The sequence below is a fragment of the Microcoleus sp. FACHB-68 genome (assembly GCF_014695715.1).
Lineage (GTDB): Bacteria > Cyanobacteriota > Cyanobacteriia > Cyanobacteriales > Oscillatoriaceae > FACHB-68.
Genome location: NZ_JACJOT010000017.1, coordinates 230,686 through 340,544, shown reverse-complemented (window position 1 = coordinate 340,544; position 109,859 = coordinate 230,686). Strand labels below are relative to the sequence as shown.

At 46.3% G+C, this 109,859-nt stretch carries 88 protein-coding genes, 1 tRNA gene and 1 pseudogene; 42 read left to right on the top strand and 48 right to left on the bottom strand.

Translation table 11 applies throughout. The features are described 5' to 3' along the window. The 4 genes from H6F73_RS23810 to H6F73_RS23795 all read left to right on the top strand — a co-directional run. Positions 1 to 548 (top strand): IS630 family transposase (locus H6F73_RS23810; protein ID WP_190761231.1); only part of this gene is annotated, 548 nt, incomplete at its 5' end. Between the two features lie 181 nt (positions 549 to 729). After that, complete coding sequence (locus tag H6F73_RS23805) at positions 730 to 1,743, top strand: alkaline phosphatase D family protein (protein WP_242072621.1); 1,014 nt, start codon at positions 730 to 732, stop codon at positions 1,741 to 1,743. 70 nt (positions 1,744 to 1,813) lie between these two features. Continuing rightward, positions 1,814 to 2,458, top strand: coding sequence for a histidine phosphatase family protein (locus H6F73_RS23800; protein ID WP_190761229.1), 645 nt, complete (start codon positions 1,814 to 1,816; stop codon positions 2,456 to 2,458). Between the two features lie 161 nt (positions 2,459 to 2,619). Further along, positions 2,620 to 3,663 carry a glucokinase gene (locus tag H6F73_RS23795; protein ID WP_190761228.1) on the top strand — a complete coding sequence of 348 codons (1,044 nt, stop codon included), beginning with the start codon at positions 2,620 to 2,622 and terminating at the stop codon, positions 3,661 to 3,663. Between the two features lie 168 nt (positions 3,664 to 3,831). Here H6F73_RS23795 and H6F73_RS23790 read toward each other — a convergent pair whose 3' ends face one another. Next, the gene (locus H6F73_RS23790) at positions 3,832 to 4,716 is read right to left on the bottom strand and encodes an MBL fold metallo-hydrolase (RefSeq protein WP_190761258.1); all 885 of its coding nucleotides are present in this window, start codon (positions 4,714 to 4,716) and stop codon (positions 3,832 to 3,834) included. 268 nt (positions 4,717 to 4,984) lie between these two features. Here H6F73_RS23790 and H6F73_RS23785 point away from each other — a divergent pair, with 268 nt between their 5' ends. Continuing rightward, positions 4,985 to 5,122 (top strand): hypothetical protein, encoded by a 138-nt coding sequence (locus tag H6F73_RS23785; protein WP_190761227.1) that lies wholly within the window; start codon positions 4,985 to 4,987, stop codon positions 5,120 to 5,122. Between the two features lie 131 nt (positions 5,123 to 5,253). Here the strand turns inward: H6F73_RS23785 and aroC are convergent, their stop codons facing one another. After that, on the bottom strand, positions 5,254 to 6,342 hold the full coding sequence (aroC, locus tag H6F73_RS23780) for a chorismate synthase (RefSeq protein WP_190761257.1): 1,089 nt from the start codon (positions 6,340 to 6,342) through the stop codon (positions 5,254 to 5,256). A gap of 142 nt (positions 6,343 to 6,484) precedes the next feature. Here aroC and H6F73_RS23775 point away from each other — a divergent pair, with 142 nt between their 5' ends. Beyond that, the gene (locus tag H6F73_RS23775) at positions 6,485 to 7,474 is read left to right on the top strand and encodes a cytosolic protein (RefSeq protein ID WP_190761226.1); all 990 of its coding nucleotides are present in this window, start codon (positions 6,485 to 6,487) and stop codon (positions 7,472 to 7,474) included. Positions 7,475 to 7,533: 59 nt separating this feature from the next. On the opposite strand, the gene H6F73_RS23770 is transcribed toward H6F73_RS23775, so the two are convergent. From H6F73_RS23770 to fraC, 5 genes are all read right to left on the bottom strand, one after another. Then, a complete protein-coding gene (locus H6F73_RS23770) occupies positions 7,534 to 8,220 on the bottom strand; it encodes an SAM-dependent methyltransferase (protein ID WP_347239608.1) in 687 nt (228 codons plus the stop codon). An 85-nt stretch (positions 8,221 to 8,305) separates the two neighbouring features. Continuing rightward, positions 8,306 to 9,136, bottom strand: coding sequence for an ATP-dependent sacrificial sulfur transferase LarE (gene larE, locus H6F73_RS23765; protein WP_190761255.1), 831 nt, complete (start codon positions 9,134 to 9,136; stop codon positions 8,306 to 8,308). Between the two features lie 38 nt (positions 9,137 to 9,174). Next, positions 9,175 to 9,948: an ABC transporter permease subunit gene (locus H6F73_RS23760; protein WP_190761225.1), complete on the bottom strand. Its 774-nt coding sequence runs from the start codon at positions 9,946 to 9,948 to the stop codon at positions 9,175 to 9,177. A gap of 45 nt (positions 9,949 to 9,993) precedes the next feature. After that, complete coding sequence (locus tag H6F73_RS23755) at positions 9,994 to 11,070, bottom strand: DUF5357 family protein (protein WP_190761224.1); 1,077 nt, start codon at positions 11,068 to 11,070, stop codon at positions 9,994 to 9,996. 12 nt (positions 11,071 to 11,082) lie between these two features. Next, positions 11,083 to 11,697 (bottom strand): filament integrity protein FraC, encoded by a 615-nt coding sequence (gene fraC, locus H6F73_RS23750; protein WP_190761223.1) that lies wholly within the window; start codon positions 11,695 to 11,697, stop codon positions 11,083 to 11,085. 115 nt (positions 11,698 to 11,812) lie between these two features. Here fraC and H6F73_RS23745 point away from each other — a divergent pair, with 115 nt between their 5' ends. After that, on the top strand, positions 11,813 to 12,946 hold the full coding sequence (locus tag H6F73_RS23745) for a cob(I)yrinic acid a,c-diamide adenosyltransferase (protein ID WP_190761222.1): 1,134 nt from the start codon (positions 11,813 to 11,815) through the stop codon (positions 12,944 to 12,946). A 326-nt stretch (positions 12,947 to 13,272) separates the two neighbouring features. Here H6F73_RS23745 and H6F73_RS23740 read toward each other — a convergent pair whose 3' ends face one another. The 6 genes from H6F73_RS23740 to H6F73_RS23715 form a co-directional block, all read right to left on the bottom strand. Then, the gene (locus tag H6F73_RS23740; RefSeq protein ID WP_190761221.1) at positions 13,273 to 13,911 is read right to left on the bottom strand and encodes a 1-acylglycerol-3-phosphate O-acyltransferase; all 639 of its coding nucleotides are present in this window, start codon (positions 13,909 to 13,911) and stop codon (positions 13,273 to 13,275) included. A gap of 92 nt (positions 13,912 to 14,003) precedes the next feature. Beyond that, on the bottom strand, positions 14,004 to 14,927 hold the full coding sequence (locus H6F73_RS23735) for a substrate-binding domain-containing protein (protein WP_190761220.1): 924 nt from the start codon (positions 14,925 to 14,927) through the stop codon (positions 14,004 to 14,006). Positions 14,928 to 15,032: 105 nt separating this feature from the next. After that, a complete protein-coding gene (gene fabD, locus H6F73_RS23730) occupies positions 15,033 to 15,914 on the bottom strand; it encodes an ACP S-malonyltransferase (RefSeq protein ID WP_190761219.1) in 882 nt (293 codons plus the stop codon). Between the two features lie 33 nt (positions 15,915 to 15,947). Then, entirely contained in the window at positions 15,948 to 16,946 is a 999-nt protein-coding gene (locus H6F73_RS23725; protein WP_190761218.1) for a beta-ketoacyl-ACP synthase III, read from the bottom strand. Between the two features lie 127 nt (positions 16,947 to 17,073). Next, entirely contained in the window at positions 17,074 to 18,105 is a 1,032-nt protein-coding gene (gene plsX / locus H6F73_RS23720) for a phosphate acyltransferase PlsX (RefSeq protein WP_190761217.1), read from the bottom strand. 78 nt (positions 18,106 to 18,183) lie between these two features. Next, positions 18,184 to 18,402 (bottom strand): hypothetical protein, encoded by a 219-nt coding sequence (locus tag H6F73_RS23715; protein WP_190761216.1) that lies wholly within the window; start codon positions 18,400 to 18,402, stop codon positions 18,184 to 18,186. An 81-nt stretch (positions 18,403 to 18,483) separates the two neighbouring features. Between H6F73_RS23715 and H6F73_RS23710 the strand changes: the two genes are divergently transcribed. After that, positions 18,484 to 19,785 carry a D-alanyl-D-alanine carboxypeptidase gene (locus H6F73_RS23710; RefSeq protein ID WP_190761215.1) on the top strand — a complete coding sequence of 434 codons (1,302 nt, stop codon included), beginning with the start codon at positions 18,484 to 18,486 and terminating at the stop codon, positions 19,783 to 19,785. Positions 19,786 to 19,850: 65 nt separating this feature from the next. Here the strand turns inward: H6F73_RS23710 and lptC are convergent, their stop codons facing one another. The 4 genes and pseudogenes from lptC to metG all read right to left on the bottom strand — a co-directional run. Next, positions 19,851 to 21,056, bottom strand: coding sequence for an LPS export ABC transporter periplasmic protein LptC (lptC, locus tag H6F73_RS23705; protein ID WP_190761214.1), 1,206 nt, complete (start codon positions 21,054 to 21,056; stop codon positions 19,851 to 19,853). Continuing rightward, a complete protein-coding gene (locus H6F73_RS23700; protein WP_190761213.1) occupies positions 21,037 to 21,645 on the bottom strand; it encodes an NYN domain-containing protein in 609 nt (202 codons plus the stop codon). The genes lptC and H6F73_RS23700 overlap by 20 nt, the downstream gene beginning before the upstream one ends. 134 nt (positions 21,646 to 21,779) lie before the next feature. Further along, positions 21,780 to 22,409 (bottom strand): CAAD domain-containing protein, encoded by a 630-nt coding sequence (locus H6F73_RS26775; protein WP_242072635.1) that lies wholly within the window; start codon positions 22,407 to 22,409, stop codon positions 21,780 to 21,782. 54 nt (positions 22,410 to 22,463) lie between these two features. Continuing rightward, positions 22,464 to 23,930, bottom strand: a pseudogene (gene metG / locus H6F73_RS23695) (methionine--tRNA ligase); the annotation flags it as partial. A 763-nt stretch (positions 23,931 to 24,693) separates the two neighbouring features. Between metG and H6F73_RS23690 the strand changes: the two are divergent. The 3 genes from H6F73_RS23690 to H6F73_RS23680 all read left to right on the top strand — a co-directional run bounded on the left by H6F73_RS23690 (position 24,694) and on the right by H6F73_RS23680 (position 26,399). After that, positions 24,694 to 25,416 (top strand): lysophospholipid acyltransferase family protein, encoded by a 723-nt coding sequence (locus H6F73_RS23690; RefSeq protein WP_190761211.1) that lies wholly within the window; start codon positions 24,694 to 24,696, stop codon positions 25,414 to 25,416. Positions 25,417 to 25,497: 81 nt separating this feature from the next. Then, positions 25,498 to 26,337, top strand: coding sequence for an alpha/beta fold hydrolase (locus H6F73_RS23685; RefSeq protein WP_190761210.1), 840 nt, complete (start codon positions 25,498 to 25,500; stop codon positions 26,335 to 26,337). Beyond that, positions 26,328 to 26,399: transfer RNA gene (locus tag H6F73_RS23680), tRNA-Lys, on the top strand. Before H6F73_RS23685 ends, H6F73_RS23680 begins: the two co-directional genes overlap by 10 nt. Before the next feature lie 115 nt (positions 26,400 to 26,514). Here H6F73_RS23680 and H6F73_RS23675 read toward each other — a convergent pair. Further along, positions 26,515 to 26,679, bottom strand: a complete 165-nt coding sequence (locus H6F73_RS23675; protein ID WP_190761209.1) for a hypothetical protein — start codon at positions 26,677 to 26,679, stop codon at positions 26,515 to 26,517. 728 nt (positions 26,680 to 27,407) lie between these two features. Here H6F73_RS23675 and H6F73_RS23670 point away from each other — a divergent pair. The 3 genes from H6F73_RS23670 to H6F73_RS23660 all read left to right on the top strand — a co-directional run bounded on the left by H6F73_RS23670 (position 27,408) and on the right by H6F73_RS23660 (position 33,190). Then, entirely contained in the window at positions 27,408 to 27,827 is a 420-nt protein-coding gene (locus tag H6F73_RS23670) for a hypothetical protein (protein ID WP_190761208.1), read from the top strand. Between the two features lie 3 nt (positions 27,828 to 27,830). Beyond that, positions 27,831 to 29,975: an ATPase domain-containing protein gene (locus tag H6F73_RS23665; protein ID WP_190761207.1), complete on the top strand. Its 2,145-nt coding sequence runs from the start codon at positions 27,831 to 27,833 to the stop codon at positions 29,973 to 29,975. A gap of 251 nt (positions 29,976 to 30,226) precedes the next feature. Then, the gene (locus tag H6F73_RS23660; RefSeq protein ID WP_199330747.1) at positions 30,227 to 33,190 is read left to right on the top strand and encodes an EAL domain-containing protein; all 2,964 of its coding nucleotides are present in this window, start codon (positions 30,227 to 30,229) and stop codon (positions 33,188 to 33,190) included. Between the two features lie 238 nt (positions 33,191 to 33,428). On the opposite strand, the gene H6F73_RS23655 is transcribed toward H6F73_RS23660, so the two are convergent. Further along, positions 33,429 to 33,638 (bottom strand): RNA-binding S4 domain-containing protein, encoded by a 210-nt coding sequence (locus tag H6F73_RS23655; protein WP_190761253.1) that lies wholly within the window; start codon positions 33,636 to 33,638, stop codon positions 33,429 to 33,431. Positions 33,639 to 34,325: 687 nt separating this feature from the next. On the opposite strand from H6F73_RS23655, the gene H6F73_RS23650 reads away from it, so the two are divergent. Beyond that, entirely contained in the window at positions 34,326 to 34,961 is a 636-nt protein-coding gene (locus H6F73_RS23650; protein ID WP_190761206.1) for a methyltransferase domain-containing protein, read from the top strand. A 139-nt stretch (positions 34,962 to 35,100) separates the two neighbouring features. Here the strand turns inward: H6F73_RS23650 and H6F73_RS23645 are convergent, their stop codons facing one another. The 3 genes from H6F73_RS23645 to H6F73_RS23635 form a co-directional block, all read right to left on the bottom strand. Continuing rightward, entirely contained in the window at positions 35,101 to 35,376 is a 276-nt protein-coding gene (locus tag H6F73_RS23645) for a hypothetical protein (protein ID WP_199330746.1), read from the bottom strand. 53 nt (positions 35,377 to 35,429) lie between these two features. Then, positions 35,430 to 35,732, bottom strand: a complete 303-nt coding sequence (locus tag H6F73_RS23640; protein WP_190761205.1) for an NfeD family protein — start codon at positions 35,730 to 35,732, stop codon at positions 35,430 to 35,432. A 479-nt stretch (positions 35,733 to 36,211) separates the two neighbouring features. Then, positions 36,212 to 37,381, bottom strand: a complete 1,170-nt coding sequence (locus tag H6F73_RS23635; protein WP_190761204.1) for a pyridoxal phosphate-dependent aminotransferase — start codon at positions 37,379 to 37,381, stop codon at positions 36,212 to 36,214. Between the two features lie 327 nt (positions 37,382 to 37,708). On the opposite strand from H6F73_RS23635, the gene ptsP reads away from it, so the two are divergent. After that, a complete protein-coding gene (gene ptsP / locus H6F73_RS23630; RefSeq protein ID WP_190761203.1) occupies positions 37,709 to 40,186 on the top strand; it encodes a phosphoenolpyruvate--protein phosphotransferase in 2,478 nt (825 codons plus the stop codon). Between the two features lie 364 nt (positions 40,187 to 40,550). Here ptsP and H6F73_RS23625 read toward each other — a convergent pair whose 3' ends face one another. From H6F73_RS23625 to H6F73_RS23610, 4 genes are all read right to left on the bottom strand, one after another. Beyond that, positions 40,551 to 40,781 (bottom strand): hypothetical protein, encoded by a 231-nt coding sequence (locus H6F73_RS23625; RefSeq protein ID WP_190761202.1) that lies wholly within the window; start codon positions 40,779 to 40,781, stop codon positions 40,551 to 40,553. A 92-nt stretch (positions 40,782 to 40,873) separates the two neighbouring features. Next, positions 40,874 to 42,322 carry a hypothetical protein gene (locus tag H6F73_RS23620; RefSeq protein WP_190761201.1) on the bottom strand — a complete coding sequence of 483 codons (1,449 nt, stop codon included), beginning with the start codon at positions 42,320 to 42,322 and terminating at the stop codon, positions 40,874 to 40,876. Next, entirely contained in the window at positions 42,319 to 42,645 is a 327-nt protein-coding gene (locus H6F73_RS23615) for a hypothetical protein (protein WP_190761200.1), read from the bottom strand. Before H6F73_RS23615 ends, H6F73_RS23620 begins: the two co-directional genes overlap by 4 nt. 10 nt (positions 42,646 to 42,655) lie before the next feature. Beyond that, positions 42,656 to 45,631, bottom strand: a complete 2,976-nt coding sequence (locus H6F73_RS23610) for a CHAT domain-containing protein (protein ID WP_242072620.1) — start codon at positions 45,629 to 45,631, stop codon at positions 42,656 to 42,658. 398 nt (positions 45,632 to 46,029) lie between these two features. Here H6F73_RS23610 and H6F73_RS23605 point away from each other — a divergent pair, with 398 nt between their 5' ends. From H6F73_RS23605 to H6F73_RS23575, 7 genes are all read left to right on the top strand, one after another. Beyond that, positions 46,030 to 46,455, top strand: coding sequence for a thioesterase family protein (locus tag H6F73_RS23605; protein WP_190761199.1), 426 nt, complete (start codon positions 46,030 to 46,032; stop codon positions 46,453 to 46,455). Positions 46,456 to 46,525: 70 nt separating this feature from the next. Further along, on the top strand, positions 46,526 to 47,509 hold the full coding sequence (locus H6F73_RS23600; protein WP_190761198.1) for a threo-3-hydroxy-L-aspartate ammonia-lyase: 984 nt from the start codon (positions 46,526 to 46,528) through the stop codon (positions 47,507 to 47,509). Between the two features lie 111 nt (positions 47,510 to 47,620). Beyond that, positions 47,621 to 48,733 (top strand): phosphodiester glycosidase family protein, encoded by a 1,113-nt coding sequence (locus H6F73_RS23595; protein WP_190761197.1) that lies wholly within the window; start codon positions 47,621 to 47,623, stop codon positions 48,731 to 48,733. A gap of 143 nt (positions 48,734 to 48,876) precedes the next feature. Beyond that, positions 48,877 to 49,404 (top strand): pentapeptide repeat-containing protein, encoded by a 528-nt coding sequence (locus H6F73_RS23590; RefSeq protein WP_190761196.1) that lies wholly within the window; start codon positions 48,877 to 48,879, stop codon positions 49,402 to 49,404. 435 nt (positions 49,405 to 49,839) lie between these two features. Further along, positions 49,840 to 50,697 (top strand): 3-deoxy-7-phosphoheptulonate synthase, encoded by an 858-nt coding sequence (gene aroF, locus H6F73_RS23585; RefSeq protein ID WP_190761195.1) that lies wholly within the window; start codon positions 49,840 to 49,842, stop codon positions 50,695 to 50,697. Positions 50,698 to 50,772: 75 nt separating this feature from the next. Next, entirely contained in the window at positions 50,773 to 51,504 is a 732-nt protein-coding gene (locus tag H6F73_RS23580) for an SAM-dependent methyltransferase (protein ID WP_190761194.1), read from the top strand. 383 nt (positions 51,505 to 51,887) lie between these two features. Beyond that, entirely contained in the window at positions 51,888 to 55,259 is a 3,372-nt protein-coding gene (locus H6F73_RS23575) for an RNA-binding domain-containing protein (RefSeq protein ID WP_190761193.1), read from the top strand. Between the two features lie 536 nt (positions 55,260 to 55,795). On the opposite strand, the gene H6F73_RS23570 is transcribed toward H6F73_RS23575, so the two are convergent. Continuing rightward, positions 55,796 to 56,512 (bottom strand): Mut7-C RNAse domain-containing protein, encoded by a 717-nt coding sequence (locus tag H6F73_RS23570; RefSeq protein ID WP_190761192.1) that lies wholly within the window; start codon positions 56,510 to 56,512, stop codon positions 55,796 to 55,798. Positions 56,513 to 56,645: 133 nt separating this feature from the next. Here H6F73_RS23570 and H6F73_RS23565 point away from each other — a divergent pair, with 133 nt between their 5' ends. The 4 genes from H6F73_RS23565 to H6F73_RS23550 all read left to right on the top strand — a co-directional run bounded on the left by H6F73_RS23565 (position 56,646) and on the right by H6F73_RS23550 (position 60,151). Next, a complete protein-coding gene (locus H6F73_RS23565) occupies positions 56,646 to 56,966 on the top strand; it encodes an ROK family protein (RefSeq protein WP_190761191.1) in 321 nt (106 codons plus the stop codon). Positions 56,967 to 57,040: 74 nt separating this feature from the next. After that, positions 57,041 to 57,766 (top strand): hypothetical protein, encoded by a 726-nt coding sequence (locus H6F73_RS23560; protein ID WP_190761190.1) that lies wholly within the window; start codon positions 57,041 to 57,043, stop codon positions 57,764 to 57,766. 42 nt (positions 57,767 to 57,808) lie between these two features. Next, positions 57,809 to 59,593, top strand: coding sequence for a hypothetical protein (locus H6F73_RS23555; RefSeq protein ID WP_190761189.1), 1,785 nt, complete (start codon positions 57,809 to 57,811; stop codon positions 59,591 to 59,593). 93 nt (positions 59,594 to 59,686) lie between these two features. Next, positions 59,687 to 60,151 carry an NADAR family protein gene (locus H6F73_RS23550; protein WP_190761188.1) on the top strand — a complete coding sequence of 155 codons (465 nt, stop codon included), beginning with the start codon at positions 59,687 to 59,689 and terminating at the stop codon, positions 60,149 to 60,151. 40 nt (positions 60,152 to 60,191) lie between these two features. On the opposite strand, the gene H6F73_RS23545 is transcribed toward H6F73_RS23550, so the two are convergent. After that, complete coding sequence (locus H6F73_RS23545; RefSeq protein WP_190761187.1) at positions 60,192 to 60,932, bottom strand: DUF3598 family protein; 741 nt, start codon at positions 60,930 to 60,932, stop codon at positions 60,192 to 60,194. Positions 60,933 to 61,124: 192 nt separating this feature from the next. Here H6F73_RS23545 and H6F73_RS23540 point away from each other — a divergent pair, with 192 nt between their 5' ends. Beyond that, positions 61,125 to 61,526 carry a nuclear transport factor 2 family protein gene (locus H6F73_RS23540; protein ID WP_190761186.1) on the top strand — a complete coding sequence of 134 codons (402 nt, stop codon included), beginning with the start codon at positions 61,125 to 61,127 and terminating at the stop codon, positions 61,524 to 61,526. A 422-nt stretch (positions 61,527 to 61,948) separates the two neighbouring features. Further along, entirely contained in the window at positions 61,949 to 62,674 is a 726-nt protein-coding gene (locus H6F73_RS23535) for a pentapeptide repeat-containing protein (RefSeq protein ID WP_190761185.1), read from the top strand. A 145-nt stretch (positions 62,675 to 62,819) separates the two neighbouring features. On the opposite strand, the gene H6F73_RS23530 is transcribed toward H6F73_RS23535, so the two are convergent. The 4 genes from H6F73_RS23530 to H6F73_RS23515 form a co-directional block, all read right to left on the bottom strand. Beyond that, positions 62,820 to 63,230, bottom strand: coding sequence for a phosphomannose isomerase type II C-terminal cupin domain (locus H6F73_RS23530; RefSeq protein ID WP_190761184.1), 411 nt, complete (start codon positions 63,228 to 63,230; stop codon positions 62,820 to 62,822). Positions 63,231 to 63,405: 175 nt separating this feature from the next. Next, positions 63,406 to 64,449, bottom strand: coding sequence for an LD-carboxypeptidase (locus tag H6F73_RS23525; RefSeq protein ID WP_190761183.1), 1,044 nt, complete (start codon positions 64,447 to 64,449; stop codon positions 63,406 to 63,408). Between the two features lie 104 nt (positions 64,450 to 64,553). Continuing rightward, a complete protein-coding gene (locus H6F73_RS23520; RefSeq protein WP_190761182.1) occupies positions 64,554 to 65,234 on the bottom strand; it encodes a hypothetical protein in 681 nt (226 codons plus the stop codon). A 291-nt stretch (positions 65,235 to 65,525) separates the two neighbouring features. After that, a complete protein-coding gene (locus H6F73_RS23515; RefSeq protein ID WP_190761181.1) occupies positions 65,526 to 65,699 on the bottom strand; it encodes a hypothetical protein in 174 nt (57 codons plus the stop codon). Positions 65,700 to 65,832: 133 nt separating this feature from the next. Here H6F73_RS23515 and H6F73_RS23510 point away from each other — a divergent pair, with 133 nt between their 5' ends. Further along, the gene (locus tag H6F73_RS23510; protein ID WP_190761180.1) at positions 65,833 to 68,085 is read left to right on the top strand and encodes a fused MFS/spermidine synthase; all 2,253 of its coding nucleotides are present in this window, start codon (positions 65,833 to 65,835) and stop codon (positions 68,083 to 68,085) included. 181 nt (positions 68,086 to 68,266) lie between these two features. Here H6F73_RS23510 and H6F73_RS26760 read toward each other — a convergent pair whose 3' ends face one another. The 8 genes from H6F73_RS26760 to H6F73_RS23475 all read right to left on the bottom strand — a co-directional run bounded on the left by H6F73_RS26760 (position 68,267) and on the right by H6F73_RS23475 (position 76,846). Then, the gene (locus tag H6F73_RS26760) at positions 68,267 to 68,473 is read right to left on the bottom strand and encodes a hypothetical protein (RefSeq protein ID WP_242072619.1); all 207 of its coding nucleotides are present in this window, start codon (positions 68,471 to 68,473) and stop codon (positions 68,267 to 68,269) included. Further along, positions 68,466 to 69,011 (bottom strand): hypothetical protein, encoded by a 546-nt coding sequence (locus H6F73_RS23505; protein ID WP_242072618.1) that lies wholly within the window; start codon positions 69,009 to 69,011, stop codon positions 68,466 to 68,468. Before H6F73_RS23505 ends, H6F73_RS26760 begins: the two co-directional genes overlap by 8 nt. A gap of 71 nt (positions 69,012 to 69,082) precedes the next feature. After that, on the bottom strand, positions 69,083 to 70,375 hold the full coding sequence (locus H6F73_RS23500) for a glycosyltransferase (RefSeq protein WP_347239607.1): 1,293 nt from the start codon (positions 70,373 to 70,375) through the stop codon (positions 69,083 to 69,085). 164 nt (positions 70,376 to 70,539) lie between these two features. Beyond that, a complete protein-coding gene (locus H6F73_RS23495) occupies positions 70,540 to 71,313 on the bottom strand; it encodes a class I SAM-dependent methyltransferase (RefSeq protein WP_190761179.1) in 774 nt (257 codons plus the stop codon). 25 nt (positions 71,314 to 71,338) lie between these two features. After that, the gene (locus H6F73_RS23490) at positions 71,339 to 72,622 is read right to left on the bottom strand and encodes a glycosyltransferase (protein WP_190761178.1); all 1,284 of its coding nucleotides are present in this window, start codon (positions 72,620 to 72,622) and stop codon (positions 71,339 to 71,341) included. After that, positions 72,619 to 73,842 carry a glycosyltransferase gene (locus H6F73_RS23485; RefSeq protein ID WP_190761177.1) on the bottom strand — a complete coding sequence of 408 codons (1,224 nt, stop codon included), beginning with the start codon at positions 73,840 to 73,842 and terminating at the stop codon, positions 72,619 to 72,621. Before H6F73_RS23485 ends, H6F73_RS23490 begins: the two co-directional genes overlap by 4 nt. Before the next feature lie 21 nt (positions 73,843 to 73,863). After that, complete coding sequence (locus H6F73_RS23480; RefSeq protein WP_190761176.1) at positions 73,864 to 75,657, bottom strand: ABC transporter ATP-binding protein; 1,794 nt, start codon at positions 75,655 to 75,657, stop codon at positions 73,864 to 73,866. 4 nt (positions 75,658 to 75,661) lie between these two features. Then, positions 75,662 to 76,846, bottom strand: coding sequence for a glycosyltransferase family A protein (locus tag H6F73_RS23475; protein ID WP_190761175.1), 1,185 nt, complete (start codon positions 76,844 to 76,846; stop codon positions 75,662 to 75,664). Positions 76,847 to 76,912: 66 nt separating this feature from the next. Between H6F73_RS23475 and H6F73_RS23470 the strand changes: the two genes are divergently transcribed. From H6F73_RS23470 to H6F73_RS23440, 7 genes are all read left to right on the top strand, one after another. Next, positions 76,913 to 77,116 carry a hypothetical protein gene (locus H6F73_RS23470; protein ID WP_190761174.1) on the top strand — a complete coding sequence of 68 codons (204 nt, stop codon included), beginning with the start codon at positions 76,913 to 76,915 and terminating at the stop codon, positions 77,114 to 77,116. A gap of 338 nt (positions 77,117 to 77,454) precedes the next feature. Then, positions 77,455 to 78,477 (top strand): glycosyltransferase family A protein, encoded by a 1,023-nt coding sequence (locus H6F73_RS23465; RefSeq protein ID WP_190761173.1) that lies wholly within the window; start codon positions 77,455 to 77,457, stop codon positions 78,475 to 78,477. 56 nt (positions 78,478 to 78,533) lie between these two features. Next, positions 78,534 to 79,994 carry an NAD(P)/FAD-dependent oxidoreductase gene (locus H6F73_RS23460; RefSeq protein ID WP_190761172.1) on the top strand — a complete coding sequence of 487 codons (1,461 nt, stop codon included), beginning with the start codon at positions 78,534 to 78,536 and terminating at the stop codon, positions 79,992 to 79,994. Positions 79,995 to 80,189: 195 nt separating this feature from the next. Further along, positions 80,190 to 83,783 (top strand): trifunctional glycosyltransferase/class I SAM-dependent methyltransferase/polysaccharide deacetylase, encoded by a 3,594-nt coding sequence (locus H6F73_RS23455; RefSeq protein WP_190761171.1) that lies wholly within the window; start codon positions 80,190 to 80,192, stop codon positions 83,781 to 83,783. A 76-nt stretch (positions 83,784 to 83,859) separates the two neighbouring features. Next, complete coding sequence (locus tag H6F73_RS23450) at positions 83,860 to 85,593, top strand: hypothetical protein (protein WP_190761170.1); 1,734 nt, start codon at positions 83,860 to 83,862, stop codon at positions 85,591 to 85,593. A 224-nt stretch (positions 85,594 to 85,817) separates the two neighbouring features. Beyond that, the gene (locus H6F73_RS23445; protein ID WP_190761169.1) at positions 85,818 to 88,049 is read left to right on the top strand and encodes a hypothetical protein; all 2,232 of its coding nucleotides are present in this window, start codon (positions 85,818 to 85,820) and stop codon (positions 88,047 to 88,049) included. 65 nt (positions 88,050 to 88,114) lie between these two features. Next, entirely contained in the window at positions 88,115 to 89,014 is a 900-nt protein-coding gene (locus H6F73_RS23440; RefSeq protein WP_190761168.1) for a glycosyltransferase, read from the top strand. 265 nt (positions 89,015 to 89,279) lie between these two features. Here the strand turns inward: H6F73_RS23440 and H6F73_RS23435 are convergent, their stop codons facing one another. Beyond that, the gene (locus tag H6F73_RS23435; protein WP_190761167.1) at positions 89,280 to 90,803 is read right to left on the bottom strand and encodes a SagB/ThcOx family dehydrogenase; all 1,524 of its coding nucleotides are present in this window, start codon (positions 90,801 to 90,803) and stop codon (positions 89,280 to 89,282) included. A 262-nt stretch (positions 90,804 to 91,065) separates the two neighbouring features. On the opposite strand from H6F73_RS23435, the gene H6F73_RS23430 reads away from it, so the two are divergent. Further along, entirely contained in the window at positions 91,066 to 91,599 is a 534-nt protein-coding gene (locus H6F73_RS23430) for a pentapeptide repeat-containing protein (RefSeq protein ID WP_190761166.1), read from the top strand. 537 nt (positions 91,600 to 92,136) lie between these two features. After that, entirely contained in the window at positions 92,137 to 95,535 is a 3,399-nt protein-coding gene (locus H6F73_RS23425; RefSeq protein ID WP_190761165.1) for a response regulator, read from the top strand. A 76-nt stretch (positions 95,536 to 95,611) separates the two neighbouring features. Here H6F73_RS23425 and H6F73_RS23420 read toward each other — a convergent pair whose 3' ends face one another. Beyond that, a complete protein-coding gene (locus H6F73_RS23420; RefSeq protein WP_190761164.1) occupies positions 95,612 to 96,169 on the bottom strand; it encodes a Uma2 family endonuclease in 558 nt (185 codons plus the stop codon). A 238-nt stretch (positions 96,170 to 96,407) separates the two neighbouring features. Here H6F73_RS23420 and rfaE1 point away from each other — a divergent pair, with 238 nt between their 5' ends. Beyond that, entirely contained in the window at positions 96,408 to 97,433 is a 1,026-nt protein-coding gene (gene rfaE1 / locus H6F73_RS23415; RefSeq protein WP_190761249.1) for a D-glycero-beta-D-manno-heptose-7-phosphate kinase, read from the top strand. A gap of 194 nt (positions 97,434 to 97,627) precedes the next feature. Here the strand turns inward: rfaE1 and H6F73_RS23410 are convergent, their stop codons facing one another. After that, positions 97,628 to 99,295: a CapA family protein gene (locus H6F73_RS23410; protein ID WP_190761163.1), complete on the bottom strand. Its 1,668-nt coding sequence runs from the start codon at positions 99,293 to 99,295 to the stop codon at positions 97,628 to 97,630. A gap of 291 nt (positions 99,296 to 99,586) precedes the next feature. Between H6F73_RS23410 and rfbB the strand changes: the two genes are divergently transcribed. Further along, on the top strand, positions 99,587 to 100,681 hold the full coding sequence (rfbB, locus tag H6F73_RS23405; RefSeq protein WP_190761162.1) for a dTDP-glucose 4,6-dehydratase: 1,095 nt from the start codon (positions 99,587 to 99,589) through the stop codon (positions 100,679 to 100,681). A 388-nt stretch (positions 100,682 to 101,069) separates the two neighbouring features. Here rfbB and H6F73_RS23400 read toward each other — a convergent pair whose 3' ends face one another. Next, positions 101,070 to 104,528: a HEAT repeat domain-containing protein gene (locus H6F73_RS23400; RefSeq protein ID WP_190761161.1), complete on the bottom strand. Its 3,459-nt coding sequence runs from the start codon at positions 104,526 to 104,528 to the stop codon at positions 101,070 to 101,072. Positions 104,529 to 104,692: 164 nt separating this feature from the next. Between H6F73_RS23400 and H6F73_RS23395 the strand changes: the two genes are divergently transcribed. Further along, positions 104,693 to 105,052 carry a hypothetical protein gene (locus H6F73_RS23395; RefSeq protein WP_190761160.1) on the top strand — a complete coding sequence of 120 codons (360 nt, stop codon included), beginning with the start codon at positions 104,693 to 104,695 and terminating at the stop codon, positions 105,050 to 105,052. A gap of 157 nt (positions 105,053 to 105,209) precedes the next feature. On the opposite strand, the gene H6F73_RS23390 is transcribed toward H6F73_RS23395, so the two are convergent. From H6F73_RS23390 to H6F73_RS23375, 4 genes are all read right to left on the bottom strand, one after another. Beyond that, the gene (locus H6F73_RS23390) at positions 105,210 to 106,493 is read right to left on the bottom strand and encodes a valine--pyruvate transaminase (protein WP_190761159.1); all 1,284 of its coding nucleotides are present in this window, start codon (positions 106,491 to 106,493) and stop codon (positions 105,210 to 105,212) included. 861 nt (positions 106,494 to 107,354) lie between these two features. Continuing rightward, positions 107,355 to 108,422: an acyl-CoA dehydrogenase family protein gene (locus H6F73_RS23385; RefSeq protein ID WP_190761158.1), complete on the bottom strand. Its 1,068-nt coding sequence runs from the start codon at positions 108,420 to 108,422 to the stop codon at positions 107,355 to 107,357. Between the two features lie 87 nt (positions 108,423 to 108,509). Beyond that, complete coding sequence (locus tag H6F73_RS23380; RefSeq protein ID WP_190761157.1) at positions 108,510 to 108,836, bottom strand: nucleoside triphosphate pyrophosphohydrolase; 327 nt, start codon at positions 108,834 to 108,836, stop codon at positions 108,510 to 108,512. 28 nt (positions 108,837 to 108,864) lie between these two features. Continuing rightward, a complete protein-coding gene (locus H6F73_RS23375; RefSeq protein ID WP_190761156.1) occupies positions 108,865 to 109,824 on the bottom strand; it encodes a putative 2-dehydropantoate 2-reductase in 960 nt (319 codons plus the stop codon). Between the last annotated feature and the right edge of the window lie 35 nt (positions 109,825 to 109,859).

Here is a 109,859-nt window from a genome sequence, read left to right as displayed (position 1 = left end):
GGCCGTCGCTGAAAAATATTAATCCTGAAGAATTAATTTTTGTTGACGAATCTGGAGTCAACCTGGCAATGGTACAACTGTACGCGCGGGCTTTGCGTGGTCAACGAGCTTATGGAACTCGTCCCCAAAAACGAGGGAAAAATGTCACGCTTATTGGAGCAATTTCCCGAGAGGGTATTGTTGCCTGGGCCTCAATATTGGGATTTCTTGATGCCGTAACGTTTGAAGCTTTTATAATTAGAAAACTAATCCCCCATTTATGGCCAGGAGCGACAGTGGTCTTAGACAATTGTACATCCCATAAAAATCCCGAACTTATCAATGCCATCCATAAAGTTGGGGCAAAGGTTGTTTACTTACCTCCTTATTCACCAGACTTTTCACCTATTGAAAACTTTTGGTCAAAAGTTAAATCTATTCTAAAAAGTCTGGGGGCGAGAACCTACCAAGCTTTGGAAGAAGCCATTAGAGAAGCCTTCAAACAGGTAACGGTTCAAGACATTCAGAATTGGTATACTCATTGCTGCTACTCTACCCCATCCAATTGAGAAAGGCTATATTTAATTATATTTAATAGTCTTTTTTGATGAGTCATTAAAAATTTTTCTAGTTTTTAATCCCAATTGATCCAAGAACGCTTTTAAAAATGGTAATATTTTATAGATTTTTAGCACAAACTGTATGCACCGGCACACCTCCCATTTCTTGCTTGTGATCACAGCAGTGTTCATGCTTTTCGGTTGTACTGACACTCCCGAAGTATCTAACACCCCCGCACAACCGCAGCCGATAGAAAAGCCGGCACAACCTACTGTTGTTTCCCGCATCGCTTTCGGTTCTTGCAATAAACACGATCTCCCACAACCTCTGTGGCAACCAATTATTAGCAGTAAACCCGATCTCTGGATCTGGCTTGGGGATATTATCTATGGCGATACTAGCGACATGAAGGTTATGCAGCGTAAATATCAAGCTGAAAAAGCAAATCCAGGGTATCAAGCATTACTTAAAACGACTCCTGTCATTGGCACCTGGGATGATCATGATTATGGCAAAAATAATGCCGGCAAAGAATACAAAAAGAAAGCAGAAAGTCAACAGGAGTTATTAGACTTTCTCGATGAGCCGGCAGATAGTGAGCGCCGGCAGCAAGCTGGAGTTTATACTGCCTACACTTATGGGACAGTCGGCAAGCAAGTCAAAGTCATTTTGCTCGACACTCGCTATCATCGAGATACGCCTGGAAAAAATAGTGATATTCTGGGTGAGCAGCAATGGAATTGGTTAGAGAAAGAATTAAAAAATAGCCAAGCACAAATCAATTTAATCGTCTCAAGTATTCAAGTTTTGCCAGAAGAACATAAGAATGAGAAATGGGAAAACTTCCCGAAATCGCGACAACGTTTGTTTGATTTAATTGCCGAAACAAAATCTCCGGGGGTGATTTTTATCAGTGGTGATCGGCATTTTGCAGAAATTTCCAAAATGAAAACCGGCTCCATCCCCTATCCCTTGTATGAAATTACGTCTAGCGGACTCACTCATAGTTGGGAAAAATTAGAGAAAGAGCCAAACAAATACCGTCAAGGGCAGTTTTTTAAATATTTACATTTCGGATTAATGGAAATTGATTGGAACAGTAAGCCGGTGCTATTAAAATTGCAAATACGCGATGAAAATAATCAAGTAAAATTAGAGCAAAAAGTCAATCTTTCTGAATTAAGCTTTACTTCCAAAAAATGAAGGGTAAAGTCAGAGTATAGTGAAAGGTTGAAGCCGGCTAAAGCAACTGTTTCATTCACTAACCAAGCTCATGTCCCAAATTGTTTGGATTGCAAGACACGCAAACCGCCTCGACTTTGTTAACCCTGAGTGGTTTAATACTGCTGAGCGCCCTTACGATCCGCCCCTTTCCGAGGATGGGGTTGGGCAAGCGAAGCAATTAGCTAAACGCCTTGCCGGCGAACGAATCACGCATATTTTTGCCTCGCCGTTTCTGCGAACTGTGGAAACCGCCCATGAAGTTGCCGAAGTCCTCGATTTGCCGGTCAAACTTGAGTCGGGTTTAAGCGAGTGGCTGAATCCAGATTGGATGCCGGCGATGCCAGAAAGGCAGTCAATTGAAGCCTTGCATCAGCGATTTCCTAAGATCGACCTCAGCTATACATCTCGCGTTGTCGCTGAATATCCCGAAACTGACGAAGCGTGCTTGGAACGATCTGCTCAAACCGCAAGACACCTCGCGGCTGAATTCCCAGGAGATATTCTGCTAGTAGGTCACGGGGCTTCAGTTCTGGGTGCGACAATGGGGTTAGCCGGCAGAAGTGCTAACCCGGAATTAAAGGTAGCGTTATGCTGTTTATTTAAATTGGTACGCCACGCCCACGATTGGGTGATAGAACTCAATGGCGATACTTCCCACCTCAGTCAAAGCGAGACAATCATTCGCTTTAATTAGTTTGTTATTTATCAGCGCTCAGTTGTCCGCTGTCAGTTGGCAAGGGCGGGTTTTGCCCACTAATCTCAGTTTTAAGTGCTAATCAATGTATTAAACTTACCCGTGTTAATCTTTTGCCTGTTGCCCCATTCCTTATCACCAATGACGGTTCAGTAAAAGTTATGACATTATTACTTGCAGGAGACACCGGCGGCACAAAGACAATGCTGCGCCTGGTGAAAGCATCCACCGGCACAGAATTACAAACCCTCCATCAGGCGACTTACACCAGCCGCGAGTTTCCCGATTTGGTGCCAATGGTGCGGGAGTTTTTGGCGTCGGCAGGAAAAGAGTTGGGTGAAAAACAGAACCCGGAAAAGGGGTGTTTTGCCATCGCTGGGCCGGTTGTCAATAATAGCGTCAAGCTGACAAATTTACCTTGGTCACTCGACGCCCACCGGCTAGAACAAGAACTGGGAATGGTGGCAGTTAGTTTAATTAACGATTTTGCCGCCGTTGGCTGTGGCGTCTCAGGTTTGGCACCGGCAGACTTACACCCCTTGCAAGCGGGCCAATTCCAGCCGGCTGCACCCATTGCCATCATTGGTGCCGGCACCGGCTTGGGTGAAGGATTTTTGATTCGGCAGGAAGACAGGTATCAAGTTTTCGCCTCAGAAGGTGGCCATGCTGACTTTGCCCCCCGCAACGAGTTAGAGTTTGATCTGCTGCAATACCTGCTCGATAAGTACCAAATTTCGCGTGTTTCCGTTGAGCGGGTCGTTTCTGGTCAAGGTGTTGTGGCTATTTACCAATTTTTGCGGGATCGGCAAATTGCGGATGAATCGCCAGACGTTGCTGAAGTGGTGAGAACATGGGAGCAACAGACAGGGCGCAAGGAGAAAACCGTTGACCCTGCGGCAACCATTGCAACCGCAGCTTTGGCCAAGCGTGACTCCTTGTGTGAGGAGACGATGGAAATGTTCGTCGAAGCTTACGGGGCTGAAGCCGGCAATCTTGCGCTCAAACTTCTACCTTATGGGGGATTGTATGTTGCCGGGGGCATTGCTGCCAAAATCATGCCACTGATTTTAGAGAAAGGCCGGTTTATGCAAGCGTTTACCCAAAAAGGCCGAGTGACTCCCCTATTAGAGCGAGTGCCGGTTAATGTGGTGCTCAATCCGCAAGTCGGGCTGATCGGGGCGGCTATTTGTGCGAGCCGGTTGTAAGATTTTGCATTCAAATTGCCTAGGAGGGCGAGGGGCTAGCTGTAGCCCTAACAAGGTGAGTTCAACTTTCTTGGCGTCATTAACGACCCATTGATGAACAAAAGTTGACGGGCAAGTGCAGATTGAACTGTAATTGCCCACCCAACGAAACTGCCGGCAGTTGGCTGCCTAACTTTTCACCGCCTCCATCAAGCGGGATGGTTCCGTTACGTCCAGAATCATCCCCTCATAAGCAAGTACAGCTGTCGGGCAAACTGCGTAGACTTCCTCTGCCATCCGATCCAGAAACTCATCTGAGTGAGTGGGTTCGTGGTGAAACACAACAAATCGCTTCACCCCGGCTTCCTTAGCAATTCTCGCCCCTTCCTGCCAAGTCGAGTGTCCCCATCCGATTTTCGGCGATTTCGGGTTGTGATACTCCTCGTCGGTGTACATGGCATCGTAAATGAATAAATCCGCGTCACGAGCCAGATGCAGCACACTTTCATCGATGCGATCCGGATAATGTTCGGTATCGGTGCAGTAAAACACCGTATGTCCCCGCCATGTCACCCGGTATCCCATTGCATTATTGGGGTGATTGAGATGGCCGGTTTCTAGGGTGATGTCATCCAGTGTGATCACATCACCGGGCATGACTTCAGAAAACTTCAGATCTGCTTGCATCCCCGATATTGGCACCGGCGAATTGGGGTGAAGCACCCGTTCAATAAAATGTTGTTTCATCGACTCTGCATCAGGGGGAACAGCACCATGAATGTGGAAGCTATTGCCCTGAATAAAGGCAGGGGTAAAAAACGGAAACCCTTGAATGTGATCCCAGTGATAGTGGGTAAAAAATATATCGGCTGTAACCGGCATTTCTTTGAGCAGGTGTTGTCCCAGCCGTTGCAAGCCGGTGCCGCCATCAAAAATCAGGCGTTTATCACCCAATCGCATTTCCATACAGGAGGTGTTGCCGCCGTAGCGAACCGTATCTTTTCCGGGGGACGGAACACTGCCTCTAACACCCCAGAACTGGACAACAAAATCGGAGGAATGACTGTTTGCCATGTTGAAGTTAATAGCTTTGCGCGGTAAGACTGCTTCTTGGCCGCAGGCTAGGGTGTGGAGTACAACGCTGCATCTTTTGACAGTTTCACCCTGGCAACGACCCGTGGATGGACTTTTTGAGTCTAGCCCACTGTCACTCAAACGTCCACGATATTTGAGTGAAAATATACGCATGGTTACTTTTACAATTTAGCGATTTTAATTCGCAAAAAAGTAATTGAATGTAACCCAAAATTCTCTCAAATTTTGAGAGAACTTGGCGAAGTTGATGACGGGAAAACGAGGTTTTCCAGACGGTATTTGCACCCTTGATTGCTTGTGGGACGAACACTGCTGCGCCCGGAAATGGGAATTTGGTATTTGTCCCCATGCCGGTGCCGGCAGCCAAGATCCAAGAAAAGGTTGAAAGCTTTGAGCTATCGAAGAAAATCGCAACTGCCCTGATCCAAACCCCGACATCTTGCATTGCAAACCTCCGAGATTTTGGATTTCATTCAGGATAAGTTGGAAGTAGATGCTGAAAACCCATTTGGGTTGTTAGAGCACTTTGCACTGACCCTGATGGCGCAATAAATGATCGCATAGCACTAAGGCAACCATTGCTTCTACCATTGGCACAGCCCTAGGCAAAACGCAGGGATCATGCCGGCCCTTAGCTGCCAGTATAGTCTCTTCCCCGCTGCGCGTCACTGTCTGCTGTTCTTTGCGAATTGTAGCAGTTGGCTTGAAAGCCACTCGTAAAATAATATTTTCTCCGTTGGTAATTCCGCCTTGAATGCCGCCAGAACGATTGGTGCGGGTGCGAATTTCCCCGGCTTCGTCGGTATAAAATTCGTCGTTATGTTCGCTGCCGGTGAGCAGGGTGCCGGCAAACCCGGAACCGATTTCAAATCCTTTACTTGCCGGTAAAGACATCACGCCTTTGGCCAAGTCTGCTTCTATTTTATCGAACACCGGCTCGCCTAATCCCTTGGGGACATTGCGGGCAACGCATTCCAAAACGCCGCCAATAGAATCTCCTTGCCGGCGCACCCCATCGATCATATCAATCATGCGTTCCGCACATTCAGAGTCAGGACAGCGAACAATATTGCTCTCCACTTGTTCAAGGGTGACGGTGCTGGGGTCGATTGTCCCTTCTAAGTCTTTGATCCGTTTGACATAACCAACAATTTCCACCCCGGCAACTTGTTTGAGGATTTTTTTAGCAATTGCGCCGGCAGCCACTCTTCCAATGGTTTCCCGTGCGGAGGAACGCCCCCCACCTTGCCAATTGCGGATGCCATATTTTGCATCGTAGGTGGCATCTGCATGAGAGGGGCGATAGGTTTGTGCCATCTCATCATAATCTTGGGGACGGGTATCTTGATTTCTCACCAAAATTGTGATAGGCGTTCCTAGCGTTTTTCCTTCAAAAATGCCAGAAATAATTTCGCAGGTGTCTGCTTCTTTGCGAGGTGTGGTGATTTTACTTTGTCCTGGCTTGCGCCGGTCAAGTTCCACCTGGATTTCTTCTGCTGAAATTTCCAGTCTTGGGGGACACCCATCAATCACGACGCCGACGCCGCCGCCGTGGGATTCGCCAAAAGTGGTGATGCGAAACAAATGCCCAAAGGTGTTGCCCATGATGTTAAAAAATGCCAAGAAATTGTATTTTAACAGCGATTGATGTTAGAGAATGCGGGTGTCGTATAGAGACCTGCTTATAATACAAACACTCCCCACACGAGCGCATTCAGCCAAAAGCTCTCCCATCCTAAGCCAAACGATGAGCGAACCGCAAACAGAATACGACACGCCTTGGAAAGATGCTTTAGAACGTTATTTTGAGGAATTTATCGCATTCTTTTTTCCTCAAGCTCATGGTGATATAGATTGGCAGCGCGGCTATGAATTTTTAGATAAAGAATTGCAACAAGTCGTGCGCGATGCAGAACTAGGCCGGCGCTTAGTCGATAAGTTAGTTAAAATTTACCGTGCCGGTGGCGAAGAAGCTTGGGTTTTGGTGCATATTGAAGTCCAAAATCAGGAAGAAAGCAATTTTGCCGAGCGGATGTATGTTTACCACTACCGCATTTTTGACCGTTACAAGCGCTCAATCGCCAGTTTAGCGGTATTGGGTGACGAAAGAGCCGGTTGGCGTCCTGAGCGCTTCAGCGATGAGCTATGGGGTTGTGAAGTCAATTTTAGATTTCCTGTGGTGAAGTTGCTAGACTATCAGGAAAGCTGGCAAGCGCTAGAACGTAGCCGAAACCCTTTTGCTACAGTGGTGATGGCTCATTTAAAAGCTCAAGAGACTCGTGACGACGCACGAGGAAGATTTTCTAGCAAGCTTTATCTAACCCGACGCTTGTATGAACAAGGTTATGAACGGGAAGATGTCATTAATCTCTTTGGGTTTATTGACTGGATCATGAATTTGCCGGCACAGTTAGAACAAGATTTTTGGCGAGAAGTCAGTCAGCTACAGGAGGAACGACGGATGCCTTACATCACAAGTGTTGAAAGAATTGGAATCGAGAAAGGAATTGAGCAAGGAATTGAGCAGGGAATTGAGCAGAGTCGCCAGCAGATGAGGGAGATCCTGCTGGAAAGCATTGCGCTGGGTTTGGATTTGAAATTTGGGAGTGAGGCTTTAGAAATTCTATCGGAGATTTCAGAGATTCAGGAAGTGGAGCGATTAAGAGCGATTCTTAATGGGTTGAAAACAGTAAAGACGCTTTCAGAATTGCGTCAAATTTATCACTCGGCAAGTTGATATCAAAGTTAGGAATATAAGGAGTTGATCAGGCTTCTTAAAGCTCTTTTAAGCTAGGTTTAAGCCGGCATACTCACACGTAACATTTGATCGCCACCCTTCTGAAATTCATAAGGAACCGGCTGGGTTTCTACTTTGTATCCCCGCGATTCCAATTCCTTCTTCGCCGGCTCAACCCACGGCGACACCTCGCCAGATAGCATTAACAGGGGAAAAACCCGTACTTCTGTTGCAACGCGGCACATTTCCAACAGTGCAGCTAAATGAAACTCTTGTGAAAGCGTATCGGAATTTGTAAACAAAAAATGACCAGATAATGCTAAATCAAATTGGCCGGTGTTGAATGGCAAAAACGGCAACTGTGCCGTTACATATCGTCCTTGCTGAAGTCCGGCCGATAAATCATCCATAAATTGCCGCAGCGCCGTCATTCCTGCTTCCTCAAGTTGCGTTGGCGACTGAGTTTCTCGCCAAATATAGCCGTCTCGATGTGCTTGCACGCTTTTGATCACATTTGAATAACTTTCCTCGATATGCTGGGCAATCTCAGGGGTACTAAACTGATAAATTGGATCACAAGAAATTATTTTGTAACCCAGGCGTGTCATCTCCACATTAAAACTGGCAGCACCGCCGGCACAATCAAGAATCAATCGCTGCCGATCTGCTGCTGAGAGGTCAAACATCCTAATATATTCATCTAGGCTGTGTCCCCACGGCATTACATTTCTTAGGTTCACACTCACCGGCTTTTTCCTCTGTCAAAACAAGTATGAGAGAAAACAGGAAGACTGCCGGTTAATACAACAGCAATCTTTTGGCAATATATCCTCATAGATTACTAGAGGAAACCAAGTTTTTGGTTAAAACTTGATTGAGCTTGCCGCTGCGGAAACCTTCTAAATCTAGGGTGACATAAAGAAAGCCGAATTCTTGAAAAGCTGCCACCAGTGCCGGCAAATCAGTTGTGATCGCAAATTCCTTAATTTGTTCTGCCGGCAGCTCAATTCGTGCCGTTTCCCCTTCAGAACGAACCCGGAGATTTTGCCATCCTAGCTTACGTAAATATCGTTCCGAACGACCCACTCTTTGCAGTTTGGCAACCGTAATTTCTTCCCCATAAGGAAAACGAGAACTCAGGCAAGGTTGTGCCGGCTTATCCCACCACGGCAAACCTAAGTGTTTTGCGAGTTGACGCACTTCTGCTTTGCTAACCCCAACTTCGGCCAAAGGTGAGCGTGCGCCGCGTTCTTTTGCCGCTTGAATTCCAGGCCGGTAGTCATGCAAATCATCTGCATTGACCCCATCTACTACATAAGGATATCCCCGTTGAATTGCCAGAGGTTTTAAAGTGTCGTGCAGTTCACTTTTACAAAAATAGCAACGATTAACGGGGTTAGATGTGTAATTGGGATTTGCCATTTCATGGGTTTCAATTTCCTCATGAGCGATACCAATTTCAGCAGCTTGGATACGGGCATCTTCTAAATCTTCTGGCAGTAATGAGGGCGATACCGCAGTCACAGCTAAGGCTCTTTCTCCGAGTTCGTCCCAAGCTATTTTAGCGATTAAAGTGCTATCAATTCCTCCAGAATAAGCAATTAAAGCCCGATCCATTTCGGCAAAAATTGTTTTAAGTCGTTCTAGCTTTTGCATCAACATCATTCGTTTTTTCCTTTGGATTTTAATCTTAGTTTCGGTTAAAACTCTCGCCGCCAGAAGATCAGATTGGCGATTGCCAGCAGCAGGATAATGTAAAGCAGTCCATAGCCGGCGTTAAAAAGTAATTCTGCCGGCGGGGGTAAAATCCCATAAACTGCCTGATTTTTTAGATCCAGTCTAGCTAAGTCTGGCAAGACTAAATAAATGCCTTGCGTAAAACTTTTGATCGTGGGGTTTTTGCTAATGTCGCCCAATTGCAATAAATCCCGGCTTAAATGCCCCATGAGATAAACAGCAATGGTCAGTGAGGTTGCCAGCAATGAACTCGTAAAGACACCAAAGAGAATGGCGACGGCTGCCAGCAAAGACAGCTCAAAGAAGAGGTAGAGGGCGGCTACTAAAATGCTACCTATGGGATAGTTTACCTGGTATAAACTCAATATAACCAAATAAATAACCGTCATGAGCGTAACCAGTAAAGCCAACACGGCTGACAAGCCGAGGTGTTTGCCAATAATAAACTCTGAACGGCTAACCGGCTTAGCGATGGTGACGAGTACGGTTCGCTTTTCGATTTCTCTGTTAATCAAGCCGGTGCCAACAAAAACCGCAACGACTAAACCCAGTAAACCAATTAATGCGATCCCAAAATCTAGAATAATTTTTTTTTCTGTGCCGACTGCAAATTCTTTCAATAATAGTAGTGCTGCTGGAAATGCAATCAGAAAGAAGCCGACAATGTAAAGCACTCGTTCACGAAGCACTTCCCAAAAAACATGAGTTGTAATTGTTAAAACTCGAGACAAATTCACTGTCAATATCCTCACTTCCTTTCTGTATTGTTCTGTTATTTTAATTTAATTCTCTAATTCATTAGAGTCTTCTACAAAAGGAGTTTCCACCTCTTCGCATTCCAGCGAACTGCCTACGATTTGAGGCAAAGCGGGAAGCAGGTTTGTCGCGCGATTTGGAGATTGCTTAATCGGCCAAACTCGACAAGTTTTTATGAAGGAATACTCTTCTTCTTTCGCCCTTGGCCCTTGCCAAATCGCTTGCAACTTTAAGGTATATTCTAAATTAGATTCGTTGACATCACCTTGAATAGACCACCACACATCTTCTTCAGCTTCAGAAAGCCCAACTTGAAGTTCATTTTGAATATTATTTGAGGGTCTCTCAAGAGTCAGTAACCATTCCTTAACCTCTCGCCAAGGTTTTTTCTTCTGTAGCTGCTGTTGAATCTCTACCAACCATTGTTCCGCTTCTCCCCAAGGCTGGCCTTCTACTTTAGTTTTTACAAGTTGCTCAATAGAATTTAGCATTTCTTCGCCTCTTGTTAACGCCTGTGCTGAAGAATCTAGCTCTACGACAAATCCACTTCTTGCGAAATCTTCGATTAATAAACTTGGATAGTCTTCTAACCAATCTCGAATTAAGAAATTAAATTGAATCCAACAACTAATTAGAAAGTGGCATAAAACTATAATAATCAATCTTTGCGTGGTTAGACTTGCCCTATAGCTAGCGCGAGCCGGATAAAATATGTGGGTGACTGTAATTAGGGCAGAAATGATGGGCCAGCTCACAAAGGGAATAGACGGAACCTCATTAGCAACTTCGTCAAACAAAAACACATATAAAAACAAACAAACTAAGGCTCCCGTCACCCACGATCCTAAAGAAAAGCCGGCAAACCTGTAGGGGTGATCCATCGTCCACCAATCAAGCCCTACAATTAAAAATATCCAACCAAAAAATGATATAATGTCCGACGTTACAGTTGTTTCAGTATTCAAGGCATCGGCTAGGGATCTTGACAAAAATGCCATTGACCAAGAAAACCCACTCAGTAAAAGTAAGGTTCGCCAAGAAAAAGGGCTATTCGGTTCGAGAAAATCCAGCAAACGCTTAAAAAGATCGAAGGTTTCTTTCACGTTATTGACACGTTAGTGAGGCAATTGGCTTCGCAAAAATAAAATTACTGAAATTATACTATTACTACATAGGTGCCCCCATAAAATAGCTAAGGATTGCCTACGGCTAAATAGCGTAATTCTTTGGGGGGTTTTTTGCAGTAGGTTTTTAGTGGGTGGGGTTGAGCCGAAAATAATTTTATTTCCTATGCTTAAAGCGTTGTGCCGCAAAAACTCGTTAAGGTTAGCCGGCTTCGTCTTGTCTTGAGAAGAATGAAGTTCAAAAAAAATCTGAAACACTTCGAGAGTTTTGTTTTTAACGACAAATGTCGCAGCAAAAGCGGCAAAACTCATTAAAAGCAACCAAGCCATAGGATTGGAGGAGCCGTAAAGTCCCACATAATTATCGTAAAAAATGTAACTGAGTAGTTGAGCTTTTAACTCACCCGATAACCGGGAAACCATGAAGAAAAAAACGATCCATCCTAAAATCGATGAAAGTAAATTCATGAAAGCGGCATATTCAACACATTTTCTGCGGGCAATTTCGAGCCGGCGGTGCAAAACCAAAGCTTCTATGGCGATGGCAATCAGTAGAAATAACACTTGAAATACAATGGCTCGCAGGGGTAAAACAGTAAGAAACATGGCACGGCTGAGAATGAAGGTAAAAGGCTAAGCTTTGGGTGTTTCTATCTTTACCTGTATAGAACTGTACAAGACCTCCGCTAAGATTAAACTGCACCGGCACACACTTGAAACTATGACTAGGATTGGCATTGGCATTCGCACGGCTCAAGCGCGTCAAGAGCGCATCGTCGGTCAGATTCACGTCTACGACGGAGCCGGCAAAGGAAAATCCCAAGCAGCACTGGGCGTAGTTTTGCGCTCGATTGGCTTAGGTATTAATACGTCCCAGACAACGAGAGTTCTGCTGCTGCGGTTTCTCAAAGGGCCAGAGCGAGACTACGATGAAGACGGAGCAATAGAAGCGCTGCAACGGGGCTTCCCCCATTTAATCGATCAAGTTCGCACCGGCAGAGCAGAATTTTTCGGCCCTGATGAAATTACTCGCTTTGATCGGCTGGAAGCGCAACGGGGTTGGGATGTCGCAAAGGGTGCAATTGCCTCTGGTTTGTATTCAGTTGTGGTGCTAGATGAACTCAATCCCGTCCTCGATTTAGGCTTGCTGCCGGTGGATGAAGTTATTCATACTCTCAAGCATAAACCAGAGCACTTAGAAATTATCGCCACAGGACGCTCGGCACCGGCAGCTTTACTGGAGATTGCCGATCTGCACTCGGAAATGAAACCCCATTACCACAAAAGCGCTGAAGAACACGGCATAGAAGGCATTGAAATCTACACCGGCGCGGGCAAAGGCAAATCCACAAGTGCCCTTGGCAAAGCCTTGCAAGCGATTGGCAAAGGCATCAGTCAAGATAAATCCCACCGTGTCTTAATTATGCAGTGGCTCAAAGGCGGGAGCGGCTACACCGAAGACGCCGCCATTGCCGCCTTACAGCAAAGCTACCCTAACTTAGTCGATCATCAGCGCTGTGGAAGAGATGCCATTGTCTGGCGGGGACAGCAACAGGAACTCGACTATGTAGAAGCAGAAAGAGGCTGGGAAATTGCTAGAGCTGCGATGGCTTCTGGACTCTACAAAACGATTATCCTTGATGAGCTCAACCCCACCGTCGATTTAGAACTGTTGCCGGTGGAACCGATTGTGGAAGCTTTGCTGCGTAAACCGCGAGATACAGAAATCATTATCACAGGCCGGTGTCATAATATCCCGGCCTACTTTGACCTGGCAAGCGTTCACTCCGAGGTATTTTGCCACAAGCATTACGCCAATCAAGGGGTAGAACTGAAGCGAGGTGTAGATTTCTAGCAAATATAACTGTTCTCAATGAAATGAAAGGCTAAGGCAAGTCAGAAAGACTTTAATGAAAGACTAAGGCAAGTCAGGAAGACATTGGGGGGAAGCCCCCCAAACCCCCCATTGGGGGACGGTTGCGTCCCCCAAACCCCCTCCAAAAGGGCTGCTCTGTTGGGTGTCAATATCTTCAAGCCCAATTCTCTGTTAAAGGCTGAGAAAGTCGAGATGACTTTGGGAAGGGAGCCTTAATTCATGATAGAATGGGCGGTTGCCTTTGACTGTCTCCTATCAATTGTTTTGTGACTGGAAAGGGGATATTTCTCAATCTCCAAATTCCCTCAGCGTCCTAAATCGAGCATCCCATTGATCGCCTCTGTACACTGGCGCGTCACCTCCTCTAACTCCTGCCGGCTGCTTGAACTGGGCGTCTCAATTAACTGGCCAATTCGCACCGTCACCGGCACTGGACGCGGTATCCCAGAACCTTTTTGAAAAATTGCCTCAGTTCCCCACAAACTCACCGGCAGCAGGGGGACTTTTGCCTTCGCCGCAATCAGCGCTGCGCCTAGTTTGGGTTCAGTAATTCGCCCATCGGTTGTGCGCGTCCCTTGTAAAAAAACGCCGGTTGCCCACCCATTTTCCAACGAAGTCAGCGCCGCCCGAATTGCCTTGCGATCTCCAGCACCCCGACTCACTGGGTAAGCTCCATAAAGCTCAATCGCTTGCTTTAAAATCGGAACTTGAAATAACTCTTCTTTCGCCATAAAGGCCACAGGTCGCTGCAGGGAGGAAGATACAATGGGCGGGTCAAAATAACTGGCATGGTTGCACACCACAATCAGTGGCCCTTCTTTTGGCACATTCTCTGCACCATAAATGCGACCCCGAAGATAAGTGTGGATCACCGGCGCAACGACTGACCACTTAAATAAGTGATAGAGAATTAAACTCTCAACAGGTTCACGGGTTTTGGTCACAGAAAACACTCTCTGAGTTATGATTTTTGAGTGTTCAATTAATTCATCATTCAACACTCAATAGCTTATTACGTTTAAACAACCATTGTTTCTCAATTTGCACTTAACATCGCTTGCTGTCCTTGCGGCGAAGTTGTGTAGCCGAGAAACGCTTTAACCGCAGGACTAGCCGGCTGTTTGTAGATATAAAATAGTGTCCGCTGGAAAGGATAATTGCCTGTTCCTGGCATTACTCCATTGATCGGAACGGTTCGCACTGTTTGCTGGTTGGCGACTTGCGCGTAAGTTGCATAGCCAATACCATTACTGCCAAGTGCTCGCAGTAAGCCGGTTGTTTCATCCCTTGGCAGGGTCGTAAAATTCGAGGTGTCGCCAAAATTTCCCCCCTTGAACACCAGTTCTTTAAACGCTTGATGGGTGCCACTGACGGTGGGGCGATTAATCACCTGAATTTCTTCTGCCGGCCCTCCAACGATTGACCAGTTGTCGATTTTTCCTTGAAAAATATCTTTGACTTGATTGCCGGTTAAGTTGCCGGTGAACGGATTTTCTCTGCCAACCACAACTGCAATTTGATCCGTTGCCACCGGCACAGCCACTAAACCCTGATTAGTTTCCCCAGCGCTCAAGGGGCGTGATATGGCAGCGATCTCAACGTTTCCCGCTAAGAGATTCTCAATGCCGTTTTCCGTACCACCGGCTCTTGTCGTGACTGTTGTGCCGGGAAACTGCTGTTGAAAGCTTCTCTTGAGGTTTTCATTGATCGTTACCATGCTGGTTGAACCATCAATTCTCACAGTGGTGCCGGCGGGGACAGAACCGGCTGCCGGCAGGGGAAAGCGAACGCTATTAGCCGGCGCGGTGCCGACAACTGGCGCAGCCGGTGGTGCGCTGGGGAGTGTGCTGTTCTCCTCGGTTGCCGGCTGCCTCATGAAAAAGAACCAGTAGCCCCCGGCTGCGAGGGCGAGAAACATCAAGATGAAGATAATCCCAGAAGAACCGCTACTTTTAGCCATCGTATTTATTTGGATTTAGGCTGTTTCGCGGGACTGAAAGTTTCCCGCATTCAAAGGCGACGGTAGACTTCTTTATCCTAGAGTTCGCTCGGCCTTTCCCCCATTTTACTCAGGCAATTGCTCAACGCCACTGATATTTTCTAAGGCGATATCGGGGCAGGTGCGTTTAATTAAGCCGGTGAGGACTTTACCAGGGCCGATTTCCACGGCTCGCTCAATGCCTTCGGAGGGCAATCTCAGCATGATTTCTCGCCACCGTACCGAGCCGGTCATTTGCCGCATCAGGCGATCTTTTAAGGCGGCTGCTTCAACTGCTGGTGTGGGATCTACGTTCGAGAGCACCGGCACTGAGGCATCTACAAAGGGGATGGAGTCCAAGACTTGCTGAAATTCTGCTGCTGCCGGTGCCATCAGGGGCGAGTGAAACGCACCCGAAACGTTCAATTTAACGCCACGTTTGCACTTGACGTTGGCCAAAACTTGTTCAACGGCTTCTGGGGTGCCTGAAATGACCACTTGAGCGGAACTGTTATCGTTTGCCAAGACAATGTCAGGCGTCTGCTCAATTTCGCGATCTAGCTGCTCCCGATCAAATCCCATTAGCGCTGCCATTTGTCCGCCGGCAGCACCATCCATCAGTTCAGCGCGGCGTTTAACTAGGCGCAAACCTTGTTCAAAGTCAAGCACCTTTGCCGCATAAAGGGCGACATATTCTCCCAAACTGTGGCCGGCAACGAGATCCGGCTGATGTCCTTTTTCTCGCATTAAATCAGCCAGAATGCTCTCAACGACATACAGGCAAGGCTGAGTGTAAAGGGTGCGGGATAATTTATCTTCCTCGCTTTGGCAAATCTCTGGAACAGACCAGCCTAAAATTGCCTCAGCCGCCTCAAATTTGGCTTTGGCTGCCGGCACTTCTAATAAATCGACTCCCATCCCAATTGCTTGAGAACCTTGTCCGGGAAACACCCATGCAGTTTTTGTCATTCGTCAGATTTCAGTGATTAATTGTTAATTGATTTATCGGCCCCATTCAAAAATGGTTGCGCCCCAACTTAAACCGGCACCAAAGCCGGCGCTCGCAATAATATCGCCGGCTTTGACTTTGCCTTCCCGCACGGCTTCATCAAGCGCTAAAGGAATTGAAGCGGCTGAAGTATTGCCGTACTTTTCAAGATTGCTGATAATTTTTTGGGGGGGAATTTTTAGACGTTCCGCCACAGCATCAAGGATGCGCTGATTGGCTTGATGCAGCAGCAGCCAGTCGATTTGCTCAACACCCAGATTTGCCCGATGTAAAGCTTTTTCGATCACTTCTGGCACTTTTTTCACGGCAAAGCGGTAGATGTCTTGGCCGTTCATGGTAATCGGTTGGTAGGTGCCTTTGGCGATGGTGATGCCTTCGAGCAATGGTTGCGGTTGGGGTTGGTATGCAAGTTGAAGGCTGCTATTTTGGGTGCCATCGCTGCGGAGTTCAAACCCTAGCAAGCGGTTGCGTTCATCGGCCTGCAAGATGACAGCACCGGCACCATCTCCAAATAATATGCAAGTGCGCCGGTCTGACCAATCGACCCAGCGAGAGAGGATATCCGCGCCAATGAGCAGGACGTTTTTATAGGTGCCGGTGCGGATAAACTGGCTAGCTGTGACGAGGCCAAAAATAAAGCCAGAACAGGCTGCTGTCATATCAAAGGCAACGGCTTGGAGGGCACCTAACTGGGCCTGAATTTTCCCAGCCGTGCCGAATAAGTCATCTGCGCTGGAGGTGGCCAGAATAATCAGATCGATATCTGCCGGCGAGATCCCTGCCATTGCGATGGCTTGTTGGGATGCAACAGTAGCCAGATCGCACAAAGATTCTTCTACACCGGCTAAATGGCGAGAACGAATGCCGGTGCGAGCGCTGATCCACTCATCGGACGTTTCCACAAGCTGACTAAGCCGGTTGTTATCAAGGCTAGCTGCCGGTGTTGCTGAGCCGCTTCCCGTAATGGCAACGCCTAACCCTAATTGATTCAAAGTTACTCTCCATTGGTGAGTGAGGGCACTAGGGGTGAGTGCCGAGTGCTGAGCCGGTGAGTCCTCAGTGCTGAGCTTCTAGTCTCTAGCCCCATGCCCTATGCCCCATGCCCCATGCCCCTAGTCCCTAACTGATGGCTGATTGCCGGTCTTTTTTTTGATACTTGGACTGAATTCGCTCCAGCACCTTGTTATCAATGGCTTCCTTAGCCAAGCGAATTGCGTGAAAAATTGTGGGTGCTTGGGATGCGCCGTGGCTGATGATGCAAACACCGGCAACGCCCAACAGCAAGCCCCCTCCATGTTCAACATGGTCAATTCGCTGCTTGATTCGCTTGAGGTTGGGTTTTAAGAGTGCTGTGCCTATTTTGCCGTGAAGTCCCTGCACCAATTCATCACGCAGCACTTGTAGCACAACTTCTCCCACCGCTTCGGCAAACTTTAACAAGATATTGCCGGCAAAACCATCACAAACGATGACATCGAACTTAGCCGATAGCACATCGCGGCCTTCGGCGTTGCCAACGAAAGGAATTTGCGGGTTATCTTGCAGAATTTGGTAGGTACGCAGGGCAAGCTCATTGCCTTTACAAGGTTCTTCACCAATGTTGAGCAATCCCACCTTCGGTTCGCTTACACCCAGCACGTACTGACTGTAAATCGTCCCCATCACTGCAAACTGTTCTAAAAATTTGGGACGGCAATCAACATTGGCTCCCACATCGAGGATCAGCACTGGTCGATCCGGCACGATGGTTGGTAAAACCGCACCAATTGCCGGTCGGTCGATTCCCGGTAGCCGTCCCAATCGCAACAGGGCGGCGGCCATTGCCGCTCCTGAGTGGCCGGCAGAAACTACAGCATCAGCTTTCTGCTGTTTCACCAAATCCATTGCCACATTAATCGAAGCTTTGGGTTTGCGTTTGAGCGCTCCCAAAGGCTCCTCATGCATTTCGATCGTGCCTTCAGCCGGCACAATTTCTGGCCGTGTGGAGTTGGTGTGTTGCTTGAGGGAGGCTTCTATTTGCTGGGGATCACCAACCAGCAAAACTTCCACGCCCAATTCCTCCTGGGCCTTGAGCGCTCCAGCAACTATCTCGGCGGGGGCGTGATCCCCACCCATCGCGTCAATTGCAATCCGTGCTCGCGTCGATCCCATTGATCAAAGTCATAGAAACCTTAAAAATTTTACCAGTTGTAGGCCGCATTCAAAACATTGCCGGTCTTAGAGATTGAATTAAAATTTTTCAAATAAGAGATTGGGGGTGAGGAAGTGAGCTTCTTCGTAGGAATTTTTAACATTTAAGTTATGTATGAGGGGGCGAGGCTGAGGGCAGCTGAGGGCGGCTGAGGGCGGAGAGCCGGCACCATTTTGTATCAGTGCTTGGTAATATTCAGCAGGAATCTCAAGTGTGAGGGGTGAAAGGTAAGGGATAAAAGTTATTGAGCTAAGCACCAGAGCTTTGCATTAAACACTCACGAGATTTAGTGCTTTGTGAGCGGAATCGAGTTTAAGTTTTGTAAGGGGATCTGAGGAATGCTGACGTTATTAAGTTCAGGTTTGCTGTCTGTGTGGCTGGATATGGCAGGAGTCCGCACACCTGGGCTAGATGCCTTCTCGCTAGTAGCCGGCCCAGGCATCCCTGGATTTGTGATTGCCGGCGATCCCGAACCGGCAACGGACGCCACTCTAAAGCAATACCTACAATCTTTGGTGGCGAAGGGAATGGTTAAAGACACTCAAGGTGTATGGATTCAATCGGCTTCCACGTTGCTAGCCAACAACCAGGGGACGGTTCCTCTCCCTGCTGCTTCTCTGACGAAGATCGCAACGTCTCTGGCAGCACTGGAAAAGTGGGGTCATGCTCATCAGTTTGAAACGTTTGTGAATGCGACTGGGCCGGTTAAGGATGGAGTTTTGCAAGGAGACTTGGTAATTGCCGGCAACAGTGATCCTTTCTTTGTCTGGGAAGAAGCTTTCGCCGTGGGGAATGCCCTGAATAAAATGGGGATCAAGCGGGTGACGGGCAATTTAATCATTACTCCCAACTTTTCGATGAATGCTGAACCCGATCCCACGACAAGCGGGGAGCATTTCAAGCAAGCACTCGACCCCAGCATTTGGGAAGAGGATGCAGCATTTGTGTTTTCGAGCTTGCCGCCGGGAACTCCTAAGCCAAAAGTCGAGATTGCCGGCACGGTTAAAATTGGCACAGTCGGCGGCACCCCTTTACTGCGGCACCGCTCGCTTCCGTTGGCTGAAATCTTGAGGCAGATGAACGTTTACAGCAACAATGAAATGGCTCAGATGTTAGCCGATGGAGTTGGGGGAGCAAACGTTGTTAAAGAACGCGCCGCAAAAGCTGCCGGTGTGCCCCCAGAAGAAATTCAGCTCATTAATGGTTCCGGACTCGGACAAGAAAATCGCGTTTCCCCTAGAGCCGCCTGTGCCATGTTTATGGCGATTCAACGTTATTTGCAACCGTCTCATTTGACGATTGCTGATTTGTTTCCTGTATCAGGGCAAGATGGGGGCACCCTAGACTACCGGCACATCCCACCGGCATCTGTGGTGAAAACCGGCACGCTTTGGGATGTTAGTGCTCTTGCCGGTGTCCTCCCCACGCGCACTCACGGGATTCTTTACTTTGCCATTATCAATCGCGGTGCAGATGTCGATGGTTTCCGCACTCAGCAGGATAAGCTGCTGCAACGCCTTCAACAGCAGTGGGGAATTCCATTAACTCCAATTGCAGCGATTACTCCCAAACACCCGATTCATCCTGATTTCACCAGTGCCGGTGCCGCTAACCGTAACGAAGTTCTATTGGGAGGATGAGGGCATGGGGCATGGGGGATTGGGCATGGGGGATTGGGCATGGGGCATGGGGGACTCAGGACTCCTTACTCCATTCTTCCCTGCTGGGGAATAATCTCCGTCACCACCGGCCCGCCTTGATTGGTTACGGTCACTGTTTGGTCGTTTAATTTCCCAATTGCTTTGGTACCGGCAACGGTAAACTCTGGATCGATCTGGCGATAAACGACATTGCCTTGGGCTTCAATTCCTTGCGTGGCCAGATTCCAAGTTGCTTTATCCGCTCTTAGTTGGGACTGCCGGCGCTGCTCAAATCCCTGAACATTGCCATTCAGATAGCACATTTCTTGCTTTATATCAAGCTTGCCTGTGTCGCTGGTAAAGATTAATTGCTCTTGAAGATGCACCACCTTCACAGGCCGGTCTGAGTTAACGATATCGGTTTCTAAGTTCCAACTGAGTGAGTCGCTGGCGACTTGTATCGCCGGTTCTAACAGCGTCACCAAAGCATTTTGTTTAAGCGTGGCAATTTTAGTTTTTAAATCTACCTCGCCTTGATCGGCGGTAGCCTTATCTGTAACGTTGTTTTCTTGATAGCGATCAATCTCAATCGGACGATCCCCGATCAGCAAGTCCTTCTCCATCTCCCAAATCAGGTGTTCGGTTCGTAATTGCAACACCGGCTCTTTTGTCGTTGCGACCACTTGTCCTGTTAATTCGACGCGACGCGCCCGACTAAACATCCGCCCTTCTTTGGCAGATGCGTCCAATTGTTGATGGGTGCCGGTGAGATTGTTGCGGACAATTAAAAGATCATCATCGGGAAGCCACTCCAGCTCATCGCCGCGTAATACTGCTCCAGTTCGGGTATCCGTGGCGATAATATTTTCCCTGAGAAATATCTTCTTGCCATCCTGCTGCACCTCTCCAAACTTGCCCTGGATGCGAAAAACCAAGGTGCCATCTTGATACAGTTCCCCGTCAGGATTTTTAACCTGAGCAGTTTTCTGATCTTGGCTGTATTGAGCTTGGGTAGATTTAACTTTCCACTTCAGCCGGCCCTGTTCATCAGCTTGTTCTAGGGTGCTAGCGTTAAGAATTAAAGTGCCATCCAATTCTTTCGGGCGATTTGGAGATGGCTTAGCTACAGGGCTATCTTGCTTGCCACAAGCGCCTAATAAAAGTAAAAAGACAAAAGACAAAAGGCAAAAGAAATAAACTTTTTTTGCCTCTTGTTTCGACTTTTTACTTTTTCCGCTTAACGGCTTTCTACTATCGTCCTTGTTGCTCATCCAGCATACTAATTCCAGATAGCGGGCGGTAAGTGTAGTTGGTGTGGCGGGGCGTTTTTTGGATATCTTCTTTGATTCCTTCTAAATCAATGTAGCGATCCGCAACATTGATCAAACTGTCGCTGGTCATTGAGCGCAGGCTCACCACTTCCACACGGACACCGCGATAGCTCACAGCGTCCACTGCATAAGCGAGATCCCCATCTCCACTGACTAAAACAGCCGTGTCATAAGATCCTACCAAAGCCATCATATCAACCGCGATTTCAACATCCAAATTTGCTTTTTTAGAACCATCTGGTAGTTGCACCAACTCTTTTGAGATCACGCGGTAGCCATTGCGGCGCATCCACAGCAAAAATCCCTGTTGTTTTTCATTGGTGGGATCGACGCCGGTGTAGAAAAAAGAGCGCAGTAATCGAGATCCTGCTGTTAAGCGGCAGAGCAACTTGGTGTAATCAATTTCAATTCCCAACTGTAGAGCAGCGTAAAACAAATTCGAGCCATCAATAAAAATGGCGACTCGGCCTCTATTTTCTAAAACTTGTTCAGGTGTGAATAAATCGCTGTTTTCTGGTGTACTCAACATGATTGTTATACCTCGGTTTGTTATGAAAAAATTGATACAGCCATTCCTAACGTTTTAGCTCTAAGTTTCCTTGCCATCAGGATAGAAACCTGATGGCTCAGGCACCGGCACTGTGTCGCCTGTGTTGGCAAGCGTTAGGACGAAATGGGTTCCACCGGCTCCAAGCGCTGAAACACCGGCTTAGGTTCGCCCAGCGGCTGGTTAGCCGGCAAGGTTCCCCAGCAGGCATGGATGCTATAGGGCGCTGCAACTGCCGTTTCTTGAGCGTCTGGAGTTGGAGGTTGGGAACTTTGAGTGTTGAGCGCTAATGGTTGGGCTTCGCTTGCCGGTGAGACAGAACTCGCACCCACAAGTTGTTCCCTTAACGCTTTAAACTCCTGATAAAAGGCTTGGCGACCGGCTGTTGAGATTGCGTAGCGGTAAATAAACCAACTCGTGTATCCTATACCGATCAGTTCCAAAGCAGGAGATATTAAAGGGATATCATTAATGCCTTCAATCAGTTCAACAATTACATTGCCAATAACAAGTGCGACTAGCACGCCCGCACCTGCCACCACAGGTCCTTTATAGTCGTTGAAAAACTCACCCAAGTAAGTCGGCGCTTTTAAAAATGGCTGGAGCACTTTTATCCAAACTGTCCGCTCGTCAAGCGAGGGGGGTTTGGGTTCGGATGGCTCCAATGTGCGGGAAGGGGATGCTAGATTGACTTTTGTTGGGGATGTTTGAGCTTTAACTGCCACTTCGCTGCTGCCGGCTCCCATTGGCGCAGGTTGCAAGCGAGGAGATGACACTTTGAGCGGCTGCTGAACTTTTAAATCCAGCTCGAAACCCAACTGCCGGTAAATATCATTGCTGATATTGGGAATAACCGGCGATAGCAGATAGGCGGCGAGTCGCACAGACTCTAAGACGCTGTAGAGTACCTGCCCAACAGCTTCTTGCTGTCCCTGTTTATATAGCGTCCAAGGTGCCTGCTCATCAATATACTTGTTGCAGGCTCTAACGAGGGTTAAGATCGCTTCGCAGCCTTGACTAAAAGCCAAGGATTCGTACGCACTCGTTACTTTATCCCCCAAAGTTAACCCAATCGCTTTTAGGGGGTTCTCGTTGGGAACGCTCTCACCCGCAACGTTTGGCACGCAGGCGTTGCAGTATTTGCGAGCCATCCCTATTGTTCGGTTGAGCAAATTGCCCAAGTCATTGGCCAAGTCCGCATTGAGATTATTAATAAACCGAGTTTCGTTAAAATCGCCGTCTTGGCCAAATTCAATCTCCTTGAGGAAGTAGTAGCGGACTGCGTCGGAACCATAGCGGTTGACGAGGGCGATGGGATCAATGGTATTGCCCTGACTTTTCCCCATCTTGCGGCCATCTTTGGTTAAAAAGCCGTGGCCAAAGACACAACCGGGCACAGGCAGTTCTGCTGACATTAACATGGCCGGCCAATAAACCGCATGAAATCGCAGAATGTCTTTACCAATGAGGTGCAGGTTAATGGGCCACCAGGTGGAGAGGGCGTTCTCCAGAGTCGGTTCTGCGTCGGGTTCTAGCAGCGCTGTCACATACCCCAGCAACGCGTCAAACCACACGTAAAGGGTGTGGCTGGGATCAACCGGCACGGGGAACCCCCAGTCCAAATTGACGCGTGAGATGGAAAAGTCTTGCAGTCCGCGCTCTACAAAGCTCAGCACTTCATTGCGCCGGCTCTCTGGTTGAATAAAATCTGGGTGTTCTTGGTAGAGGGTTTCAAGTTGCGTTTGATATTTAGAGAGGCGGAAGAAGTAGTTCTGCTCATCGCGCCACTCGGCTTCCTTATTGGTGTGGATCGCACAGCGGTGTCCTTCTAGCAGATCCCGCTCTTCTTTAAATTCTTCACAGGGAACGCAGTACCAGCCTTTTTGCTGGCCCAGGTAGATATCATCTTTGTCCCAAACGCGCCCAAAAAATTCCTTGACGATGGCTTCGTGGCGCTTGGCTGTGGTGCGGCTGAAGCGATCATAGTGAATGTCAAGTTTTTGCCAAAGCGCTTCAAATCCTGCTGCGATCTCATCGCAGTATTCTTGGGGAGGACGTCCTGCTGCTTCTGCGGTGCGCTCAATTTTTTGCCCGTGTTCGTCTGTGCCGGTAATCAACAGCACCGGCTTGCCCCGCAAACGCTGAAACCGCGCTAACGCATCCGCTGCGATCGTGGTGTAGGCGCTGCCAATGTGTGGCAAATCGTTTACATAGTACAGAGGGGTTGTCAGAGCAAATGTGGTTTTACTTGTATCGGTATCGTTCATAGTAATTGCCAAAAACAACCCTCATTCTTTGATGAGTCTTCATCTATGAGGGGCTTGGAGCCTTTATTGGGTTGTGATTTTCCTGAGGAGGTTGACTCAGCCGTATATTGGCAGAAAGCCGCAGTACAAGGCTGTGACAAATGTATCAGTATTTTCTTCCTCAATTGTAGACTTAACTCATAATAGGTCAATAAATCTTAAATAGATTAAAAGTCAGCACTCACAAGAATTGAGGGTTGGCTAGCAATAAGCTCAAGGGTTCAGTGTTTAGCTTTTGCCTTAAGTTTGCATTCGCCAGAGGGCGAGTTGGTAGGGAAAGGTCGCAGCGGACGGTTGCAACGAGATATTTTTCATCTTGTTAAATATTCAAGTTTTACCGGCAAGCTGTTATAAGTATTCCCACGAGCATTCAAAAGTTATCCACATTACACTAAAGCGGTTGCCGGCTCTGTACTAAAGCGCTCATAAGCTGAATTTTTAGGGGATAGGTGTCTTTTCCCATCGCTCTAGCGAGCACTAGCAACCCCCTATTTCTCTTTGCTTGTGTGCTTCTGTTCGTTTCTCGCTCTCTCACTTTTTCATCGCAGCCGTTATCAATTTATGAATAGGGGGTGCAAAAAAGATGCCAATCTGGTAAAGAGGAAGCTTAGGCTAGAAGAGGTTGAGATTCCTACCTTAAGGTGGAGATTAAGGCCCGTAAAGCAATGTTAAGTTAAAGCAGAGCAGATGTTAAATCCTTGGCTTGTATTCCGGGTTCTCAGGTATGTCTTTAGATAGCCCATTGCGTATATCACAATCGCTGTTGGCAGCAACCGGCACGCGAATGTTTGTTTACCATGAGGATCGCATTCCCAGTGGCAGCCCTGCGCTTGTGGTGAGCAATCATCGCAGCTTTATGGATGCCCCGGTGCTGATGGCAGGGGTAGGACAACCGATTCGGTTTGCGTGCCATCACTATATGGCTCAAGTGCCGGTGTTGCGCGACGTTGTCAATCAGTGCGGGGCGTTTCCCCTAGAGGCACCGGCACACCGGCAGCAAGCATTTTTCCAACAAGCAACTGGACTGTTGCAAACTCGGCAAATGGTCGGGTTGTTTCCGGAGGGTGCCCAACCGATGGTACGAAGCACTAAACCTGAGGGGATGGGGCAGTTTCATCGCGGCTTTGCCCATTTGGCTTTGCGAGCAAAGGTGCAAGATTTAGTCGTGCTGCCGGTGGCGATTGCGTCGTGTGAGGAAATCATTGTGCCGTGGGTGCCGTTGAAGCTCTTGAGTTCATTTGATCCAACTGAGCCGGCATTCCAGCAAGAGGGCTGGCACCCTATGGTAATTTATAAGCGGGTCAACGTTTTAATCGGGCGTCCGTTTTGGATTACTGCAGCCCAGCGAGAAAGCTACCAAGGCAAAAAGGCAAAAATAGTGGTTGATGACTTGCTCGGTCACACACACAGAGAAATTGCGGATTTACTTTATCAAGGGTGTTACTAAGTTTTTGTTAAACGTCCTGTGTCATTTGTCAGGGAGGCAAATGACCGGCGACCGATAACGTATTAGATTTGAACGATTATCATGCCAGCAGTTAATAGCCGTCCTTGTTTCCTGACGCCCAAACCACCGAAACCCGACTATCCACTGTTCGTATTCCTACCGGGAATGGATGGCACCGGGCAGCTGTTACGCACACAGTTGGGTTATTTGGAGGTGGCTTTTGATATCCGATCTCTAGCAATTTCGCCGGCTGATCTGACGAATTGGGACGAATTGGCCGATCAAGTCGTGGAGTTGATTGCGGCAGAACCGAAATCAGGGCAACGGCAGCCTGTTTATTTATGCGGGGAGTCCTTTGGCGGCTGTTTAGCGCTGAAGGTGATGCAGCGAGCTCCGCATCTGGTTGACCGGCTGATTTTGATTAATCCCGCTTCTTCGTTTCGGCGGCAAGCTTGGCTGAATTGCGGATCGCATTTGGTTAACTGGTTGCCTGCCGGCATTTATCCGGTTTCTTCAATGGCGCTGGTGCCTTTTTTAACCGCTTATGATCGCATTGAACCCGATGTACTGCAAGAAATGGTCACGACGCTGCACTTAGTTCCGCAAAAAACCAGTGTCTGGCGGTTGTCGTTATTAAGGGAGTTTCAGATGACGGAAGAGGAATTGGGTGGGATCTCTGTGCCGGTGTTGGTCATTGCCGGTGCTGGTGATCGGCTGCTGCCTTCTGTTTCCGAAGCAAAACGTCTGGTGAACTGCTTGCCCAATGCTAAGATGGTTGTGCTTTCTGATAGCGGACACGCTTGCCTGCTGGAAACCGAGGTTGACCTCTACAAAATTTTGCGAAGTCAACAATTTATAGAAGTGCCAGAGGTTGAACCGGCAGCACCATCTGCTATAATAAGTAACTCGGTGGGTCACTAGCTCAATGGTAGAGCAGCGGACTCTTAATCCGGTGGTTGAAGGTTCGAGCCCTTCGTGACCCATTTCTCACCATTCTTTCCCTAGCCGGTTTTCATCATTAATCAAACGTGATTGAGTCGGGTGCATGAGTCATACACCCGACAACTGATCAATCTTTCTCATAACTTCAGAGCTATTTTATGAAAATAGCGGATAGGCAATAAATAGTGCCCAGCCGGCAATAAAGAAAGCAACGAACAAGCCGATCATCAATGGCAGAGACCAGTCAAGGTCAAAAAGCCCTAAAAGCGGCGTTGCAGAAATCACCAACAGAACCGTAAAAACTAAGAACAGTAAAAACATAGCGCTGTTACCTTAATAATGTGATGAAATCTGTCTTGACGCTCAAAACGTTACAGCCAGAAAACTATCTTCTCGTTTACTAAAGTGCTAGGTGCTGGTGAGCGCTGCCACACTTCTATTTTACCAGCGCATCCTTGACTCAAGCTAGCCTTTTAGAAAACACTCACCGGAATTAAAGCTCAGCTTGCTGATTAAGTTCTTGATTTGGTTAATAACACTTTATATTTACCAAATTTTATCACGGCTGGATCTTCAGAAACATCTGCTGCCGGCATTAAATTGCGCTGATTCCTCACAATAATATTTCCCTATCTGATCACGCAGAGCATCCGGAGTCAGGAGCATTCCATGACAGCCAACGAGCGGAAGGGACAGTCTCGTTGCCAAAAACTGGCCGCACAAATCCTGAAATTTCAGACCCCACATAAATCGGACGTTTCCAGTAAATTATAGAAAAAATGAATAATAGAATTAAGTTTTAAACGTAATATAAATTTTTACATAACAATTCTTAACGTTTTGAAAGAAACCATAAGGGATCGTTGCAAAGATGACAGATTATCACGTTATTTAAAAACCTCAAACGTTGCCTAAACGCAACCCAATGGTAGAATATAGAATAATAAATTGTGCTGAGGAAACTTGAGGGGTGTCTCGGCTCAACCAAACAGATTCGATAAAAATTTGTAATAAATTAGCGTAGATTGTCAGCAATAAGAAGGGTGGACATGACCGAATCCACTGAGCAAGGTAAGCACGAAGCAGCACTCCGCCAAATGCGAGCGGAGATGGCACAAGCCGGCAAGCAAGAAGTTCTGGAAATTTTTAGTGAGCTTTTAGACCGGCTATGGGAACGCATCAACTCGCTCATTGGCGAAACTGCCTGTGTTGCTGTGTTTCGTAGTGCCCTCTTAGAAGCCAGTCGCGATCACGCGCTGCTGCAAGACATCGAGATCGCTAGCAGTGGGATTAACTTGGATGGGTTGAACGCGACCTTAGATGCCTTAGATCGCGCCGCAGTCAGGACGGGGCTTTTGGCGTTTACAGATAACGTGATGGCTCTACTAATTGACCTAACCGGAGAAATCCTCTTAGGCAAGGTGGAACCCCTGGTGCAGCAGTTCAAACAAAAACTTGATAAGAGCTAGACCATGAGCAACATCAAACTGGTGCCCACAGGTGTGCCCAATTTAGACACAGTCATGGGTGGAGGCATCCCTGTCTATTCGCTGAATATTGTAGCCGGCCAACCAGGAACGGGAAAAACCATCCTGGTTCAGCAAATGCTCTTTAACCACATCCGCACGAACAGCGCCGGCAAAGCACTTTATCTCACCACGCTTTCTGAACCGACGTTAAAAGTGGTGCGTTATATGCAGTGCTTCAGCTTTTTTGACGCAGAAGTGTTCGGTGAGCGGGTAATCTATCAAGATATTGGGCCGTTTATCCGCCAGCATTCCCTTGCGGAATTAGCCGATTATATTCTCAACTTAGTTGAAAAGCACCAGCCGCAAGTTCTGGCAATTGATTCTTTTAAGGCAATTCGCGATTTATCAACAGATGTTAGCGAGTTTCGCCGCTTTTGCTATGACCTGTCGGTGCGGCTAGCAAGTGCGCGGTGTACTGCCTTCCTATTAGGAGAATATGACCGCTCTGACATTGCAGAAGGGGCTGAATTTGCCGTTGCTGATGGGATTCTTTATTTAAATATTGCGCTTCAGGAAGGGGAACAGAGCCGGTTCTTACAGGTATATAAATTGCGGGGTCGGGCCAGTGAGATGGTGCCGTGTCCCTTTATCATCACAGAGCATGGGGTGCGTGTTCTGACTTCGATGCTCTCACTCAAGCGCCGGGAAACAGCGTTAGAAGCGGAAAAGCAGGAAATTTCCACCGGCATTGCGGGGTTAGACGCTATTTTGCGAGGCGGTATCCCCGGCGGGCGCTCTATCCTGCTCTCTGGCGTTTCGGGAACCGGCAAGACAACTCTCGCTTTGCAGTTCTTAATTCATGGTGCTCAACAGGGAGAAAAGGGGCTGATCATTTCTTTTGAAGAAACTGCCGCTCGTCTGCACCAAATTGCCCAAGGTTTCGGCTGGAACTCGAAAGAGTTGGAAGCCAAGGGTTTGTTACGCATTGTATTTATTGCCCAAACTGATATTCGGGTAGAGGAACACTTAGAGTTGATGGTGCAGGAGGTTGAGCGCTTTCAACCGGCTCGCATAGTGATGGATTCCTTTTCGGTGTTCCTGCATAAAGTCAAAGATTTGGGAGTGCAGCGAGAGAAAACCTTCCAAGTGGCAACTCTGGTGCAGCGTGCCGGTGCTGTGGGGTTGCTGATTTCTAATATTCCAGCCGGCGACGCTCACCGGCTGTCTCGTTTTGGTGTAGAAGAAACGGTTCTCGACGGCACAATTATCCTTTCAACAGAGATCCTCGGTTTGCAGCGCAAACGCTATCTCGAAGTTTACAAGATGCGTGCCAGCGATCACGTTGCCGGTCGTCACCGCATGGAAATTAGAAAACAAGGTTTAGAAGTTTTTTTCCTCTCAGTGATGGAAGCGGGGGCAACCGAGACAACAGCGCCCCAGGCACTGACATTTTCTCCTTTAAAAGCAATTGTGCCAACCGGCATCCTGTACGGTTCTGCATGGTTAGTGCGTGGGGATCAAGGCGTGGGCAAAACCACCCTCACGCAGCAATTTGCGATGGAAGGACTGAGATTGGGGGAAAGCGTCCTTTATCTCACCACCGATGCACCGGCTTATCTGCTGCGTCCACAAATGGAAGTATTCGGCAGCAACATAGAGTCCTACCTAGAGTCAGGGCATTTGCGGATTTTAGATACTCATGCAACTGCCGGTGAAGACTTTATTGATCTGACGGATATGGATCGCTTTCTCTACGATATCGAGCGGCATCTGCGATTGATCCCTAAACCGTGCCGGTTGATCATCGACTCTCTCACCCCCCTAGCTATCCAGTACAAAATTAACGATTTCATTAGCTTTATCGAACGTAAAAACCGCCTGTTGCGCCGGCTGGATGTAGCTTTGCTCGATACGATCCTGATCAAAACTTTGGATGAGAACGTCCTCTATAGCCTGCTCAACAGTTACGATACCGTCTTGGATGTTTATATCCCGAACTGGGGAGAAATGGGTCAGGCAGGACAGGGCTTTCGGGCGCTGCAAGTGCGTAAAGCCAGAGGCACGATCGCCGATACTCGTCCCTTCCCTTACACGATCCGCGCCGGCAAGGGAGTGGTGGTGCAGGAAAACTTCTATGGTGACAAATAGAAAACTCAAAAGGGGATAAACTCAGGGAGTGCGACGCTACAGAGTCTAATCGCTCTCCCAGCCGGCACTCTCTATCTCAGGGTATACACGCTGGTGTTGCCTAACTGTATCGAGCAATACTAAAGATAGTTAAAAATATTTATAGACGTTGATGCGGTTCAGCTCGTCACAAGGTAGACCCACCGATAATGAAAATTTAATTAAATATTAAAATTTAATTAAAATCTCACAATGCTAGCGGGGGATACGACGTGAAAGATCCGCCTCTCAACGTCTTAGTCATTAAAAATCACTTGGAAGATGCCAGCTTCATAAAAAATGCTTTAGCCAATTTTGCTGCCGTTCACGTCGAACTGCTGGACATTGATCACATAGAAATAGGGATAGAGCGTTTAGCGAAAGGCGGCATTGACGTAATTTTGCTAGATCTCTGTTTGCTAACTATGTGGGAATTGAGCTGCCGGCTCAAAACTCATGCTCACACTTTAAAAATCCCCATTATTATGCTTACAGAAAAAAATGAGGGACAAAACTTCCTCAACACAGGTGAAATAGATACTCAAGCTTGTAATCTCGCGCACCCCTTTGATGAAACTGAGCTAATTCATTCCATCCATTGCGCCATCACCCGGCAGCAGTTGCTTACAGAAATCGAACAGCAAGCCCTACAGTTAGAATTAGCCGAAAAGCGAGCACGCAAGTTTGAGCTACTCTACGAGCTTTCCCGGCAACTGGCTTACACCCTCAACTACGAAGAACTGGTTCGTCTGATGCTGGCGCACCTTTACCGCGCGGTGCCTCATGATATTTCTGCGAGCATCTTGAGCGCCGACGGCTTGTGCCATTTTTTCATGCAGCCAACTTGCCAGATCGAGCCGGCAATTCATGAGCAGATTCAAAAGCGTCTGTTCAAAACCTTTACCCGCATGACAGGGAACAAAACCCAAGGAGAAGAACAATCATGCGCCATCATAGCGCTGCACTCAGACACATTTGATGCCACACGAAAACCCCTGAGTGCTTTGGGTTCGTCTTTCCAAGTCCCAATTATTGATGCCGATAATAACGAAGTTGTGGGGTTGCTCTTTGTTGGCGCACAAGCCGAAGGCGCATTTACCGAAGATCAAGTCAGACTGCTGTACACGGTTGCCACTCAAGCTTCCCTCTCGATTCAGCGGTTGCGGACACTCCTGGCAGCAGAGCAACAACATTTAGAAAGTTTGGTGGAAAATTTGCCTGAAGGCGTGCTGCTACTGGATGCCGGCAGACGTATCGTTTTGGCTAACCCAACCGCTCGGAAATACCTGACATTGCTGACAACTACAAGTGTTGGCGATCCACTCACTCACTTAGGATCGCAATCGCTGGAGAAATTGCTACAGCCAAATCCCAAAGAAATTAGCTTTCATGAAGTGGTGCTAGAGGGTGCAACACGCTCAGTATTTGAGATCGTGGCGCAACCCCTCAGCGTGAAAGCCGGTTCTCAAGCGAGTGACTGGGTGCTCGTGATTCGCGATGTTACAGAACGCCAACAAGCAGAGGAAATTTCACGACTGCGTGATCGTGCTATCGCCGCTAGCAGTAATGGCATTGTCATCGTTGATGCTAGATTGCCTGATTTGCCGGTTATCTATGTTAATCCTGCCTTCGAGCGGATCACGGGTTACAGCGGCGCAGAAGTCATTGGACGCAACTGCCGGTTTTTGCAAGGAAATGACAACAATCAGCCGGCTTTAGAGGAAATGCGTGCTGCCTTGAAAGAAGGAAAAAGCACCAGCGTCGTCTTACGCAACTACCGCAAGGATGGCAGCCGGTTCTGGAATGAGTTGCATATTTCACCGATTTATGATGCAAGCGGCACTTTAACTCATTTCGTCGGGATTCAAACAGATATTACTGAGCGCAAGCAAGTTGAAGAACAACTGCTGCACAATGCATTTTACGATGCGCTCACGAATTTGCCTAATCGCGCTTTGTTTATGGAACGCCTAGAGCGTGCGTTTGAGCGTGCCAAGCGATCTGAAAATTATTTATTTGCCGTTCTTTTCTTGGATCTGGATCGCTTTAAAAATGTTAACGACAGTTTAGGACATCTTGCCGGCGACAAAATGCTCCTAGAAAGCGCTAAAAGATTAGAGGCAAGTCTGCGAAGTGGCGATACTGTGGCACGTCTGGGGGGAGATGAATTTGCTATTTTGTTGGAAGATATTAAAGGGGTTGCTGATGCCATCCATATTGCTGAGCGCATCCATAAGGAACTAACGCTGCCGCTGAAGTTAGACACAGATGAAGTCTTTACCACAGTCAGCATTGGCATTGCCTTGAGTTCAACAGGCTATAACCAGCCTGAAGATATCCTGCGCGATGCTGATATAGCGATGTATCGAGCGAAAGCACTGGGGAAAGCGCGTCATGAAGTTTTTGATAAAAATATGCACGCCCGTGCGGTGGCTTTGTTGCAATTAGAAACCGATTTGCGACGAGCAATTGAGCGTCAGGAATTTGAAGTTTACTATCAACCAATCGTATCTTTAGCAACTGAGCGAATTACTGGTTTTGAAGCGCTGGTGCGTTGGCGGCATCCAGAGCGGGGCTTAATTTCTCCCGGTGAATTTATTCCTTTGGCTGAAGAAACTGGACTGATCAATTTAATTGGCTGGTGGGTACTCCGCAAAGCTTGCTACCAACTTCGCGCTTGGCAGTTAGAATTTCCAAATCACCAAAGTTTAAGTGTCAGTGTAAATCTTTCCGGCAAACAGTTTTCTCAACCAAATTTAGTAGAACAAATCGCTAAAATCCTTAAGGAAACGGAATTGGATGCAAGTAATTTGAAGTTAGAAATTACTGAAAGCGCGATTATGGAAAATGTCGAATCTGCATCGGCGATGCTCTGGAAGCTAAGAAAGCTGGGTGTTCAGCTATATATGGATGACTTCGGCACCGGCTATTCATCTTTGAGCTATTTGCGCCGCTTTCCGATTGATGCTTTGAAAATCGACCGCTCTTTTGTGAAGCAAATGATGGTGGATGATGAAAGTTTAGAGATTGTTCGGACAATTGTACTTCTAGCGAAAAATCTAGGAATAAATGCGATCGCAGAAGGAGTGGAAACACTGGAGCAATTAACTCAGTTAAAAGCCCTGCAATGTGAGTTCGGGCAGGGATATTTTTTCTCTAAACCGCTAGAGGCTAAGCGAGTGTCTCTTACTCTGTGAATCTAGGGTTTGACAGGGTAAAATGTTTTGTCTTTAACCACAGATAAACACAGATAAATTAACTTTTTTGTAGGCTTCTGCCTCAACATCAAATCCCGCCGATCACAGAATTTCCTTGTGGGTGATGTGATCGGCACTGTTTGTTTATCTGTGGTTTTATATCTTTGAAATTTAAAACTGTCCTAGAATAATTTAAGACTTCAATAACCGGCTGCCGGCATAAAATTATTATAAAATATCAGGCATTGTTTAAATCAACTTCAAAAGTTTCACCCCCAACGGTAACGAGATCACCTGATACTAATTGCCGTCCGCGTCTGGTTTCAATGATGCCGTTAACTAAAACTTCTCCGCCTTGAACCATTAGCTTTGCTTGCCCACCAGTCTCTGCGATTCCTTGCCATTTTAAAAACTGATTGAGCCTAATTATATTCTCATTTTTCTTCATAATTTGTGTTGACCCAAGCCGTAATTGTATTCTTTTTAATTTTAATAGAAAGTGAGGCACTCTAACCTGCCGTTAATCTTTTTTACAACAACTGGTACGAGCAGTTGAATGCTATCAAAATCAGCAGTTTTTTTCACCGGCACTGCCTATTGCAATACAATTGCCTATGCTGAGGGGTGGCACACCCAATAAAAATGCCGCCGGCGTCACAGAGTAGCCGGCGGTTACGAAACATTTGTATTGTCTGGTTTATAATGTACGGCTTGCTTGCTGTGGCTAGATTGAGCCGGCTTAGCTGTAGCACCAGAATAATTAATAATGGACTGCCTGCCTCACTTTGGAGGCGTCACTACCACCCACCGACCCGTTTTGGGGTCACGATAAGTGGTAAAAGGGTTTTGGCGCAATATTGGATTGTTGGTTGTAGTTTTGGTTGTTGTTGTAGTCATTTCGATGCACTCCTAAAAGACCTTAAAACATTCACCCATACAGGGTATTCTATACCAAAAAAAAATGCTGTCTAGTGACTAAAGGAATATAGGAGTGTGATCGGGTTCATAGTATTATTGTGATTTTAATCGCACTAAAGTTGCCGATAACCGTATCAATACACGAAGACTTCTGCTAAATCGCACGAAACCGTTTATTCAAGAGTCTTGCTCCTTCTTTACCAGGAGAAAATGTACCATGCAATTACAACAAATACTACTTTCGATAGTTGCCTCTATTAGTATTGCCGGCTTAGGGGGAGCTGCACATACTCAACAAATAAAAGTTACTGCTGAACAGTTTCAAGTTCAGAATGCCGCACCCGTTACTCAACCCCAAGAAAAGCTCTCTGATGTGCCTTATGTGCCAACCCCTTCTAAGGTTGTAGAAGAAATGCTTAACGTGGCGGGGGTCACAGGCAATGATTTCCTCTACGATCTCGGTAGTGGCGATGGTCGGATCGTGATTACAGCAGCCCAAAAATTCGGCACTCAAGGCGTTGGAATTGATATTAATCCGAAACTAATTCAAGAAGCTTTTAATAATGCTCAAAAAGCTGGGGTAACGGATCGCGTTCAGTTTTTACAACAAGATTTATTTAAGGCTGACTTAAGTAAGGCAACCGTTGTGACGCTTTACCTGCTTCGGAGTGTAAATTTGAAGCTTCGCCCTAAGTTACTGAAAGAACTAAAACCAGGCACTCGCATTGTGTCTCACAGCTTCGATATGGGTGACTGGAAACCGGATCGGGTCGTGATCGTTGACAATGGGGATCGTAAGCACGTTCTTTTCTACTGGGTTGTGCCTGAAACTATCCCAGATCATTTAAAATAAACGGTTCTATAGTTCAGTTGTTAGCAGCGGTTTATTTAAACAGAAGAAATCGTAATGCGATTAAAACTCAGAGAAAAATTAGGCAATTAATGCCGGCCTTAATAAACCTACAAAAAATGGGGCGTGATGGGTTCATCTGTCAGCCGGCGCTGCGATTAGTAATATTAATCTGACGATCAACAACGTTTGGGTTGTCAGCGGTTCCTGAAGGTTCAGGAACCGGAACATCTACATTTTCATCATCGTGACTGGAATCATTCCGGTCAGGATTTAGCGCATCGGAGTAGCTAGCGCGAGAAGTATCGGGTCCCGCATCTGGAGTGAGAAATCCTGGCTCGTTCTGTGGGTTAGAAACCATTTTCGCCACCGGATCAAGTTCTTTGACAAGTATTAGGGTTATTGGTGAACCGGACATCAGTCTTAGGTAAGAATCTATTTTTGATGACTTTAAGCCGGCTAACCAGAAGACTATTCACTGTCAATGAATGGTTCAACTAGCAGAGTGATGCGATCAATGCCAACAACCTTAACAACTTCTCCAGGATTTAAAACGGCTTCCACTGTACACACAGCCGGCCACCAAGTTCCTTGAAAATACACCCGCCCTTTTTTCTTACTTGGGCCTTCGATTATTTCATCAACGGTGGCTTCCGCGCCGGCTGAACCCAAGAAATTTCTGATATCAGAATTGGAAGAGTCTACTGTATCTAGCCCAGAGTTGGAGTCTGTATCTTGTGGATGTGGAGCGAATAGCTTAGAAAGGTTAAACATTTTCTGTGCCCTGATTAAAGTTGGTATTTTTACGGAGAAAGTGAGTAAATTTTTCCCGTCAAATCGGTTTCCTGTAAATTTCTAGCTCATTCAAGTTAAAGGAATTGCTCAAAGGCTGTAGAGTTTTATTGAATTTATTCAATTCTACGGCTTTTTGATTACTCTTTTTAACTCACTTCAAGAAGGCTAGGAATTGGATTCGGCGGTGATTTAACTCGACCCTTTTAATATATAAAAGTTTGAAGAACTGAAGGATCATTACTGTGCCACAAGCCTATTCGGTGAAAAACGTTCAAGTGGCAGCCGGCTTCACGCAAACGCACATCCAGACAGGCTATATCTTCTAAGGTTGCCGATAGGAGTTTAGGCTTGACAAAGAATAGACAGTTTGCCAACTGGCACTCTCCTACTTGTTGAGGTTGAAGTGGTACATTTCCAGTGTTTTCACGCCTTACGCCGGCACTTCAGTCTTTCCAGCTTTAGGCGCTTAAAATTACTCGCAAACCGTCCACCAAGCGTGTAATGCCTTCAAATGCAGTTTTCTGTTGCAGCGCACCATAGGCAACCCGTAAGTAGCACCCATCCTCTATGCCAAACGTTGTACCTGGAATCACCGCCACACCATGTTCGCGAATTAAACGTTCGACTAACTCCATATCACTCTGCTGAGTGTGAATTTTGAGCAGAAAATAGAAAGCACCCTCGGCGGATGGCACCGTGCATACATCAGAGATAGTGCTGAGTTTTGCCAGAACAATTTCTCGAACTTCAGTAATAGTACGGAGCTTTTCATAACAGTAGCCGGCTCCGATTTGCAACACTCCCACAGCCGCGTACTGGGAAATAACCGGCGGACAAATCAAAATAGTATCTTGAATTTTTTTAACTGAAACAAGCAAATGTTCTGGAATGACCATATACCCAATGCGCCACGAAGCAAACCCATAAGCTTTAGAGAGGGAATAAAGCGAAATCGTATGGGCGTTGCTTTTGGGAATGGAGCCGGGAGAAAAATGCTTGACTTCATTGTATGTGAAATATTCATACGCTTCATCACTGATGTGATAAATACCATGCCGGCAGCAAATTTCATTCACAGCACGCAGCGCTTCTGGAGGATACACAGCTCCTGTAGGATTGTTAGGGGAAATGGTAACAATGGCGCGGGTTTTCTCTGTAATTGCTTGCTCAATCGCATCTAAACGCAATTGATAATTTTCATCCGTGGCAACCGGCACTGGCACGCAGCTTGCCATCGTAATCGCCATTTCATGGTTAAAATAATAAGGCGTTTGAATAATAATTTCGTCGCCGGGAGATGTAATAGCGAGAATTGCATTCATAAATCCCATATTGCTGCCGGCAGTCACCACAAGGCAGCATTGAGCGTTAATGTCAATGCCATTTTCACCCTTAAGTTTTGCAGCAATTGCATCAAGTAACGGGGGAATTCCTGCCACAGGTTTGTATTTATGATTCTCTGGATCTGCCAGAAATTGAGGAATTTGCTCGAAAGCGGCTGCCGGCGGCGCGTAATACACAACACCCTGTCCTAAAGAAATCGTTCCGGGATAAGCGCGAATGAGTTCTCCCACAACGGGAATAATCGGAGACTGCACAGCCTGCATTCGAGGATTTTCAGAGTACATCAATGTTAAAGAGGATGAATAGAGAAAGCGTACACAGCGCTAGTCAATCGTGGCAGATATTGGGTGCCGGTTCAAGGGCATTTTTCCCCTACAATTGGGATAAGTTTTCTATCTAGCTGTAGGTTGGGTAGAGCAAAGCGACACCCAACATTTATCGATTGCTCATTGGGTAAAGCAACGCGAACCCTTCGTTTCATACCGCCCAAAGATTTTGTTGGGTTTACCAACTTTGCCCAAAGATTTTGTTGGGTTGATAAACCCAACCTACGGGTTGAAAATGAGGTGACGATGTCAGATTTAAGCGATTCCTTTAAAAAGGCATGAACAATGGTTGGAATTGTGATTGTGTCTCACAGTGCGAAGCTGGCAGAGGGAGTGCGGGAACTGGCGCTGCAAATGGTTCAAGGGGATGTGAAAAGTGCCATAGCCGCCGGCATGGATGATGCGGAAAATCCCTTTGGCACGGATGTGATGCAAGTGTATGAGGCGATCGAGTCTGTTTACAGTGACAGTGGCGTTGTGGTTTTGATGGATCTGGGTAGTGCGGTGATGAGTGCAGAAATGGCTTTGGAATTTCTGCCAGAAGATCGCAGATCCAAAGTGAAATTGTGCGAAGCGCCGTTGGTTGAGGGAACGATCGCCGCAATGGTTCAGGCATCTGCCGGCGCGGATATTGAGCAAGTGATGGCTGAAGCGCGGGGGGCGCTAGGGGCAAAGGCGGCGCAGTTGTCTTTGGACATCAGTCACTTAGAGGTTGTGACAAATGAGGCAAAACCGGGAGCGAGTGAAGTGCAACTTACGGTTAAAAATCCGATGGGTTTGCACGCCCGCCCTGCTGCGAAATTTGTTGCCACAGCTTGCCGGTTTGCGTCTAAGATTAGCGTGCGAAATGTGACTGCATCGAGTGTGCCGGTGAATGCCAAGAGTATCAATCAGGTGATCACGTTAAGTGTGCGTCAGGGGCAAATGATTGCAATCTCCGCAGATGGATCTGATGCAACAGATGCTTTGGCAGCTTTGCAAGCCCTGGTTGAAGCGAACTTTGGTGAGGAAGTTCACCAGCCAAAACAAGTTGCAACGCCCAATATTGTCACATCGGGCAAACTTTCTGGCATACCGGCATCAAAAGGTATTGCCATTGGGCCGGTTATTTTATACCACGCTGCGGTTCCGCAAGTACAGACGCAGTACGCAGAAAATTCTGAAACCGAATGGGAGCAGTTACAGACAGCAATTCAAACCGCTCAGGATCAAATTCAAAATCTCCGCCAAAAGGCAGTCGCCCAAGCGGGGGAGGCGAATGCAGCAATTTTTGACGCGCATCTGCTGTACTTGGAAGATCCAGCAATTTTAGCCGCGACGCGAAAGGGAATTTTTGAGGGAAATTTGAGTGCTGCGGCTGCGTGGAAAGCGGCGATTGATGAGATAGTGGCGGCTTACGAAACGCTGGAAGACGCTTATTTACAGGCAAGATCGGCGGATGTGACAGATGTGAGCCGGCGCGTTTTGCAATTGCTTGCCGGCGAGGTATCTACAGCCATTGATTTGAAAGCGCCGGCAATTCTAATCGCAACTGATTTAAGTCCTTCGGAAACCGCACAGTTAGATTTAACTCAAGTGTTAGGCATTTGTACTGTTTCTGGCAGTACAACGTCTCACAGTGCGATTTTGGCACGATCTCTAGGCATTCCGGCTGTGATGGGCGTAGATGCACAGTTGTTGCGCTTGGAAAATGGCACGGTGATTGCGTTGGATGGGGAAACGGGACAGGTGTGGGTGGAACCTGACGCGGATCTGTTGCGGGAATTGCAAGGGAAACGGGAGAGTCTGGAGGCGCTGAGGCGGGAATTGGCAGAGGTGGCACAGCAGCCGGCAGTTACCCGCGACGGACATCAGATCCGAGTGATGGCAAATGTTTGTGGGCTTGCTGATGCGAAAAGCGCTCTTGCTGCCGGTGCTGAGGGGGTGGGATTGTTGCGAAGTGAGTTTCTTTATTTGGATAAAGCGATCGCTCCGACTGAGGAGGAACAGGTGCAGATATATGAGGCAATTGCAGAGAGTTTAGCACCCCATCCTCTGATTATTCGCACCCTGGATATTGGTGGAGATAAGCCGGTGTCTTATTTGAATTTAGGGCAAGAAGCCAATCCTTTTTTGGGATGGCGGGGAATTCGTTTGCTGCTAGATTATCCGGATTTGCTGATAACTCAGCTACGGGCAATTTTGCGAGTGAGTCACCGGCATCCCATCAAGGTGATGTTTCCCATGATTAGCTGTGTGCGGGAAATTCAAGCGGCTAAGGAGATTTTAGCCACCGCTGCGGCACAGTTGCGATCTACTGGCATTCCTTTTAATCAAGCAATGGAAGTGGGAATGATGGTGGAAGTGCCGGCGGCGGTGGTAATGGCGGATCAACTGGCTGCGGAGGTGGATTTTTTCAGTATTGGCACAAATGATTTGAGCCAGTATGTCATGGCAGCGGATCGCACAAATCCCAAGGTGGCAAGGCTTGCGGATGCTTTTGAGCCGGCAGTGTTGTGGATGATCGCGCAAACAATTGCAGCGGCGCATCATGCCGGCATCTGGGTGGGGGTGTGCGGTGAGTTGGCGTCATCTCCCTTGGCGGTGCCGGTTTTGTTAGGGTTGGGGGTGGATGAGTTGAGTGTGAGTGTGCCGGTGATTTCTACTGTGAAGGCAGCGATTTCACGTTTGACGATGGGGGAGGCACAAGCGATTGCCGGTGAGGTGTTGCGGTTGAATTCTGCGCCGGCTGTTAAAGATTATGTTGCTGGGGAGTTGGGATAAAGTGTAGGGAGGCGTTTGACCTTTTTATCGGCTCCTATCACGTTAAACTGCTGCTATACCAAGCACAAGCAGCCTATAAATAGCTTATCTCCTAGCTACCTTAAGTTTTCTTGTATAAATATACTTTTAGGGAAAGTAGGTATAAAACTCTCTAGGATGTAGGACGCGGTAAAAAATAATGGTTTAACCATCAAATGTGAAACCAATACGATAGTCACCCACCCGAATTCGATAACCATCCTCATATCCCTTTAACTTTTCAAGTTTCTGATTTCTTCAAAACCTGGGGTATTAGGAATTTCTTCAAAGACCAGAGTTTTAATAGCCTCAAAAGCCTGCGTACTTTTGAGAGCCTTGATGTCTTTCAAAAAGCTTGGTTGATACAGTGTATTAACTCTTTCTCAAGCTCTGCTAGTGCTTCATCCAAAGTTAGCGGAGTTTCGTCTTTGACTTCCATCATGGCACGGATTAATCCCTCATCCTCAATAGCTTCGAGAAGACGCTGATAATCGTTGAAGTCAATAACAACCTTCCGGATATGACCTTCGGTGTCCACAATCAATTCTCTGGCAAATGGATAGTTTTCAGCTTTCATCTATTTTCTGAATTTTCAAGTAATAAGAGGATTTAATATAATTTAACACAAGCAGATTCAGGCTGATCACAAGAATAGTTAAACACATCGATTTAGTTGAATCTCCTTTTCTTAATCCGCTGTTTTGCTATCTGCCAAGCTCCCCAAGAGCACAGTACACTCAAGCACAAGGCGATGAAAAACGGATGAGGTATTGAACTGCGTTGGTTTGACCAAGGCATTTTCCAAGGTTGGGTAATTAAACCAGTATTTGAGGCAACAATCGCGCCGGCAGCTATTCCCACCCCGATTCCTTGAATGTGATCTTGTAAGTCTTTGTCGGCTTGCTGACGTTTATCATTCATCTCCGCTTGTTCAACTTCGACAATACCGCGCATGGTGGCAATACAATGACCAAAGAGGGTTTCCCCAGGCTTTAAATAATTGAGGTCAGTGCGGATTTGTGCGAGATATTTCCTAGACTGATTGTCAAATGATTGTAAAAAGCTTAACTCATTTTCTCCTTCAATTTTGTTTAATTGTTTGAGCGCTGTATTATAATTTTTAAAGTTTGTAATGATCGCTGTGCGATGGTCTTCAATATCCCGAAGATAACTCGAATATATAAATGTTTTTGGAGTCGTTTCTAAAAAAGATTGCTTCAGAACATTTAACCGCTCTGAGACATTTCCTGGTAAATTTTCTAACGCCTTTACTTTATTTTCTAATTGATTAGAAATCGCTCTGGCATCTCGGTTGCGCTCACGGGCTTGGTGGTAGCTAAAACGCATTTTGTGGCGGCAGCATAACAAATTAAACAGAGAATGATAATAGCCTGCGTCTGCTTCAAGTTTTGCCGTGTCGTCATGACAATTTAGCCAGATAAGAATGTGGCAAGATTGCGCCGGGTCTTCTGCAAAATTGTCATATTCAAAAATTGGGCTACCTAAGAGTTTGCCTTCAGCAATATAGACTGGACTCGGCAAATTTTTGTCAGCCTCTTTCAGTAACGCCGTTACACAATTTTCAGCCAATAACTTGAGTGATTCGGTTTGAAGAAATTCCCCATTACTGACAGGTTTGGCAAACAGAACTAACGTTTGTCCGAGGGAAGGTTGAATCTGATTGGAAAGTAGTTTGCCGTGGGGATTGAGGTCAGTAAGTTGGTCAATAGAGACGATGCCGGTGTAGCGAAAGGTAAGATCGGCGGCGTAGGTATCGTGGAGTTGCAAGGCGTAAAGTTCCCCATTCCGGCGGCATTGGGGAGTCACCGGCTGAGTTTCCGCAAAGGGAATGGGAAAACGCAAGCACCGGCCAATTTCCTCAGAAAGTAGTTCTCGAAATGGAACCATTCCGCCATTTTCCGGGAGGTTGAGCCAGTAGCGGCAGGTGGCGAGGGATTCAATTCCTAACGCTTGCCCTAGTGTCTCGAAAGTCTGCCATAGGTGCTCGCTATCTTCTACCCGTTTCCCTTCATCCGTGGCAATATCGTGGCATAGGTGGAAGGCATACAAAGTGAGTTTGGGATTTTCCACCTGTGTCGGCAGGGAATGCTCGGTCATGGCTTGGTCTTAGAGGAAGATTGGTTGCGGCGGATTTCATTGTCCAGCATTTCTTGGTAAACTTTTGGGTCAGGTGGCGGTGGCGCATGGCCGTGGCTTCCCGGAACGCGATCACGCTGCTGTTGTTCAGACATGGCATCCATCGCATCAAGAATCGCGGGGTGAGATTCACACCAATCTATGATCGCATCAGACATTCCCTCCCTATCCGAGGGCAAACTCGTCTGCAGTTGTTCCAGTTCTCCTTGGCACTCCGCGAACAAAGGCCATTGTGTCTCTACCAAAGTGATAAAATCTTGAATTGTTTGGTCTTCGAGTCTCATTGTTGTACTCCTACGCCCCAATCGCACAGAACCCCGCCCAATAGTAAGGCGAGGCAAAGGGTTTTGCTGTTGAGTCCATTGTACTAAACCGGCGAAACTGTCTTTGATGGGTGGAGCGCAAGGTTAGTTGACTAGACCACTGCTGCAATGTCTCGGCGGTAGCATTTCGCAGCCAGATTTGGGCGTGTTGGAGGGCGAGGGGGACGGTTGCGCCATTTTTGAGGTTTTCGTAAAAACGAATCATTAGCAGGGCTGTAGAGAGGTCATTGACAGCCCAAAGGGAACTCACGACGTTAGGGGAACCGGCCAGGATAAAGCCACTGGGTAAGCCGATATATTCATCACTGATGGAGGTGAAGTCTGTGATGCCGGTTTCGCAGGCGGAAAGGGTCACAAGCCGGCAGTTTCTCAGGTCGAGTCGCAAGATATCTTCTAAGGTGAGGCATTTGCCTAAGTCGAGTAGGTTTCCGTTTTGTAGCGGGATATAGCGGGTTTGATCCTCGTCGGGTGGAGGCGGCAAAAATTCACTGTTGGCAAGCAGGAGGGCAGATTTGAGGGGATCGTTTAAGTTGAAGTAGCCGTGACAGGCGAAATGGGTACAGTGAGCATTATTTAGGTTGAGGGCGGTTTTTTCGGCTTTGTCATGTTTGAGGATGTGGTGAGGATTGAAGTAGCTTTGAATCGCTTCCACTTCGATATCGGTGAAAGCGAGGTCTTGGGTGGGGTTTTGGATGGCAAACAGTTGGTTAAAGTCGGGGCGTTGCCGGTTTTGCGCTTGTTGCAGCAGTTGGCAACTGGGGGCGTAGCTGACTCCGTTGGGGAACCATTCTTGTAGAGGTTTGCCCTCAATTTCAGAGGGCGAGGGGAGATGGACGGGTAAGGCATGGATGGGGAACAGGTGCAGGAAAAAATGGGGAATGAGAATGAGTTTTTTGCAGGTGGGGAATTTGTCAAAGAGGCTGTGTAAGATGTCGTCAAGGTGAAGGATTTGGGCGAGGGCTTCTAGACGTTGAGAAAGCCGGTTTTGCCATTGGGTTTTGTTTCTTTGGTAGTCTGCGAGGTATTCGCTAACCCAGTCAAAGAGGTTGTTGAGGTCTTCTGGGGTCGATTGCCAAAAGTGGAGAGTTTGAGGGGTGAGGATGAAGGTGAGGAATTTGTCGCCCAAGACATACCATTCAAGGATTGCGGTTTCTTGGTCGAGGAGGGATTGGATTTGCTGAAATTCCAAGGGTTTGTAGGGGGATTTTTCTTGGACTTCTTGCCGCAGTTGGGTGATTTGGGTGTAGTCGGGGTTGGGATCTTGGGCAAGGCGGCGGTTTTCTTCCTCAATCTCTAAGGGAAGTTGTTGCAAGCGTTGGCGGACTTGAAGCGAGATGCCTTCGGGGTAGGCAGCGCGGGTAGCGATCAGTTCTACGAGGTTGCGGGCTTTACTGCGATCCGCGTATTCAATGGCGGCGCTATTGTTACCCAGTTCTAGGCAAACTTTCACCATGCCCCGATAGAGTTTATTCCATTCTTCATTGAGTTTACGTTTGGCTTCGTCGCCAGAGGTGATTTCACCGCGCAAGTGTTCGACGCTATCAATGGCTTGGGCAAAGGTTCTGTAGGCGTTTTCCAAGGCGGTTTGTTTCTGGGCGGAGTGGCTAATGTAAATGTAGTGGATAGATTGATCTTGATAGGTAAAGCCTAAGTTATTAAGAGTTTCGGTGTGGTCTTTGGGAAAGGCTTGGCGGGTACGCACTTGTAAAGCCGCTTGGTAGCAGGCGATGGCAAGTTCGAGATTCTCTGCCCGCTCCCCTTGAATGCGCTCACGGTAGGCATTTCCCAGATTATTTTGGGTGCCTGCCCAATCTTGGGGAGAGGCTTGGCGGGTATGCACTTGTAAAGCCGCTTGGTAGCAGGCGATGGCAATTTCGAGATTCTCTGCCCGCTCCCCTTGAATGCGCTCAAGGTAGGCATTTCCCAGATTATTTTGGGTCATTGCCCAATCTTGGGGAAAGGCTTGGCGGGTATGCACTTGTAAAGCCGCTTGGTAGCAGGCGATGGCAAGTTCGAGATTCTCTGCCTGCTCCCCTTGGATGCGCTCAAGGTAGGCATTTCCCAGATTATTTTGGGTGCCTGCCCAATCTTGGGGAAAGGCTTGGCGGGTATAGACTTGTAAAGCCACTTGGTAGCAGGCGATGGCAATTTCAAGGTTATTCGCCCGATTCCCTAACGGAAAGTCACTAATATCAACAGCAAGAATGTTCAATATTGCTGCCAAAAATTGATTTTGCTCAGAATTATTCGGGTCAAGTTCAGACTTAAACCACAGTTGAACAATCTTTGCAAAGGTTAAATCGAGTTTATCTTGATGTTGTTCTAAGATAGGATAAACTACTTGTGGATCGTTCTCGCTTTCAGCCACTGCTTGCAACACCGCCATTAAAAACCTGAGATAGTCTTCTGGTGTGGCGTTGGGTTGGGTTTCGCTAGGGGCACCTTTACCCCCAGACGCTTGAGAGTTGAGAGATTCCGCCACCTGTTGCCCAAGGTTGAGCAGAAACTCCGCCTCGTTTTCCCTCCCTTCCCCTTGCAACTGTTGTGCCACCCGTTGGCACACCTGCACCAACCCCTCATCAATCAGTTCAGCGTGTTGGTTGAGGATTTGGTTTTCTTCCTCACTGGGGCAACTGAGCAATTCTTGAATCAGGGACAGATAAGCCTGGATGCGTTGTTCGTCCATCGCAGAAGCGGGTGACGCTTGAGAGTTGAGATATTCCGTCACCTGTTGCCCAAGGTTGAGCAGAAACTCCGCCTCGTTTTCCCTCCTTTCCCCTTGCAACTGTTGTGCCACCAGTAGGCACACCTGCACCAACCCCTGATCAATGAGTTCGGGGTGTTGGTTCAGAATTTGGTTTTCTTCCTCACTGGAGCAACTGAGCAATTCTTGAATCAGGGAGAGATAAGCCTGGATGCGTTGTTCGTCCATAGCAGAAGCGGACATAGAATTTTCTTATTTTAGACGCTAGATTTGCTTTCCCTAATAATTACTTATTCACTTTATAAAGTTGAATGGGTTGAATTTTGAATAAGATTTGATGTTTTGAGAGAGTGCCTGAAATCTTGCCATTGTGATCCTCAGGGAAGCGAAGGGATAAGAATCAAGTCATTCCTGGGAGCAAGATGCTCCCACTTTCATATTTTTGCCAAAATGAGATGCACCCAAGCCATACTTTCTAAGGCTTGGTCTTTTAGAATTTGAACGGTATCTAGAGGAAGCATCCCATGATTATAAACGTGCCGGTGAGTTTCGTTCACTCATCGGGTAAGTTACAAATATATCATGTATAGTATATTTATTTCAAGCCGGCATATCAACGTCAAATGATTAGAGAGAAAATTATGCAACGATTCCAGACACAAATTCGGGTGCGATATTATGAAATGGATGCACTCGGCCACGTTAACAATGCGATTTACCAGCATTATCTAGAACAAGCCGCGATTGAACATTCAGAACATATCGGCTATGGGGTCGCTCGTTATACTGAATTAGGCGGCGTTTTTGTGATGCGGCGCATTGCGATGGAATATCTCAGGCCGGCATCTGCCGGTGATGTTTTAATCGTGACGACTTGGTTAGAAAATATGCGTGGCCCCCGTTGTCACCGGCATTATGAAATTCGCAAGCAGGGGGAAGCAGATTTGCTCGTAACTGCAGAGGTGCTGTGGGTTTGGGTAGATGCAAAAACAATGCGTCCGAAAGCGATTCCTACTGTTTTAATCGAGGCTTTTGAGCAATTGCAGACACCCACTTCTGCAAGTTGAGGGGGGCCAGAAATCCGCAGGAATTTTATCTGCGTTTTTATGAATTGCACCAGATAAATTTTAAATTGATATGAGCAATTTACAGACAAATAATGCTACCGACTTGCAGGTTTCTTATGCTGATGTGGAGGCGGCGGCAATGCGACTAGCCGGCATTGCTCATCAGACGCCGGTGATGACTTCCACAACGGTTAACCAGCGCATTCAAAGTCAAGTATTTTTCAAGTGTGAAAATTTCCAGCGCACCGGCTCTTTTAAGTTTCGTGGCGCTTACAATGCCTTGGCAAATTTGTCAAAAGAGCAAAAGCAAAAAGGTGTCTTAACATTTTCATCTGGGAATCATGCTCAAGCGATCGCACTCAGTGGTCAATTATTAGGAATTGCCACAACAATTGTCATGCCAGATGATGCGCCGGCAGTTAAACAAATCGCAACTCGTGGCTATGGTGCAGAGGTTATTTTATATTGCCGGCAAGAAACAAAGCGCGAAGAACTTGCTGAAAAAATAGCCGGTGAGCGAGGTTTAACGATTATTCCCCCTTATGATTATCCTGATGTGATTGCGGGACAAGGGACAGCGGCAAAAGAACTCATTGAAGAAGTCGGTGAACTAGATTTGCTATTAGTTTGCTGTGGTGGCGGTGGGTTGCTTTCCGGTTGCGCGATTGCGGCAAATCATCTTTCTCCAAATTGTCGGATAATTGGAGTGGAGCCGGCAGTTGCGGATGATGCAACGCGATCATTTCATAGCAAAACTTTGCAAACTGTACATAATCCCAATACGATTGCAGATGGTGCGCGTACACCTTATCTTGGCAAGCTAACGTTTCCGTTAGTGTTGCATTATGTTCACGATATGGTAACCGTCTCCGAAGCAGCCATTCTTAACACGATGTTTTTTTTGTGGCAACGGATGAAAATTGTCGTAGAACCCACCGGAACTTTAGCAGCAGCCGCTTTACTCGAAGGTGTGGTTAGCGCTACAGATGCAAAAATTGGCGTGATTATTAGCGGTGGGAATGTCGATTTAAAATCTTTGAAAAATTTTATTTAAATGTTAGGTTAATCTTGAGTTTTGGGAAACCTTAGTAAAAGATAGCTTTCTCAAAACTCAAAGATGCTGAAATTTTCTCAGATAAAAATTTTTCAGAGAGAAGAACTAACAATGCCTAAAACAAAAGAACCCGATGGGTGCGCGACTTTGATGCGCCGTTCCTTTTTGTTTATTATCGGAATCGCAACGGCTAGATTTTTACACCAGTATTTTTCGGTATCTCAAAACCGTTCTAATTTTATCACATTTTTGGGTTATTTAAAGGAAAAAGCTTTAGAGGCGTACCAAGAAAATGTTGCAGAAAAGCCTTTACCCAATGCACCAATTTCTCAAACAAGTCCAACTCAGAAACCTTTACCGAATGCACCCGTTCCTAAAGCAAGTCCAACTCAGAAGCCGGTTAAACCTTCTCCCACTCCTAAATTTACGGCTTCAACGAAGAAAGGAAAACCTGTAGAAGTTATCCAAAATACTATCAATGACGTCTCTTTTTATCAAACAACCATTGATTTGAATGATCCTGAAACTTTCTTGACAATTGGTTTAGCGAATGATGCGAAAGCTGCTAACACGGCAGCGCTTTCAACCGGCGATGAAGCTTTTGAGAAGTTTGTGAGCCGGCATCAGGCGGCTGTGATTGTGAATGGCACCTTTTTTAGTAAGGATGATCAGAAGCGTGTGATGGGGAATATGGTAGCCGGCGGCAAGTTTGTCAAATACAGCCGGTGGGAAAACTTTGGCACGACTTTGGGGATTAAAGCCAACAATGAACCCGAAATGATCACTGCACGCGCAGAAGGCAAACCAGAGTGGAACCAGCACTGGTTTTCTCTAACTTGTGGGCCAAGATTATTGAAACAGGGGAAAATCTGGCTTTCACCGAAGTTAGAAGGCTTCACAGATCCTCATGTTTTAGATGTTGGATATCGCACGGCACTAGGGTTTTCTGAGAGCCGACAAAAGCTATTTTTAATTAGTTTTTTGGCGAGTCTTTCTTTGAAAGAAGAAGCGGAAATTATGAAAGCGATTGGCTGTAGTGAGGCGATGAATTTGGATGGAGGCGCATCGGAAGCTTTAGCTTATAATGGAGAAATTTTGCTGCAACCTGGACGGAATCTCACCAATGTGATTGTGGTTTACGATACCAATAACCCCGCACCCAAAGCCTTGAAAGAAGATTGGCTGCGCTTTCAAAATGGCTGGCGTCCGGCAATTCCCACTTAAGCAAGAGATAAAGTTATTCCATTCTGACTCAGGAAGGTAGCCGGCACAGGAACATCGCTTGAGTTTTACACGACGTTAGCACTCAATTGCGAAGATAAAGAATCGCTATTTCCTCTAATTAAGAAAAGTCTAAAGGTGTGAAGATGAAACTCAGGATTTTAACGCTCGCTGTCAGTCTGCTTTCCCTCTTACTCGCAACTCCATCCCAAGCCGCCAACCCAGAGGACGTTAAAACATTACTCGAAACGAAACAATGTGCGAAGTGCGACTTGAGTAATGCTGACTTGAGGGGTGCCGACTTGAAGGGTGCTGATTTGCGTGCTGCCAAGCTGAGTGCTGCCAACTTGAGTGGTGCTAACTTGAGCGGTGCCGCTTTGTTTGCAGCTAAACTGAATGCTGCTAATTTGAGCGGTGCTAACTTAACAGGTGCCGATTTAAATGCGACGAATTTGACGAATGCGAATCTAACTGGTGCGGATCTGCAAAAAGCCTTGTTGATGGTGGCAAATATGGTGAGTAGCGATTTGAGTAATGCCAATTTGACGAATGCAGATATGAGTGCTGCTAACTTAAGTGGTGCGAATTTGACGGGTGCGAATTTCACGGGGACGGTTTTGAGTGCTGTCAACTTCAGTGGTGCGACGATGCCAGATGGCAAGGTGTCAGAGTAGGCTGCGTGAGGCACGCACCGTACAAGGTTGCTGGTGTTCAACTTTTGGGGGTTGACATTGTGGGAACCCTTTGTTAAGCTCAGGAATCATAGGCATCTAAGCAATCTTCAACCTCAGCGCGTTATAAAAATGTTCACCGGCACCTCTTATTTTTATTTTTGGTGGTTTACGCAGGTTCACTTGGAGTGAGGCCAGTTTCGTAATGGCTACCAGGTGAACCGCAGAACAAACGCTGCGGTTTTTTTGTTTTTAGGACTATTTAGGAAAAGGCAAAACAAGTGATTTCTCAAGGCTATAGCTGGTTTTTTGGTTTTTACTTTTGGCTCAGTCAGAGTTCTGGGTAAGTATGGCCATGTCACTTGTCGCCTCAACCCGGAACTCTCAAAAGGTTCCGGGTTTTTTGTTAACCTCATTTTTTTCTAAGGAACGCACCCCATGTTAAGCGCCAAACTCGTATCCAAGTCTCACACCGAACACCAAACCGCTATCCGTATCTCGGATCACGCCACTGTTGGAGGCCACGATCTCTTAATTATTGGTGGCCCTTGCGCTGTCGAAAGTTTAGAACAGATGGAGCAAGTGGCCAGTCATTTAGCCGACGCGCCGGTTCAGGTTTTGCGCGGTGGCGTCTACAAACCCCGCACCTCCCCTTACGCTTTCCAAGGCATGGGAGATGCGGGGTTAAATATTTTATCGGCAGTTAGCCAGCGCTATGGTGTGCCGGTGGTGACTGAGGTGATGTCTATCAGCCAAATTGAAGGCATTGTGGAACACGCGGATATGTTGCAAATTGGTAGCCGCAATATGCAAAACTTCGATTTGCTGAAAGCGGTGGGGAGTGCCGGCAAGCCGGTGATCCTCAAGCGCGGGTTGGCGGCAACCATTGAAGAGTTCGTGATGGCGGCAGAATATATCCTCAGCCACGGCAACCCGGATGTGGTGTTGTGCGAACGCGGGATTCGCAGTTTCGACAATTACACCAGAAATGTACTGGATTTGGGAGCAGTGGTGGCGTTGAAGCAGATCACGCATTTGCCGGTGATCGTTGATCCGTCTCATGCCGCCGGCAAGCGGGAATTGGTTGCAGCGTTGGCAAAAGCAGCAGTTGCCGCAGGTGCAGATGGCTTGATGATCGAGTGTCACCCGCAACCGGAAGAGTCGGTTTCCGATGCCAGACAGGCGCTTTCTTTGCAAGACATGGTGGATTTAGTTCACGGTTTAAGGCCGATTGCTGCGGCAGTGGGCCGGCGCGTGCCAACGTCCAAAAGTCACCGGCAATTATCGGTGGCGTAGCAATTTCTTGATTGGGGCGAATCTTGTTGAAAATCAAGACAAGTTTTCGCCCGAATCATTCGACAGGAGAAGGTGATGGGATTAAAGCTGGAAAAGGTCGTTCCTTGGGGGCGATCGCTTGATGAATACATCAGGATGTTTAACCTAACTCCTGATGATCTGCGATTAAAAATTCTCGATTGTGCTGCCGGCCCTGCGAGTTTTAATGCTGAAATGGCCGGCAAAGGCTACAGCGTAATTTCCTGTGATCCAATTTATCAGTTTACGGGCGAAGAAATTTCTCGACGCATTGAGGAAACTTATCCGGCGATTATGGCGGGAGTTGAGGCAAATCGAGATAGCTACGTTTGGCAAGATATCCAGTCGCCGGCACACTTAGCTCAGGTGAGAATGGCGGCAATGCAGCAGTTTTTGTTAGATTTTTCTTCTGGTTTGCAGACAGGACGCTATGTGTTTGGGGAATTGCCGGTTTTGCCCTTCAAGACAGGCGAATTTGATTTAGCGCTGTGTTCTCATTTGCTATTTACTTACTCGGATCATCTTTCTCAAATTTTTCATATTGAAGCCATTACCCAATTGTGCAGAGTTGCTTCCCAGGTGCGGATTTTTCCGATTTTGAATCTATCCGGGGAAGTTTCCCCACTGTTGCTGCCGGCAATGCGTGAACTCAAAAGCCAAGGATATGAGTTAGAAATTCAGCAAGTTGCTTATGAGTTTCAGCGCGGCGGTAATCAGCTTTTGCGTGTAGTTAACCCAAATCTGTCTGCGTCCGCACGCGTTGAAGCTTCATATAACTTAACAATTTGAAGTTAAATTAACCGGGAGTGCGTCGAAATGATGTGGGTTGGGTACAGTAGGGAATAAACTCTTATCGCTGGTCATGCTCTAGAACGGGGGCAAAGGTTCACTTGGCGCAGGTTACCCTTGGTCATTCTAACGTTGCGGTGACTGGGCGATACCTTCATGGCCGTCCAGAGGAAAGTTCAGGCTTGTACTTGCCAACGTGAACAGGCTATTAGCGCAGCTATTGAGGTTAAAAGACACTTTGACCGCAGTCATAAGCGACAATACCTAATAATCTTTCCACTTATTTTGACCCAAATAAGCCGAACTACCAGGCAAAGACTGGGCTGCATAGCTACAATAGGAAACTACTAGATCGCTTAATTTTAAACTCTTAAGCTTCAACAATGCCTGACCCTAGAGAAGTGTTTGAATACCCTGACAAGCACTGGAGCTTTTTGACAGCACCAGATGATACAGACTTTGAAGGTCAGTATTTTGATCGAAAGGAAGCAGGACGAGTTGGAACAAATGGTCATATTAGTTCCTCCGAGCTAAAGCAGGTTGTGAAGCAGATTTCGGAGTGCATTTCTGCTTTTGCAAATACGAATAAATCTGGTAGTCTTTTAGTTATTGGCATCTCTACAAAAGGTGATGTTAAAGGAATCAGCCATCTTGAAGACTCACAGAGAAGTAGACTGACTAACTTCAATGAGATGTTGTGCAATCAAGCGGCTCAAGCTAAATTTTTTGATTGCCAAAATGACTCTGGTACTCCTGATAAAATTTGTCTGATCTACGTCCCCTATACAGCCCAGAGAATCTGTGAAACAATAGGAAATTCTCCCGATGCTTGGAGAAGACAAGGTTCCCAAAATATTTTTCTAACTCATGATCAACGAGAACAGTTAAAACGGGATAAGAAAATTGTTGATTTTGAGCAAGCCTACTGCTGCACTTACGACCAGAGGGATCTAGACCAAGCTGTATTGCAAGAATTCCGTCGGGGATTTTTATCAGAAAGTCACTATGACTACAGTGATGAAGAACTTCTATATCAAATTGGAGCTTTAGAGCGAGATGGATCGGGATACACTTTTACAAATGCAGGTTTGCTCTTTTTTGCGTCAAATCCACAGAGAGTTATGGCAGCATCTTACATTCGATTGCTGCGCTTTGAAACGACTTCTGAAAACATAAATACTCGTGGATTACCAACTTTTGAGAAAAAGTTTAGCGGTTCAATAACTAAACAAATCCGCGATATAAGAACTTTCTTTAAAGAGTCTGGTTTTTTCAAGCTCTACCAAAAACGAAATCCTGAAGGTGGGGGTTTTATTGAAGAACCAGAGTATCCTTATATTGCCGTTGATGAAGCAATTGTCAATGCTGTGGCTCACCGCGACTATGCGATTGGACGGCCAATTGAATGTGAATCCTACAAGGATGCTTTTATTGTTCGCAATTCAGGTCGTCTTCAACAGAGAGATCGTGATGTTCCTGAGTGGTTCTCGCTTGATACTACAATCCTCAATTCTACTCCACCCAACCCCAAGCTATTTGAGTGGTTGAAAATGATGCGCGATGAGCGGGGTGCTGTATTTGTCAGAGCGCTCAGTGAAGGCACTAAGGGAATGCGTGATGAAATGACTAAGCTGAACTTGCCAGCTCCTAAATATACAGTTAGCCAGTCTCAAACTACCGTTATCTTAGTCAATAATTCAACTGAACGGGAAGCAGCACTTCAAGCAACTTCTGCACTACCATCTACTGAGTTCTCTAATTTATTTCCTCTGACTTTTATATTAGAAGAAGGGCATAATCCTGATATTGATTACTTAAATCATCGGTATCAAGATATCATGATGGCTCTCAAGGATGCCCTTCTAGCTAATGGTTGGTATATCGATAGCTTTAAATTCAGCAGGCTGATAGCACACCGTCAAGGGGTTAATATCTCCTTATCTAAGGCTGTTGATAAATTTGTCAAATTATATCCTGCATATTCCTTTCAGTTACGGCAGTATTGGGGTAAATTCTACTTTTGTATTGATTACAACCTACAAGTAAAGAATGTTAATTATCTATCGGCTCTCTTGACTGAATTTAATTTTAACGAGTTCATTGACAAAATAGCTATAGTTAACTGGAACGGTTGGCAATTCGGCAAAATTATCTCAGTAGACAATGAATGGACTAAAATATATTTATCTGATTTTAAGCAGGAAGAACAACTTCCTAATAACAAGGTCATTCCTAATTTACATCAATCATTACTTGAGCAAATTTTAGAGCAACATGGTATTAAGTTTGACCTAAATCGAGCCATCAAACAACATAGTTTAGCTTCTGAACCCAATGCAGCAAAAATACGTGCTGAAAAGATACAGGCGTTAGCTACAGAGATGAGTCAGGCGGTATTCCCATTAATTTTAAATGGGATGCGTATTAAACTCCAGCCAAGTTTCGTTCCCCTATCCAGGCAGAGGGAGTCTGCAAATCCCTTCCAAGTTTATAGCTTACCTGAACCAAGTGTTGAATTTTATCGCCATCAGGAATCGACAGACATCCGGGAAGGAATCACCAAGTTTGGGGCTTATGATAAGCATCGAAAAAATATAGAAATTATTCCAATCTGTTCCCCTGAGTTACGTGAAGATATGGCAGCTTTGATTGATAGATTGAAAGCGGGTAAATATAAGTACAGAGGCTCAGAAAGAACTTTTAGTACGCGGTTTACCTATAATTCAATTATTACTCCTCCTTCATTAATTCATACTATTGAAGAATGCAAACGCTTAGTTAGCGAACATCCCGAATGGGGTGGAGACGAAGATTTAAGTCGTATATTTCTTGTATATACCCCTGAAAAGGGTTATGCAGCAGATGATGAAAGCTCACCTTACTACCGAATCAAACGATTCTTGCTTGAAAAGGGTATTCCTTGTCAAATGGTTGATACACCAACCATCCAAAATCCTGACTGGAAAGACTTGAATTTAGCTTTAAATATCGTCGCCAAGTGTGGTGTGACACCTTGGGTTTTACCAGATGCAATTCCTGATGCAGACTTTTTTGTAGGTCTTTCATATACGCAGAATGGACGACGTGGATCTGAGCGCTTGATGGGCTATGCCAACGTTTTCAACCAGTATGGAAGATGGGAGTTTTATTCCGGTAATACAGAAACCTTTGCTTATGATGAGCGAAAAAAGTATTTTAAAACGTTAATTAAGCAAACCTTGTCCCGTCTTACTCTGTCTGAAACTCCAAGCATTTATTTTCACTATTCCGCTAAATTCTCACGGGAAGACCAGAAGGCAATTTTAGATGCTGCCCGGAGTGTGCGCCCAGACGGAACTTATACATTTGTCTGGCTCAATATGAACCACAATGTTAGGCTCTATGATAGTCGCCCTGAAACTGATGGCAGCCTAAGTCGGGGTAGCTATGTAATTGCCTCTCCACATCAAATTTATCTTTCTACTACAGGCTACAACCCTTATAGGAAGGCACTGGGAACTCCTCAGATGCTTGAGATTAATGTTAGAACGGAACGACCATTAGGAACCCCAAATTCAGACCCAGACCTGAAAGCATTAGCGGTTCAAGTTCTGAGTCTGACTAAACTTAATTGGGGATCTACTGATTCGCTATGTGCTGAACCTATCACGACTAAATATGCTGGAGATATTGCCTACCTTACAGCAGCTTTTCTCAGACAAGAGCAACCCTTTCATTTACATCCAATTCTCGAAAAAACACCCTGGTTTATTTAAATAAGGAAACAAGAAACCGCTTTTTATCCTCTCCACTTTTTCTGCAATTCTCCCACGTGGGTTGTCATGATGTTGCTCTGGTGTTCGGTCATCTTGCAAGCTCATGTTATGACAACCGATTTAGGAAGGCTATAGTAATAAAAGCTTAGATAGGTCGGCACTGGGCAATCAGTCAGCCGGCAGTTTCACCTTTATTTATTCCTTTCAGTAGATACACGTAGGGGTTTGAAGCTGCTACTCTTTGTTATATCGGGTAGATATCCGCAAATCCCGCAATCAATTACTTAAAAAAATAAAATATAGAGGTGATCGTGGTGAAAAGTATAACTCGGTTCTCCAACGTCCTGCTAATTATCTCTGCACTGGTCGTTTGTGGGGTGACACAAGCTTGGGTCATTACAAAAATAATCCCAACCCAGGTAGCCAGGGTAGATGCACGCCCCATGTACGAATAAGTGTGCCGGTTAAAATCACTAATTTAATATTGATTTGTAGCATAAAGCTATTGTATCTCCCTTCCCTAGCGCCTCATTCTGCTAGCCTTCCTGAAGGACATTCGCAATGAATTGCTGCATTCGCTGGTAATGGGTTCCTTTCCAGAAAATTTGGCCGCACGAGGAACATTGGCGAAACTCATTGTATGTTTGCCGTGTTTTAATCGGCAGCTTATCTACTATTATTTCCTTGGCAACCGGCTCTAATAATCCATTGCAATGCAAACACCGGCAATAAGGCGAGATCGCTTTAAAAAAGTCAAAGTGTCGCAACACTTCAATTAACTGCCGGTTGGGGTTGGTTTCCCGGACAAAATAGCCATAAGTCACCAGGCTGCGCTTCAGCAAACCAATATCTCTGCTGAGCAAAATTCGTTCTTCACTGCTAGAGATCCTCGCTAATTCTTCATCCTCATAATCATTGCGATACAGCGTATCAAACCCCAGCATCCGCAGATAACCCGCCAGCTTTCCCAAGTGAACATCTAAAACAAAGCGCGACGGGTACTGGATTCTGTCGTTGGATAGGGAAATGGGATAAACGCTGCATTCGTCCCCTGATTGCAGAATATAGGAGAAGTCAACCGGCTCACCATTCACCAAAATGCGCGAGACTTCACAGTGAGGAATGCCCAAGGATTCAATGGTATCTTTAATCGCCACGCGTCCAGTAAATTCATAAACAAAACTCTGCTGGCGTTTGTTTGCCGGCAAAAAATCATTCAGTTCTGCATAAAATTGAAAAACAGCTTGATTCATTTAAATTAATGCGCCCCAAGTGGTTAAATAAATAAATTTTGCCCTAAATCTATCGTAATCAGTGACTTCGCTTTTGTCGCGTTCCGTTCGTTTTAGACTTGAGTGATCGGCTATCAAAAAAGAATGAAATTCTGTGGTACTTCTAGCGCTTGATTTTGGGTTCACAAAGCTGGCTGCGGGGTTTTATATCACTGCCAGCGCCGGCATTGGAGGTGGTTGGATTCTTAATGGACAGCCTTGGCGCAGTGCCGATAGGATGGGCGGCGAGATGGGTCATACAGTGGTTGATCCAGCCGGCCCTGTTTGTTTGCGCGGCAAGCAAGGGTGTGTGGAGAGACTGGCTTCCGGGCCGTACATGGCGCAACAAGCGCAAGAATGCTTGCAAGCCCAGCCAGAACAAGGGTCACGGTTGCGCCATCTTGTTAAGGGCGACCTAAATAAAATTACAGGTTGAGCCGGCACGCAATTAAAAATGATAAATTGAAAAATTCTCAGTTTTAGTTTTTAACGGGTGCGAGGTGACTCTCCGTGCAATTCACGCTCTCTGTTTCTCCCAGGAAAATTACCAAAATTCTGACTAGCGTCGTCATCTTTTTTACAGTTGCCGGTGTTGCTGTACAGGTTGCTAAGTACGGTTTTAACTATCGGGAAGATTGGTTAAAGCTATTTAACCTAGATAAAGAGCTAAATTACCCTTCCTGGTACGCCTCTTTTACCTTAATTTTTTGTTCCCTTCTGCTTACCACCATTGCTTCAGCAAAAAAGATAGACGGTGATCGCTACTTCCGTCACTGGAAAGCTTTATCTATCATTTTTTTAATTTTCTCTCTAGATGAAGCCATTAGTATTCATGAAATCTTGATTATTCCCGATTTGCGGCGGTTTCTGAATCTTGGGGGAATCTTTTATTACGTTTGGGTGATTCCTGCAATCGTATTTGTCGGGCTTGTTGGACTGGCTTACTATAAATTTATCAAACATCTTCCCAAACAAACAATGATTTTATTTCTGCTTGCCGGCGGGCTGTATATCGGCGGCGCACTGGGCATGGAAATGATTGGAGGATACTACACGGATTTCTATGGCAAAAATAATTTAACCTATGCCCTAATCACCTGCGTGGAAGAATTTCTTGAAATGGCGGGGGTTGTTGTGTTTATTTATGCGTTATTAGATTATATACGCTTGTATCTGAAAAATTTCGATCTGCGATTTGATTTTATGGAGGAAACAAAGCGGCAAGTGAGAAAATAATCGGGTCATTCTGGGGTGCGCTCAAATAATAACAATTAATCAATGATCATTCAAAACGAAACGTTAAAATTTAAAAAGAATAGAGTTTTCTGGCTGCATTTTCTGCTGATCTTGTTGTGGGTTGCCATCGGTGCCGGTTTACGCTTTACCCTTTTAGCCTCGAAAAATCCTTCAACCATTGAGCTAGCGACTCTAATATTTAGCTTGGGCAACAGTGTGCAAAGCGTGCCGGTGGAGCAAGCAATCACGCTTGATAGGCTTCTACAACCCTTACAGCCGGCTCCCATCTTTGGCATCCGTGAAGTCATCCACAATTTGATGACAGAAAGTACCCACCCCCCAGTTTATTTTGCGTTAACTCACTGGTGGTTAAAGCTATTTCCTGCGGATAATGGATTGGTTTCATTATGGGCGGGACGAGCGCTGAGTGCCCTTTTTGGAGTCGTCTCAATTCCTGCCATGTTTGGCTTTGGATGGCTGGCTTTTCGCTCTCGTTTAGTTGGACAAATTGCCGCAGCTATGATGGCAGTTTCTCCCTACGGCATCTATTTAGCTCAAGAAGCCCGACATTACACTTTGACAATTTTGTTAATCATCGCGTCTTTATGTTGCTTCGTGGTTGCTATACGAAACATTCAAAATAAAATTGTTCTGCCGGCTCCGATAGCATTAACTTGGGTAGTCGTTAACAGTCTAGGAATTGCTGTCCATTACTTTTTCGTGCTTACCCTTGCTGCCGAAGCCTTAGTTGTGCTGAAATTTTGGCTGGCAGATTTGCAAATTTCTAACAGAAAATTACAAACTGAAAATTCTCCTTCTCCTTTCCTCTCTAAATACTGGCGGCGAATTTATGCCACTGCCGCCGGCACTCTCATCGGATGCTTAGTTTGGTTGCCGGCGTTGAAAGGTGCTTCTGATAGTGAGCTGACAAAATGGATTTATGAAGCGAATCCGTTGAATGACTTCTTCGCACCGATTGCTCGGCTTGTGGCTTGGTTCATCACAATGCTTTCATTGCTGCCGGTGGAAGGGCAAAATTTATCGATTACCGTTGCTTCTAGTTTGCTCCTGGTAATTTTTATTCTGTGGGCAACGCCAATTTTGATTCGGGGAATTAGAAGGCAAATTCAGCAGCCGGCGATTCGTTTAAGCATTCAAGTTTTAGGCGGATTTATTTTAGCAGCAATTGCCATAATTTTATGTGTAACTTATGTTGTGGGTGCTGATGTAACCCTAGCCGCTCGCTATCATTTTTTCTACTTTCCTGCCGTGATAGTTTTCCTGGCAGCGAGTCTTGCGGTTTATTGGGATAATTACACGACAGAAGGACGGGAAAAGGGTACATTTCCCCTGCTCCCTTCCTCATTGATGGGGGGAAAGAAAACAGTGGCTATAATTTTACTGATGGGTTTGATAGGAAGTTTAACAGTTGTTTCAAATTTAGGCTTTCAAAAATCTAAACGCGCCGATCTTTTGGTTCCTATCATTCAAAAAACCTCTCAAGTGCCGGTTTTAATCGCGATGGTTCATAAAACTCACGCTGAAACCAGAGGGATGATGGTATTAGCCTTGGAATTCAAACGCAGCAAAGGTTTATTAAAACCTTCAGTGAATTCGCCTCTATTTCTTCTGGCACACAAAGAGGATGATTCTAAGCCGGCTACCGATACCCTCAGCAGAACCTTGAGGAAACTGCCGCGCCCTTTGGATTTATGGGCTGTAAATTTTAACGCCCCTATTAGCGTGGAATCACAAAACTGTGTGCTTGATTCTAAATCAAAGCCAAAGGTTACAGGTTATAAATACCGGCTTTATCACTGCCTTTAAATTAAGCTAAAATCGTTTATTTTTTAGGGATCTTGTCAATCAATAGCTTTTGCAAAAACTAGCCAAAAATTCAGTAATTAGGAATTTTTTCCAATGACAATTTACTTTTACAGCACTCGTGAGCAATATGGCTGCTTCTCCAACTTTTCGCCCCACGGCTTTGAATTAGACGGTGCGTATTGGCAAACCAGTGAGCATTACTTTCAAGCCCAAAAATTTGCCGGCACCCCCCACGCTGACGAAATTCGACAAGTAAAAGCACCTAAAGATGCTGCAAAAATGGGACGCGAACGCAAACGTCCCCTGCGCCCGGATTGGGAACAAGTGAAAGACGAGATTATGCGGAAAGCGGTATTAAAAAAATTTGAAACTCATGCCGGCATCCGCGAAATTCTTTTAGCAACCGGCGATGATGAAATTGTCGAGAATTCTCCGATTGACTATTATTGGGGTTGCGGTGCTGATGGTAGTGGCAAAAATATGCTAGGAAAGATTCTAGTAGAAGTGCGAGAAATTTTGCGCGAACACACTGAAGAACAAAGTGATGCCCCCGTCTAATTCTTCCTCTGTGTTACAGATGGAAAACTCATGATTCAAATTAGGAGACGCGTCTCAATGTTTCCAGCGCCATACTTGTAAAATTACCATGCTGATCATACTGGCGAATTACCCGTTGATGTTCAGTGGAATTGAGCAGCCACCCCACTGCAATTGCCAATGTTTCGCCGATTTCTAGCTGGAGAGGACAGCTTAAAGAAATCCCATCTGGAAAAAATAAAACTTGATTTTGTTCTCCCAAAGAATCGAATCCTTGCCATTGAATCGGAATCGCTTCAGAAACTTGTAAATCGGGCGTTATGCTCACGCTGTTGCCTTGCCAAACCCCGCTCAAGTTTTCCACAGTGGGTTGCGCCGGCTCACTCGGAGGAACCGATAGCTGTTCCCGAATAACAGTCGTTCTTTGCAAAGTGTGGCTCTCATCATAAGCTGTCACAAAACGAGTCCGCTGATTTTCATGTCTGAACCCTATTTCCATGACAAGCCTTGAGCCAGCCTCTAGCTGTTGTATACCCCATGAAAATGTATTTTCTAAAAAAAGCGACGCTCTGCAATTGTCTTGTGTATACCGGCCATAATCTTGTTCTTCCTTAGTTCCATCAGCATAAGTATAATAATTAATATGATGAATTTCAGTTTCTTCTGGATTCAGTTCTAAACTGGTAATAACGTTAACAACTTTTAAAATTTCCAAACTTGGAGAATAGGTTGTCCAAGTTCCGTGCCAACTGCCGGCTTGATATTTACAACAATTTTCCCAATTCTTAAGATTCAAGTTCATTGGCATGATTGTTTCAATAAACGGTTGTTTAGTTTTCAGAATTTTATCATAAAAGCGTCGATCATATTGAATTGTTCTCACACTTGGTTTAACTGGCTTTGTGAAGAAATCTCGCTTGTTACCCGATGAGTGAGTTTAACCGCTAGGATTGAGTTAGTGTAAAAATTTATAACATTTTCGGGTACAGGAAACATGGCATCAGCAAACCCAGAAACTTTAGACGTTGCTAATCTGGCATTTCAATACTTTTCTCAAGGACTAGCAACCGGCAACTGGGAACCCTTCTTAGATACGCTCACAGAAGACTTTACTTTTTGGTTTCCGGTAGGATTGTATAAGGGTGTTAACACCGGCAAAGAACGGGCGGCGGCTTTCTTCCAGTACGTTTCTGAGGCGTTTAGCGAAGGACTGACTGTTACAGTGGAACGTGTCACGAGTAACGACACAACGGTTGTTTTCGAGATTCACTCTGAGGGACGCCTCAGGGGAAAACCTTACAGCAACCAGGCAGCGGTATCTTTAGATGTTCGCGGCAACCAAATTTGCGCTTACCGGGAGTATCTCAGTGTGATCGTTCAACCCAGTGCGGAATAGGCGGGTAACTTCTCAGGGGATTCTTCTAGCAAATTGAGAGATAGGGTTTAAATTTAGGTGCTAAAAAATTTACAACAGCGCAAAGTGAAGGCGTTTACCTGGTTATTAACTTTTGCAACTTATTATTGACACAACTAAAATAATATGTACATATTGTGCCATATCCCTGCTGTTTCCTGATGGATTGCTGGGTGCCGATTGGGAAGAGGGGTGAGATACCGCAGTCATAGTTAGACACAAAAGTTAACGTAAAAATGAGCGCAGGAGCGTTGAACAAGTCAATGCACATAAAAAATATTTTGAAAGTGTTTTAAATCACTATCGGTAGGTGTTTTCATCACAATCGATCTGAGATTTCAATCACCAGGCGCGACCGCAAAATGACTCATAGTATTAAGTGTGAGTTTGTGGAGGGAGTGAAGATGAAGCCTGGGATCTTGGCAACCGCAATATTACTGATCGCAACCGGCACCGTAATGCCGGCTAACGCTGAGAATGCGGCACACCTGAAACAGTTGCTTGAAACGAATGAATGTGAAAGGTGCGATCTGAGCGGAATTCAGCTAGCAGGGGTTGACTTGCGAGGCGCGAATTTGAAAGAAGCCAATCTCAGGGGAACGATCCTTAACGGTGCAAACCTGAATGAAGCCAATTTAAATGAGGCGAATTTAACGGGGGCGCAACTGCAGGGAACAACACTGATTGGCTCGAAACTACATGGAGCCAATCTAGATGATGCGGATTTGAGCAATGCTAACCTGAGCATGGCCGGCATGGTGATTGCCAGCCTCAAGAATACTAACCTCACACAAACGAATCTGATTGGCGCAAATTTAGAAAGCGCCAAGCTTGCCGGCGCTAACCTCAATAAGGCTCACCAGTCTGTTGCCAACCTGGGGAACACAAATCTGATGGGTGGCAGCGTGTACGCAATGGATGTCAGTGGCGTTAATCTGCGGGATGCTGATTTGACTGGGGCGAACTTAGCCGGCGCAAATTTGAGAGGTTCCGATTTATCCGGCGCAAACCTTGCCGGGGCGAATTTGGCGAATGTCGATCTCAGAAATGCGTTGCTGCAAAATACAAAGATGCCCCATAGTGAGCCGGCAGAATCTTCCGTGAGCTTGGTCAAAGGCCATCAAGAGTAATCTCTAAAAAATCAATAATTTAGAAATAGGAGCCGTATTCGGGTCGGCTCCTATTTCATGTTTCACGATACTTTAAACGCTTTTCTTGTACTTATACAAGCATTACAGGCTGAAAAGGCGGAGGATTGGCTAAGCGCAAACAAGCTTATGTCCCCGCAGAAACAGCCTCATCACTGGGAAGGCGGATTGTGTCATCCTCGCCCAGATATTCGCCGTTTTGGACTTCAATGATCACCACCGGAATTGCGCCTGGATTTTCCACACGGTGAGGTGTGCATTGAGGAACGTAGGTAGAACGGTATTGAGTCACTAATACTTCCTCATCCCCACAGATCACCTTGGCTGTCCCGGAAACAACGATCCAGTGTTCGCTGCGATGATAGTGAATTTGCGCCGTCATCGTATGACCCGGTTTAATCTCAATTTGATTAATCCGATAGCGTGGCCCTTCTTCTAAAACCGTGACTTTGCCCCAAAATCTTTCTTCTGCTTGATTAGAACTCGCTTCAGGTAAATTAGCGCTATCTTCCTGAACTTCGTTTTGCTCTTCGCTCATGGCTGGCCTCCAGTTAGTGTCATATTTATTGTGTGCTAGCGACTAACAATTCGAGTATCTCAGGCTTGCCAAAATATCAAATCGTTACGACACTAACCGAAAGTTGATTGTTTGCATCCGGTGGCATCTGTTAACGAAGTCCGCGCCACCCGCAAGTTCAACACATTGCAGCTAATTACCCAACTGCCGGCTCTAGTAGCTGAATCGTACCAGTACCGGCGTCAATTTCCACCTCCCCACCCACCGGCAAGGTAAATTTATTGGGAATGTGACCAATCATCGAACCGTACCAGGCGGGGATTCGCAGGGGTTTGATGTGTTCCGACAACACTTGCCCCAATGTCAGTGACTTATCGGGTTCTTCTGGGTCACAATCGGTACATTGACCAAAGATAAACCCAGAAATTTGATTAAGAATCCCTGCCAATTTTAATTGCGTCAGCATTCGGTCGATGCGGTAAACTTCTTCGCCAATTTCTTCGACAAAGAGAATTTTCTGTTTCCAGTCTGGCAGGTAAGGCGAACCCACCATCGCCGTGAGGACGGATAAATTACCACCCACAAGTTGACCTCGTGCTCTACCGGCACTCAGGGTTGTTACGCGCACTTGAGGTTGTGGGTTGCCTCGGCTGCCGGTGTTGGGGGCATTTCGCAGCATCATCGCTTCCCCGTTAAACAAAATGCGCTTGAAGCAATTCACAGAAAAGGGATTCCAACTCGACGTACCCACCGGCCCATGAAATGTAACAAGGCCACTGCGGGCGTAAATGGCCAGCAACAGGGAGGTGATATCGCTGTAACCAATAATAATTTTCGGATGCCGGCGGATTAGTTCGTAATCGAGTAACGGCAAAATCCGATTGCCTCCCCAGCCTCCCCGCATCGCAATCAACGCTTTCACCGAGGTATCAGCAAACATCGCATTCACATCAGCTGCGCGATCCACATCTTTGCCGCCCAAATAGCCATAACGATCCCGCACATGAGCAGCAGGCTTGACTTTCAACCCAAATTTTGCAAGCTCTTTTTTAACAAAATCGATGTCTTCCGGATCAAGGAAACTGGCGGGGTTAATCAATCCCACCGTATCACCGGCTTTTAAGCGGGGGGGTTTGAGGATGGCGGGTGGGGGCGGGTTATCTTGGGCGGCTGCCGGCACCTGTGAAGCCAGCATGGCTAAGCCAAACGTTTTGAGAAAAAAGCGGCGATTAATTGTCATGCCGTAAGTTGTGTTGATTCTTGAGTTTAAGGATTAAAGTGACAATCCCAAAACTCAATACAGTTTCGCGACACCAAAATCAACAGAGATTTCAGATTGCCGGCTCAACTCAGGGGACAAAACCGTTTTTGTTCTGGCTCATATTTCCAAGCGATGCCGGCAGGATCTTTGCCGCGACTCCAGTCAGAAAATTCCGGCTTGCTTTTCCATTTACTGACAGTATTGGCGTGAACATTGAAGCGTCGGGCGAGTTCCGCTTGCGTCATCGGCGCGGGCAAGGAAAGCCGGCTTTGAGACTGTGCAATGAAAGACTGAGTGGGGCTAGAGGAATAAATTTTGGGCTGTGCCGGCACCGTTGAAACCGGCGGTTTGCGTTCAACCAACGTGTGAGATTCCCCAGCTACGGAGGGAAACGCCGTTTCAAAGAAATACAACATTCCTCCCTGATCGGTGACTTCAAAATGAGCAGAAAATTCTTTAGATCGCCCATCTAAATAACTTTGGGCTTCTGCGCCAGAAACGTTTGCCTTCATCGCCAAATCCAGGGTGGTAATGCGTCCCTGATTTTCTTGAATCAGCCGGTAAAAAACCGCGTTGAGCTGAGCAAGTTTGTTTTGTTGTAGCAGCCAATAGCGCTTTAACGCCCAGCCAATGCCGGTTACCAACGCCAGAGGCACAAAAATGCGTCCCGCAGCCAGGATCGCAGCGACGCCGAAGGCGATAGGGATCACGAGAGTCAGATATCCTCCCGTGCTGCTCTCATTTTTTTTAGTGTTTTTAACCATACTGCTTCCTTGTCACCCACTGCCGGTGCCTGCTGATCGCTGTTTCACTCGCCTGCAATTGCTGATGCCGGCAGGAAAGCCCAACCGATCACAAACATTATGGCTTTAATTTTATAGCCTTCCTAGGGTTGTATTGCCGGTTTGCTGCTGATGCCGGTGACAAGCATTACACGGCAATTCAGGCAATAATTACCCCGGTTTGGAGTCTCCTATCGCTAGCACTTAAGGGTTTTGGGGCATCTTGATCCTTAAGAAAGGATTATACAAAACAACTGTATTTGCAATTAACGATTACAGTTGGCAATCGAGCATTCCCATTGTGGTGAGGTAAAGTGAGATGCGATTGGTGCCGGCGGTTGTGATAGTTTTGTTGTTGCTCGATCCAACTAGCAGTGGCGATGACGTAAATTCTCGTCCCGGAGAAAGCCGGCGTGACATGACTTCGCCTGCAATTACAGCGCCCAACTAAAGTTTATGCAGCTTAGACAAATTTTCTAACGCGCCTTAATAACGGGACTTTTAAGTTTTCCAGGTAGGCGGGAAGATCAATTGACAGCCAATCCGAGCAGGATTGAAAAAATAAAAAATAAAGTTTTTTATGTTAATTCTTTTTTCTTTAACGCTGTTTGTTAGCGCTTTTCTGCTTTTCTGCGTGCAACTAATGGTTGCTAAAATGATTTTGCCACTGTTAGGCGGTTCTCCATCAGTTTGGAATACCTGCCAGTTCTTTTTTCAAGCAACTTTATTAGCCGGCTACGGATATTCCCATTTAACAACAAAATGGTTGGGAGTGCGCCGGCAATCCATTTTTCATATTATCCTGCTGTTGCTGCCGATTGCGTTTTTACCCATAACTTTAGCAACGGGTTGGCTACCACCTCATGAGGCAAATCCGATTCCTTGGTTACTCGCTTTGTTAGGTTTCTCGGTAGGAGTGCCATTCTTTGTTGTTTCTACCAGTGCGCCTTTAATTCAAAAGTGGTTTGCCGGCACCGATAATCCTGCCGGTTCAGATCCTTATTTTCTTTATGCTGCCAGTAATTTGGGCAGTATGTTAGGGCTGTTAAGCTATCCAATTTTTATTGAACCGAACTTCTCTTTAACTCGTCAAAGCTGGCTATGGGCTGCCGGTTATGGAATGCTTCTATTGCTAACAGTTAGCTGTGCAGTTTATGTCGGGAAGTCGAAAAAAGGTGAACTAGAAATCGATGGATCTGTATCTGCTGCTGAAACTGCCGGCGAAACGTTGACGAGAAAACAACAAATTCAATGGATATTGCTATCTTTTATTCCCTCCAGCTTACTTTTAGGCGTCACCACTTACCTAACAACTGATTTAGCCGCAATTCCGCTGTTATGGGCGGTTCCTTTAGCCCTTTATTTATTGACATTTATTTTAACATTTGCCCGGAAGCCGGTATTACCTCACAATACCTTAGTAACGCTTTTACCTTTATTACTAGCACCTTTAATTATCTTATCCTTACTCAAATTAATTCAGCCGCTTTGGTTATTGCTGCCTTTACATTTGCTGGTATTTTTCCTAGTAGCGTGTGTATTTCATGGCAACTTAGCCAGAAGCCGCCCAAGCGCCAAATATCTCACCGGCTTCTATTTTTGGATATCCTTCGGCGGTGTTTTAGGGGGATTATTTAACGCAATTGCCGCCCCTCTGCTATTTCCAACGGTTCTAGAATATCCCCTCCTGCTACTGCTAAGTCTCTTGCTGCTACCGAATGCCGGTTTTGAAGAAATTAAAAAGCAACGAGAAGAAGATGAAATTAAAAATTTATCGGTTCTTAATTCAAGCCGGCGAAACATTTTCTTAATTAGCCTTGGTCTTTTAATCGGCGCTTTGCTAATTGGTCTTAATTTTCAAAATTTAACAGCTAATTTACTGGAAATTATTTTAAGTTTTATCCTGTTATTGGTTATTTATTACGCATTTAATATTGGGAAAATCCGCCTGGGTGCCGGTTTAATCTTAATTGTTATGTTAAGCCAGTTTTCCCTAGGAAGTTTAGGAGGTGTTCTCTACACTGAACGCAGTTTCTTTGGAGTAAACCGAGTCGTGCAAGACAGACACAGTGAGTATCACAGTCTTTTGCACGGCACAACCTTGCATGGCAAACAAAGCCTCGATCCAGAACGCAAAAAAGAATCTTTAACCTATTATCACAATTCCGGGCCGGTGGGGCAAGCCTTCAATTCTTTAAATTCAGCACAACGTCTTTCTAAAGTTGCTGTCTTAGGGCTTGGAATTGGCACTCTAGCCGCTTACTCAGAACCCGGTCAAGAATGGACTTTTTATGAAATAGATTCTGCCGTAGAAAAGCTTGCTCGCAATGCTGATTATTTTACATTTTTAGCTAATTCAAAAGCACCTTTTTCAGTGATTTTAGGAGATGCTAGGCTACGATTTTTAGAAGCTCCCAACAATTATTACGATATCATTGTTATGGATGCTTTCAGCTCCGATTCGATTCCCGTTCATTTAGTTACACGGGAAGCAATCCAGCTTTATTTTAGTAAATTAACCTCACAGGGATTATTAGTCATTAACATTTCCAACCGTTACATTAACCTAGAGCCGGTGTTAGGGAAATTAGCGGAGAATTTAAACTTAGTCGCACTAAGACAATTAGACAGAGATATTTCGCCGGCAGAAAAAGCAGCCGGTAAATCAGCCTCTCACTGGGTAGTGTTCGCTCGCAGCCGGCAAGACTTTGGTAAACTCAACAACGATCCGAGCTGGCAACCCATTCCCAAACCTGCAAACGTGCCATTATGGACAGATGAATTTTCCAATATATTCAGCGTCTTGCGGCTAAAAGAACAAGCCAAACCCTAAATACTCAAAATCCTAAAAACCAATTATCAACCGCATCTAAACCTACAATTCATCTGTGTATGGCTAGCGCCACGCTGCGCTATCATCTGTGGTTAAAAAAATCTTCATCCCTCCCACCTCAATTGCATCCAACCCTCAACCCATCTGCGTTAATCTGCGTGCATCTGCGGTTAAAAAAATCCTACCTAAAAATAACATCACACAACTGCCGGCCAACCGCCTCAAGCGAAAAACAAGTTTCCACCCGACAACGAGCACGCCTGCCCAACTCACGCTTCCAATTAGGACGATCCAAAACCTCAGCCAAAGCAGAAGCCAGCGCCTTCGCATCCTCACGCCGCACCACCAGCCCCCCGGCAGCCTCACCCCCCTCAAAAATATCAGGCACCCCAGCGGCAAACTGTCTTCCACGCCTCCAGCAAAACATCCAACCCCTTGCGGTGGATATCAACACGCCCATGCCACACCACCACCTGAGCATCACTGGGAATGCCAAGCGCCGCCCTCGCTTGCGTGCGATCCATCGCCTCCCACATTCCCAGATCCGGCGGGTTGAAAATTTGCACCACCTTTGCCGGCGAGATGCCATAACGACTCAAAATCCGCTCTCGCTCGGTTTGCGTTGCAACGATCAAGCCGGCACAAGCCCGTAACGTCAAGGGGCGCAGCGGTTTCTCAAACCGGCTCATCTGAAAATCTCCCCCTTGAAGCGTGGCAAACACCGGCAACCGCAGCCACTGCCCCAACAGCACACAAGCGTCAAAGCGGGCGTACTCGTACTCTTGGCACAAAATGGCGCTGCACCCCTCGCGTACACGCGCCGAAATGCAAAAAAGCACCGTCCGCCCCCCAGCCAGCTTGAGCGCATCAATGTAGCCGAACATCCAGCCGCCGGTCATTTCGTTGCAGAACCCTTCAAAAGACACGCCGATGCTGTCTAAAAAGTCTTCGACAGGTCGCCCCGATGCAGCAAAGCGATGATTTGAGATGTCATTGATCAGTTTTTTAAAGGTTTAATCAAAGACCTGTTTTGCAAGTAAAAAATGATCCCGGAAAAACAGGCAGAAATTTCTCCCACTACCTGCCTAATTTTAGGAATAGAAGCTTTCAACACAGCTGATAAAAACAATTTGGCATAGTATTTCGGCAATATCACAAATAGGCGATACAAATTCCCCCAGTGTTTGTATTTGGCAAATTGAACTAAAAGGGCTGCCACATGACCCCGCATATATTGATACATCTGATGTTTCAGTCCTTTTAAATCGCTGCGATGGTAATGGTAAACGACGGCTGCCGGCTCATACCGGCAAACCCAACCTTCGGCAAGCAAGCGATACCAGAATTCCGAATCTTCACTGCATCCAGATGCCCCTGCGCCTAAGCGTTCATCGAAGTCTCCCACGAGTTCAAAGGCTTTTTTTCGCAATGCCATGTTAGCGCCGGCACCAATGCGCCAAACGGGAACGCCTAGAGGCTTCATTGTTTCAAAAAACTGGGTGTCAAAGGTTAAGACGCGGTATCCCTGACTAAAACTGTTATTTTTTTCAAAGATAAATTGTGATTCGGTTTCAAGTTCTGCCGGCAACACTAAACCCGTAACTGCCATGACTTTTGGATCAGAAAAACCTTGCTGCAAGCGGGCGATCCAGTCGGGATGAACTTCAACATCATCATCAGTAAATGCAATAATGTCGCCTGTACTGTGACGGATGCCGGTGTTCCGCGCTACGCTTAAACCCGGTTGAGGTTCTAGCACATACCGGACTGCCGGCATCTCTGCAACCAGTTGGCGCGTAGCGTCTGAACTCGGCGCATTATCAACGACAATGATTTCCTTTGGGGGTGTGGATAAATTTTTCAGGGCGAATAGGCATTTTACTAATTGATCAGCCCGATCTCTGGTACAGATGATTACAGACACTGAGCTAGATGCCGGTTGAGAAAAGCGTTTTTCTAACTGTTCGAGAGGGCGTTCTAATGCAATTAAATCCTCAAGGTTTGAACGCTGATTTTGAAAAGGATTTGGCGAGACATCCGGCAAAGGTGCTTTAAACCCTTTTTCCAACAAGCGATCACCCAAGGCTGGCGCAATTTTTTCCAGAATAATGTTTTTTAGTTGAGTTGCCTGCATTGGTAGTTGAGTCGCTAAAATTTCCTGATGCGCTAAGGGAATGCCGCGCCACCAAAACACCACGTATAAACCTTGATAATTAGGCGTTGCCGGCAGTAATGGGATGCCTTGACTTAATTCTAGATGTAAGACTTTCCAGGGTACAAATATACTCACAAAATCTCCTTTTATTTAACTACGTTAAATTGTGGCGATAGTATTTTGAAATTTTCAATCAGCCAAGAAAAATCCAAAAATTATCCCTTAAAATTATCAGTGATTCCTTAGGGCTTATTCGTGCTTTAGCCAATAAACATCAAAGTCTTGCTGAAATTTTCGATTTACATTTCTGGTTTTTGCCACAGAGAAGCGGTTTCTGTGCCGACACTTTCAGGCTTGTGTAGGAAGTAACTTGCCCAAGTCAGCGGACTGAGTAACAAACAAAAGAATTCCCGCTGACGAGGTGATAAGTGGGAAAAAGAAACATCATGGCACAGCACAGTCAGCGGATTGATAAATGTCGCGGAACCCAAACAAGGTAACTCGATTAAATCTTTGAGTTCGTCGAGTGTGTAGCCTCGCCGGACATGACCCCATTCTGCCATGACGTCAGTATCTTTCGGGCAGATAGGTTGCATAAATTTATAGTAGGGAAACCGCCAATTTTCGTTGGGAGTGCTGATGAGGATAAAACCGCCCGGACGCAGCACTCGTAGCGCCTCTAACACTGCCTTTTTATGGTCGGGAATGTGTTCTAAAACATCGAACATTGTCACCGCATCAAAAGAGCAATCTTCAAAGGGAAGATTGGTTGCATCTCCACATAAAAACCGTACCCGTTCTTGCTGGTTAGGCGGCGACTCTGCGTAGCTGGGATCGAGGTCTAAATTAATAATTTGTGCTTGCGGGTATAAACAGGCAGTCAAACCGCTGCCGCCGCCGCCTACTTCTAAAATATCTTGCATCGGTTGTTCCGGCGCAATTCGGTGAATTGCCCGCATTTTTTCCCGATAAAAAAATCCCTGCGTTAAAGGCCGGCCAAAAGGATTGCCGGAGAGAAACTTGCCGAGTTGGGCTTTGGAAGCAGGTAGGGCTTGAGAAGAAAGTGTTTGCATATTTATTACCTAAATTTAGGATGGTTTATCGAGGCAATTGGCGATTTTGAAAGTAAAAAATTACTCCAGCAAAAGCGCCAAAAAGTCCGGAAACCAGGAGCCGATTAAAAGATTTCAATCCTTTTAATGTTCCGTAGACAAACCGGCTGGCGTAATACATCGGCAAATTTACGAATAAGCGACGCAAGTTTCCCCAGTGTTTGTATCTGGCAAACTGCACTAAAAGGGCGGTAACGTAGCCGCGCCAATAGTGATACATCTGGTGTTTTAAAGTTTTTGAATCGCTGCGGTGGTAATGGTAAACGGCAGCTGCCGGCTCATACCGGCACACCCAACCTTCCGCAAGCAGGCGATACCAGAATTCAGAGTCTTCACTACAGCCGGCAGCACCGGCACCTAACCGTTCGTCAAAGTTTCCGACTAAATCGAACGCTTTACGACGAATTGCCATATTTGCGCCGGCACCCACCTCCCAAGCGGGAACACCTTTAGATTTCATATCTTCAAAAAACTGACTGTCAAAGGTTTTCGTAAAGTATCCTTTATTGAGATATCCTAACCCTTTTTCAAAGATAAATTGCGCTTCGGTTTCAAGTTCTGCCGGCAAAACTAAACCCGTTACACTCATAACATTCGGGTGATCAAAACCTCGTAACAATCGAGTTAGCCACTCTGGATGAAGCCTCACATCATCATCCGTAAACGCGATAATATCACCTGTGCTATGAAGGATGCCGGTGTTCCGCGCGACACTCAAACCCGGTCGGGGTTCCCGTACATATTTAACATTCGGGATTTGCGCCACGGCTTCGCGAGTCGCCTCAGAAGTTGGGGCATTATCGACAACAACAATTTCCTGGGGTGGTTGGGATAAATTTTGCAGCGATTTCAAACATTGTATAAGCTGAGCCGGTCGTTCTCGCGTGCAAATCACAACCGAAACCGAAGCCTCACTTGGCTCTGAAAAACACGCTTCTAGCTTAGCAAAAGGTCGCTCCAATGACATCAGTTCCTGAAAATCGGGTGAGATATTTTTCACCAAATGTTTCGGAAGTTCTGGCAAAGATGCTTTAAAGCCTTTTTCTAACAAAAGATCCCCGACTGCCGGCACAATTGTTTGCATTCCTAAATTAGCGACTTCTGTGGCCGGCATTGGCAGTTGATCTGCTAAAATTTCCTGATGTCCCAGGGGGATGCCGTGACCCCAAAACACCACATAAAGCCCTTGATAGCAGGGTTCTGCCGGCAGCGTGGGGATATTTTCACTCAGCTCTATGTGGACAACTTTCCAGGGGATAAAGGCGCTCATGAGAACTGTCTCCGGATCTGCTCAATACGCTTCAAAGAGCGGGGGTATTCTCCCAAAAGTCCAATAATCCCGCCCCACAATTCCGCCAAAATCATTCCTACCGGCAATGGATTTCGCCCCTTGAGCCGTTCTTTTATTTGCCACATCTGGTACTTAAACCACCAGATAATCAACCGGAAGAATTGGGAACGTTGAAGGGGATCACTTTGATAAGATTTCACGACAAACGCCATAAATCCTAAACCCCAAGTCCAGTATTGCCGGCGTAGTTTTTCAATTTCTCGGCGGTGCTGGTGATATACCACATACTGAGGCTCATAAACCAGAGGGTAGCCGGCTCGAATGACACGATAGAAAATATCTAAATCCCCACCCCCAGGCAGCGGCGCACCCGTATCCAGCGCATCATCAAAGCCGCCTAATTCTAGTAAAACTTCCCGACGAAAAGCCATATTGCAGCCTGCACCAAAAATTCCTGAACCGCAGGGATATAGGGGGTTAGCCGGTAAGATTTTCCCATAACGAATTTTCTCAAAACCCCGGCGAAAGCCCCCCCTTAATTCAAACAAAATTTGAGCTTCTGTCTCCAGCTCATAAGGTAGCACTAGCCCTGTAAAAGCCGCAGCATCTGGATTTTCTGCCTGGGCTTCTCTCAAGCCATCCAGCCATTTACGATCAACAACCACATCATCATCAAGGAAAGCCAAAAACTCGCCGGTTGCTTCCTGCAAAGCGCGATTTCGAGCGAAATCTAAACCCGGTTTGGGTTCTCGAACATATCTCACACTGGGCAGTGCGCCGACCAATTCTTTTGTTTGTTCATCAGAAGGGGCATTATCAACGACTACAACTTCAAATTGAGGCAAATCTTCTGAACCCGGTATCTGCAATTTGAGTAAAGAACCCAGGCATCGAGTCAAATTATCGGTTCTATCCTTGGTACAAATCGCTACCGTTAATGAAGGAAGAGCGACCGGAACGACTGGAGTAATTAATTCCTCGCGGATACTTTCTTCCAGTAACTTAGTACCGATTTCTTGTGCGATGATTTGAGCTAAATCTTCAGAACTGATCACACTTTTTTCCGGCAGCGCTTTCATTAAAAAAGCGATAGGTTTATCTTTGCGCCGCAGAATCAGGGCAATGCCCGTATCTCCTTCAGGAATCGCCAGATCGGGGAGGGGTTGGGTAACTTCTATTTGGGTAATCGTGTAGGGCATAGGAAGATCGCAAAAGTATTTTTAGGTTGCCAAATTTCGGTGTTGCAGGTGATAGAGCCTTGCAAAGAGTCCGTTGAGTTTTAATAAATGCTGGAGATTGCCTTGTTCAACGACGCGTCCCTCTTCCATCACAACGATTTGATCGGCGTGTTCAATGGTGGATAAGCGGTGAGCAATCACAATCACGGTGCGATTTTTACTAAGGGTATTCAGCGCCTCTTGAATCAAATGTTCTGAAATACTGTCGAGGGCATTTGTCGCTTCATCTAAAATCAGAATGTCTGGGTTGCGAACAATGGCGCGGGCGAGTGCAATTCGCTGTCGCTGTCCGCCAGAAAGGCGAATTCCCCGATCTCCAACTTCAGTTTTATAACCTTCAGGCAGTTGGGTGATAAATTCATGGGCATTAGCGAGTCTTGCTGCTTCTATAATTTCATCGTCTCCTGCATCGAGCCGGCCATAGGCGATATTTTCTCGGATTGTTGAACTAAAAATATGCACATCTTGACTCACCATCGCAATTTTATTGCGCCATTCAGCGAGATCCAGCTGATGTAAAGGAGTCCCATCTACATAAATTTCTCCGGTCGTAACATCATAAAACCGGCAGAGCAAGCTAATAATTGTAGATTTACCGGCTCCTGAAGGGCCAACAAAAGCGGTTGTTTTTCCCTGGGGAATAATCAACGAGATATCTTGAACTGCCGCTTTTTCATCAGAGTTGTAATAAAAGGCAACTGATTCAAAACAGATGGCTTGATTTAGACGTTTAAAAGGAACTTTGCCAGAGCGAATATAAGGTTTATCCGAACGATCTAACAAGGACATCACTTCGTCTATCGCACTGGTTAAAGAAATCAGACCAACCCGCGCCCCATCTAATTGCTGCACCTGAGGTTGCAGCCGGTAGAGAATAAACATAAAAGTCAGCAAGGTTGGCATAGATGCCTGATCTTGAGCCAGGGCAAATCCTAGAATGCCCAGCAACAAAAGTGCCGATAGAATTTCATAAAAAGGATTCACCACCCCAGAAACCATATCGAGTTTCATAAAAGTGCGCCGCACCTGTTTTGAAGCCCCCTCGAAACGATCCTGTTCATAAGATTCACGACCAAACGCTCGAATGACTCTCATCCCTGCTAACCCTTCCCACATTCGGATCGCAAGGTTAGCATTCGCCTCCACTGCCTGCTGTCCTAAAATCTTCACCGGACGCGTTACGAACTGAATAATCAGTGATATTAGGAACATAACCGCCCCAACGAGTAACGTTAGCTTCCAAGAAATAAGCAGCAGGAGCGTCACAAAGACTAAAATTGTACAGGCACTAATAATGAGACTAACCAAGACGCCTAATGCCCGACTTGTCTGCCAGGTTTCGGAAGCCAAGGTGTTCATCAATTTACCAGAGTCATTAGATTCTAAGAAACTGTAGCTAACGGTTAATAGCTGCTTGAAAATTCCAGAACGTAACCGATGGCTGATTCGGGAATTTAGCCAAGAAAAAAGGACTCCATTACTATAGGAAATTGCATTTTTTAAAACAATACTTGCAAAAATGCAAAATGGAATAAGTAAAAGGCGATAATTTGGCGGAACTTGATTAAAAACTTGGTTCAGAAACCCGATTAAAGAATTACTGTTTTCTGCAGAAGAAGAGGCTCCCTCCAACGTTTGGAGAAAAGGAATAAATAAACTAATCCCGATTCCTTCCGACAGAGAAGAGAGAATACCGAGTGCAACAATTGCTGGAATCGCCCAAGGGTAGAGCTTCAGCAGTGGCAGTAACTTTTTAATGGTCTTTGCTTCTTTCATGATTTCACCCTTCGGCAGAAGGTGGAAGGGAAGCCTCAAGCGTTTTTGGCTTTACTGTTTGAGGGGAAACTCCTTTCAATTTTTCTGAAGATTTAGACAATTTTTTCAACTGACTCCTTTCATATAGCTGCGCGGGAAGGTGTTTGTGTATGTTCATACGTCTAGTGACATCGCCAAGTGTCATCCCTGGCTGATGAGAATTAGACTGCTGCTTGAACTGTAACCGAGAAGGGCGCTCTGGAAAAACTAGAGAGGTGCCGGCCTGAGTTATAAGCTTTAACAGGCTTTTAATGAATAGGATATACAGGTTATGAGCTAAAATAGTTCGGAGAAAATCTAGTTGCAGGGCTTGGTAAAGCCAATTGATCGCACTGCCGTGTTTGCCGGCTCTGCTACTTTGACGGGCGAGGTACAAGTAGAAGTTACTCGTAGACGACTGGTAAATACTAGCAGGAATTTCTGGATGCCGGTGTTGGGCTTCTGCTAGAAGTAAAAGATGTGATTTAGCCATTACTGCATCGTTGCAAGACATACTATTGCCAATCTGGCGGTATCCAACAAGAAACTCAGGCACGACTCGAAATTGATAGAACTCAGCGATGCGTAGGTAAAGCTCCCAATCTTCGCATCCTTGAGCGTTCTGTTCTTTTAATTTGCAGTTGTAGCCACCGACTTTATCAAAACAAGCCTTGCGGATTAAAGTGGAGCTAGCGTTGCCTAAAAAGTATTTATACAGCAGTGCGGTGTAAACTTCTCCTTCTACATGGGCGGTGTAAAACCCACCTGTAAGTGAGCCTTTCTCATCAATGTCTAATGACCAGGCATAAACCACCCCGACGGAGGAACCGGCTTCTAACAGGCACTGCACTTGTTTTTCTACATTTTGGGGATACCAAATATCGTCGGCATCGATTGGTGCAATATACTCTCCTCTAGATTTTTGAATGGCCAAGTTGCGAGCTGCTGCGACGCCGGCATTGCTTTGCTGAAATAAAGAAACGCGAGCGTCTTTTTGAATAATGGCTCTGACAATGTCAGCCGTTCGGTCTTGCGAACCATCATCGACCACCACAACTTCAATATTTTTATAAGTTTGAGAGAGGACAGAATTCAGGGTTTCCTCAATAAAAGCCTCAGCATTATAAGCCGGGATAATCACTGAAACCAAAGGAAGCTCAGAATTGGACATAATAGCTCTGTTTGAAAGCGTATTGCTCAAGGATTTTTTCTAAAATGCTTTTTTGGTTCTCTGTTTTTGGCTGAATTCACCCCCGCTGCCGGCGATCTCCAGCTACGCGAATCTACAGAGCGCATCGTCCTGTTGGCTAAATTAAATGCACACCTTTGTTTATTTGTCAATGAAACGCTCTCTGTAGTTGTGGCCTGGAAACCAGGGGCTGCCCTAGGTGAGCCTGCCGGCTCGACTCCTCTGCGCCCCGTACAGCATCAATCTAAATAATGGCAGGAAAGCGCCTGATGTGGTAGTCACTTTACAAGTTCCCTAAAAACACTGGACTTAAAATGAAGATTCAGTGAAGCTCTGCCAAAATTGCAGCATCCCCCTAAAGGAAGGAATAACATAAAATCACATGAGTCCAGCGGCGGCTGTCTCAGCGCTGTTTTTAACTTAAGTTGTAGAAAAAAAAGGAGGAGATAATTTTACAGAGATGGAGATGGGAAATGCTAGAGTAGCTAACTGAACAAGCGCTCTATCAACCAGTTGTAGCCGACTATAGATACTTTTAAGGCTACATCAAAAACCTACAGTAATATGTTTTGAAAAGAGGGATTTGGGTAATGGGTTTTTCGCATGAGTTGACTGTCTCGGTAATTATTCCAGTTTATAATGGAGGCCAAGATTTCCAGCGTTGCTTATCGAACTTGGCAGCAGCAATGCCTCAACCCATTGAAATTATTGTGGTAGCAGATGGCGATACAGACGGCTCCTGGCTAGTCGCTAAAGAATTTGGTGCCAAGGTGCTGAGATTTCCCACACCGGGCGGGCCGGCGCGAGCGAGAAATTTGGGAGCGCGTGCGGCAAACGGTGAGATTCTTTTTTTTGTAGATGCTGATGTTGCCATCTGTCCTGAAGCCATTGGCTACGTGCAGAGTGCTTTCAAGCGGGAACCTCACATCGCTGCGCTGATTGGTTCTTATGATGACGCTCCAGGCGCAGGTAACTTCCTTTCACAGTATAGAAACCTTTTTCACCACTACACACATCAAACCGCCTGTGAGGAAGCCTCAACTTTCTGGGGTGCTTGCGGAGCGATTCGCCGCGATATTTTCTTGGAAATGGGTGGCTTTGATGAGAGCTATCGCCGGCCTACCATTGAAGATATTGAACTCGGCTATCGCCTCAAGGAAGCCGGTTACAGAATTCGGCTCTGCAAGCCCTTGCAAGTTAAGCATTTAAAGCGGTGGGAACCGATTTCTATGTTAAAAGCAGACTTTTTCTACCGCGCACTTCCCTGGACTGAATTGTTGATGCGTGATAGCAAAATTGTTAATGATTTAAACCTGCAACTCTCTAACCGGATTAGTGTAGTATTAACTTACGGGCTTTTAATCGCTTTAATCGGAGCGCCCTGGTCATCTACTTGTCTGCTAATCGCTGGGTTATTAGCGGTTTCTCTTTTCACTCTCAACGCGCCGCTCTATCGTTTCTTTAAGGATCAGCGGGGTTTGAGGTTTGCACTCAAAACCATTCCCTGGCACTGGCTTTATTACTTCTATAGCGGCCTAGCCTTTGCAATCGGTTTTATGCGCCACTTTTTTCAAGAGCGCAGATTTCCCAAGCTAGTTTTCCTGAAACCCTAATTTCCAAAACCCCTAATCAAATCGTCTGCTCCTGACAGACGCCAGGAGAAATATTAATGGAGCAACACCCTGTCGTAATTATTGGTGCCGGCCCAGCGGGTTTAACGGCTGCCTATGAACTGGTCAAGCAAGGCATCAAGCCGATTGTGCTGGAGAAAGGTGACAAAGTCGGCGGCATCTCCCGAACCGAAACCTATAAAGACTATAAATTCGATATTGGCGGCCATCGCTTTTATACCAAGGTTGAAGCAGTGCAGCAACTTTGGCAGGAAGTTTTGGGAGACGAGTTCATCAAAGTTCCTCGTCTGTCACGGATTTATTATCAAAACAAATTTTTCAACTATCCCCTTGATGTTTTCAATACGTTACTGAATCTGGGGATTGTTGAAAGTCTGCTAATTTTATTGAGCTACGTTAAAGTCAAAGTTCAGCCACTTCCTGAAGAAGAAACCTTTGAGCAGTGGGTAACCAATCGTTTTGGTGAACGTCTCTACAAAACCTTCTTTAAAACTTATACGGAAAAAGTGTGGGGGATTCCCTGCAATGAAATTCAAGCAGATTGGGCAGCACAGCGCATCAAAGGACTTTCCCTAACAACAGCAGTAATGAACGCGCTCTTTGGCAGCAACGACACCAAAACCCTGATTAAAGAATTTGACTACCCCGCCTTGGGACCAGGGATGATGTGGGAGCGATTTACCGAAGCTGTCGAACACAAAGGCGGAAGTGTCCATCTCAATACCCCAATTGTACGGCTTCAGCGTGATGGCAACCGTATTAAGAGCGTCACCGCAATTAAGGATGGGGAAAAGGTTGAACTCTATGGTGATCAATTTATTTCCACAATGCCGGTAAGTGCTATGATCAACCGGCTCGATCCTCTGCCACCCGATGAAGTTGTTGAGGCAGCACGCTCACTCAAATATCGAGATTTTCTGATCGTGGCACTGGTTGTGGATCAGGCTGACTTATTCCCCGACAACTGGATCTACATCCATACTCCAGAAGTTAAAGTTGGGCGCATTCAAAACTTCAAGAATTGGAGCGCTGCAATGGTTCCCGATGCCAGTAAAACTTGCTTGGGAATGGAATATTTCTGCACTGAAGGCGATGGTTTATGGACAATGTCTGACGCAGAACTGCTGGAGCTGGCGACGCGTGAGCTAGCAACCTTGGGTTTGGCAAAAGCGAGTGATGTGAAAGATGGAACGATCATCCGTCAACCCAAAGCTTACCCAGTTTATGACAGTGATTATCGCCGGCATCTGCAAACACTCCAAAATTACCTTGAGACCTTTGAAAACTTGCAAACCGTTGGTCGCAACGGGATGCACCGCTATAACAATCAAGATCACTCAATGTTGACAGCAATGCTGGCTGTCAAAAATATTTTGGGCGAAAGTTACGATTTGTGGGAAGTTAATACCGAACGCTCTTACCATGAAGATTTCACAACAGAGCGCGGTAAAAAAAGTAGTAAGTTAGCAGAGCCGGCAGCTTCAGGGGCTAGGGGCTAGACCTGTGGCGTTATTTCACCCTTGTTTATTGGCAATCAGTTGACAATGACAAGGGTGAACTCAATTTTATAGCCTTGGTGGGCGGAGTGAATCGGTGGGTACGCTTCGCTAACTCACCCTACGAAACTTATCCCTCACCACTCACCACTCACCACTCAGCACAAGTAGACTTTGGAAGCCCAAAAGGGAGATTTCATGAAGGTATCTGTCGTCATACCGGCACACAATGCAGCAGCAACCATTGCCGAAACCCTCCAGTCCCTTCAATCCCAAAGCTTCACCGGCTGGGAGGCGATCGTTGTGGATGACGGATCGAGGGACACAACTTCTGAGATCGTCAGCCGTTTTGCCCAGGAAGACTCCCGCATCCGCATTGTCAGCCAGCCAAATCAAGGTGTCAGCGCTGCCAGAAACACCGGCATCGAACACGCCGGTGCTGACTGGCTGCTGTTTCTCGATGCGGATGACTGGATTTTGCCCCAGCATCTTGAACGCTTGACAAAAGAGCTAATTTCTGATGCCAGCATAGATGCCGTTTACAGCGGATGGGCGCGGATTGCCTCGGATGGGAGCCTTTTCTATGAAGGATTATCTGGGAAGCCGGTTAATATGTTTGCCACCCTGGCCGGCAATAACGTGTTTGCCATCCATGCCTGCATCGTCCGTCGCTCCATCGTTGCCGGTGTGGGTGGGTTTGATCCTTCATTAAAAACCTGCGAAGACTGGGATCTCTGGCAGCGCATCGCCCGCACCGGCGCTCACTTCAGCCTGATTCCGGAACCGCTGGCTCAGTACCGGATGCGGCCCGATTCAGCCTCTACCAACAACCTCCAGCTATTCAACGACGGCTTACGTGTGATTGCACGCGGACACGCGCCCGATCCTCGCGTTCCTAACCCATCTGCCGCTTATGCAGCAGGGTTGCCGGCAGAGGATCTTCCAAAGGCCAAACTTAATTACCTCTGCTGGAATGCCGGCTTGACGTTTGGGCGCGATGGTGATCCGTTGAATTTACTGGAATATGTGGCGCAGGAACACTGCCCCGGTTTAGATCCAGAACTGGTTGCTCAGTTCATTTTTAGAGCCGCGCTGTTGCCAAACTGTCTTCCTGCTGCCGGCTGGGTTGAATTGTGGCCGCGTTTGGAAGGGCGAATTCAGCAATTTCTCAGCGCACTAGAGGCGCAGTCACTTGCTCGAGCCTTGGCGCGTCACGTCAGTCTAAGACTGGAAAATCTAATCTTAGAACACTCAAAAGCTACCCGCCCTCTGACCATTGGCACCACTCACGCAGTCCTTGTAGAAATAACAGAGCCAATTTTAGACATCAGCGCCCCACCGGCAGCAGAACGTCTGCAATGTGCGGTTGAAATAGAGGGTGAGCAACTCGGCACCCTGGAACTGCCAGTCTGTGACGGGTGGGTTCTCAGCTACGTTTTGAGTGATGCGATTGCGGCTGAGTTTTCCTGGACGATTCTCCAGCATTTTTTCCAGAAAACGGTATATCGCGAACTCACAATCCGGCGAGATGCCACCGGCACCTCACTTTGGCGCGGTTCCCTCTGTCTTGCCAGTGAACTTCCCGCAGACGAGCCGGCATTATGGGCAACGGCGCATGATCGTATTTGTTGGATAGTCTTCTTACAAGAACTGTGGGGGCGTCCAGATTGGCCAGAAACCCACTTCTACAACCCCCGCATTTGGAGGGTGTTTGCCCAGGAACTTTTGGCGGGTGTGCGAAATTTGCCGGCAGGTAAATTGGCAATTCCCAAGGCTTGGACTGCCGCCCCGAAGCGCTCTGCGACAGCCGGCCCAATCGCAGTTGAGATCAGTCAAGAGCTTCCGGATATTGCAGTGAGCGATCAACCACTGCAAGTTGTGCCAACCGTGGGCGGCGTTGCCCTGGGTGTGATGCCGGTTAACGTCAACGGTAAGATTCTCCGCGCCCAAGAAGTGCGAGTTGCCGTGATGTGCGAGTGCGGGTTTGAGCTTGTCCATGCGGCTGTGCGCGAGGGAATATTAGGCAGAAAAATCGCTGGGGCTAGCTTGCGAGAGCGCTTGGCGGCAGCAGCAGGAGAGAGGGCAAGCAAGAAACAGGACGTTTTACTGCAAACTTGCGCGAGTAATGCCGGCACGGTTTTTGCTCGCCATCCGGGGGCAATTGAGACGAGTGTTTCCCGACGCGCAATGCTTCCTGCCGGCACCCTTCAGGATTTGGTGGAGGCTGCAACGATTGCTGGTGAGCCGGTGATTAAAGCGTCTGAAGGAAGGATGCCGGCTCCCGTGATCTATGCCCCCGAAGCAATTTGGCTGCCACCGGCACCTGTTGCCGGTAGCGAGGGCAAGTCTCAAGTGCCGGTTCTAAGCAGCGCAGACGTGTACGGGCGAAAACATTTCGAGACGCTGTTTGCTACACAGCCTGATCCCTGGAAATACACCAGCCCGTATGAACAAACGAAATACGAGCAAACGCTGGAAATGCTGCCGGCTGATAAAATTGAGCGGGTCTTGGAACTGGCTTGTGCTGAGGGTCACTTTACCGTGCAACTTGCGCCCCGCGCCGGCAGTCTCTTGGCTGCAGATATTTCCCAAGTGGCGCTGGATCGGGCGGCGGAACGATGTGCCGGCTTTGAAAATGTTCGTTTCACGCAGCTTGACTTAAGCAAAGACGCCATTCCTGGCAAATTTGAGCTGATTTTGTGCTGCGAAGTCCTCTACTATGTCGGTGGAAAAGAGGAGTTACGAACCTTTGCGCGAAAGGTTGCCGATGCCTTGGAACCGGGGGGCTATTTCCTGACGGCACACGCAAATCTCGTGGTTGATGAGCCAGATCGCACGGGATATAACTGGGATCACCCCTTTGGCGCAAAATTTATCGGGGAAACCTTTGCCAGTACCCCGCCGCTGAAACTGGTGAAGGAATTGCGGACGCCTTTATACCGCATCCAGGTATTTCAGCATGATGCCGGTGGTAAAGTAACCACCCCAGAAATCGTTGAACTCCCGCAACCAACGCCGCCACCGCCGGCTGTTGCCGGTGATGTGCTGTGGGAGGGCGGTTCTCCCAACCGTTACGGTGAGCGGAAAGTCGTGACGGAGCGGCTACCGATTTTGATGTACCATCGGGTTGCGCCCACCGGATCTGCGGCTAATGCCCGCTACCGAGTCACGCCGGAGGCATTTGAAGAACAGTTGCGTTACTTGCGCGATGCTGGGTTCTATAGCGTCACGTTAGAGGAGTGGCGCAAAGCAATGGTGGCGAAAAAACCCCTTGCCGGTCGAGGAATTATCATTACGTTTGATGACGGTTATGTTGACTTTTTGACTTATGCGTGGCCGCTGCTGAAACAGTACGGTTTCTCAGCAATTGTCTTTTTGGTAGCGGATCGAGTTGGCGGCACCAATTGCTGGGATAGCATTTATGGTGAGGAGTTGCCCCTGCTGGGATGGGAAGACATTCGCCGGCTTCAGGAAATGGGGGTTGAGTTTGCCTCTCATTCCGCAACTCACCAGCTTTTGACAACGCTAAACCCAGAGGAAATCGTTCGGGAAGGGGCGAGATCGCGGGCAATTCTGCAACGGGAATTAGGGAAAGCGATTAACACGATTGCCTATCCGCACGGTGACACTGATCGGGTTGTGCGGCACTTAATGGGTGCCTGTGGCTATACGTTTGGTTTATCTTGCCGATCAGGTTTAAGTCGGTTTGGTGACTCACTCCTTGATCTGCCGCGAGTTGAGGTGACGGGTGCTGATAATTTGCGCGAATTTGTCGCTAAACTCAGTTTGTAATCCTGCTGCGGTTTTCTCTAAAAAATTAGAAACAACTGCCGTCAGAAAATGTCCGTTCACTTGATGAGTTTGCCTGATGCTGTACTTCATTCTTGTCTGGACTTTTCTCCTGATTACTTGCTGCGTGATCGGCACCGCTTTGCTCAATCTGTTGAAAGCAGATTGCTTTGAGCGAATGGGTGATCGTGTCTTAGCTGCCGTGTGGTTGGGAGTCATTGTTCTTTCAATTTCACTGCTGGCAACCGCTTTTGTTTTTCCGTTATCTCCCCTAACAGGTGCCATCGTTACTGCCGGCATTTGTTCGCTGTCTCTTTTGTCAAAGCGCACCCGAAATGAAATGGGTGTTTTGCGTTATAAGTTATCTTTAGATTTAATTTTAGGATTTTTGACTTTAGAGGTACTCGTCGCCGCACTTACTGCCAGAGAGATGAGGTGGATCGATACAGGTCTTTATCATTACAATTCTATTCAATGGTTATCTAAGTTTGGCGTAGTTCCAGGTATCGCTCTGCTGATTAAGCAGTTGGGTTTTGCTTCCTCTTGGTTTGCGCTGACTGCACCTTTTAATGCTGAAATTTTAGAGTCACGGGCGAGTGCGATTACGAATGGTTTTGTGTATCTCATCGCTTTATTGCAGTTTTTGATCTGTCTGGGACATGGTTTCCAAAATAAGGTACAGATAAGCGATTGGTTAGTGATAGTTTCGTCATTAATTCTCCTGCCGATTGTCGCGTTAAATAATTTGATGTCGGTGATTTTGATATCACCTTCTCCTGATCTGCCGGTGGTTTTTCTTGTGCCGGTGGTTGCCTGGGCTATTTTAATCGTGTATCAGCAAAAAAGGCCGTCTTTAGAGGACGGGAAAGCTTCGATTTGGGATGCTGAGCTGATTCCTTTAATTTTATCTGCCGGCGCGGTTACTATCAAGCTCACCGCTCTCCCTCTGCTGTTTGCATCCGGCCTTTATTATATTTTTTGCAGGGGGTTAAGTCTGTGGCGAGTTCTCATCGGCGCTACAGTCAGCTTGTTGCTGTTATCACCGATGTTGCTTTATGGAATTATCACTTCAGGATGCCCGCTTTATCCATCAACTTTCCTGTGTTTGGATTTACCTTGGTCACCCTCAGCACAAGCAGTTAAGCGGATTGCGGAAAGCACTCACGGTTGGACAAATTGGTATGGAGAACCTCCGCCGGCTGCCCCTTCTTGGCTGTGGTTGTTGTGGCAGTGGTTGACATCTAACAAGCTCAATGCAGTCATGGGTTTGCTAATTGCAATTTCAGCTTTCTGTGCTCTCGTAATCGGGGTAAATCTCCTCAGAAAGAATCAAATTACCCGGCAATTTTGGATACTGGCATTGGCGGCATCGGGAATTGCATTTTTGATGATGACAGCTCCTTTTTTCAGATTTGGCTTAGGCTATTTAATTCTTTTGCCGGCATTCACAATAGCTGCTTGTTGCAACAATTACTTGGGTAATCGGTTGTTTCGCCTTGAAAAGCGATTGATTCTCGGCCATCACTTAAGAAATTTACCGAAAATCAAGCCGATAGTTGCTTTATTTTTATCCGCTTTTGCGCTTGTTTTATCAATCCATCGGGGAGGGTTAGAAAGACTACTTTGGCCGCCTCAAATAGCGAAAGTTGAATTCGTCCAAAAGCAAACGAACGATATCCTCTATTTATCTCCTAAACAACCGGGTGAATTGTGCTGGGCAGCAGATTTACCTTGTGCGTTCCAACTTGAAGAAACTGTAAAACTTCGCGATCCAGCCAAGGGAATTGGAGCAGGATTTGTTCAGAAAAAATAATGCTTCCCAAATCAGGATAAAATTTTCCCCGATTAGCGTTAGGGCTGCCTGCCGGTTTGCGTCTATTTATTACCTAGCTCAACGTATCCTACCACACGAATTTTACTATGTTTCTGAATATTGATTTGCCCTTTATAAGCTCGGTTTCAGCACATCTACCTAGAACGATCAGCTATCTAAAATGTTAGACTAGCTTGTAAGAATTTACAACGATTTTGGCTGTTATGTTAATCGCACAACATCTGTGGGATTTGATTTTGTTCTTGGTTATTATTGGATCGCCACTTCCTTTGGGCTTCTCCCTCGCTATCATCAATCAAAAAGAAAGAAAAAGTTTTGCGATTTCTCATTTTTTACTAATAGTCATCACTGCTTGGATTCTTATAAAAATCAGTCTCGCTCTGTTATTAGGTATTTTACAAAAATTGACCCTTGGTTACGTTATCTTTTTAGATACGCTAATTTTTATAACTGGATTAATTCTTGTTGTATATCTTATAAAATCTCACTTATTCGATTCATTTAAAGAACGACTAAAATTTAGCAGAACCCTGCATAAGCTAGAATTGCTCATCATTGCTACACTTTCTTTTGTGGGATTTATTGTTTTGGAAAGAGTAGCAACCATACCCATCACCGATTATGATTCGTTATGGTTCCATCTCCCTGCAATAAGTCGGTGGTATCAAACCGGCTCACTGACGCTTTTAGATCCCGCCGGCAATTGGATTTTCGATCATCCACAAGCCAGATTCTATCCTTTTAATTGGCACCTTCTCGCTACGATATTTTTAATGCCATTTCGAGAGGATTTTTTGGTTGCTTTTCCCATGCTCATTGCTTGGATGCTTCTAGGACTTTCAGTGTACCTTCTGAGCATTCAGCTTGGGGCAATCAGAATTTATGCAATGGCAGCGTCATCTCTTGTCCTCACATTTCCCCTCATTCTCAATCATCTTAATACCAGCCATGTAGATATGCCATTTACTTCGGTTTTTATGGTGGGATTATATTTAATATTGTCTTACCATAAAAGCCGCTCTATAACAGAAGTTTCGTTATTTCTAGCATCTTTAGGTTTACTCATAGGAATAAAAATTGTTGGCCCTGTTTACGCAGCTATTTTAGTCATCGTGTTTCTAAGCTTAGAAATAAAAAACTTTCACGTAGAAAAAATAAAATTAGATTATTATTCACGTTCTATCTTGGCGTTAGGAATCTTTTGCTTAGCCTTTTTAGGCAGTTTCTGGTATTTTAAAAACTTTCTGTATACCCAAAACTATGTCGAGCAAATTAACCAAGTCAAAATTGCTAGTGCCAATCTTACACTTTTACCAGGATTGATCAATTTATCTGAAGTACAAAAAAGTTCTCTTGCTTTTCAGTTCGATCTAACAAATCTCTCTCACTGGCAAACCCTAGGTATACAATTAATTGTAAGATTGCAGATTCCATTTATAGCGCTGTCGTGGCAGGTTCTTTTGTTGCCAATTGGTTTTATTAAGGGTAAACATAAAATAACAAACAAAAATTTTATCTATTTAATTACCTTAGTCATCGGCACAGGATTACTTTATTTGAATACTCCCTACAGTTCGGGAACCAGTGGTGAAGAATCCGGGCAATTAAGCGCTTTGCTAGGTTATAACTTAAGATATGGCTTTCCGTTTTTCAGTCTGCTGGGTGTCGCCGCAGCAGTCAGCGCAACTATCAGGCAAAGCCGGCAAGAATTTATTACATTAATTGTTGTAATTAGCGGGATTGCCGGCATTGTTAGCACTACTATATTTGACACAATCAGGAACGCATTTTTTAGCGAAGTCCTTATAGGTTCGGCAAATCAGCTACTAGATAATTTTAAAATTTATCCTGCTCAAACGGCTGCTATTGCGATGAAAGCGCTCACACCAGAAATTTTGAGTGTAGTTATTTATCTCATCCTGTTTGCTGTCATCATTTATTTACTCCGGTTAAATTTATTTAAACTATCAAAGTTTAATGAATTATCAGGCCGCCTTCTGCGATTTTTTAAATTCCTCAACCGTCGAAGTTTTATTGCCATCTGTCTGTGTTTAATCGTTAGCGCTACATGGGTGGCGCGAGAAAAACGAGATGATGCCCGAACAGAAATGTATAATGGCATTTATGAATATATGGAAACTCATATTGATAAAAATGAAAAGTTTGCTTATACGTTAAGTAGGCGTAGCTATCTTTTTTATGGAAAAAACTTTGACAGAAAAGTTTGGCATATTTCCTTTAATCTTGAACAATCTGCTCAAGTGCTGGATGATCTCCGGCAGCGCGGAATAACTGTTCTCGGAGTCGGCCCTCTGCAAAAAGAAGATTCGGCGGATAAAAAAGCAATCGCCTGGTTACAAAATTCGGAAAAATCATTAATTCAAGGGTTCGGCACAAATCTAAATCGAGGGCCGGCGATCTATCGTTTAAATTGAGCCGATGCTTTTATTGCCAAATGATTAATGATGAGTGAAATACAAATCAAGAAGGGAGATATCTGATGGAACAAAAGCAGCCTTTATTCTCAATTATTGTTCCTACTTACGCCCGTCCAGAAAGATTGGCGAACTGCCTCGAATCCTTTGCTCAGCTTGATTATCCCCGCAATCACTTTGAGGTGATTGTGGTGAATGATGGCAGCGAAATCCCCTTAGAAACGGTGGTTGCACCCTTGCAAAACCGGCTGAATATCATCCCCCTCACCCAACCCCACGCAGGGCCGGCAACAGCCCGTAACACCGGCGCTATGGCGGCAAAAGGAAAGTTCTTAGTCTTCACCGATGATGATTGCACAGCCGCCCCAGATTGGCTGCAAACTTTAGAAGCTAGATTTGCCACAGCACCAACCTGTTTAATTGGGGGTCAAACGCTCAACGCGCTTCCAGATAATTTATATTCAACAGCCAGTCAATTACTTATTGATTACCTATACAGTTATTACAATGCTAACCCTGAGCAAGCACGCTTTTTTACCTCAAATAATTTTGCATTGCCGGCAGATTCTTTTCACGCCCTAAACGGTTTTGATACCACCTTCCCCCTCGCTGCCGGTGAGGATCGCGAATTTTGTGCTCGCTGGCTGCACTGTGGCTACCCCACCCTCTACGCTCCAGAAGTCAAAGTCTATCACGCCCATGACCTAACACTCAGCAAGTTTTGGCGGCAGCAATTCAACTACGGGCGGGGCGCTTTCTGTTTTCACCAACGTTCCTCTCAACAGGATATGGGAGAAAAAAGTCGGCAACCCCTCTCCTTTTATCGCAATTTGCTCACTTACCCATTTTCCCAAACATCGCAGCATTCTCTGCCATTTTTAGCAGCCTTATTCTTTCTTTCACAAGTGGCAATTGCAACAGGGCTATTCTGGGAAAAAAGATTTTATCAGGCTGCAAAAACTTAAAATGCTTATTGTTTTTACCATTCATATTAAGCCCCACTTTCGCGCTCTAAAATCTTCAAGGTGATTTCAACTTTTTTGGCATTTTTGAGGGCATATAGATTGACAAAATAGTGAGCAGTAGCACACTGCTTTCGGTTATTGGTATTAACTTCTCCTTGTGAAACAGAAGGTTCCTGCGTCAACCCAACCTACTCCTAGCCCCATGCCCGATGCCCCATGCCCGATGCCCCATGCCCTATGCCCCATGCCCTATGCCCAATGCCCCTTAATTAGGTCGCCCCAAGGTGGTGATATAAATAACCGCCTCATCTGCTGGAATACCCAACACTTCATTCACTTGATCATCAAAAAAGCCCCCAATGCCGCTAACACCTAAACCGAGGTGGATGGCGGCTAAATTTAGCCTTTGTCCCAAATGACCGGCATCCATGTGCAAATAGCGATAAACGCGATCTCCATATTGAGCAATCGCATTTTTCAAGTCTGCTGTGTGAAAGACGACGGCCCCCGCATCTCTTCCTAAGTTTTGTCCTAAACAGAGAAAGTGCAACTCTTGCCGGAAGTTTTTAAAGCGAACTTGACGCAGTTCTTGAATTTTTGGCGCGTAATAGTAGCAGCCTTCTTCTAAACCTTCGACTCCAGAAACCGCAATAAATGTCTCGATCAAGTTCAGATCGAAATAGTCTGGATGACCATCTAATCCCTGGTCGATGTAATGTTGGGGTTGATAAGTAAAATCTAACAGCGCCTTGAGTTCTTCTAGGGTCAGTTCGGAACCTGTGTAAGCACGGGTAGAACGACGCCGCAAGATAGTGCTTTCCAGTCCTTCCAGGTTGTGTCCCCAAACAAGAGATGGGGTGACGGTGGAAACTTTGGTGCAGAAGGGAAAGTTGTATTTGTCTTGCTCTCGATCTTCATCGGAGGTGAATTTCCAGCCTTGGGGTCCGGTGGTATCTGCTGAGATCTCGGTGCAGGCGTGAAAATAGTTCAGCAGTGCCCCATCTGGGATGGTGGGATAGCTGGTTTGGGTGCCGGAGGGTAGGGCTGTTCTGGCTGCCGGCAGGTTTTGTTGAATGTCTAGCAAGTCGGCGAGGGCAAGAACGGTGATCGCGCCTTCTTGATCGGGATCGAGGTAGAGCAGTTGGTTGAGCGCTTCATCGTGAAATCCTCCGATTAAGTGGGGACGATAGTCGCTGAGGGCGCTGGCGAGTTCTATATTGCCGAGAAGATGGCCAGTGTCTAAATAAATTCGCCGGTAAGCCCGGTCTTGATAGCGCCAAGCTGAGCGATAGAAAATGGCTGTGGTAATGATCGCTAGATGGCTGTTTTCTAAGGTTGGGTGCCAGAAACAAGCGGCTTGCAGGGCTGACCAAACATGGTTATCCCAAAAATGTACGAGGGAATGAGTCTGAGTTTGGTAGTTGTAGAGACCGGCAGGTAACGGGCCGGTGCCGCGAGAAACGAGATAAACTTCTGCTGGGTACAAGCCACCGGCAGAAGGGGCGGCCCTCAGATACAAGGGGCTGCCGGCCATCGTTGGGATCTTAGCAGTCAGACCGTAGCTGCAAAAGAGTAATCGAGATAAACGCTGCCACCACTTGCCCTCCGGATCGCTGACCTCTGCTTTGAAGTAGGGCTTCAGGTTGAAGGATGTACCGATCTTGTACTCCTTGAATGGCACCGGCTGTTTTTCCCAGTCTAATTGATGACTTTTGCTGGCTAGGGTTTGCGGGTCATATTTGGTGCGTTCGTGGTAATGCTGAGCGATAGAGACTTTAAGTTCGGGCATAGATACTTTTAAAATTTTTTTCCCTTGCCTTCGATCTTGACATTCTCAGCTCGAAACGTGTCAGGCCGGCAGGTGAAGTTATGGCCGGCACCCCCTGTCAATGCCGATGGTAACGTGCCCAAACATTTAAGAAAACATTAAATCTAGCGCTTTTTCGTTACAAATCCTTAACAATTGTAAACAGGTTAAGTATAAATACGCAGATTTTCACGCTCAAGTTCTGAGTCTTTATGCCGGCACCCAATAAAAACCAACAGTTGATATGCAAAAGCTAAACGCAAAGGAGTTAAAGGATCAGTACGCTGAAGGGAAACGAGACTTTAGCGGGATAGATTTAAGCGAGGTTAATCTATTTGAAGCCGACTTCCGAGGAATTAACCTTAACGGCAGCAATCTCACAAGCACCTATTTGCCTTACGCCAATCTTAGCCAAGCCAACCTGCACGCTGCTGAAATCAACGCGGCTGAACTGAGTGACGTTAAGCTTTATCAGGCCGATTTATCTGAAGCCAACCTGCGGGGGGCGAATTTGTGTAGAGCGAATCTGCGTTACGCTAATTTGCAAGGTGCTGACCTTTCAGGAGCGAATTTGCAAGGAGCGAACCTGTACAATGCGGATCTGGGTTCGGCTAATTTGATCGATGCAGATTTGAGCCGCGCCAATTTAGAAGGTGCAAGGCTGACACAGGCAAGGCTAGCCGGTTGCAATTTTTACCGCGCCCGAATGGTAGATTTCTCAGACGCTTACCTCGATAGCACCACGGTTCGCCCTGACGGGTATCGAGAAGATAGTTAATGAGCAAGGCAGCATCCCAGTTTGAGAATATAATGTTGCGCTGCAACGCTACAACCCCGACCGGCACAGCAGTTCTGGGCTAATATCTAAAGTTCTTTGGCGACGACTGAGCAACGTCTCCACACCCTAACAAACTGTAGATTCGGACTGCGCTCAATCATAAGCCGGCGGGTATTCCTAGCATAGACAATCGGCGATCACAGCGCACAGACCTTCAAGCCTCTGTGGCTGATTGTCAAATGCTGCCAGCGCTTCTTTTATGTCACCAAGGCGTAGTCGGTGTAGGCAATATTTAATCGAGGATGCAGAGAAACCACGTCGTCAGCAAGACAGATATACTGTGCTTACGGCTGGCCAGTTAAATCATTACACTTTCACTAACATCATTTTATAAGCCTAAAAATTGGTTTCTCTATCCCCTACAGCCTGCGTAGAGCAATCGAGCTTAACAAAATCACTAAAATATTTATAGCTCGATAAGGGGGTCGGAGGAATTAACCCGACTTATGTAACTCAACAAAATGGCAGTGCTCGCCCATGTTAACTCGGTCATTGAACCGCTTAATTGCCCAGTTCCCTTTGCAGGCTTCTTTACAAACTGTTTTGATCGTTCCCTTCCTCCTGCAAATCACTGCTGCTGTCGGCTTGGTTGGCTATCTCTCGTTTCGCAACGGACAAAAAGCCGTCAACGAGTTGGTACTGCGCTTGCAAAATGAAGCTAGCTCTCGCGTTGAGCAGCACCTGAGTAGTTACCTTAACGCTGCTAAACAGTTAGCGAAAGTCAACACCGACGCCCTCGAATTAGGATTGGTCGATCCCAAAGACCTCAAGAGGCAAGGGCAATTTTACTGGAAACAGATGCAGGAGTTTAATGTTGGCTATATCAACTTTGGTTCTACAACAGGCGACTATATTGGGGCTGGATACGAGAAAGAAAAGAGCGTCATCATTAGTGAGGTTTCTCTCAGACAATACGGCAACTCTGATAGCATCACCTACGCAACAGATAACCAGGGAAATCGAATCAAGGCTATTGAAAATACGGGAAGATACGAATATCAAAAGGAGCCTTGGTATAGCAACACTATCAAGGCCGGCAAACCAATTTGGAGCCAGATTTATGAGTGGGAACAACTTGATATTCTATCCATTTCTTTTAACCGGCCCGTTCGAGATCGCAACAACAAAATTATCGGTGTGATCGGGATTGATCAGCGCCTTTCTCAAATCAGTAATTTCTTGGGTAAATTAAAAGTTAGTCCATCTGGGAAAATTTTTATTATTGAACGCAATGGACTTATCGTTGCCAGTTCTAGTAGCGAACAACCTTTCACAATTGTGGACGGCAAACCGAAGCGACTCCAGGTATTAGATAGTACAGATCCGTTGATTCTGGCAACAGGCCGGTATTTACAGAAAACGTTTCGCGACTTTAAGGAAATCAACAACAGCCAACAGCTTGAGTTAAAACTAAACAACGGCAATTTTCCTTGGTCAAGTCAGCGCCAGTTTATCAAGATAACGCCTTGGCAAGATAAGTTTGGTTTGGACTGGTTGATTGTAACAGTCATCCCAGAATCCGATTTCATGGAGCAGATCGACCATAACACCCGCACGACCATTGTGCTTTGTTTCGTTGCCTTAGTGTTCGCCACCGGCATGGCCGTTTTTACCGCTCGTTTGATTGCTCGTCCCATCGTCCGATTGAACCGAGCCTCTCAAGCGATTGCCGGCGGACAATTGAATCAAACAATAAACGTTAAAGGCATCGACGAATTAGAAAAACTTGCCAACTCGTTTAACAGCATGGCAGGGCAACTTCAGCAATCGTTTGAAACCCTAGAGAAGCAAAACGAAGAACTCAAGCATTTTGACCAACTCAAAGATGAATTTCTAGCCAACACTTCCCACGAACTTCGCACTCCACTAAATGGGATTATTGGCCTCGCTGAATCGCTGATGGATGGCGCAACGGGAGAACTTCCCATTACCACAAAAATTAATCTCAAATTAATCGTTTCTAGTGGTCGCCGGCTCGCTAGTTTGGTCAACGATATTCTTGATTTTTCTAAGCTGAGACATAAGAATGTGGAACTGCAACTAAAGCCAATAGATTTGCGCTCAGTTGTGAACGTGGTTCTCACCCTCAGTCAACCCTTAGCGAACCAGAAAAATTTGCAGTTGATTAACTCGATTTCTGAAGATTTCCCCAGCGCAGAAGCCGACGAAAACCGGCTACAACAGATTCTCCACAACTTGGTAGGTAACGCGATTAAATTCACTTCTGTAGGAAGCGTAGAAGTTTTAGCTCAAGTCATCATTGATAACACTGAACTATCAACAAATAATCAACACATAGCGATTACAGTTTCCGATACAGGAATCGGCATTCCTGAAGATAAGTTTGACCGCATCTTTGAATCTTTTGAACAGGGAGAAGGCACTGCGGCTAGAGAGTATGGCGGTACCGGCTTGGGGCTTGCCGTTACCAAAAAGCTTGTGGAATTGCACGGGGGAAAGATTAGCCTTACGTCGAAGCTGGAAAAAGGCTCACAATTTACCTTTACTTTGCCCCGTTCTCAAGACCAAGTTGAATCAGCTCAATCCAGCCTGATTCCAGATATTCTGACTTCCGAGCTAGCGACCCTTATCCAAAGTCCTCAGTTAGCCTTAAATGCTACGAATACCAAACAGTTTAAAGTTTTGATTGTTGATGACGAACCTGTAAATCGACAAGTCTTGCTCAACAATCTTTCTCTGTATAATTACGAAATTACTGAAGCGACTAACGGGCAAGAAGCTTTGGATTCTCTGGAGCAAGAACCGCTGCCGGATTTAATTTTACTTGACGTAATGATGCCGCGAATGACCGGCTATGAGGTGTGTCAAAAAATCCGAGATCGCTTTCCGGCTCACGAATTGCCGATTGTCATGTTAACTGCAAAGAACCAAGTTCAAGACATCATTGAGGGGTTTGAATCTGGAGCAAATGATTATTTATCTAAACCAATTCAAAAAGGCGAAATGCTGGCTCGCATCAAAACTCATCTAAATTTGGCTAAATTAACTTTAGCTTACGGGCGATTTGTGCCGCATAACTTTCTAAACTTTTTAAGTCGAGAAAGTATTATTGAAGTGCAGCTAGGCGATCAAGTTCTCAAAGAAATGACCGTGATGTTTTCTGATATTCGGGATTTTACAACCCTGTCAGAAGCCATGACGCCTAAAGAAAATTTTAATTTTATCAACTCGTATCTCAGTCAGGTTGGCCCTGTGATTCGTCAGCATCGAGGCTTTATTGATAAATATATTGGTGATGCGATCATGGCTTTGTTTCCCGAATCAGCGAAAGATGCTTTGCAAGCAGCGCTGGCAATGCAGAAAGAAGTGGCGCTGTATAATCAACACCGGCAGCAGCGCGGTGAGGTTCCGATTTCTATCGGGATTGGCTTGCATACGGGTAATTTAATGTTAGGAACCATTGGCGAATCACAACGCATGGAAACCACTGCAATTGCAGATGCTGTGAATTTAGCGTCTCGCTTAGAAGGGTTAACGAAGCTCTATGGAGCGGGTATTTTAATTAGCTTACACACTTTAATTCTGGTGGAAGATATCGAGAATTACAGCTTTCGATTTCTTGATCGCGTTCGGGTGAAAGGAAAAAGCAAGCCGGTTGCAGTTTATGAAGTATACGAGGAAAATTTGGGATTAACGAATCAATTAAAGAACCAAACCAAGACACAATTTGAGCCGGCAGTAATGGCTTACAATCGCCAAAACTTTTCGGATGCACAGTCTATGTTTGAAGAAATCCTAGTGATTAATCCTGAAGATAAGGCGGCAATGCTGTACGTGAAACGCTGTCAACACTATCAACAATATGGCGTGCCGGCAGGATGGAACGGTGTGACTGATTTAGATTTTAAGGGATGAGACTGAAATAACTTGAGCATAGACTCAGTATTCTCACAGTCACGCTTTTATCTAGATCAAATGCGACCGCACGGCATTAGTCAAACTCAGGCGGCCATAATTCAGAAATTGGGGCTTCCCAGCCGGCCAATAATTCGGGAACGGTCAAAATATCTCCATTTCCGAGTAGAATTGGGTTGCCGGTGGGTCGATAAACGGTCACTGTTTGCTCATCTGGATCGATAAGAATTCCGATTAAAGCACCCATTTCTAAAAACATTTTAATCTTGTCTTGCAAAGATTTAATGCGGTCACTTTGTGATTTAATTTCTACGACTAAATCGGGAACCAATTCGGCAAAATAACGCTGGCTTTTCTTGAGACGTTCCGCACTGACATAGGAAACATCCGGTGCTTTTAAGTTAGTATCTGGCATAATAAAACCGCCGCTGGAATCAAACACGCGTCCGAGCCGGCGGGGGTTGATCCAGGCGAATAGAAAAGCGATAAACCGAGCGCCTATTTCACTAGATTCGATATCTGATGGACCCATAACAGAAATTTTTCCATCTTCGAGTTCTAATTGGTAATCTAAACCGGCTTCGGAAAGTGTGGCTTGCAGTTGTTCCAAGTCTTTAACCGTTAGTTGTGGCATGAGTGTCGTCTCCTTGGGTGTCTGAGCCTAGGGCTATTGTAAGACAAGCCCACAAAGGCCGATAGTTAGAGCGCTAAAACCGGCTACCGAGAAGCAATCTGGACTGGGAAATCATTGCGGGGTTGAGGGGAAAGCTGAGAAGTTGTTGCCGGCAACCCTGAGATAGTGTAAATTTTCCGGGGAGGGAACCGGCTTTGGGGGATTGGGGAAAATACACTTGGAAGCTTCACAACCGGATATGGATTTAACGTCTACTTTTTCATCGCAACTACGCGCCTGTACTGACAACTTGTTTGAGCGGATGGATCGCTTTTCCCAGGCGCGAATTTTAGTTGTGGGCGATCTAACGCTGGATGAGTTTCTCACTGGGCAAGTTGAGCGCATTTCCCGCGAAGCGCCGGTGTTGATTATTCGCCACGAAAATACCCGACAAGTGCCGGGAGGCGGGGCAAATGCGGTTTACAACCTGGCAAAGTTGGGGGCGCAGGTGAAGGTTGCCGGCTTCGTGGGTAAGGATATCCAAGGAGGGGCTTTGCGGGACATTTTCGAGGCTGCCGGCATTGATACGCAAGGAATGCTGATTGATGCAGATCGCCCAACTGTTACGAAAACCCGGATTTCTGGCCATGCGCGGCAGTCTGTGACTCAGCAAATCGTGCGGGTAGATCGCAAATCGGATGAGTTGCCAGATTTAGATTTGCAGTTGCAGTTGGCGGAGTATATCCGGCAGCAGTTGCCAACGGTGGATGCGGTGGTGTGTTCGGATTATGGGGATGGGGTGTTGACTGCGCCGGTGATTGAGGCGGCGTTGGGACACCGGCAGGTAATTGTGGATACTCAGAAGGATTTGCAGCGGTTTGCCGGCGCGACGATATTTACACCAAATTTACCTGAAGCTGAACAAGCGGTGGGATATGGGATTAATAGCGATCAAACTTTGTCGCAAGCGGGCAAGGATCTGCTCAAATTGACTCAAGCGAAGCAATTTTTAATTACGCGTGGTGAAGAAGGGATGACGCTGTTTGAGGGTGCCGGTGTTGAGCATCATATCCCGGCTTTTAACCGCACGGATGTTTTTGATGTGACGGGTGCCGGTGATACGGTGGTTGCGGCGCTGACTTTGGGTTTGTGTGCCGGTGGTTCTTTCTGGGAATCGGCGGTTTTGGGGAATTTAGCGGCGAGTATTGTTGTGCGTCAGTTTGGGACTGCTACGACAACAATTGAGGAGATGAAGGAGGCTTTGCAGTTGTTGCTTGAAGTTTAGATTGGGTTGTTGGGAAGAGTAGATTTTTTTTAACCGCAGATGATAGCGCAGCGTGCCCGCAGGGCATACGCAGATGAACGCAGATGATAGCGCAGCGTGCCCGCAGGGCATACGCAGATGGTTCATTTGTGTTTATCTGGTTGGTTGGATGTCGGCTTTATTTCTGCGGTGTCAATTTAAAATATATAGTCACATTATTTCTGTTTTAAAGATATTTTGCCGTTATTGTCAATAGTTAATTTAGTGTTGGGAAAATCACTTTTTGTGAGGTTTTGAATTAATTTAACGCTGCGAAAGCTTTGATCGCTGTAGGGAATTCCTTGTCCGTCAAGTTGCACCGGCAGTATTTTACCGGCTACAAAGTCGCCATGTGAATTTACTTCAACTTGTAAAATTAAAGAACTGCCTAGATGACTGGCTGTGGAGAGGGTGCGGTATCCTAAAAAGTTGCCGAGGGAATAGGCTATGAGTTTTCCTTTGTAAAGTTCTATTGCTCTAGGAACGTGAGGGCCATGTCCTAAAATTAGATCGGCACCGGCATCAATCATTGTGCGGGAAAAAAGCACCATATTTCCCCGGTTTTCTCCAAAAAAGGTTTCGGTTTGGTTTCTGGTATGAATTGCGCCGGTTCCTTCAGCGCCGGCATGAACGGAAATTGCTACAATTCGGGCTTTTTTCTGGGCTTCTTTGACTAAAGCTTTTGCGGCTGTTAAATCGAGCATTGAGTTGTGATAGTCATAGTTGCTGAAGGCGATAAACGCAACCGGCACGTTTTTAACGCTGAAATAAAGAATTTGACCTTTTTTACCAACCGCTTTCATGCCGGCAGATTGAATATTTTTCATCGTGTCTTCAAAGCCGGCTTCAAAAAAATCCATTGAATGGTTATTGGCTACGCTTAAAACATGAAACCCAGCGTCTTTTAAAATTTGCGTGTAACTGGGAGGTGTGCGGAAAGCAAAGGTCATGCCTCGACTGATATTTTTTGCAGAATAAGGATAATTGGTTAAGGTACTCTCAAAATTTCCGAATAAAATATCTGCGCCTTTGAGTTGGGATTTGACTGATTGAAATAAAATTTGCTTTTGCCCAGGAAGTTTGTTATAAGGATAATTCGTGCCGGGAATAATATCGCCAACGGCTTTAATGGTGATCGAAGTTTCTGGAATTGGGGGAACGAGAGCTTTTGAAGTTTTGGTGAAAGGTTCTAATATTTTAGAATTTTGCCAAGGTTTAAGGGTGGCTGCCGGCGCAGGAGATGCAGAGAAGCTTGGCAGTTGAGTCGGCATCTGAAACGAAGCAACGGGGGCAAGAAAAGCAGAGAGGTTATATCCTTCAGATTGGGTGATAAATCCCCAGCCGGTGCCGAGACAAAAGCTGAGTGAACTGACGCCAAATACTAAGGCTTTAATTTTGTTATTGCTTAATTTTAAAGGCTGAGGGCTGGGATTTTCTGTGCCGGCCTTCGTAATTACTTGAGCCTCTTTTGCGGTTGCGGGTTGCGTTTTAAGCTTTTTTTTGGGATTTTTTTTGTTAATTTCAGAAGATGGCAATAATTTAGTGAGAGGAAATTGCCGGAAATCAATTGTTTGAGTCCAAACCGGCTGTCCTCCAATTTGCCGGCCATAAACTTGTACAGTGGTAATCGATTTTATGTTTAGGTGGTTTAAACCATTGTGAAGAAATTGCACACAAGTTTGCTGCGCCGGCACTCGATCTGCTTCTAGGAGGATATGGAGGCAGTGATGCTTGCGGGTAACGGTTGCCTGAATTCCTTGGTTTCGCAATGCTTGGTTAATTAGGAAAGCGAGAATATCGGGATCGCCTTGCTTTGCCAATGTCTCCATATTTTGCTTAACCACAATTTTTTCCTCGGTCTAAGGATAGATTTTTTTATGATACGTTGAAAAAGGTTATGCCGGTTTTTCGCGTTGTGGCAAGCGTCTTTTTTTTTAACCACAGATGGGTTAATGGCTGTGTAGGAGAGTTATGGGAGTCGCCGGCAGGGGGTTTGTAGCAACCGGCACTGGCTGGAAATTAAAATTTAAACGCTATTGGCTTGCAAAAATCTGAAATACTTGCTAAACATAGCTTGCAGCCTTCTGTAAAGGCGTGAAAGTTCGCATCAAGTTAATCCAAAATCCAAAATTGTTATGACCCACAGCTGGAACAACGGTGAAAATAGACAACCCCGCCGAATTTTAATCACGGGGGGTGCCGGCTTTATTGGCTCAAATTTTGTGCATCACTGGTGCGAATCTTACGGGGGCGATCGGGTGGTGGTTCTCGATGCCTTGACGTATGCCGGCAATCGGCAAACGCTGGCGGAGTTGGAGGGAAGGGAGAATGTTCGCTTTGTGCAGGGGGATATCTGCGATCGCGCGGCTGTCGATAGTCTATTGCAAGAGGAAGCGATTGATACCGTTGCCCACTTTGCGGCAGAATCTCACGTTGATCGCTCAATTCTCGGTCCTGGTGCTTTTGTGCAAACGAATGTTGTCGGCACTTTTACGCTGCTGGAAGCGTTTCGCCAGCATTGGAATGGCAAGGGACAACCGAGTGATTACAGGTTCCTCCACGTTTCTACCGATGAAGTTTACGGCAGTCTCGGCCCGGATGATCCAGCGTTTACGGAAACAACGCCTTATGCGCCGAATAGTCCCTATTCTGCCTCGAAAGCCGGCAGCGATCATTTAGCGCGGGCTTATTTCCACACTTACAAAGTTCCGACAATTATTACCAATTGTTCTAACAATTACGGCCCTTATCATTTCCCTGAAAAATTGATTCCCCTGATGTGCATTAATATGCTGCTGGGCAAACCTTTGCCGGTTTATGGGGATGGTCAAAATGTGCGGGATTGGCTGTATGTTCGTGATCATTGTAGTGCCTTAGATGTGGTGATTCATCGCGGTGAACCGGGGGAAACTTACAATGTTGGCGGTAATAATGAGGTGAAAAATATTGACTTGGTGCGGATGTTGTGTAAGTTAATGGATGAGATGGCAACTGAGCTGCCGGTGCGTCCTTGTGAGGAGTTAATTACGTTTGTAAAGGATCGGCCAGGACATGATCGCCGGTATGCGATTGACGCAACCAAGATTAAAACTGAGTTGGGTTGGACGCCTTCTGTAACGGTTGAAGAGGGATTGCGGCGCACGGTTGAATGGTTTTTAACCCATGAAGATTGGTGGAAACCGCTACTCTCTGAAGAGTATCAAGCTTATTACAACCAAGTTTACGTTTAGAAGTAAAAATTGAGAGCTTCTCAATCTCAGCATAGCAATTTCGCCCCCTAAATCCCCCAATTCTGGGGGACTTTGAAGGGTTTGGTTACTTCCAGAATAGGTGACTGTGTATACACGAATTTTCGGTGGTTTGGTTTAACTTTTCATGCCCCCTAAAGCCCCCAATTCCTACGGTGTAAACACCTCTGCATATCAACCTCAAAACGGTGGAATAAGCCGCACTCACCCCCCAATTTTGGGGGGAACCGGAATTTAAAGTCCCCCAGAATTGGGGGATTTAGGGGGCTAATAAACCTCAAGCGTAAGTAGAGAAGACTTGTGTGTACACCGTAGGCATTGGGGGTTTGGGGGCTGACTTGGGATCACAATTCACTGAGGATGGCTATATTTAACTTTCCATCACAATTCGTCGAATCCATCCAACAATATCTTCAATCAAATTTGGCTGATTGGGTGAGAAAGATTGTAAGGGGATATTCGTTTGATCACTCACGAGGCAAATTCCTCCATCAAATTTGCTTAAAGCGTTGAGAAAAATTTCGCTAAAGCCTTGGGGTGGTGCCCCGGCAGGGTTTTCATAAAAGAGTAAAATCGGTCGCTTTTTGCCATTGCGACAGAGAGATTTATAATACAGCTTCAGCTCTGCTATTTTTGTAGGATAGCCATTAGGACGCTCTGGACAACCACTATCAAGCATGGCATCGTAAATTTCCAGAACCGGGTTATCCTTATCAAAAAAATTGCTGCCGTCAGTGCAAATAAGCTGGACTGAATCGATTAATTCTGAGACAAGTGCAGCATTCAGCAGTTGCGGTAATTCTGCTAAATTGCGCTGTTGGATGCCGGCACAGAACCCCACTCCCGTTGTTTCCGCGACTTCTGGATGGGACTTGTGCGGTGGATGATGCCATGCCTCATAAAAGACGGGATAGGGCAGAATTTGGGCGCAGTGCCAGATGAGTTTGTAGCAGTTCTCGAATCGATCAAAGTTATTTTCGTAAGTTTCATTCGATAGGAAATCTTTCAAGGCAGAGACAACCCCTGCCATTTGCTTCTCTGTCACTAAAATCTTTTTCAAGCTATTTGCCGCCATCCAGGGGGTAGAATCAGACTTATAGTTGCCAATTAACTCGACTAAAGCACGGATAGCAGTTTCGTTGCCGATGGCGGTGTTCTCCAAGCTATCTGCCGCTTTCCAGCGGGTTTTGTTATCCCTACAGTTGCCGATTAAATCGACTAAAGCCGTGATGGCTGTTTCGTTGCCGGGGTCGATTTTTCCCAAGCTTCCTGCTGCCAAAATGCGGGTTTCTTCATCCCCACAGTTGCCGATTAACTCGACTAAAGCCGTGATGGCTGTTTCGTTGCCGATGGCGATTTCCCCCAAGCCAATTGCCGCCAAAATGCGGTTTTTTTCATCTCCACAGTTGCCGATTAACTCGACTAAAGCCGTAATGGCTGTTTCGTTGTCGATGGCGATTTCCCTCAAGCTATATGCCGCAAAAAAGCGAGTTTCTTCATCCCCACAGTTGCCGATTAACTCGACTAAAGCCGTGATGGCAGTTTCGTTGCCGATGGCGATTTTTCCCAAGCCAATTGCCGCAAAAAAGCGGGTTTTGTTATCTCCAAAATTGCCGATTAAATCGACTAAACTCCTGATGGCTGTTTCATTGCCGATGGCGATTTTATCCAAGCCAATTGCCGCAAAAATGCGGTTTGTTTCATTTCCACAGTTGCCGATTAAATCGACTAAACCCCTGATACCAGTTTCGTTGCCGGGGTCGATTTTCCCCAAGCCAATTGCCGCTTTCCTGCGGGTTTCTTCATCCCCACAGTTGCCAATTAACTCGACTAAAGCACTGATGGCAGTTTCGTTGCCGGGGTCGATTTTCCCCAAGCTGTATGCCGCCCAATAGCGGGTAGATTCAGACTCAGTGTTGCCAATTAACTCGACTAAAGCACTGATGGCTTTGGATCGCCGTGTCTGGGGCAGCACTTTCCTCGCTGCCTCTGCTATTGGATCGAGCAATGTTTGCCACTGTTGTTTTTCAATGTTGAAGTAACCAAAACCCCATTTAACGATTTTCCTAACAATTTCCTCGCTTTTGGAAGACTGGCAAAATTCGCTAATGCCGGCTGCTGCTAGAAAATAGGCTTGAAATTCATAGAGTCCTTGATCTATATCTATATAATTCCACTCGCCGCACCCATCCTTAAACTCAACTAATGCAGTAATAAACTCCTCTTTCTGTTCTGCCAGCACCTCGACACCCCCCAACCACAACAAAATCACTTCTTTCCACTGCGGTTCAAAGATGCGGTAAATTCCCTGTTGCGGATGATCTGGAACATGAGTGAAAAAATAATGCCAACCTTCCACCGCTAAAGCTGCAAAATATTCCTGAAACGTCAGGTGATAAAAAGCATAAACCGGCTCATCTGTCTCCGCATTCCGGTAAACCAAATTCAACCAACCGAGATCCTGCGCTAATTTAAAGCAATCTTCCCCCATCACCTCATAGCAAAGCGACTCCCGCAATGGCATTTTCCTTTCCAATGCTGCCAGCGCCAACTTTGCCAACTGTGCGTTTAACTCCTGACGCTGATTCCTAGTGATGGGAAATTCATCTTTCTTCCAGTTATAAAAATTCTCTCGAAATCGCTGGTAAAGTCCGGCTTTTGTTTCCGGTAAATCTTTTTTATCATCCCAAGTTTCACATAGCAGCGATAACCGCAAAGGATTTTTCACCAAATCCCGAATCCGATCTTTTTCCAGTTCCGCTAATTTTGCCTGCAATTTTTCTCCGAGTTCGGGTTTGCCGGCTTCTGTAAACCACTGCTCAATAAAATCCGCCACCCCCGCCTCATCAAAATTCAGCGTCCGATAAGTTTGAAAATCACGCAGCGCTTTATCATTTGTTACCCAAACATTCAACCGGCAACTGATCGCCACCCGCGCCAAGGCAACCCAGCCTATCAGTTGATTGGCAATTTCTTTTAAAGGCGAGTTTGATTCTGCCACCCGCATTTCATCCGCCCCATCTAACAGCAGCCACACTTTGCCACTGTTAAACAATTGCACCAGCTTTGCTTCTAGTGCCGGCTTCACTTCTACCGCGCCGGCATCGAGATCAGGCAGCGCAGCTTTCAGCCAAATTTGCCGCAGATATTCCTCCAGGGTTTTCCCCTGCAAATTTCCCAAGGGAATGCAAATGGGAAACCCGTGGGGGTTGCCCTCCCTATCTAAATGCCTTGCAATGCAATCCATCCAAGTGCTTTTGCCGGCACCGGGTTCACCAACTATCGCCAGGTTTTTGCCTTGTTTCTGAATAACTTCTTTAAAAAATTCGCTTTCTTCAAACTGCCGTTCGATTTCTTTTTCCGATAGCCGATATTGTTGCGTCCCCTCGGCTGCCATCGGAGAAAATTGCTCATCTCGCTTTGCTTGCCGGCAGGGTTTCACCAACCCCAGAGGCACATGAATTTTAATCTCATGTCCTCCATGTCTGCCGGTTGCTTGCCGGCGGATGGGTTGCACTTCCAGCATGGCATGACAGACAGTGTGCCAATCGATGCTGTTATCGGGTGGTGAGTTCAACTGACTCTGATCAACGATTTCTGTAACTTCTAACCCTAACGCTTGACAAATCGCAATTGCAGAGTCCCTATCAACTGATTCACCCCCAAAAAATCGTTTAACTGTTTTTTCGCTAACTCCTGCTTCTCCAGCAATATCCAAATAAGTCCAAAGCTTGCCATTCTCATCACGTTTGCCAGCTTTAGCCGTTTTGAGAAGCAGTTTTCCCTCAGCGTGCGCCTGAAGAGTATCACGGTTGCGGGTTTCACCCATAGTTAAGAAATTGAGGCGGTTGTGGATATCAATAGTCTAAACAACTTCATCACTTCGCTGAGGGTCAGAAAGGTCACTTAATCTCTGTCCCCAAAAGTCCAGTTTTTATCGAGTCGGACAAGTTAGATTTTGCTCAAAGCTAGTCACACGAAGGATTTCGAGCGATGGAAAACTTCGATACCGGACTGGCTCACGATCAAAAACGACCTTCAGGAAACCCACCAATGACTGTACAACTGTTTAAAGCTATCCTCACCCAAAACCCCCAGATTCAGCTTTTAATCCTGCTGGCTTTTATCAGTAACTCCCCACTAGAAAGCCTCGAAATGAGTGAGCAAGAGCTACCGAAGCAGCGAGAAAATAGATTAAACAACCAAAAGTTTCTCAAGATTATGTTCAAAATCGGTGAATTTGGTTTCGTGAATGGGATCTCCTGGTTCGATCCCATTTCCGGACTCTGCATCGGTTTTTGTTTCTTCCTCTGGCAGCTGGTGCAAGCGGTAATTGAAGAGAAAGATAAATAAGGTTTGTCGGTGCCGGTTTGGATAGGCATGAAAAGAAACCAGGTTTCTAGAGCTTAACTGCCTTACTATTCACCTGTAACATTTACACCGGCACAGTTCTCGCCCCAAAAAAAATAGGGACGATCTCTACAATCGCCCCCCTCTCTATCTCAAATAATTAACAACTAACCGGCTGCTGCTGATATATCCGTTCCACAACTTGAGCTAAACGCTTCATGCCGGTTTCAATGTTGCCATCAGTTTCAGTCAAACTAATCCTTATGCACTCATTCTTGTGCTTCCAATCCTCGCGTAAACCCGGGAAGAAAGAGCTTCCCGGAACGACAACTACACCTACTTCCTTCAATTCTTGATACAAATCCCAATCACTCATGGGCAAATTCTCTAACCAAAGCCATGCAAAAATTGCGCCTTCTCCGCGATGGAGGAACCAGGGCAAATCCTTTGGCATCGCTGCATCTAAGGTGGATTCAACTACAGTGAACTTACTTTGGTAGTAAGGGCGAATCACATTTTCTGCCACATCCGCAAGGGCACCACTGGCAATTGCACGCGCTGCGATCGCTTGCCCGTAACGCGGGGAGTGTATACACATATTCGTCTGGAATGATTGCAGAATTTGAATCACCCCCTCATCGCCAACCGCAATGCCCACCCGTTCTCCCGGCAATCCGGCTTTTGATAAACTCATGCCGTGAATCACATTGCCGCCAAACACCGGCGTCATTTCCGTAAAATTCAAGGCGGGGAAGGGGGGGCCATAAGCCGAGTCTACCATCACCGGCACGTCGTAGGGGGCAGCCAGCGCCGCAATTTTCCGCACCTCTTCATCCGTCAAAACGTTGCCGGTGGGGTTACAGGGGCGCGAGAATAGCACGCAGCCGGTGTTTTCGTTAATCTCTAACTGACTGAAATCAGGCCGGTATTTGAAACTATGACCGGCAGCATTAATATCGAGTGAAGGCTTATAGGCAAACAGCGCCTCTGGCATCAAGCTGACACCGCCATAGCCGGTATAATCGGGACTCAGGGGCAGGACAATTTGCTTGAGTTGTTTGCCGGTGGTGTAACCGCCAAAGGCATTGGCAGCATAAAAATAAAGTGCCTGACTGCCTGGGGTAATTAAGATGTTACGCTCAGTTAAATTCAACTTATAGCGCCGGTTGAAATCTTTAACCACCGCATCGATCAGCGGCTGATATCCCTGAGAAGATCCATACCGGCAAACGACTTCGCCATAATCTGAACTCGCCAGAAGTTCTGCTGTGCAATCGCGCCACAACTGCTCAACCTCTGGCAGAATGACTGGATTGCCGGCGCTTAAATTGATAAACTCCTGCCCTTCTCCAGCTTGCAAGGTTTCAATAATATCTTTCATAATCGCCCGCACCCCTGTCAGGTGGGACATTTGATCGCCGAATTGAGTCAGGGCAGGATTCATAAGAGTTTGAGATGAAACAACGCTGATAGTTAACAGATGTAGAAGATCGTAGCGAATTTGCTAGCAGTTTTAACCTGTGTGTGCTGAAGTTTGATGGTTGTTTTGCTGTAATTGCAAGTTTTCGCGCCGGATCTTTGGCTTAATCCACTTTAAAATTATCTGCTACCTGCGCCAATGGTACACTTACGCAAAATTTGAGCCGGTACAGCAGCACAGCGGTATTGCAAAAGTCTGAAAGGCATTGGGGGGGTTCCCCCCAAACCCCCCATTGGTGGACGGGTGCGTCCCCCAAACCCCCTCCACAAGGGGTGATCTGTTGGGTATTCTGGTAAGTGAGAAATGTATGTATCTTCGTCTTAGCGAATATTTTCTGCGAGAAGTCACAAAGGCATTGGGGGGGTTCCCCCCAAACCCCCCATTGGTGGACGGGTGCGTCCCCCAAACCCCCTCCACAAGGGGTGATCTGTTGGGTATTTTGGTAAGTGAGAAGTCGTTTGTATTTTCGTCTCAGTGAATATTTTCTGCGAGAAGTCACAAAGGCATTGGGGGGGTTCCCCCCAAACCCCCCATTGGGTGACGGGTGCGTCCCCCAAACCCCCTCCACAAGGGGTTATCTGTTGGATGTTCTAGTATTGGATAAAGTCACAAAGGCATTGGGGGGGTTCCCCCCAAACCCCCCATTGGGTGACGGGTGCGTCCCCCAAACCCCCTCCACAAGGGGTTATCTGTGAGAATCATAAATTGAGGTTAATATATACAGTATATTTTGGTCTAAGTGAATATTTTCTATGCTGATGCTATGCCCCTCGGCAGTGGGGTCTATTTTGGTAGATTGAAAATTGTTTGTACTTGCCCTGACTTTCAGCGAATCAGCCGGCTCAAGGTTGCTTCCATGACTGCGGTTGTTTGACCGGCAACTGTAAAAACTAAGGCTTCCCGATAGACTCGCTGTGCGGCATGGTGTTTATAATTCGCAGCACCGCTAGAAACCGTTACCGCAGCAGTCGCACACCGGCACGCTAATTCTATCGCCCAAGCACGCAATTTCAACCGATCTGCGTCAGGTTGCCGGTAAGCTTCAAGTATGCCGGCACGACAGTTGAGCAGTTCCCGATCAAGGGCATCAAAAGTAGTGTTAATAAAGGGCAACTGCTTTGTTTTTGCTACCTCTTCTACAATATCAAGGCCGGCACGAGCGCAACCCAAGGCAAAAAAACTATGCTGCAATACATTCTTGCGATCATTTTCATGAATCCAACCTGCCGGCTTGATAAACACCACCCGTTCTTTCGGTAAAAACCACTGAGTTAACTGGGCAGTAACGGTGTTAGTCGATGCCATTGCCGCCAACTCCATCGGCTCACTAAATATAATTTTGCCACCGGCAGCTTGATAGGTTTCCACAAACGGCACTACCCCAAACACAGCGCCACCATCCGGCAACGTCGCGCCGGCAATAAATTCTTGAAAGCAGCCAAAGCCGGTGATCCAAGGCACGTAGCCATTGAGCAGAAAGCCGGCTGCAACAGGCTGCGCGACGAGTGCCGGTTCTCCCTGACGCCGCAATTGAGAAAAGCCAACACCTACTAACCGCTTGCCGGTGGCTAAATGGGGAAGATATTCTTGCTTAAGTGCTTCATTCTCACTTTTGGCTAAAAACCCGCCGGCGCTTTGGTGCTGAGTTTGCAAGAAAGCTAACGCACCGGAGTATCTAGTTACTATCTCTTGAAAGGTGCGAAAGGTTTCTTCACTGACTTCTGCTGCACCCCCGCTTTGGGGAACTCGCAGCGCTAGTAAGGAACGCTCACCGAGTCCTTTTAAAGCGGTTTGCAACGCCGCCGGATCGCTATCAATTTGGGCAGCTTGGGGTGCGACAAATTCACGCAAATAAGATTGAGCGATATCTAATAACGGGTGCCGGCAATCCATGTGATTTTATTCGCTGCAATTGTGCCGGTTAAGCTGGCAATGTCGGAACAAGAAGATTCATTTTACCCCAATACAAAATAGCCGATTTTATTGAGATTGCGTCCACAGCAACTTAATTCGCTGCTCAAATCCGCCCCTTTCTTTCCGTCTGCGGGTTTGCTCTGCTAAGACGGCTTCGCGTTCAATTCCACAGGTTAACATGACGGCATCAATCACTTCATATAGATCAGCCAATTCTTTGACCAAATCTTGAGAATTTGCGCTGGCAGCTTCTTGGGCTTCTTCTATCAGTTTGTCTCGCAAAGCTTGTCTATATTCATCCTGCGACATCGTTACTACTTCGCATTGATTGCCGGCTTTGTGAATAATTTCTGGAATCCGATCTCGCACAAGTTTGTTATATTCCTGAAACATCGCAAGTTCTCACTTATCAGTTCTCACATTAATTTTCTGACGCTTCACGTTGCTCTCGATTCTGAGCATCGAGAAACTTTAACTGCCGGTAAAGCATGGCAATTTGAGGCAATTCTACACCGGCACTCTGCGCCGCACGCCAAGGATTGCCTACAATTGCCTCTACCTCTAAGGGACGCTTTTCGTCATAGTCAATCTTCATGCTGGTTCGGTAAGGCTTCATTTTTGCAGTGTGATCGAGCATTTTTTGAATAAAACTATCGGGAATTGCGCGATTATATGCCGCTGCGCCGGCAACCACTTCTTGCATCAATTGCTCGACTAAAATGCGGATATGAGCATCTGCCATCAGCTCATCTGTCCTGGCATTTAAAATCACAGACAGCCCATTATAAGGAATATTCCAAACGAGTTTTTTCCATCGAGCAAGCATTAAATCTTCTGCCTGTTCGATGGGGATGCCGGCGCGTTCAAAATCACTGGCAATTAAACGCATTCGTTCTGTAATGCCAGCCGGTTGATAGTCTGGCGCATATTCCCCAAGCGTAACCGCACTGTAATCTAAATGGCGGATAAAACCAGGCCCGACTTTATTAGAACAGACAAAACACAACCCTCCCATTACACGTTCAGCACCAACAATTTTTGCAACTTCTGTCTCAATTCCCCAGCCATTTTGTAGTAGCAGAACTACGCTGCTGTCCTTGAGTGCTGCCGGCAACAGTTTCGGCAGTAAGTGATTGTAAGTGCTTTTTAACGCAATAACGACCACATCACATCGGGGCATTTCGTCGGCATTGCAATAAGCCTTCACGTGGGGAAGAACAAAATCCCCTTCTGGGGACTCCACGACTAACCCATGCTGTCGAACGTGTTCGTAATCGCTGTGCAGCAAGAAGTGGACATCTAAACCGGCCTTTTGCAGGCGAGAACCGTAGAACCCTCCTACTGCGCCGGTGCCGAGGATTGCATAAGTTCGATTGGTCATGTTAGAGCTACACCTCCTGTCGTCAAATTCTCCAT

What these genes read in the sequence shown, in the direction of transcription:
- H6F73_RS23805 (WP_242072621.1), top strand. Translation starts at nt 730, where the DNA reads ATGCTTTTCGGTTGTACTGACACTCCCGAAGTATCTAACACCCCCGCA.
- H6F73_RS23800 (WP_190761229.1), top strand. Translation starts at nt 1,814, where the DNA reads ATGTCCCAAATTGTTTGGATTGCAAGACACGCAAACCGCCTCGACTTT.
- H6F73_RS23795 (WP_190761228.1), top strand. Translation starts at nt 2,620, where the DNA reads ATGACATTATTACTTGCAGGAGACACCGGCGGCACAAAGACAATGCTG.
- H6F73_RS23790 (WP_190761258.1), bottom strand. Translation starts at nt 4,716, where the DNA reads ATGGCAAACAGTCATTCCTCCGATTTTGTTGTCCAGTTCTGGGGTGTT.
- H6F73_RS23785 (WP_190761227.1), top strand. Translation starts at nt 4,985, where the DNA reads ATGACGGGAAAACGAGGTTTTCCAGACGGTATTTGCACCCTTGATTGC.
- aroC (WP_190761257.1), bottom strand. Translation starts at nt 6,342, where the DNA reads ATGGGCAACACCTTTGGGCATTTGTTTCGCATCACCACTTTTGGCGAA.
- H6F73_RS23775 (WP_190761226.1), top strand. Translation starts at nt 6,485, where the DNA reads ATGAGCGAACCGCAAACAGAATACGACACGCCTTGGAAAGATGCTTTA.
- larE (WP_190761255.1), bottom strand. Translation starts at nt 9,136, where the DNA reads ATGTTGATGCAAAAGCTAGAACGACTTAAAACAATTTTTGCCGAAATG.
- fraC (WP_190761223.1), bottom strand. Translation starts at nt 11,697, where the DNA reads ATGTTTCTTACTGTTTTACCCCTGCGAGCCATTGTATTTCAAGTGTTA.
- H6F73_RS23745 (WP_190761222.1), top strand. Translation starts at nt 11,813, where the DNA reads ATGACTAGGATTGGCATTGGCATTCGCACGGCTCAAGCGCGTCAAGAG.
- H6F73_RS23735 (WP_190761220.1), bottom strand. Translation starts at nt 14,927, where the DNA reads ATGGCTAAAAGTAGCGGTTCTTCTGGGATTATCTTCATCTTGATGTTT.
- fabD (WP_190761219.1), bottom strand. Translation starts at nt 15,914, where the DNA reads ATGACAAAAACTGCATGGGTGTTTCCCGGACAAGGTTCTCAAGCAATT.
- plsX (WP_190761217.1), bottom strand. Translation starts at nt 18,105, where the DNA reads ATGGGATCGACGCGAGCACGGATTGCAATTGACGCGATGGGTGGGGAT.
- H6F73_RS23710 (WP_190761215.1), top strand. Translation starts at nt 18,484, where the DNA reads ATGCTGACGTTATTAAGTTCAGGTTTGCTGTCTGTGTGGCTGGATATG.
- lptC (WP_190761214.1), bottom strand. Translation starts at nt 21,056, where the DNA reads ATGAGCAACAAGGACGATAGTAGAAAGCCGTTAAGCGGAAAAAGTAAA.
- H6F73_RS23700 (WP_190761213.1), bottom strand. Translation starts at nt 21,645, where the DNA reads ATGTTGAGTACACCAGAAAACAGCGATTTATTCACACCTGAACAAGTT.
- H6F73_RS26775 (WP_242072635.1), bottom strand. Translation starts at nt 22,409, where the DNA reads ATGGGAGCCGGCAGCAGCGAAGTGGCAGTTAAAGCTCAAACATCCCCA.
- H6F73_RS23690 (WP_190761211.1), top strand. Translation starts at nt 24,694, where the DNA reads ATGTCTTTAGATAGCCCATTGCGTATATCACAATCGCTGTTGGCAGCA.
- H6F73_RS23685 (WP_190761210.1), top strand. Translation starts at nt 25,498, where the DNA reads ATGCCAGCAGTTAATAGCCGTCCTTGTTTCCTGACGCCCAAACCACCG.
- H6F73_RS23675 (WP_190761209.1), bottom strand. Translation starts at nt 26,679, where the DNA reads ATGTTTTTACTGTTCTTAGTTTTTACGGTTCTGTTGGTGATTTCTGCA.
- H6F73_RS23670 (WP_190761208.1), top strand. Translation starts at nt 27,408, where the DNA reads ATGACCGAATCCACTGAGCAAGGTAAGCACGAAGCAGCACTCCGCCAA.
- H6F73_RS23665 (WP_190761207.1), top strand. Translation starts at nt 27,831, where the DNA reads ATGAGCAACATCAAACTGGTGCCCACAGGTGTGCCCAATTTAGACACA.
- H6F73_RS23655 (WP_190761253.1), bottom strand. Translation starts at nt 33,638, where the DNA reads ATGAAGAAAAATGAGAATATAATTAGGCTCAATCAGTTTTTAAAATGG.
- H6F73_RS23650 (WP_190761206.1), top strand. Translation starts at nt 34,326, where the DNA reads ATGCAATTACAACAAATACTACTTTCGATAGTTGCCTCTATTAGTATT.
- H6F73_RS23645 (WP_199330746.1), bottom strand. Translation starts at nt 35,376, where the DNA reads ATGTCCGGTTCACCAATAACCCTAATACTTGTCAAAGAACTTGATCCG.
- H6F73_RS23640 (WP_190761205.1), bottom strand. Translation starts at nt 35,732, where the DNA reads ATGTTTAACCTTTCTAAGCTATTCGCTCCACATCCACAAGATACAGAC.
- H6F73_RS23635 (WP_190761204.1), bottom strand. Translation starts at nt 37,381, where the DNA reads ATGTACTCTGAAAATCCTCGAATGCAGGCTGTGCAGTCTCCGATTATT.
- ptsP (WP_190761203.1), top strand. Translation starts at nt 37,709, where the DNA reads ATGGTTGGAATTGTGATTGTGTCTCACAGTGCGAAGCTGGCAGAGGGA.
- H6F73_RS23625 (WP_190761202.1), bottom strand. Translation starts at nt 40,781, where the DNA reads ATGAAAGCTGAAAACTATCCATTTGCCAGAGAATTGATTGTGGACACC.
- H6F73_RS23620 (WP_190761201.1), bottom strand. Translation starts at nt 42,322, where the DNA reads ATGACCGAGCATTCCCTGCCGACACAGGTGGAAAATCCCAAACTCACT.
- H6F73_RS23615 (WP_190761200.1), bottom strand. Translation starts at nt 42,645, where the DNA reads ATGAGACTCGAAGACCAAACAATTCAAGATTTTATCACTTTGGTAGAG.
- H6F73_RS23610 (WP_242072620.1), bottom strand. Translation starts at nt 45,631, where the DNA reads ATGTCCGCTTCTGCTATGGACGAACAACGCATCCAGGCTTATCTCTCC.
- H6F73_RS23605 (WP_190761199.1), top strand. Translation starts at nt 46,030, where the DNA reads ATGCAACGATTCCAGACACAAATTCGGGTGCGATATTATGAAATGGAT.
- H6F73_RS23600 (WP_190761198.1), top strand. Translation starts at nt 46,526, where the DNA reads ATGAGCAATTTACAGACAAATAATGCTACCGACTTGCAGGTTTCTTAT.
- H6F73_RS23595 (WP_190761197.1), top strand. Translation starts at nt 47,621, where the DNA reads ATGCCTAAAACAAAAGAACCCGATGGGTGCGCGACTTTGATGCGCCGT.
- H6F73_RS23590 (WP_190761196.1), top strand. Translation starts at nt 48,877, where the DNA reads ATGAAACTCAGGATTTTAACGCTCGCTGTCAGTCTGCTTTCCCTCTTA.
- aroF (WP_190761195.1), top strand. Translation starts at nt 49,840, where the DNA reads ATGTTAAGCGCCAAACTCGTATCCAAGTCTCACACCGAACACCAAACC.
- H6F73_RS23580 (WP_190761194.1), top strand. Translation starts at nt 50,773, where the DNA reads ATGGGATTAAAGCTGGAAAAGGTCGTTCCTTGGGGGCGATCGCTTGAT.
- H6F73_RS23575 (WP_190761193.1), top strand. Translation starts at nt 51,888, where the DNA reads ATGCCTGACCCTAGAGAAGTGTTTGAATACCCTGACAAGCACTGGAGC.
- H6F73_RS23570 (WP_190761192.1), bottom strand. Translation starts at nt 56,512, where the DNA reads ATGAATCAAGCTGTTTTTCAATTTTATGCAGAACTGAATGATTTTTTG.
- H6F73_RS23555 (WP_190761189.1), top strand. Translation starts at nt 57,809, where the DNA reads ATGATCATTCAAAACGAAACGTTAAAATTTAAAAAGAATAGAGTTTTC.
- H6F73_RS23550 (WP_190761188.1), top strand. Translation starts at nt 59,687, where the DNA reads ATGACAATTTACTTTTACAGCACTCGTGAGCAATATGGCTGCTTCTCC.
- H6F73_RS23545 (WP_190761187.1), bottom strand. Translation starts at nt 60,932, where the DNA reads ATGAACTTGAATCTTAAGAATTGGGAAAATTGTTGTAAATATCAAGCC.
- H6F73_RS23540 (WP_190761186.1), top strand. Translation starts at nt 61,125, where the DNA reads ATGGCATCAGCAAACCCAGAAACTTTAGACGTTGCTAATCTGGCATTT.
- H6F73_RS23535 (WP_190761185.1), top strand. Translation starts at nt 61,949, where the DNA reads ATGAAGCCTGGGATCTTGGCAACCGCAATATTACTGATCGCAACCGGC.
- H6F73_RS23530 (WP_190761184.1), bottom strand. Translation starts at nt 63,230, where the DNA reads ATGAGCGAAGAGCAAAACGAAGTTCAGGAAGATAGCGCTAATTTACCT.
- H6F73_RS23525 (WP_190761183.1), bottom strand. Translation starts at nt 64,449, where the DNA reads ATGACAATTAATCGCCGCTTTTTTCTCAAAACGTTTGGCTTAGCCATG.
- H6F73_RS23520 (WP_190761182.1), bottom strand. Translation starts at nt 65,234, where the DNA reads ATGGTTAAAAACACTAAAAAAAATGAGAGCAGCACGGGAGGATATCTG.
- H6F73_RS23510 (WP_190761180.1), top strand. Translation starts at nt 65,833, where the DNA reads ATGTTAATTCTTTTTTCTTTAACGCTGTTTGTTAGCGCTTTTCTGCTT.
- H6F73_RS23495 (WP_190761179.1), bottom strand. Translation starts at nt 71,313, where the DNA reads ATGCAAACACTTTCTTCTCAAGCCCTACCTGCTTCCAAAGCCCAACTC.
- H6F73_RS23490 (WP_190761178.1), bottom strand. Translation starts at nt 72,622, where the DNA reads ATGAGCGCCTTTATCCCCTGGAAAGTTGTCCACATAGAGCTGAGTGAA.
- H6F73_RS23485 (WP_190761177.1), bottom strand. Translation starts at nt 73,842, where the DNA reads ATGCCCTACACGATTACCCAAATAGAAGTTACCCAACCCCTCCCCGAT.
- H6F73_RS23480 (WP_190761176.1), bottom strand. Translation starts at nt 75,657, where the DNA reads ATGAAAGAAGCAAAGACCATTAAAAAGTTACTGCCACTGCTGAAGCTC.
- H6F73_RS23475 (WP_190761175.1), bottom strand. Translation starts at nt 76,846, where the DNA reads ATGTCCAATTCTGAGCTTCCTTTGGTTTCAGTGATTATCCCGGCTTAT.
- H6F73_RS23465 (WP_190761173.1), top strand. Translation starts at nt 77,455, where the DNA reads ATGGGTTTTTCGCATGAGTTGACTGTCTCGGTAATTATTCCAGTTTAT.
- H6F73_RS23460 (WP_190761172.1), top strand. Translation starts at nt 78,534, where the DNA reads ATGGAGCAACACCCTGTCGTAATTATTGGTGCCGGCCCAGCGGGTTTA.
- H6F73_RS23455 (WP_190761171.1), top strand. Translation starts at nt 80,190, where the DNA reads ATGAAGGTATCTGTCGTCATACCGGCACACAATGCAGCAGCAACCATT.
- H6F73_RS23450 (WP_190761170.1), top strand. Translation starts at nt 83,860, where the DNA reads ATGCTGTACTTCATTCTTGTCTGGACTTTTCTCCTGATTACTTGCTGC.
- H6F73_RS23445 (WP_190761169.1), top strand. Translation starts at nt 85,818, where the DNA reads ATGTTAATCGCACAACATCTGTGGGATTTGATTTTGTTCTTGGTTATT.
- H6F73_RS23440 (WP_190761168.1), top strand. Translation starts at nt 88,115, where the DNA reads ATGGAACAAAAGCAGCCTTTATTCTCAATTATTGTTCCTACTTACGCC.
- H6F73_RS23435 (WP_190761167.1), bottom strand. Translation starts at nt 90,803, where the DNA reads ATGCCCGAACTTAAAGTCTCTATCGCTCAGCATTACCACGAACGCACC.
- H6F73_RS23430 (WP_190761166.1), top strand. Translation starts at nt 91,066, where the DNA reads ATGCAAAAGCTAAACGCAAAGGAGTTAAAGGATCAGTACGCTGAAGGG.
- H6F73_RS23425 (WP_190761165.1), top strand. Translation starts at nt 92,137, where the DNA reads ATGTTAACTCGGTCATTGAACCGCTTAATTGCCCAGTTCCCTTTGCAG.
- H6F73_RS23420 (WP_190761164.1), bottom strand. Translation starts at nt 96,169, where the DNA reads ATGCCACAACTAACGGTTAAAGACTTGGAACAACTGCAAGCCACACTT.
- rfaE1 (WP_190761249.1), top strand. Translation starts at nt 96,408, where the DNA reads ATGGATTTAACGTCTACTTTTTCATCGCAACTACGCGCCTGTACTGAC.
- rfbB (WP_190761162.1), top strand. Translation starts at nt 99,587, where the DNA reads ATGACCCACAGCTGGAACAACGGTGAAAATAGACAACCCCGCCGAATT.
- H6F73_RS23400 (WP_190761161.1), bottom strand. Translation starts at nt 104,528, where the DNA reads ATGGGTGAAACCCGCAACCGTGATACTCTTCAGGCGCACGCTGAGGGA.
- H6F73_RS23395 (WP_190761160.1), top strand. Translation starts at nt 104,693, where the DNA reads ATGGAAAACTTCGATACCGGACTGGCTCACGATCAAAAACGACCTTCA.
- H6F73_RS23390 (WP_190761159.1), bottom strand. Translation starts at nt 106,493, where the DNA reads ATGAATCCTGCCCTGACTCAATTCGGCGATCAAATGTCCCACCTGACA.
- H6F73_RS23385 (WP_190761158.1), bottom strand. Translation starts at nt 108,422, where the DNA reads ATGGATTGCCGGCACCCGTTATTAGATATCGCTCAATCTTATTTGCGT.
- H6F73_RS23380 (WP_190761157.1), bottom strand. Translation starts at nt 108,836, where the DNA reads ATGTTTCAGGAATATAACAAACTTGTGCGAGATCGGATTCCAGAAATT.
- H6F73_RS23375 (WP_190761156.1), bottom strand. Translation starts at nt 109,824, where the DNA reads ATGACCAATCGAACTTATGCAATCCTCGGCACCGGCGCAGTAGGAGGG.